At 59.1% G+C, this 84490-nt stretch carries 76 protein-coding genes and 2 pseudogenes; 35 read left to right on the top strand and 43 right to left on the bottom strand.

The window, feature by feature from the left end; genetic code table 11:
* Positions 1-107: 107 nt before the first annotated feature.
* From RSF91_RS09435 to cysS, 5 genes are all read right to left on the bottom strand, one after another.
* Complete coding sequence (locus RSF91_RS09435; RefSeq protein ID WP_099738038.1) at positions 108-1373, bottom strand: aspartate kinase; 1266 nt, start codon at positions 1371-1373, stop codon at positions 108-110.
* A gap of 93 nt (positions 1374-1466) precedes the next feature.
* Entirely contained in the window at positions 1467-2471 is a 1005-nt protein-coding gene (gene tilS, locus RSF91_RS09430; RefSeq protein ID WP_332568173.1) for a tRNA lysidine(34) synthetase TilS, read from the bottom strand.
* A gap of 166 nt (positions 2472-2637) precedes the next feature.
* On the bottom strand, positions 2638-3615 hold the full coding sequence (locus RSF91_RS09425; RefSeq protein ID WP_332568172.1) for an acetyl-CoA carboxylase carboxyltransferase subunit alpha: 978 nt from the start codon (positions 3613-3615) through the stop codon (positions 2638-2640).
* Positions 3616-3674: 59 nt separating this feature from the next.
* Entirely contained in the window at positions 3675-4550 is an 876-nt protein-coding gene (locus RSF91_RS09420; RefSeq protein ID WP_332568171.1) for a DNA-3-methyladenine glycosylase family protein, read from the bottom strand.
* 50 nt (positions 4551-4600) lie between these two features.
* A complete protein-coding gene (gene cysS / locus RSF91_RS09415; RefSeq protein ID WP_332568170.1) occupies positions 4601-5986 on the bottom strand; it encodes a cysteine--tRNA ligase in 1386 nt (461 codons plus the stop codon).
* A 219-nt stretch (positions 5987-6205) separates the two neighbouring features.
* Here cysS and RSF91_RS09410 point away from each other — a divergent pair, with 219 nt between their 5' ends.
* The 4 genes from RSF91_RS09410 to RSF91_RS09395 all read left to right on the top strand — a co-directional run bounded on the left by RSF91_RS09410 (position 6206) and on the right by RSF91_RS09395 (position 9056).
* Positions 6206-6790, top strand: a complete 585-nt coding sequence (locus RSF91_RS09410; RefSeq protein ID WP_332568169.1) for a tetratricopeptide repeat protein — start codon at positions 6206-6208, stop codon at positions 6788-6790.
* A gap of 139 nt (positions 6791-6929) precedes the next feature.
* Complete coding sequence (locus RSF91_RS09405) at positions 6930-7514, top strand: peptidylprolyl isomerase (protein WP_332568168.1); 585 nt, start codon at positions 6930-6932, stop codon at positions 7512-7514.
* A 71-nt stretch (positions 7515-7585) separates the two neighbouring features.
* Positions 7586-8113: a peptidylprolyl isomerase gene (locus RSF91_RS09400; RefSeq protein ID WP_099738045.1), complete on the top strand. Its 528-nt coding sequence runs from the start codon at positions 7586-7588 to the stop codon at positions 8111-8113.
* 145 nt (positions 8114-8258) lie between these two features.
* A complete protein-coding gene (locus RSF91_RS09395) occupies positions 8259-9056 on the top strand; it encodes a UDP-2,3-diacylglucosamine diphosphatase (RefSeq protein ID WP_332568167.1) in 798 nt (265 codons plus the stop codon).
* 180 nt (positions 9057-9236) lie between these two features.
* Here the strand turns inward: RSF91_RS09395 and RSF91_RS09390 are convergent, their stop codons facing one another.
* Together RSF91_RS09390 and RSF91_RS09385 are read right to left on the bottom strand one after the other, a co-directional pair.
* Positions 9237-10883 (bottom strand): acyl-CoA synthetase, encoded by a 1647-nt coding sequence (locus RSF91_RS09390; RefSeq protein WP_332568177.1) that lies wholly within the window; start codon positions 10881-10883, stop codon positions 9237-9239.
* A gap of 8 nt (positions 10884-10891) precedes the next feature.
* On the bottom strand, positions 10892-11104 hold the full coding sequence (locus RSF91_RS09385) for a hypothetical protein (protein ID WP_332568166.1): 213 nt from the start codon (positions 11102-11104) through the stop codon (positions 10892-10894).
* Between the two features lie 383 nt (positions 11105-11487).
* On the opposite strand from RSF91_RS09385, the gene dnaG reads away from it, so the two are divergent.
* The 7 genes and pseudogenes from dnaG to RSF91_RS09350 all read left to right on the top strand — a co-directional run bounded on the left by dnaG (position 11488) and on the right by RSF91_RS09350 (position 19821).
* A complete protein-coding gene (gene dnaG, locus RSF91_RS09380) occupies positions 11488-13479 on the top strand; it encodes a DNA primase (RefSeq protein WP_332568165.1) in 1992 nt (663 codons plus the stop codon).
* 276 nt (positions 13480-13755) lie between these two features.
* Positions 13756-16200, top strand: a complete 2445-nt coding sequence (rpoD, locus tag RSF91_RS09375) for an RNA polymerase sigma factor RpoD (protein WP_332568164.1) — start codon at positions 13756-13758, stop codon at positions 16198-16200.
* 148 nt (positions 16201-16348) lie between these two features.
* On the top strand, positions 16349-17374 hold the full coding sequence (locus tag RSF91_RS09370) for a Bug family tripartite tricarboxylate transporter substrate binding protein (RefSeq protein WP_332568163.1): 1026 nt from the start codon (positions 16349-16351) through the stop codon (positions 17372-17374).
* A gap of 21 nt (positions 17375-17395) precedes the next feature.
* On the top strand, positions 17396-18337 hold the full coding sequence (locus RSF91_RS09365) for a ketopantoate reductase family protein (protein WP_332568162.1): 942 nt from the start codon (positions 17396-17398) through the stop codon (positions 18335-18337).
* 356 nt (positions 18338-18693) lie between these two features.
* Positions 18694-18999, top strand: a complete 306-nt coding sequence (locus RSF91_RS09360; protein WP_003057624.1) for a winged helix-turn-helix transcriptional regulator — start codon at positions 18694-18696, stop codon at positions 18997-18999.
* A 129-nt stretch (positions 19000-19128) separates the two neighbouring features.
* Positions 19129-19473: pseudogene (locus tag RSF91_RS09355) on the top strand (FKBP-type peptidyl-prolyl cis-trans isomerase); the annotation flags it as partial.
* On the top strand, positions 19468-19821 hold the full coding sequence (locus tag RSF91_RS09350; protein WP_332568176.1) for an FKBP-type peptidyl-prolyl cis-trans isomerase: 354 nt from the start codon (positions 19468-19470) through the stop codon (positions 19819-19821). The pseudogene RSF91_RS09355 and the gene RSF91_RS09350, both read left to right, overlap by 6 nt.
* A 66-nt stretch (positions 19822-19887) precedes the next feature.
* Here RSF91_RS09350 and RSF91_RS09345 read toward each other — a convergent pair whose 3' ends face one another.
* The 4 genes from RSF91_RS09345 to ppsA all read right to left on the bottom strand — a co-directional run bounded on the left by RSF91_RS09345 (position 19888) and on the right by ppsA (position 25481).
* Positions 19888-20394 (bottom strand): hypothetical protein, encoded by a 507-nt coding sequence (locus tag RSF91_RS09345; RefSeq protein WP_332568161.1) that lies wholly within the window; start codon positions 20392-20394, stop codon positions 19888-19890.
* Between the two features lie 179 nt (positions 20395-20573).
* Positions 20574-22673 (bottom strand): VC_2705 family sodium/solute symporter, encoded by a 2100-nt coding sequence (locus RSF91_RS09340; protein ID WP_332568160.1) that lies wholly within the window; start codon positions 22671-22673, stop codon positions 20574-20576.
* Positions 22666-23076: a DUF4212 domain-containing protein gene (locus RSF91_RS09335; protein WP_332568159.1), complete on the bottom strand. Its 411-nt coding sequence runs from the start codon at positions 23074-23076 to the stop codon at positions 22666-22668. Before RSF91_RS09335 ends, RSF91_RS09340 begins: the two co-directional genes overlap by 8 nt.
* 14 nt (positions 23077-23090) lie before the next feature.
* Positions 23091-25481, bottom strand: a complete 2391-nt coding sequence (ppsA, locus tag RSF91_RS09330) for a phosphoenolpyruvate synthase (RefSeq protein ID WP_332568158.1) — start codon at positions 25479-25481, stop codon at positions 23091-23093.
* 252 nt (positions 25482-25733) lie between these two features.
* Here ppsA and ppsR point away from each other — a divergent pair, with 252 nt between their 5' ends.
* Together ppsR and RSF91_RS09320 are read left to right on the top strand one after the other, a co-directional pair.
* Complete coding sequence (gene ppsR, locus RSF91_RS09325) at positions 25734-26555, top strand: posphoenolpyruvate synthetase regulatory kinase/phosphorylase PpsR (RefSeq protein WP_099738054.1); 822 nt, start codon at positions 25734-25736, stop codon at positions 26553-26555.
* A 27-nt stretch (positions 26556-26582) separates the two neighbouring features.
* Positions 26583-27419, top strand: a complete 837-nt coding sequence (locus tag RSF91_RS09320) for a glycosyltransferase family 2 protein (RefSeq protein WP_332568157.1) — start codon at positions 26583-26585, stop codon at positions 27417-27419.
* A gap of 185 nt (positions 27420-27604) precedes the next feature.
* Here the strand turns inward: RSF91_RS09320 and RSF91_RS09315 are convergent, their stop codons facing one another.
* From RSF91_RS09315 to RSF91_RS09290, 6 genes are all read right to left on the bottom strand, one after another.
* A complete protein-coding gene (locus RSF91_RS09315) occupies positions 27605-28423 on the bottom strand; it encodes a heme ABC transporter ATP-binding protein (protein ID WP_332568156.1) in 819 nt (272 codons plus the stop codon).
* Positions 28420-29493, bottom strand: coding sequence for a FecCD family ABC transporter permease (locus RSF91_RS09310; RefSeq protein WP_332568175.1), 1074 nt, complete (start codon positions 29491-29493; stop codon positions 28420-28422). Before RSF91_RS09310 ends, RSF91_RS09315 begins: the two co-directional genes overlap by 4 nt.
* A 67-nt stretch (positions 29494-29560) precedes the next feature.
* Positions 29561-30448 (bottom strand): heme/hemin ABC transporter substrate-binding protein, encoded by an 888-nt coding sequence (locus RSF91_RS09305; RefSeq protein WP_332568155.1) that lies wholly within the window; start codon positions 30446-30448, stop codon positions 29561-29563.
* On the bottom strand, positions 30445-31557 hold the full coding sequence (locus tag RSF91_RS09300) for a hemin-degrading factor (RefSeq protein WP_332568154.1): 1113 nt from the start codon (positions 31555-31557) through the stop codon (positions 30445-30447). The genes RSF91_RS09305 and RSF91_RS09300 overlap by 4 nt, the downstream gene beginning before the upstream one ends.
* Entirely contained in the window at positions 31554-31937 is a 384-nt protein-coding gene (locus RSF91_RS09295) for a hypothetical protein (protein ID WP_332568153.1), read from the bottom strand. The genes RSF91_RS09300 and RSF91_RS09295 overlap by 4 nt, the downstream gene beginning before the upstream one ends.
* A gap of 71 nt (positions 31938-32008) precedes the next feature.
* The gene (locus RSF91_RS09290) at positions 32009-34261 is read right to left on the bottom strand and encodes a TonB-dependent hemoglobin/transferrin/lactoferrin family receptor (protein ID WP_332568152.1); all 2253 of its coding nucleotides are present in this window, start codon (positions 34259-34261) and stop codon (positions 32009-32011) included.
* Between the two features lie 454 nt (positions 34262-34715).
* On the opposite strand from RSF91_RS09290, the gene RSF91_RS09285 reads away from it, so the two are divergent.
* Positions 34716-36029 carry an NRAMP family divalent metal transporter gene (locus RSF91_RS09285; RefSeq protein WP_332568151.1) on the top strand — a complete coding sequence of 438 codons (1314 nt, stop codon included), beginning with the start codon at positions 34716-34718 and terminating at the stop codon, positions 36027-36029.
* Between the two features lie 163 nt (positions 36030-36192).
* On the opposite strand, the gene msrA is transcribed toward RSF91_RS09285, so the two are convergent.
* The 4 genes from msrA to RSF91_RS09265 form a co-directional block, all read right to left on the bottom strand.
* The gene (gene msrA / locus RSF91_RS09280) at positions 36193-36900 is read right to left on the bottom strand and encodes a peptide-methionine (S)-S-oxide reductase MsrA (protein ID WP_332568150.1); all 708 of its coding nucleotides are present in this window, start codon (positions 36898-36900) and stop codon (positions 36193-36195) included.
* Positions 36901-36994: 94 nt separating this feature from the next.
* Positions 36995-37279 (bottom strand): pentapeptide MXKDX repeat protein, encoded by a 285-nt coding sequence (locus tag RSF91_RS09275; RefSeq protein ID WP_332568149.1) that lies wholly within the window; start codon positions 37277-37279, stop codon positions 36995-36997.
* 102 nt (positions 37280-37381) lie between these two features.
* On the bottom strand, positions 37382-38173 hold the full coding sequence (locus RSF91_RS09270) for a molybdopterin-dependent oxidoreductase (protein ID WP_332568148.1): 792 nt from the start codon (positions 38171-38173) through the stop codon (positions 37382-37384).
* Positions 38170-38826 carry a cytochrome b/b6 domain-containing protein gene (locus RSF91_RS09265; RefSeq protein WP_332568147.1) on the bottom strand — a complete coding sequence of 219 codons (657 nt, stop codon included), beginning with the start codon at positions 38824-38826 and terminating at the stop codon, positions 38170-38172. The genes RSF91_RS09270 and RSF91_RS09265 overlap by 4 nt, the downstream gene beginning before the upstream one ends.
* A gap of 98 nt (positions 38827-38924) precedes the next feature.
* On the opposite strand from RSF91_RS09265, the gene RSF91_RS09260 reads away from it, so the two are divergent.
* Together RSF91_RS09260 and RSF91_RS09255 are read left to right on the top strand one after the other, a co-directional pair.
* Complete coding sequence (locus RSF91_RS09260) at positions 38925-39650, top strand: response regulator transcription factor (RefSeq protein WP_332568146.1); 726 nt, start codon at positions 38925-38927, stop codon at positions 39648-39650.
* A complete protein-coding gene (locus tag RSF91_RS09255) occupies positions 39647-41140 on the top strand; it encodes a sensor histidine kinase (protein ID WP_332568145.1) in 1494 nt (497 codons plus the stop codon). The genes RSF91_RS09260 and RSF91_RS09255 overlap by 4 nt, the downstream gene beginning before the upstream one ends.
* A 347-nt stretch (positions 41141-41487) precedes the next feature.
* On the opposite strand, the gene ahpF is transcribed toward RSF91_RS09255, so the two are convergent.
* Positions 41488-43044: an alkyl hydroperoxide reductase subunit F gene (ahpF, locus tag RSF91_RS09250; RefSeq protein WP_332568144.1), complete on the bottom strand. Its 1557-nt coding sequence runs from the start codon at positions 43042-43044 to the stop codon at positions 41488-41490.
* Between the two features lie 175 nt (positions 43045-43219).
* Positions 43220-43795: an alkyl hydroperoxide reductase subunit C gene (gene ahpC, locus RSF91_RS09245; RefSeq protein ID WP_332568143.1), complete on the bottom strand. Its 576-nt coding sequence runs from the start codon at positions 43793-43795 to the stop codon at positions 43220-43222.
* Between the two features lie 395 nt (positions 43796-44190).
* On the opposite strand from ahpC, the gene bfr reads away from it, so the two are divergent.
* Positions 44191-44667: a bacterioferritin gene (bfr, locus tag RSF91_RS09240; protein WP_332568142.1), complete on the top strand. Its 477-nt coding sequence runs from the start codon at positions 44191-44193 to the stop codon at positions 44665-44667.
* A gap of 79 nt (positions 44668-44746) precedes the next feature.
* On the opposite strand, the gene RSF91_RS09235 is transcribed toward bfr, so the two are convergent.
* The 11 genes and pseudogenes from RSF91_RS09235 to RSF91_RS09185 all read right to left on the bottom strand — a co-directional run bounded on the left by RSF91_RS09235 (position 44747) and on the right by RSF91_RS09185 (position 54954).
* Positions 44747-45703: an alpha-E domain-containing protein gene (locus tag RSF91_RS09235; RefSeq protein ID WP_332568141.1), complete on the bottom strand. Its 957-nt coding sequence runs from the start codon at positions 45701-45703 to the stop codon at positions 44747-44749.
* Entirely contained in the window at positions 45703-47172 is a 1470-nt protein-coding gene (locus RSF91_RS09230) for a circularly permuted type 2 ATP-grasp protein (protein ID WP_332568140.1), read from the bottom strand. The genes RSF91_RS09235 and RSF91_RS09230 overlap by 1 nt, the downstream gene beginning before the upstream one ends.
* 169 nt (positions 47173-47341) lie before the next feature.
* A pseudogene (locus tag RSF91_RS09225) lies at positions 47342-48943 on the bottom strand (DNA internalization-related competence protein ComEC/Rec2); the annotation flags it as partial.
* On the bottom strand, positions 48937-49548 hold the full coding sequence (locus tag RSF91_RS09220) for a recombinase family protein (protein WP_332568139.1): 612 nt from the start codon (positions 49546-49548) through the stop codon (positions 48937-48939). The gene RSF91_RS09220 and the pseudogene RSF91_RS09225, both read right to left, overlap by 7 nt.
* 130 nt (positions 49549-49678) lie before the next feature.
* On the bottom strand, positions 49679-50536 hold the full coding sequence (locus RSF91_RS09215; protein ID WP_332568138.1) for a rolling circle replication-associated protein: 858 nt from the start codon (positions 50534-50536) through the stop codon (positions 49679-49681).
* 398 nt (positions 50537-50934) lie between these two features.
* Entirely contained in the window at positions 50935-52077 is a 1143-nt protein-coding gene (locus RSF91_RS09210) for a zonular occludens toxin domain-containing protein (RefSeq protein ID WP_332568137.1), read from the bottom strand.
* Between the two features lies 1 nt (position 52078).
* Positions 52079-52375 (bottom strand): DUF2523 domain-containing protein, encoded by a 297-nt coding sequence (locus RSF91_RS09205; RefSeq protein WP_332568136.1) that lies wholly within the window; start codon positions 52373-52375, stop codon positions 52079-52081.
* Positions 52376-52378: 3 nt separating this feature from the next.
* Positions 52379-53260 (bottom strand): virulence factor TspB C-terminal domain-related protein, encoded by an 882-nt coding sequence (locus RSF91_RS09200; protein WP_332568135.1) that lies wholly within the window; start codon positions 53258-53260, stop codon positions 52379-52381.
* A 753-nt stretch (positions 53261-54013) separates the two neighbouring features.
* Positions 54014-54220, bottom strand: a complete 207-nt coding sequence (locus tag RSF91_RS09195) for a major capsid protein (protein WP_332568134.1) — start codon at positions 54218-54220, stop codon at positions 54014-54016.
* A gap of 198 nt (positions 54221-54418) precedes the next feature.
* Complete coding sequence (locus tag RSF91_RS09190; protein WP_332568133.1) at positions 54419-54643, bottom strand: hypothetical protein; 225 nt, start codon at positions 54641-54643, stop codon at positions 54419-54421.
* 2 nt (positions 54644-54645) lie between these two features.
* Positions 54646-54954, bottom strand: coding sequence for a hypothetical protein (locus tag RSF91_RS09185; RefSeq protein ID WP_332568132.1), 309 nt, complete (start codon positions 54952-54954; stop codon positions 54646-54648).
* 124 nt (positions 54955-55078) lie between these two features.
* Between RSF91_RS09185 and RSF91_RS09180 the strand changes: the two genes are divergently transcribed.
* The gene (locus tag RSF91_RS09180) at positions 55079-55375 is read left to right on the top strand and encodes a helix-turn-helix transcriptional regulator (RefSeq protein WP_332568131.1); all 297 of its coding nucleotides are present in this window, start codon (positions 55079-55081) and stop codon (positions 55373-55375) included.
* Here RSF91_RS09180 and RSF91_RS09175 read toward each other — a convergent pair.
* On the bottom strand, positions 55326-56258 hold the full coding sequence (locus RSF91_RS09175; RefSeq protein WP_332568130.1) for a ComEC/Rec2 family competence protein: 933 nt from the start codon (positions 56256-56258) through the stop codon (positions 55326-55328). The genes RSF91_RS09180 and RSF91_RS09175 overlap by 50 nt on opposite strands.
* A 196-nt stretch (positions 56259-56454) precedes the next feature.
* Between RSF91_RS09175 and RSF91_RS09170 the strand changes: the two genes are divergently transcribed.
* The gene (locus RSF91_RS09170; RefSeq protein WP_332568129.1) at positions 56455-56916 is read left to right on the top strand and encodes a RidA family protein; all 462 of its coding nucleotides are present in this window, start codon (positions 56455-56457) and stop codon (positions 56914-56916) included.
* Between the two features lie 34 nt (positions 56917-56950).
* A complete protein-coding gene (gene pdxY / locus RSF91_RS09165; protein WP_332568128.1) occupies positions 56951-57835 on the top strand; it encodes a pyridoxal kinase PdxY in 885 nt (294 codons plus the stop codon).
* A 125-nt stretch (positions 57836-57960) separates the two neighbouring features.
* On the opposite strand, the gene parC is transcribed toward pdxY, so the two are convergent.
* Genes parC through RSF91_RS09150 form a run of 3 tightly spaced genes read right to left on the bottom strand, consistent with a single transcriptional unit; the run spans position 57961 to position 63264 of the window.
* Positions 57961-60351 carry a DNA topoisomerase IV subunit A gene (parC, locus tag RSF91_RS09160; protein ID WP_332568127.1) on the bottom strand — a complete coding sequence of 797 codons (2391 nt, stop codon included), beginning with the start codon at positions 60349-60351 and terminating at the stop codon, positions 57961-57963.
* A 40-nt stretch (positions 60352-60391) separates the two neighbouring features.
* On the bottom strand, positions 60392-61246 hold the full coding sequence (locus RSF91_RS09155) for a lytic transglycosylase domain-containing protein (RefSeq protein ID WP_332568126.1): 855 nt from the start codon (positions 61244-61246) through the stop codon (positions 60392-60394).
* A 47-nt stretch (positions 61247-61293) separates the two neighbouring features.
* Positions 61294-63264, bottom strand: coding sequence for a DNA topoisomerase IV subunit B (locus RSF91_RS09150; protein WP_332568125.1), 1971 nt, complete (start codon positions 63262-63264; stop codon positions 61294-61296).
* Positions 63265-63666: 402 nt separating this feature from the next.
* Between RSF91_RS09150 and RSF91_RS09145 the strand changes: the two genes are divergently transcribed.
* The 8 genes from RSF91_RS09145 to bamC all read left to right on the top strand — a co-directional run bounded on the left by RSF91_RS09145 (position 63667) and on the right by bamC (position 72208).
* Entirely contained in the window at positions 63667-64893 is a 1227-nt protein-coding gene (locus RSF91_RS09145) for an MFS transporter (protein ID WP_332568124.1), read from the top strand.
* A 4-nt stretch (positions 64894-64897) separates the two neighbouring features.
* On the top strand, positions 64898-65029 hold the full coding sequence (locus RSF91_RS09140) for a hypothetical protein (RefSeq protein WP_332568123.1): 132 nt from the start codon (positions 64898-64900) through the stop codon (positions 65027-65029).
* 43 nt (positions 65030-65072) lie between these two features.
* Complete coding sequence (locus RSF91_RS09135; protein ID WP_332568122.1) at positions 65073-65882, top strand: SDR family oxidoreductase; 810 nt, start codon at positions 65073-65075, stop codon at positions 65880-65882.
* A gap of 136 nt (positions 65883-66018) precedes the next feature.
* Positions 66019-66567, top strand: a complete 549-nt coding sequence (locus tag RSF91_RS09130; protein WP_332568121.1) for a class I SAM-dependent methyltransferase — start codon at positions 66019-66021, stop codon at positions 66565-66567.
* A 27-nt stretch (positions 66568-66594) separates the two neighbouring features.
* On the top strand, positions 66595-68730 hold the full coding sequence (locus RSF91_RS09125; RefSeq protein WP_332568120.1) for a DUF6630 family protein: 2136 nt from the start codon (positions 66595-66597) through the stop codon (positions 68728-68730).
* Positions 68731-68840: 110 nt separating this feature from the next.
* On the top strand, positions 68841-69875 hold the full coding sequence (locus tag RSF91_RS09120; protein ID WP_332568119.1) for a hypothetical protein: 1035 nt from the start codon (positions 68841-68843) through the stop codon (positions 69873-69875).
* 259 nt (positions 69876-70134) lie between these two features.
* Positions 70135-71031 carry a 4-hydroxy-tetrahydrodipicolinate synthase gene (gene dapA, locus RSF91_RS09115; protein WP_332568118.1) on the top strand — a complete coding sequence of 299 codons (897 nt, stop codon included), beginning with the start codon at positions 70135-70137 and terminating at the stop codon, positions 71029-71031.
* Between the two features lie 64 nt (positions 71032-71095).
* Positions 71096-72208, top strand: a complete 1113-nt coding sequence (gene bamC, locus RSF91_RS09110; protein WP_332568117.1) for an outer membrane protein assembly factor BamC — start codon at positions 71096-71098, stop codon at positions 72206-72208.
* 282 nt (positions 72209-72490) lie between these two features.
* Here the strand turns inward: bamC and RSF91_RS09105 are convergent, their stop codons facing one another.
* The 3 genes from RSF91_RS09105 to RSF91_RS09095 form a co-directional block, all read right to left on the bottom strand.
* A complete protein-coding gene (locus tag RSF91_RS09105; protein ID WP_332568116.1) occupies positions 72491-72766 on the bottom strand; it encodes a hypothetical protein in 276 nt (91 codons plus the stop codon).
* A gap of 380 nt (positions 72767-73146) precedes the next feature.
* Positions 73147-74271 carry a cupin domain-containing protein gene (locus RSF91_RS09100; protein ID WP_332568115.1) on the bottom strand — a complete coding sequence of 375 codons (1125 nt, stop codon included), beginning with the start codon at positions 74269-74271 and terminating at the stop codon, positions 73147-73149.
* A gap of 249 nt (positions 74272-74520) precedes the next feature.
* Positions 74521-75489 carry a helix-turn-helix domain-containing protein gene (locus tag RSF91_RS09095; RefSeq protein WP_332568114.1) on the bottom strand — a complete coding sequence of 323 codons (969 nt, stop codon included), beginning with the start codon at positions 75487-75489 and terminating at the stop codon, positions 74521-74523.
* 260 nt (positions 75490-75749) lie between these two features.
* On the opposite strand from RSF91_RS09095, the gene RSF91_RS09090 reads away from it, so the two are divergent.
* The 6 genes from RSF91_RS09090 (at position 75750) to RSF91_RS09065 (ending at position 82093) form a co-directional block, all read left to right on the top strand.
* Positions 75750-76973: an amino acid ABC transporter substrate-binding protein gene (locus RSF91_RS09090; protein WP_332568113.1), complete on the top strand. Its 1224-nt coding sequence runs from the start codon at positions 75750-75752 to the stop codon at positions 76971-76973.
* Between the two features lie 216 nt (positions 76974-77189).
* Positions 77190-78065, top strand: a complete 876-nt coding sequence (locus tag RSF91_RS09085) for a branched-chain amino acid ABC transporter permease (protein ID WP_332568112.1) — start codon at positions 77190-77192, stop codon at positions 78063-78065.
* A complete protein-coding gene (locus RSF91_RS09080) occupies positions 78062-79003 on the top strand; it encodes a branched-chain amino acid ABC transporter permease (RefSeq protein ID WP_332568111.1) in 942 nt (313 codons plus the stop codon). Before RSF91_RS09085 ends, RSF91_RS09080 begins: the two co-directional genes overlap by 4 nt.
* On the top strand, positions 79000-79770 hold the full coding sequence (locus RSF91_RS09075; RefSeq protein WP_332568110.1) for an ABC transporter ATP-binding protein: 771 nt from the start codon (positions 79000-79002) through the stop codon (positions 79768-79770). The genes RSF91_RS09080 and RSF91_RS09075 overlap by 4 nt, the downstream gene beginning before the upstream one ends.
* On the top strand, positions 79763-80476 hold the full coding sequence (locus tag RSF91_RS09070; RefSeq protein WP_332568109.1) for an ABC transporter ATP-binding protein: 714 nt from the start codon (positions 79763-79765) through the stop codon (positions 80474-80476). Before RSF91_RS09075 ends, RSF91_RS09070 begins: the two co-directional genes overlap by 8 nt.
* 165 nt (positions 80477-80641) lie before the next feature.
* Positions 80642-82093 (top strand): aldehyde dehydrogenase, encoded by a 1452-nt coding sequence (locus RSF91_RS09065; protein ID WP_332568108.1) that lies wholly within the window; start codon positions 80642-80644, stop codon positions 82091-82093.
* 123 nt (positions 82094-82216) lie between these two features.
* Here the strand turns inward: RSF91_RS09065 and RSF91_RS09060 are convergent, their stop codons facing one another.
* On the bottom strand, positions 82217-82954 hold the full coding sequence (locus RSF91_RS09060; protein WP_332568107.1) for a DUF2076 family protein: 738 nt from the start codon (positions 82952-82954) through the stop codon (positions 82217-82219).
* Between the two features lie 220 nt (positions 82955-83174).
* On the opposite strand from RSF91_RS09060, the gene RSF91_RS09055 reads away from it, so the two are divergent.
* Positions 83175-83696, top strand: a complete 522-nt coding sequence (locus RSF91_RS09055) for an FKBP-type peptidyl-prolyl cis-trans isomerase (protein WP_332568106.1) — start codon at positions 83175-83177, stop codon at positions 83694-83696.
* A gap of 60 nt (positions 83697-83756) precedes the next feature.
* Here RSF91_RS09055 and RSF91_RS09050 read toward each other — a convergent pair whose 3' ends face one another.
* Positions 83757-84371: a glycine zipper 2TM domain-containing protein gene (locus RSF91_RS09050; RefSeq protein ID WP_332568105.1), complete on the bottom strand. Its 615-nt coding sequence runs from the start codon at positions 84369-84371 to the stop codon at positions 83757-83759.
* Between the last annotated feature and the right edge of the window lie 119 nt (positions 84372-84490).

Here is an 84490-nt window from a genome sequence, read left to right as displayed (position 1 = left end):
CACCCCATACTCCCTTAGCAGGGGAGCACCTTCGGCCACTCGGTCACGTTTCCAGTATGTCGCTATTGTAAGCAGCTTTTTAAGCTGTTTTTGGAAAGTTGCGAAAATTATTCGCTTTTGTCCAAACCGAAGGCTGTGTGCAGGGAGCGCACAGCCAGCTCCAGGTACTTCTCGTCGATCACGACCGAGGTCTTGATTTCAGAAGTAGAGATCATCTGAATGTTCACACCTTCCTTGCTCAGGGTGCGGAACATAGTGGAAGCAACGCCCACGTGGCTGCGCATACCGATACCGACGATGCTGACCTTAGCGATGTTGGGATTGCCCACCACTTCAGAAGCACCCAGTGAAGGGGCCACAGTTTCGCTCAGCAGCTCCAGTGCACGCTGGTAGTCGCCTTGGCTGACGGTGAAGCTGAAGTCAGTCTTGCCATCCTTAGAGATGTTCTGAATGATCACATCGACTTCGATGTTGGCATCGGCCACAGGACCCAGGATGCCAGCAGCGATGCCGGGGGTGTCGGGCACGCCCAGCACAGAGATCTTGGCTTCACCACGGTTAAACGCGATGCCGGATACGACAGCCTTTTCCATTTTTTCGTCTTCCTCAAAAGTAATCAGGGTGCCGGACTTGGCTTCTTCTTCCAGATCGATGTCCCAGGGGGTGAAGCTGGAAAGCACGCGCATAGGCACTTTGTACTTGCCAGCAAACTCCACGGAGCGGATCTGCAGCACCTTGGAGCCAAGGCTTGCCATTTCCAGCATTTCCTCAAAGCTCACGGTACCGAGGCGCTTGGCCGCAGACACCACACGGGGGTCGGTGGTGTAGACACCATCCACATCGGTGTAGATCAGCACTTCGGCTGCCTTCAGCGCCGCAGCCACAGCCACAGCCGATGTATCAGAGCCGCCGCGTCCCAGTGTCGTGATGTTTCCTTCGGGGTCAATACCCTGAAAGCCCGTCACGATCACGACTCGACCTGCATCCAGATCAGCGCGCACACGCTTGTCATCAATGGATTCAATGCGAGCTTTGGTGAAGCTGCTATCCGTGCGCACAGGCACTTGCCAGCCAGCGTAGCTGACGGACTCGACGCCTTCGCCCTGCAGAGCGATCGCCAGCAACGCCGACGATGCCTGCTCGCCGGTGGAGGCCAGCATATCGAGCTCACGGTAGTACGAATTCTTAGCGTGACTGGGAGCCAGTTCGCTGGCCAGACCCAGCAAGCGATTGGTTTCGCCACTCATGGCGCTGGGCACAACCACCATCTGGTGGCCTGCCCGAGCCCACTTGGCCACGCGCTTGGCGACGTTACGGATGCGCTCTGTCGAGCCCATCGAGGTGCCGCCGTATTTATGAACGATCAGTGCCATTGGATACTAAAGGGTGACGAAACAGCTGCCACGGCGCAGGTCACAAAGGTTTTGGCGCGCCGGCGGTTTTCGTGCAAGTAGAAAGACCAAAACCTAGGAATTGTACCAATCGAGAGTTAGCCCCCGGCGCTCGACAAAACCACGCCCCACCTTGATATGGATGCGGTGCCCTCGCGTAGTACAAACACTAATCTGTTGCATGAGCTGTGAAAGCTGGGCTGCCGTAGGCGTTGTGCCATAAATAGAGCGCAGCCAGTAGCGAAGCACATTACCCAGCCGCACCGCACTTAAAGCCTGCAATGCCTTGATATAAGGCGGGGAGCCCACCCCCTGCAAATCAACCGCCGCCTGCTCATCCAGCAATTCAGACGCCTGCGCACAATGAGCGCTACTGCGGGCAAAGGTGCTGCGAAATTGTGGAAAGACTTGCTCCAGCACCGGCAGCAACTGCGCCCGTATGCGATTGCGCGTGTAAGCCTGATCAGTATTAGTCGGATCTTCCACCCAGCTCACACCCCGCACATGCAGCCAGTCTCTGAGCACCTGCCCCGGCACCACCAGCAAAGGGCGAAACCATTCAAGCTGCGCCCGCCCCCAATGCGAAGGCATTGCCGCCAAACCAGCCACCCCGGCACCGCGTGAAAGCGCCAGCAACAAAGTCTCTACCTGATCATCCGCATGCTGCGCCAAAGCCATAGAGCGCACGGGCTCCAGCACCACACCATCGGCACTAAACCAGTCTTGCTGCGCCGCACCAATCAAGGCTTCGTACCGACCTTGGCGGGCCGCATCTTCCGGGCTTTGGCCTTGGGCATTTCGCGCATCAATAGCGCAGACTTTGAGCGCAATGCCGTGCTGCGCGCACAGTTGCTCACAGTGCTTTTGAAAATCATCTGCCGCAGCCTGCAAGCCGTGATGGACGTGAATCGCCCTCACCTGCCCCGGCCAGCGCGCATGGCAGGCCAGCAGCAAAGCGCACGAATCGGCGCCCCCACTGAAAGCCACCGCCAGCGGCAAAGGCGGATGAAAAGCGGCCACGGCAGCATCTACCTGCGCAGCCGAGGCGCTCAACAAGTAAGCATCGGACTGGGTTTGCATTGCAAATAAACTCCAGATTCATATTTCAATAGCAGCTAGCGCTTTCTACATAAGGGCTAGAGGCCTATTTCACTCAGAACCCCAGCTTACTCAGCTGCAAAAGCAAATGGCTCCCGAAGGAGCCATTGTGCGCAAGCGCCAACCAAGCAGATGCTTTAGCGCTGGCTTAGCTGTTGTCCGCCTTGGTATCAGAGAACTTGCCGTAGCTCTGAATACGCTCATAGCGGCGATCTTGCAGCTCCTTGGGCTTCAGATCCGACAGCTGACGCAGAGCATCGCCCAGCGCACGCTTGAGGAAAGCGCCCATTTGCTTGGTATCGCGGTGAGCGCCACCCACGGGCTCGTTGACGATCTTGTCAACCAGACCCAGCGCCTTCAGACGATGAGCGGTGATGCCCATGGCGTCTGCCGCTTCCTGCGCCTTCTCGCCCGTCTTCCACAGAATGGAAGCACAGCCTTCGGGGCTGATCACGGAGTACACAGAGTACTGCAGCATCAGCACCTGGTCAGCCACAGCAATCGCCAGTGCACCGCCGGAGCCACCTTCACCAATGATGGTGGTGATGATGGGGGTTTGCAGCTGGGCCATCTCATAGATGTTGCGACCAATGGCTTCGGACTGACCACGCTCTTCAGCGTCAATGCCAGGGAAGGCACCGGGCGTATCCACAAACGTGAACACAGGCAGCTTGAACTTCTCTGCCGTCTTCATCAGGCGCAGAGCCTTGCGATAGCCCTCAGGGCGCGTCATGCCAAAGTTGCGCAGCGTGCGCTCTTTGGTGTCACGGCCCTTTTGGTGACCAATCACCATGCAGGGCTGGCCGTTGAAACGAGCCAAGCCACCGATGATGGACTGATCGTCCGCAAAATGGCGATCACCGTGCATTTCGACAAAGTCGGTAAAGCACTCGCGCACATAGTCAAGCGTGTAGGGACGCTCGGTATGACGGGCAATCTTGGTGATCTGCCAAGGGGTCAGATCACTGTAGATGTCCTTGGTCAGCTGCAGGCTTTTTTTGCTGAGCTGATCAATCTCTTCCGAGATATCGACTGCGCTTTCAGTCTGCACATAGCGCAGTTCTTCGATTTTGGATTCGAGTTCTGCAATGGGCTGCTCAAAATCCAGAAAGTTCTTTTTCGCCAACGTATTTCTCCTTGTGCCAGCCTGTTGCAACTCTTGCAATCGGCCAGTGGTAGATGTCATCAAGCCACAGGCTGCGCTTCGAGCGAGCGCCAAATATACCAAGTTGCAACCGTACACCACGGCTTCCAAGCCTCGGCGACCTCACGGGCGTCACTGCGACTGACAGGATCACCCGAAAAATAATTAAGTGAGATGCCCTGAATCAACCCGGCATCATCCAGCGCCAGCACATTGGGCCGCGCCAGGTAGTAAATCAGAAAGTTCTCAGCCGTCCAGCGACTGAGACCGCGAATAGACATGAGCTCGGCAATGATTTCGTCATCGCCCATCTCAGGCCACTCATCCATGCGCAGGCGGTTTTCCGTGAAGTGCAGCGCCAGATCGACCAGATAGTCCACCTTGCGTGCCGACAGGCCTGCCCCGCGCATATCGTCCACCTTGAGCTTGAGCACCTGCTCAGGCTGCATCTCAATGAGCAGCTTGGCAAACTTGTTCCACAGCGTCTTGGCGGATTTGGCAGAAATCTGCTGACCCACGATGGAGCGAGCCAGCGTGGCAAAGGCCTGATCTTGACCCTGCCCTTGTCCAAACCCTGAACCACTAGGCAGCAGCGCCTGGCTGCTGAGTTGCGGAATCAGGCGCTTGAGCACGCGATCACGGCGCATGAGCTGGCGGCAGGCTTCTTCCCAGTAGGCAGGCACACCTTCAGGCAAAGCCAGATTGATCTTGGCTGCAGCCGCTTTAGGGGCGGGTGCAGCCTTGGGGGATGCTACTGTTTTACCAGCAGACACCGCAGTCTCAGTAAGCGATACAGCCCCAGAAGAGCCTAAAGGAGCCACAGGCAGCGGCGCTGCCGGGCCCATGGGCACAGGCAGATCAGCCACCAGAGGCAGCTGCTCAAAATCCATGGTGTCCAGATGCTTGACCGCACTCATGCACGGCCTTTCGCACTGCGCACAGTGTTAATGGAACTTTGCATGAAGCCTTAACCCTTAGCCGCAGCTTCCCAGGTCGTACCGGCGGCAGAGTCCTTAAGGACAATGCCCTGCCCCAGCAGTTCCTTGCGGATGCGATCGGCCTCGGCCCAGTTTTTGTCAGCCTTGGCAGCAGCGCGGGCGGCAATCTGCGCCTCAATGGCAGCAGCATCCACGCCTTCAGCGCCAGCCTGCAAAAACTTCTGAGGCTCGCCTTGCAGCAGACCCAGGCTTGCGCCCAGCTCCTTGAGCAAGCCAGCCACTTCGGGCGACTTGTTGCGGTTGACTTCAGCAGCCAGCTCAAACAGCACAGCCACCGCTTCGGGTGTACCGAAGTCCTCATCCATCGCCGCCTTGAAGCGCGCGGCGTAAGGATTAGTCCAGTCCACCTGCACGGCAGCTGCTGCTACCAAGTCCAGAGCCGTATAGAGACGTTTGAGGGCCACACGCGCATCATCCAAGTGCACGTTGGAGTAGTTCAGCGGGCTGCGGTAATGACTGCGCACGACGAAGAAACGAATGGTTTCAGCGTCGTACTCTTTGAGCACATCACGAATCGTGAAGAAGTTGCCCAGCGACTTGGACATCTTTTCGTTGTCCACGTTGATGAAGCCGTTGTGCATCCATGTCTGGGCAAACGGCTTACCGGTAGCGCCTTCGCTCTGGGCAATTTCGTTTTCGTGATGGGGGAACTGCAGGTCAGCACCGCCACCATGAATGTCAAAGCTCTCGCCCAGCAACTCGCAACCCATGGCCGAGCACTCAATGTGCCAGCCGGGGCGGCCTTCACCAAATGTGCTTTGCCATTTCACATCCGCAGGCTCATCGGCCTTGGCGGACTTCCACAGCACAAAGTCCAGCGGATCATGCTTGCCGTCAGCCACTGCCACGCGCTCGCCCGCGTTCAGCTCGTCCAGCGACTTGCCAGACAACTTGCCGTAGCCGGGGAACTTGCGCACGGCATAGTTCACATCGCCATTACCTGCCTGGTAGGCCAGACCCTTGGTCTGCAGAGTACCAATCATGCTCAGCATCTGCGGCACATATTCGGTGGCGCGCGGCTCCAGCGTGGGACGCTCAATGCCCAGCGCATCGGCATCCTGATGCAGCGCGTCGATCATGCGATCGGTCAGGCTACGGATGGTTTCGCCGTTTTCCACCGCGCGCTTGATGATCTTGTCATCAATATCGGTAATGTTGCGCACATAGGTCACCTGGTAGCCGGTGGCACGGAGCCAGCGCTGCACCACGTCAAATGCCACCATGGAGCGCGCATGGCCCAGGTGGCAGAGGTCGTACACCGTCATGCCGCAGACGTACATGCGCACATGGCCCGGCTCGATCGGCGAAAAAGATTCCAATGCACGCGACAGCGTGTTGTAGATACGCAAACTCATGAATCTTGAATTAGGGAGAGAGGGTGGCGATCAGCGGACCGGCATGCTGCTTTGCATCAACCGTGCCTGCCATACCCTGAGACTGAAAAATGCGCACTAGCATCCAGACACATCCCTGCCTGGTCAGACGCCTAAGCGCTGCGCACCCCTCAGCTACAATTCCCGTCAGTATAAGCTCCCGCCGCAGGGCAGTTCTTGCGGCGCACTGAAAGCACCTACATGCCTGTACGCAACTTGTTTAGTACCGCAGCGCGTATGGCCGTTGTGGCCGTCATGCTCACCGCCGGCAGCGCCTACGCCGATGATTATTCGGATGTTGCCCAGTTGCTCAAGAGCGGCAAGACGCAACAGGCGCTGCAAAAAGCCGACACCTATCTAGCCAAGAATGCGCGTGACCCGCAGATGCGCTTTTTGCGCGGCATTGCGCTAACCAATGATGGCAAGACCGAAGACGCAATCACCGCCTTCCGCCTGCTGACCGAGGACTACCCAGAGCTGCCCGAGCCCTATAACAACCTGGCCGTGATCTATGCACGCCAGGGTGATCTGGACCGTGCCCGCTCCGCCCTTGAGGCCGCTGTGCGCAACAACCCGAATTACGCCGTGGCACACGAGAATCTGGGCGACATCTACGCCCGCCTCGCCTACCAGTCCTATGCGCAGTCTCTGGCCAAGGGCGGCCGCCCTGCAGCCTTGAACCCCAAGCTCAAGCAGCTCAAGGATATGTTGCAGCCTGCGGCGTCTGTCGCTGCACCAGCAGCTGGACCTGCAGCAGCCCAGCCCACGCAGCCTGCTCAACGCTGAACCCGGTCTTCATCAGCCCCTCAAAAAGCGACCCACCTCTTGTGAAGTGGGTCTGCGCCCTCAGCTCCCATACAGCCTGAACTCAGAGGCCGCGGCACAGCGGCTTGGGGCCAAGGCGTACTCACATCAGGAATATGACATGCTGAATTTTCGTCGAATAAGCCTTAAAGCCCTTGCCTCTATTGCGCTGACAGCTACTGTTTTTGCAGCTCCCAGCTTCGCGCAAGCCCAGTCCAAGGTGCAGATTAAGACCAGCATGGGCGACATTGTGGTGGAACTGAACGATACCAAAGCACCCAAGAGCGCGGCCAACTTTCTGCAATATGTACGCGACAAGCACTATGACGGCACGGTCTTTCACCGCGTAATCGATGGCTTCATGATTCAGGGCGGCGGCATGGATGCCAACCTGAGCGAAAAGCCCACCCGCGCCCCGATTCCACTGGAAGCCAGCAATGGCCTGAAGAACGACCGAGGCACCATCGCCATGGCGCGCACCGGCAACCCAAACTCGGCCACCTCCCAGTTCTTCATCAACCTGGTGAATAACGACATGCTCAACGCACCCAAGCCTGACGGCCACGGCTACACCGTGTTCGGCAAGGTCACCAAGGGCATGGAGGTAGTGGACAAAATCCGTGCCGTGGCTACGGGCAACCGCGGCATGCACCAGAATGTGCCCGTGACGGCGGTGACAATCCTTTCAGCCACCGAAATCAAATAAACCAGCAAGGGCTGCGCGGCATTCAGGTGCCAGCGCCAGCCTCTCCCTCTCAATCCTCAAGAAAGACAGACATGAGCAATCCTCAAGTTGAACTGCACATCACCATCAACGTGGCTGAAACCGCGACTCAAGGCGTGATCACCCTGGAACTGGACGCTGTGAACGCTCCCAAGTCCACCGAGAACTTCCTGGGCTACGTGAACAAGGGCTTCTACGACGGCACCGTGTTCCACCGCGTGATCAAGAACTTCATGATTCAAGGCGGCGGTTTCACTGCTGACATGAAGCAAAAGGACAGCGACGCCCCTATCGAGAACGAAGCCAAGAACGGCCTGAAGAACGACAAGTACACCATCGCCATGGCTCGCACCAGCGACCCACACAGCGCTACTGCTCAGTTCTTCATCAACACCGTGGACAACGCTTTCCTGAACCACACTGCCCCCAACGGCCAAGGCTGGGGCTACGCTGTGTTCGGCAAGGTGGTCAAGGGTGAAGAAGTGGTTGAAGCCATCAAGAAGGTTCGCACTTCGCGCAAGGGCTTCCACGACGACGTGCCTTTTGACGCCGTGGTGATCGACAAGGCTGTAGCGATCTAATCGCTCCCCCTGAGGCGCTACCGCGCCTTCCCCCTCTCTCGCTACGCGGGAATGGGACGACGGCCTCGCTGCGGGGCGGCCCTTGCTTGCCGCCCCACTGTGAGGCCGTTATTGTTTTTAAGGCTGCGCCCCTTTCTCTTTATCCATGACTGACTCTTCAGATCCCCGCACGACTGCACCTCAGGTGGCGCAACTGCAAGGCGCGCCCGAGTGGCGAGCTATCGACTTCATTTCCGATCTGCACCTGCAGCCTTCCGAGCCGCAGACGGTTGAGGCCTGGCGCGACTATCTGGCGCGCAGCTCAGCAGATGCCATCTTCATGCTGGGCGACCTGTTTGAAGTCTGGGTGGGCGACGATGCATTGGATGAGCCCAATAGCTTTGAAGCCGAATGCGCGGCACTGCTGCGCGAGGCTGCGCAAAAGCGCCCCTTATTCTTCCTCGTGGGCAACCGCGACTTTCTGGCAGGTGATGAATTTCTGAAGCGCAGCGGCATGACGGGCTTGACCGAGCCCACGGTGCTGCACTGGGCTGGTCCCAGCATCTTGCTCAGCCATGGCGATGCGCTGTGTCTGGATGATGTGGAATACCAGCAGTTTCGCGCCGTATCGCGCAGCCCAGCCTGGCAGCAGCAGTTGCTGGCCCAGCCGCTGGCCGTGCGCCGTGCCATTGGCAAATCGGCCCGTACAGAGAGCGAGCAGCGCAAACAAAGCGGCGCACCTTATGCGGATGCCGACGCGCAAATGGTCTCCACCTGGATGCAGGCTGCGCAAGCGCCTTGGCTGATTCACGGCCACACGCACCAACCTGCCGACCATGCGCTGGGGCAAGACCATTGGCGCATCGTGCTGAGCGACTGGCACATTGATGCAACGCATCATCGCTCCGAGGTACTACGCGTAACGCCTGAAGGCTGGCAACGCATACCGCCTGAGCTGGCTTGAACCGCTACTTTTTTAAGAGCTGGTAGCGCTTGATATTCATAGAATTCATAAACAAAACGATTGAAATCCTATGAATAAAAGGCGCAAGCAGCTATCAAACTTAAAAAGGCACCCTGAATACAAAAGCCCGCTGAAGAGCCCAATGCACTGCGCACCGGGCTTTTTTCTGACGGGTATGGCTTAAACCGAGATCGCCGAAGCCGAACCCACCTGCTTGCGCAACTCAAACTTCTGAATCTTGCCGGTACTGGTCTTGGGCAGCTCACCAAACACCACAGCACGCGGCACCTTGTAGCCAGCCAGATGCTTTTTGCAGTGGGCAACAATGTCTTCTGCCGTGGTTTCAGCGCCCGCCTTCAGCTCCACAAAGGCGCAAGGCGTCTCTCCCCATTTCGGGTCGGGCTTGGCCACCACGGCAGCGGCCAGCACGGCGGGGTGACGGTACAGCACGTCTTCCACCTCAATCGACGAAATGTTCTCGCCACCCGAGATGATGATGTCCTTGCTGCGGTCCTTGATCTGTATATAGCCATCAGGGTGCTGCACGGCCAGGTCGCCGCTATGGAACCAGCCACCCCGGAAGGCTTCAGCCGTGGCCTGCGGGTTCTTGAGGTAGCCCTTCATGGCGATATTGCCCTGAAACATGATCTCGCCCATGGTCTGGCCGTCATGCGGCACAGGCTGCATAGTCTCGGGGTCCAGCACGGCGGCAGAGCGCTGCAGATGGTAACGCACGCCTTGGCGCGAGTTGAGGCGGGCGCGCTCGCCAATGTCCAGCGCATTCCAGCTCTCATGCTTGGCGCAGACGGTTGCAGGGCCATAGGTTTCGGTCAGGCCATAAACATGGGTGATATCAAAACCCATGGCCTCCATACCCTCAATCATGGAAGCCGGTGGCGCAGCGCCCGCCACCATGGCCTTGATACCCTCGGGCACACCTTCTTTCATGGCGGCTGGCGCGTTGACCAGCAGGCCATGAACAATGGGCGCGCCGCAGTAATGGGTCACGCCATGGTTACGAATGGCATCAAACACCGCCTGCGGCTCTACCCGGCGCAGGCAGACATTCACCGCCGCGCGTGCCGCCACCGTCCACGGAAAGCACCAGCCATTGCAGTGGAACATGGGCAGCGTCCACAAATAGACGGCGTGCTTGGGCATATCCCACTCCAGCACATTGCTGATGGCGTTGTTGTGCGCGCCGCGGTGGTGGTAGACCACGCCCTTGGGGTTGCCGGTGGTGCCACTGGTGTAGTTCAGCGCAATCGCATCCCACTCATCGCCGGGCATCTGCCAGTCAAAACCGGCATCGCCCTGGGCCACAAAGCTTTCGTAATCGATGTTGCCTACCTGCTCTGCCGCATCGCCATACATAGCGTCGTCAACCTGAATCACATAAAGAGGCTCTGCGTTTTTGCGCAGCTTCAGCGCCTTGGCAATCAGCCCCGTGAATTCGGGGTCAACAATCAACACCTTGGCTTCGCCGTGGTCGAGCATGAAGGCCAGCGTCTCGGCATCCAGCCGGGTATTGAGCGTATTAAGCACGGCGCCAGACATGGGCACGCCAAAGTGGGCCTCCACCATGGGCGGGGTGTTTGGCAGGATGACGGCCACGGTGTCGTTCTTGCCGATGCCTATTTTTTGCAGGCTGCTGGCCAGCTGCCGGCAGCGTGCATAGGTCTGCCCCCAGTTCTGGCGCAAATCACCATGAACAATGGCAAGGCGCTCGGGGTAGACCTCGGCCGTTCGCGCAATAAAGCTCAAAGGCGTCTGCGCGGCATAGTTAGCACTTGTGGGGGCGAGGTTCAGGTCGTAATGACTGGTGATATGGCTTGTCATGTTTTTGTCTCCTGAGCGTTTTGTACTCCAGCTAGCTCTGCACCCAGCTTACAACCCAGCGCGGCACTGGCCTGTTTTGAGCCATAGCCAGCCAACCCAGCCGCAAAATCTGTCAAAACAGCCCCACCGCCGGCACAAAAATCCTCAGAATCATCAAAGGTTATTAATGCAGACAGAAGTTTCAACATCTTCTGAAATTCAATAAACATATTAAAAATCAATGCACTAGAAATTCAATCAATGCCGCATTGCTGCCTGATTTTTCGGCACGCAGCGCCAGTCATCTATAAGACATCATTTATCTGACATATCAAGCGCAAAGACTTCAAATCGCTTTTAGAATTTGCGCATGTTTTGAGGTGATGGCTGCCAACACTGGCAGGCAAGGCCGGAGTTCCTTCCCCGCATGGAACCCGTTCTGGAGACTCAAAACTGTGAGGCGGAGGAGACATTTAGAGGAGCGTCCGGCAATGACCGGGCATCTGGAGACCTGAGCCTGCACCTGTTAGTGCAGGCTTTTTTTTGCCCGCTCATCGCATGCTCGGCATTCCTCTTTCGCTCTCGGCGATTGCCGAAAAGGCAGAATACGGGGGTGTCCATTCCCCAATCATTTATCCAAGAGTTGCTCTCCCGCGTCGACGTGGTCGATATCGTGGGCCGCTATGTGCAACTCAAAAAGGGCGGCGCCAATTTCATGGGCCTGTGCCCGTTCCATGGAGAGAAGTCGCCCTCGTTCACCGTCAGCCCCAGCAAACAGTTTTTTCACTGTTTTGGCTGCGGCAAGAACGGCAACGCCATCGGCTTCTTGATGGAGCATGCCGGCATGGGCTTTGTGGAAGCCGTGCAGGAGCTTGCTAACCAGTGCGGCCTGCAAGTGCCGCAAGACGACATCAGCCCCGCCGAGCGCCAGCGTCAAGCCCAGCAAAAGCAAAAGGCCGAGAGCCTGAGCGACCTGCTGGAAAAAGCGGGGGAGTCGTATTGCAAGCATCTCAGGGGCGCGCCCAAGGCGATTGAGTATTTAAAAAAACGCGGCGTATCGGGCGAAGTCTGCAAGCGCTTTGGTCTGGGCTACGCGCCTGCAGGCTGGCATGGGCTGGCTAGCGTTTTCCCTGAATATGACAGCCCACAGCTTGAAGAAGCGGGGCTGGTCATCGTTAGCGAGGAAGACAACCGCCGCTATGACCGTTTTCGTGACCGGCTCATGTTCCCTATTCGCAATGTCAAAGGCGAATGCATAGGCTTTGGCGGACGCGTGTTTGGTGACGAAAAGCCCAAATACCTGAACTCCCCCGAAACACCGGTCTTCCACAAAGGCCGCGAGCTGTATGGTCTGTTCGAAGCCCGCACTGCCCTACGCGACATGGGCTATGCCCTGGTCACCGAAGGCTATATGGACGTGGTGGCGCTGGCACAGCTGGGCTTTGCCAACGCCGTTGCCACGCTGGGCACCGCCTGTACGCCCGAGCATCTGCAAAAACTGTTTCGGTTTACCGAAGCAGTGGTCTTCAGTTTTGACGGCGATGGCGCCGGTCGCCGCGCCGCCCGCAAGGCGCTGGATGCCGCCCTGCCGCTGGCCACAGACACACGCTCCATCAAATTTTTGTTCTTACCGTCCGAGCATGACCCGGACACCTTTATTCGTGAGTTCGGCACCGACGCGTTTGCCCGCTATGTGGGGGATGCGACGCCGCTAAGCCGCTTCCTGATTGAAGCCGCCAGCGAAGGCTGTGATCTCGGCCAGACCGAAGGCCGAGCCCGCATGGCCAGCAATGCCAGACCGTTGTGGTCGCTGCTACCTGATGGCGCGCTCAAGCGTCAGCTGCTGTCTGAAATTGCAACGCTGGCACAGCTGAATTCACAAGACCTCACCGACATCTGGGCGCAGGAAACGGCTCGCACCGCCCCTATTGCCCGCCGTGCGCCTGCCGCCCCCGTGCATCAACAAGCTCCAGACTGGGATGCACCGCCCAGCAACTGGGACAACGCCCCTGACTGGGCCGAGCCCAGCGCACCCGCTCAACACGCTTATCAGCCGCAAGGCAGCGGCGGCAACTGGGCTGGCCGCAAGGAATTTGGCCGCCCACGCAAGCCCTGGGGTAAAAAAGGCGAGGACTGGAACCCGCCACAGCTGGGGCCGCGCCCCACACCCGTCAGCCGCGAAGATCAGGCTGCGCGCCTGCTGATGTGCCATATGGAGTTCATGGAAGAAATGACCCATGAGGACTTTGATGCGCTGGCTCGCTGCAATGAAAGCCACGCGCCGCTGTTTCGCTGGCTGGAGGCACAGTTCACCGAATCCGGCCCCCGCTCCTGGGCCTTGCTGCGCGAGCAATTACAAGGCGCAGCGTGCGAGCCGCTGGCCAGCAAATTAATGAACGGTGCACATGCCCAGCCCGAAGGCGAGGTCGATGAATTGCGCAAGGAGTTGCGCGGCACTTTGAACCTGATTTTGGTAGATCACCTCAAGCGCGAAGAAGGAAAAGCTCTCAAAGAGATAGCTACTGACCCAACCGCAGCAAGGCGATATATCGAATTTCAGGAGCGACGAAAAAAATTATCTGTAATTATTAGCACTACCTCTTGACATCTGATTAAAAGGTATAATCTAAATATCTATCGGCAAGAGCGACAGCAACACCTCCGACCCGGGCTCCGTGAAGAAATCACGAGATTGCAGCAACTGCATGGCCCAATATTCGCAAGGATTGCATACCAAATGATCGCCCCAACATCTTGCCCGGGAGTCTTCGGCTTCCAGCGGACTGGCTAAGCCAGTTCGTGCGCCAGCATGTGTGGCGCTTGTTTGCAAATTTCGTTTTCCTTTGTGTGTTTGTGTGTGTTCGTACCCCGAGAGGTGTTCATGCCCGTTTCAAAGTCCGAGAAGTCCAAGCAGGCCCCAGCAGCTTCCGCGAAGCCCAAGACCTCTAAAACTTCTGCTTCCACAGCAGCGCCCATCAAGGCCAGCGCCAGCAAGCCTGCTGTGAAGAAGAGTGCCGCAGCTGCGGCCGATGCAAAGAAAGACACCACCGTGGTTACCAAGTCACAAGCCGAACTCAAAGCCATGGCCGATGCGCTGCTGGCACAGGCAACTCCCAAGCGCGGCCGCAAGAAGGCCGAAGACGACGACACCGCTGCCGCTCCCGCCGCAGCCAAGAAGACTGTCGCCAAAAAAGCACCTGCAGCCAAGAAAGCTGCCGCTGTCAAGGCTCCTGCCGCCAGCGCTGACGCTGACAAGGCACCCGCCAAGCGCGGCCGCAAGCCCAAGGCCAAGGAAGCCGACGAAGGCATGGATGATGCAGACCTGTCGGATATCGACAGCGATCTGGAAGGTGAAGTCGAAGAGGAAGTGGCGACCGGTGCTGCCGCCGCTCCTACCGAAAAGGTCAAGCCTCTGCGCATGAAGATCAGCAAGGCGAAGGAACGCGCCTTGATGAAGGAATTCGGTCTGGACGAAACCGTTCTAACTGAAGACGAATTGAATACCCGTCGTCAGCGTCTGAAGATGCTGATCAAGCTGGGTAAGACCCGCGGCTACCTGACACACGCTGAAATCAACGACCACCTGCCTGACAAGCTGGTCGATGCCGAAACGCTGGAAGTCGTGATCTCCATGTTGAACGACATGGGTGTGGCGGTGTACGAGCAGACGCCCGACGCCGAAACCCTGCTGCTGAACAACACAGGTCAGTCCGCTGCTACCGAAGAAGAAGCCGAAGAAGCTGCAGAAGCCGCTCTGTCCACCGTGGACTCGGAATTCGGCCGCACTACCGACCCCGTTCGCATGTACATGCGTGAAATGGGTACGGTTGAGCTGCTGACACGCGAAGGCGAAATTGAAATCGCCAAGCGCATTGAAGGCGGCCTGATGGACATGATGGAAGCCATCTCGGCTTCCCCTGCCACCATCGCTGAAATCCTCAACATGTCTGAGGAAATTCGCGAAGGCAAGGTTGTCATCACCACCGTGGTGGACGGTTTCGTCAATGCGAACGAAAACGATGACTACGTGGCCGAAGAAGACTTCGACGAATACGACGAAGAAGACGACGACGACGGCAAGGGCGGCTCCAAGGCGCTGACCAAGAAGCTCGAAGAGTTGAAAAACGAAGCACTGACCCGCTTTGACAACATGCGCGAGCAGTTCGACAAGATGCACAAGGTGTATGACAAGGAAGGCTACGGCACCGAGGCATACATGAAGGTGCAGAAGGCCATCACCGAACAGCTGATGACCATCCGCTTCACGGCCAAGACCATTGAGAAGCTGTGCGATCTGGTGCGCGCTCAGGTGGATGACGTGCGCAAGAAGGAACGCGAGCTGCGCAAGATCATTGTGGACAAGTGCGGCATGTCGCAGGAACAGTTCATCAAGGACTTCCCGCCCAACCTGCTGAACAAGGAATGGGTCATCAAGCAAGTCGCCGCAGGCAAGCCCTACAGCGCCGTGCTGGAACGCAATATTCCGCCCGTGCAAGAGCTGCAGCAGAACCTGATCGACCTGCAAGCCCGCGTGGTCGTGCCTCTGGATGAGCTGAAAAGCATCAACAAGCGCATGAACAATGGCGAGCGCGCCAGCCGCGACGCCAAGAAGGAAATGATCGAGGCCAACTTGCGTCTCGTGATCTCCATCGCCAAGAAGTACACCAACCGTGGTCTGCAGTTCCTGGACTTGATTCAGGAAGGCAACATCGGCCTGATGAAGGCCGTGGACAAGTTTGAATACCGCCGCGGCTACAAGTTCTCGACCTATGCCACATGGTGGATTCGTCAGGCCATCACGCGCTCCATCGCTGATCAGGCCCGCACGATCCGTATCCCTGTGCACATGATCGAGACCATCAACAAGATGAACCGCATCTCGCGCCAGCACTTGCAAGAGTTTGGTTTCGAGCCCGATGCGTCCATCCTGGCAGCCAAGATGGAAATCCCCGAGGACAAGATCCGCAAGATCATGAAGATCGCCAAGGAGCCGATTTCGATGGAAACCCCCATCGGCGACGACGACGATTCTCACCTGGGCGACTTCATCGAAGACGGCAACAACACAGCGCCTATCGACGCTGCGATGCAAGCCGGCCTGCGCGACGTGGTCAAGGACATCCTGGATGGCCTGACACCTCGCGAAGCCAAGGTGCTGCGCATGCGCTTCGGTATTGAAATGTCCACCGACCACACACTGGAAGAAGTGGGCAAGCAGTTTGACGTGACACGTGAGCGTATCCGTCAGATCGAAGCCAAGGCACTGCGCAAGTTGAAGCACCCTTCGCGCTCCGATAAGCTGCGCAGCTTCATCGACTCGCTGTAAAGTCTGTGCATGGAATCGGCCTGCTGGTTCCTCACTGCTCAAAGCCCTGACCTGCCCTAGGTCGGGGCTTTTTCATTTGCGCTCAGGTCAGCAAGTCTTTGCTTGCGCGCAAAGCCCCCCGGCAAGCCAAAAATAACGGAGACACAACATGGCCAACAGCATTTCGACCGCTCTCAACAAAGTCACCAGCCGCAACATCACTCGCCGTGAATGGTTGAACTACAGCTCAGCATTGCTCGCCGGTAGCGCTTTTGCAGCGCCGTTGGCGCAAGCCAATCAGGCACAGCGACTGGGCGCTGAGCTGCGCATCGTCATCCCCGCCAACCCCGGCGGCGGCTGGGACCAGACCGGCCGCGCACTGGGCGCGGCACTGATCAGCAGCGGCATGGCGGACAAGGTCGTCTATGAAAATATTGGCGGCAAGGGTGGCACCATCGGCCTTGCCGACTACACCAAGCGCTACGGAAGCGACCCCAACAGCCTGCTGATTGGCGGCATGGTCATGGTCGGTGCACTGGCGCTGAACAAGGCATCGGCCGAGCTGAAGCAGGTGCAGACACTGGCACGTATGACCAGCGACTACCTGGTAGTGGCCGTGCCTGCCGACTCGCCCATCAGCAGCCCCAAGGACCTGGCCAAGGCCATGCGTGAAAACCTGCCCGCAGTGGCGATTGCTGGTGGCTCTGCCGGTGGTGTGGACCATATGTATGCCGGCATGCTGGCCCGGGTCTCCAAAGCCAACGCCGAGCAGCTGCAGTACAAGCCCTTCCCCGGCGGCAACGATGTGCTGCAGTCTCTGCTGAAAAAACAGGTGCAAGTAGGGATTTCGGGCTACAGCGAGCTGCGCGAGGCACTGCAAAGCGGCAAGCTGCGCGCGCTGGGTGTCTCTTCGCGCCGCGCCATGTTCGGCATTCCTTCCATGCGCGATCAAGGCCTGGATGCAGAGATGTCCAACTGGCGCGCCGTGATGACAGGCAAGAATGTGGCGCCAGAGCGCTCCAAGCAAATGCTGGCAGCTATCGAATTTGCGAGCAATCATGACAACTGGAAGCAGAGTCTGGCCAGCAACAGCTGGAACGCCTCGTGGATGACCGGCAAGGCCCTGCACGACTTCATGGAGATCGAGACCTCCACCGCGCAACTGATGACCTACCTGCTCAAGCTCAAGAGCTAAGCTCCCGCTATGCTTGAGCGCATGAACTCTTCCGTAAACCCCAGCTCTCGCCCTCTGTCCGTCGCCGTCATGGGCGCAGGTTCGGTGGGTTGCTACTTTGGCGCCCTGCTTGCACGCGCAGGCCACTCCGTCACGCTGATTGGCCGTGCATCACACATGCAGGCCATTAACGAGCACGGCCTGAGGCTGCAGACCGCCACGGAAGACATTCATGTGCCTGTGGCCACCAGCACATCGGCCGATGCCGTCGCAGGGGCTGATGTGGTATTACTCTGCGTCAAATCCACCGACACAGAAGCCGCCGCTGCGCAGATCAAACCTCACCTTGCCAGTCACACCCAGGTACTGAGCCTGCAAAACGGCGTGGACAACGACCAGCGCCTGCGCCAAGTGCTGGGCAATCAGCCCGTGGCCGCTGCCATGGTCTATGTGGCAACCGCCATGGCCGGGCTGGGCCATGTGCGCCACTTTGGCCGGGGCGAACTGGTGATTGCACCCTGCCCGCAAGGCGAGGCCATTGCGCAGCAGTTCAGCGCCGCGCACATCCCCACCCAGGTTTCGGGCAGCGTGCTGGCTGCACTGTGGCAAAAGCTCATCATCAACTGCGTGTACAACGCGCTATCTGCCCTCACCCAGCAGCCCTATGGCTGGCTGGTGGCGCAGGATGGCGTGCCTGCCGTCATGCAAGACATTGCCAGCGAATGCAAAGCCGTGGCGCTGGCCGATGGCGTGCAGCTGCCTGCCAATGTCGATGAAGCCGTGGCCGCCATTGCGCGCACCATGCCCCTGCAACTGTCCTCTACCGCGCAAGATCTGGCTCGCGCCAAGCCCACGGAAATCGACCATCTCAACGGCTATGTGGTGCGACGCGGGCAGGCGCTGGGCATTGCCACACCAGCCAATCGACTGTTGCAAGTGCTAGTGCAGCTCAAGCAAACTGCTGCAAAAACAGAGCCACTATGATTTCCATAGCTTCAAGCGCCTATCAATAAAGGGCTTGAGTGCATTTATTGATCAATAAATCAATAAGCCAGCGCTAACACAGCCTGCAAACCGTGCCATATCGGCCTGAAGCCTGCCCCAGCTCTCTTTGTATTGCTATAAACCCTGAAGCAGCAGGATTTCGCCTATTGATTCGTGGCTGGCCTGCAACACTTGCGGCTAGTTTGTGACGTTATCGCCTCAAGGCGTTGCAGTTGCAGATTTGAAGCTACTAAACTTGTAGCAAAATAAATTAACCGCTATAGTCTTTAAGACTTGGCACTGTACGCACCAAGTGCGCCCAGCTCGACAACATCATTGCGCAAGGAGAAGCGTCCATGAGCTCCAAAGAAAACGCCGCCATCAACCAGCTGTTCGAGAAGCTCGAATGCCGCTATGCGCTGCGCGTGCTGTGGGCTCTGCGGGATGGACATCCCCAGACCTTCCGTTTGCTGCAAGACAGCGTCGGCGGCATCACCCCGAACACCCTGAACACCCGTATCAAGGAATTGCGTGAGTGCGGCCTGCTGGAGCACGGCAGCGACGGCTACACCGTGACCCTGACCGGTCAGGACCTGCTCAAGCGCCTGTCTGATGTGCAAGCCTTTGCCAACCGCTGGGTTGCAGCACGCGCCAAGAAGTAAAATTTGCCGCTAATGCGGCCGGGAGCAGGCTATTGCTGCCTGCTCTCATATCATTCGAGGGCCCCAAGCATGCTTGGCTGGCCCTTTTTCAATCGCCTTTTTCTGCTTTGCGCTGAAAGGAAATCCATCATGGCTTTCAACACTACCGCCTCTGGCCTGCAATACGAAGACACCGTGGTCGGCGAAGGCGCCGAAGCCACCAGCGGCGCTGACGTCAAAGTGCATTACACGGGCTGGTTGTACCAAGACGGCGTACAAGGCGCCAAGTTTGATTCCAGCAAAGACCGCCGCGAGCCTTTTGAATTCACACTGGACGATGGCATGGTCATCCGCGGCTGGGACGAAGGCGTACAGGGCATGAAGGTGGGCGGCAAGCGCACCTTGATCATTCCTGCAGCGCTTGGCTATGGTGCCCAAGGTGCAGGCGGCGTGATTCCTCCTAACGCCACACTGAAGTTTGACGTGGAACTGCTGGGCACCAAGGCTGCGCCCGTGCTGCAAATCGAAGACACCGTCGTGGGCGACGGCGCTGAAGCCACACGCGGCGCACGCGTGACCGTGCACTACACCGGCTGGTTGTACAAAGACGGCGTGCAAGGCGCCAAGTTTGATTCCAGCAAAGACCGCAATGACCCCTTCCAGTTCCAACTGGGTGCGGGCATGGTCATCAAGGGATGGGACCAGGGCGTGCAAGGCATGAAGGTGGGCGGCCAGCGCACCTTGATCATTCCTGCAGAGCTGGGCTACGGCGCTCGCGGCGCAGGCGGCGTGATTCCTCCCAACGCGACCCTGAAGTTTGATGTGGAACTGCTGGCTGTCTAAGCTGCAGACTCTGCAATGACAAAAGCGGCTTTCAAGCCGCTTTTTCTTTGAGTAAATGCCTGACGCTTATTCGGCCTCAGCCTCAAACAAGGCCTTGTGCAGCGGCCCATAAACCTTGTCACCCGCAGCTTCACGGATGCGCGGGGCTAGCTCCACCAGTTGCTCATAGCCCATGGCCGCTTCCACAGCCAAATTGAGCCTGAAGCCCTTGAGCCCCAGCCCGCCGGTAATAGACACCGCCATGGGATAAGCCTGCTGATAACGGCGCGTGGTGCTGGCCGGGTCTACCTTGGCAGGCGCCAGAGACGGCACCACACTCTTGGCTGGCTGCACTTCAACAGCCACCGTCGCACCACCCGCCAGGGGCGGCGCCTCCCGCCTGGCCAGCCAGCCCTTGGTGACCAAGGCCAGAATATCATCCTTGCTCACACCCAAGGCTGCCGTGGCGGTCAGCACCTGCGCCAGACTGCGACTGCCATCAAACAGCAAAAAAGCCGAGCGCAGCCGCTGGCTCAAATCAACGTGGCGCTCCTTGAAGGCCTGCTGCCCTTCGGGTGTTTTGACTAAGTACATCCGCCTTGCCTCTCCTTTACTTTTATTCTTGAACACAGGGTTCTTAGAAAAGCAGAGTGGCAGCTATGACAAGGGCTGCAAAGCGGGTTTACCTGCAAACTCAGGCAGGATTGATGGGCCAGCATTTCATTTAAAAACAGCCTCTAACCCAATACAGACAAGCGCAAGCAGCTATCAAATTAAGTATTCGAGATGGCTTTAGAACGGTATAACTCCCACCCGCTGACCAGGAGCGTCGTGGCAAAGCCCGCAGGCACACCAAACACGCCTGCTGATATGGGCTGAATGCCCCACCACAGCGCTTCAGCACGCAAAGCTGCTGGCAGCACGCCTTGCAGGCCCTGCACATGAGTGACCATGTAATACACGGTAACCGTCAGCCCCAGCAGCATACCGGCCACCGCACCGCGCCGGGTGGTGCCGCGCCAGAAGATACCCATCACCATGGCGGGCACAAAGGCCGATGCAGCAAGCGAGAACGAGGCCGAGACCATGGGCAAAATGTCTGACGAGCGCCGCGCCGCCACAAAGGCGGCGGACAACGCCACCAGCATCAGCGCAAATTTGGACAAGATCACGCGCTGCTCAGGCGAGACACGGCGTTTGCGAGCCGTATCCACACGCTGACGCTCCTGAAAATAGAGATCCCGTACCAGCGCGTTGCTGATGGTCAGCAGCAAACCATCCGCCGTGGATAGCGCTGCCGCAAGCCCGCCAGCAGCCACCAGACCCGAGACCACATAGGGCATGCCGCCCAGTTCGGGCGTGACCAGCATGATGAGGTCGGCGCCCATGCGAATTTCGCCAAACTGCAAAATGCCATCGCCGTTGATGTCTTCCACCGCCAGCAGCGATCCATCAACCCGCGACCACTGGGCAATCCAGTTGGGCAGGGCATCAAAGTGCGCACCGACCAGGTTGTTCATCACTTCGTACTTGACCAGCACCGCCAGCGCAGGCGCGCACAGGTACAGCAGGCCGATAAAGAACAGCGTCCACGCCACCGAGCTACGCGCTGCCGACACTGTTGGCACCGTGTAATAGCGGGTGAGCAAATGCGGCAGGCCAGCCGTGCCTACCATCAGGCAGAACACCAGCGCCAGGAAGTTGCGGCGGCTATGTTCATAGGTCTGCTGCTCCTCAGGCGTGCCATGCGGGTCGCCCGCAAAAGGCTGGCTTTGCAGCGGCATGCCGCCCAGCGGCTTGGCCCTCTCATAGGCTTCGCGCAGCTCACGCGTCCAGCGCTCACGCGCGGCAGCTTCATCCTTGGGCATGGCCGCCAGTTCGCGGCTGGCTGCCATGATGGCGCCGATATTCCCACTGCTGGTGCGCAGCTCACGGATATGCTCACTCAGCGCCTGGCGCTCAGCCATCAGCACATTGGGCACATCGCGCAGCTTGGCCTGCAGCACCTGGGCTCGGGTGCGGTAGGCCTCCAGCACCGATTGCTCGGCTTCAGATGCCAGCAGTTGCTGCTCCAGCTGAGCGATCTTGCCCAGTTGCTGGGTATAGGCTGCTGGCGCCAAAGGGTTGCCCAATTGCTTATAAGCCAGCCATGACACCGGCAGCATGAATGCCAGCAAGATCACCACGTATTGAGCCACCTGCGTCCAGGTAATGGCACGCATGCCGCCCAAAAAAGAGCAAAGCAATACGCCGCCCAGCCCCAGCATGATGCCGATCTCGAACTGCACACCCGTCAGTCGTGCCGCAATCAGCCCCACACCGTAGATTTGCGCCACCACATAGGTGAACGAGCAGGTAATGGCCGCCAGCGCGGCAATGATGCGCGGCCAGCGCCCGCCAAACCGTGCCTGAAAAAAGTCAGGCACGGTATAGAGATTCATGGCCCGCAGATAGGGGGCAATCAGCATGCCGACTAGGCAGAAGCCCCCCGTCCAGCCCAGCACATAAGCCAGGCCGCCCGGCTGGGTGCCCGCCCCCGAAAAGCCTTGCAGATACAGCGCGCCAGAGAGGCTGATGAACGATGCCGCGCTCATCCAGTCCGCAGCCGCTGCCATGCCGTTGTAAAAAGCCGGTATGCGCCGCCCGGCGACGAAATATTCTTCGGCATCACTAGTGCGTGTGTAGACACCAATGCCCGCGTACACCATCACAGTGCAAAACAGAAAAATGGGCCCGATCCAGTGGCGCGACAGGCCGCGCCCTTCGGCCCAGAGCATGGTCAGCACAAAACCTGCCACGCCCAGCACATAGAGAAAAAGAATGCGATGCAGTCGCCAGTGATAGGCGCCGCTCAGTGCGGGCCGCTCAGGCATGAAAATCAGTGGAGGAGGATGTTGCGTCGTGATCAGCAGCCACCTTACCGGTCGCTTTGCGGGCCTCGTCACGCGCTTGCTGGCGCTCAAAATAATCCATGGCCACACAATAGACCACGATGATGAGCAGGAACATCAGGACCGCCCCTTGGGCCGCCATCCAGTAAGCCGCAGACCAGCCCGGCATCAGCGCCTGCAGATCACGCGCGAAATAGCTGGTACCAAATGAAAACACCACCCAGACGGTCAGCAGCAAGGCCTTGAGTCTCAGGTGGTGTGTGTCGTGCAAATCCGGCGGGAAAGTGACTTCTACCGGATTGCCCAATGCATCGAAAGCGTCGAATGCCTGCAAAGAGGCATCCGACACGGCATCGTCATGCGGAGGCGCGTGGTGCGTCTGCATGGCGATGCTGGGGCTTATTGAGCCAGACGCTGCCAGGTGGCAACAACGCTGTCGGGGTTCAGCGAGATCGACTTGATACCCTTTTCTGCCAGCCACAGGGCGAAATCGGGGTGATCCGAAGGGCCTTGACCGCAGATGCCCACGTACTTATCTTGCTTCAGGCAGGCGGTAATCGCCAGCTCCAGCATCTTCTTGACTGCAGGGTCGCGTTCATCAAAGTCAGCAGCCAGCAGTTCCAGACCGGAGTCACGGTCCAGACCCAGGGTCAGCTGTGTCAGATCGTTGGAGCCGATCGAGAAGCCGTCGAAGTACTCGAGGAACTCGTCCGCCAGAATGGCGTTCGAAGGCACTTCGCACATCATGATGAACTTCAGGCCGTTCTCGCCGCGCTTCAGGCCGTTTTCAGCCAGCAGCTCGGTCACGCGCTTGGCCTGACCCAGCGTACGCACGAAGGGGATCATGATCTGCACATTCGTCAGGCCCATGTCTTCGCGCACGCGGTGCAGAGCTTCGCACTCCATCTTGAACGCTTCGCCGAATTCCTTGGAGATGTAGCGGGCTGCGCCACGGAAGCCCAGCATGGGGTTCTCTTCCTCGGGTTCGTAGCGGCTGCCACCGATCAGCTTGCGGTACTCGTTGGACTTGAAGTCCGACATGCGCACGATGACGGGCTTGGGCCAGAAAGCGGCGGCAATGGTAGCCACGCCTTCAGCAACCTTGTCCACGTAGAACGCGCGGGGCGATGCATGGCCACGGGCCACGGATTCCACGGCCTTCTTCAGGTCGGCATCCACAGCGGGGTAGTCCAGGATGGCCTTGGGGTGCACGCCGATGTTGTTGTTGATGATGAATTCCAGACGGGCCAGACCCACGCCTTCGTTGGGCAGCTGGGCAAAGTCAAATGCCAGCTGGGGGTTGCCCACGTTCATCATGATCTTGGTCTTGATGGCAGGCATTTCACCGCGCTTGACCTCGGTCACTTCGGTATCCAGCACGCCGTCATAGATCTTGCCGGTGTCGCCTTCGGAGCAGGACACGGTCACCAGAGTACCGGCCTTGAGCAGGTCGGTGGCGTTGCCGCAACCCACCACAGCGGGGATACCCAGTTCACGCGCAATGATGGCAGCGTGGCAGGTACGGCCGCCACGGTTGGTGACGATGGCCGAAGCCTTCTTCATGACGGGTTCCCAGTTGGGGTCGGTCATGTCGGTCACCAGCACATCGCCGGCTTGCACTTGATCCATTTGCGAGATGTCGGACACCAGACGCACAGGGCCGGTACCAATCTTCTGACCAATGGCGCGGCCTTCGGCCAGCACGGTGCCGGTGCTCTTGAGCTTGTAACGCAGCTCGGCCTGGCCCTTGGACTGGCTCTTCACGGTTTCAGGGCGTGCCTGCAGGATGTAGAGCTGACCGTCGGTGCCGTCCTTGCCCCACTCGATGTCCATGGGACGACCGTAGTGCTCTTCGATCACCAGAGCGTAGCGCGCCAGTTGCTCGACATCAGCGTCGGTCAGCGAGTAGCGGTTGCGCAGCTCGTGGGCCACATCGGTGGTCTTGACCAGCTTGCCGTCGGCAGCCTTCTCTTCAGGCGAAGAAAAGACCATCTGGATCAGCTTGGAGCCCAAATTGCGGCGAATCAAAGCCTTGTTCCCAGCCTTCAGCATGGGCTTGTGCACGTAGAACTCGTCAGGGTTCACAGCGCCCTGCACCACGGTTTCACCCAGGCCATAGCTGGAAGTGATGAACACCACTTCTTCAAAGCCAGACTCGGTGTCGATGGTGAACATCACGCCGGCAGCGCCCAGATCGGAGCGCACCATGCGCTGCACGCCAGCGGACAGAGCCACCACATCGTGCTCAAAGCCCTTGTGCACGCGGTAGGAGATAGCGCGGTCGTTGTACAGCGACGCAAACACTTCCTTCATCTTGTGCAGCACGTCTTCAATGCCCACCACGTTCAGGAAGGTTTCTTGCTGACCGGCGAACGATGCATCGGGCAAGTCTTCTGCAGTGGCAGAAGAGCGCACGGCGAACGAAGCGGCAGGGTTGCCCGCTTGCAGCGTGATGAAGTCAGCGCGGATGGCGGCTTCCAGATCGGCAGGGAAAGGCTGGCTTTCCACCATGGCGCGGATTTCAGCGCCCACAGCGGCCAGAGCGCGGACATCGTCCACATCCAGAGCAGCCAGCTTGGCGGAAATCTTGCCGGCCAGACCTTCAAAGGCCAGGAATTCGCGGAAGGCGTGAGCCGTCGTCGCAAAGCCGGTAGGAACGCGCACGCCCTGGGGCAGTTGCGAGATCATTTCGCCCAGCGAGGCGTTTTTGCCGCCGACCGACTCAACGTCGGTCATTCTCAGTTTTTCAAACGGAACGACTAATGCGGTCGCTTCGAACAGTTGAGACATGGGAAAGCTCCAAAGGTAAAAAACCGGCACGCTTGCGAGGCCTGGGCTGAATGGCCAGGCGACGCGAACCCACGCTGCATCAAGGCAGTGCTTTGCTGTTCTGGATGTTGACCGTCAACGAGCATGGGTGGAATTTGGGAATAATGGGCGCAATTGTAGGCCTAGCCATGACATCTCGCGTGGCACAAACCTGTTTCTCCGCTCAGGGAATGGCATTGCCAGCCCCGCCCCCACCTAATCACTGCGCGCACCATGCATACCCATACGATTTTTGTCATTTCTGACGGCACAGGCATCACGGCTGAAACCTTTGGCACAGCCATCATGGCCCAGTTCGACAGCAAGCCACGTCTGATTCGCATTCCTTTTGTGGACTCGATGGACAAGATTCATCAGGCGGTTCGCCAGATCAATCATGTGGCAGATGTGGAAAACAAGAAGCCCATCATCTTCACCACGCTGGTCAATCAGGAGATGCTGGAATTTCTGGAAGCCAACAGCAAGGGCAAGCTGTTTGACATGTTCGGCACCTTTGTGCGCCCGCTGGAGGTGGAGCTGGGCCAGAAGTCGCTGCACCGCGTGGGCCGCTTTGCCGATATCAGCGAGAGCAAGGAATATCTGGAGCGCATGGAGGCCATCAACTACACGCTGGCCCACGATGACGGTCAGACCCATACCGACCTGACCGGTGCGGACGTGATTCTGGTGGGCGTGAGCCGCTCAGGCAAGACGCCAACCAGCCTGTACCTGGCCATGCAATTTGGCCTGAAGGTCGCCAACTACCCGCTGATTCCCGAAGACTTTGAACGCAAGCAGTTGCCGCCCGCGCTGGAGCCCTTCCGCAAAAAGCTGTTTGGCCTGACGATTCAGCCCGAGCGCCTGTCCAGCATCCGCAACGAGCGCCGCCCTGACTCCAAATACGCCAGCCTGCAGAACTGCCGATACGAAGTGGCCGAGGCCGAATCCATGATGCGCCGCAGTGGTATCGAGTGGCTGTCGAGCACCACCAAGTCAATTGAGGAAATCGCCACCACCATCTTGCAGGAAGTTTTACCTCAGCACCTGGGACACTGACTCTAGGCACCACAATCGAACCGCCTTATGAGCACACCCCAGATCAGCTGCATCATTCCCGTCTACAACGGACAGGATCACCTCGAAAGAGCCGTTCACTCAGTACTGAGCCAGAACCATGTGGATATGGAGGTGTTGCTCATCGATGACTTTAGCCCGCAGCAGCAAGCCAGGGATTGTGCCGCGGCACTAGCCCACAGTGACCGCCGCGTGCGCACTTTTTTTCTGCCCGATAACGGCGGACAAAGCCGCGCTCGTAACCTGGGCGCAGTGCTGGCACGCGCGCCACTGTTGAGCTTTCTTGACCAAGACGATGAGCATGCTCAGGATTGGTATGGACAAGCTTCACAACTGATGCAGCAACACCCCGACACCGGGGCACTCTCAGGCGAAGCCCAAGTCGTCGATCTGCCGCCGCGGCTGGGTATTCAAGAGGGAGACTTGCGCATCAAAGGCCTGTCCCACGTCTTTATTACCAATTTAATCTGTAGACGCAGTGTATTTCTGGCCTCCGGCGGCTTTCCTATGGCAGAGCACTGGCGCACTCACGCGGCTGGCGAAGATGGACACTTCCGCGCCCTTTTCTCCAAGCACTGGAAGGGACTACGCTGCAACATCCCGGCTCTCATACACCATGCCCGAGAAGGGGGTGCAACGGTTTATTTCTTGGATCGAAGCCGCGTTGAAAACAACCGCGTAGTGGTTGAGCTTAACGACTGGGAAACCAGCGGTACTTTTCAACAGGCGGCTGATCAACACATCCAGGCGGTGGACGCCGCCATGCAAGAGATTCGTCTCTGCCTCAATCCAAGCAGCATATTAGCCTCTTTGCAGCCCGACGCCGCCAACTCATCAGCGAACTGAAGCACGACACAAAGAGTTCAAACTAGAGCGCCCAACTCCACAGCCGGTACGGGGTACTGCGTGGGAAAATGACTCACCAGCTTGAATGGATGCACCAATGCGGCCTCAGATGCTATTTATATAAGAGCTAATGGCGCATGATTTTATTGATTTTCAAGTAGATTCCTACCTGAAACCCTACAAAATCAAGCGCTACCCGCTACAAAAAGATATTGCAGCGCGCCGTCGCTGCTGTGCACCGGGTCGCACTGCATGTCCCACACGCGTTGAATCAGCTCAGGCTGCAGCACTTCTTGCGTTGCGCCCCAGCTCACGCCAGCGGCTCCGCCCAGCACCAGCACATCGTCGGCATAGCGCAGGGCCAGGTTCAAGTCGTGCAAGACCGCTATCACGCCCACACCGCGTTCGCTCGCCCAGTCGCGTAGCAGGCGCATGGCGTGGTGCTGGTGGGCCAGGTCAAGCGCAGCCGTGGGCTCATCCAGCAGTAGCCAGCGTGCAGCCCCATCGGCAGGGGCCTGCCAGATTTGCGCCAAAGCCCTTGCCAGATGGGCGCGGGCACGCTCACCACCAGACAATGTATTGATGCTGCGCTGAGCCAGATGGTCAACACCCGTCAGTGCCATGGCCTCGGCCGGAATTTGCGCTTCTTCAGCACCAGGCTGGTTGCGGTGCGGGTAGCGCCCCAGCTCCACTACCTCCTGCGCCGTGAAGTCAAACGCCACACTGCAATCCTGCGGCATGACAGAGCGGCGACGGGCCAGCCTCTCAACCGGGTGGCTCGCCAGCTCCATCCCATCCAGCAGCACCTGCCCGGCCTGCGGAGCGCGCTCGCCCACCAGCATGGACATCAGCGTGGATTTGCCCGCGCCATTGGGGCCGAGGATGGCGGTAAAGCGCCCGGCCTGAATCTGCACATCGACCGTGGCCAGACGCGGGCCTTTGGCCACGCCTACGCCCAGGTTGCGGCATTCGATCTGTGAACCCATCTGTGACGCGGCACTCATACCTTGCTCCTGAACTGGCGCAGCATGGCCAGAAATAGCGGCACGCCGATAAAGGCGGTGAGCACGCCCAGCGGCAGCTCCGCCGGTTTGACGATGGTGCGCGCCACGGCATCTGCGCTGACCACCAGCGCCGCGCCCAGCAGGGCCGAGCCCGGCAGTACCACACGGTGATCTGGCCCGGCAATCAGTCGCACCCAGTGCGGCGCGACGAGGCCGATAAAGCCGATGATGCCGGTGGTCGCCGTCACCGCGCCCACGGCCAGCGCCGCAACCAGAACGGTATGGCGCTTGGTTTTTTCAACCGCCACGCCCAGCAGATTGGCCTGAGCCTCGCCCAGAGCAATCGCATTCAAAGGCCTTGCAAGCGCCAGCGCGGCCAACGTGCTTAAAGCAACGGCAGAACCCACCAGACCCACAGCACTCCAGCGCGATGCGCCCAGGCTGCCCAGCAGCCACATCTGCAGGTTACGCAACTGCTCGTCGGTCGAAATAAAGCTCAAAAAGCCCAGACCGGCACCGGCCAGCGCATTAATCGCAATGCCGGCCAGCAGCATCAGGCCGATGCGGGTGGTGCCCTGCACCTGGCCCAGCACATAGACCACGGCCGTGACGGCCAGACCGCCGCCAAACGCCATGACCACCAGTGCCCAGCTGCCCAGATGGCGCGGCAGCCACGGCAGGTACATGCCGCCCAGAACAATGGTGATGCCCGCCGCCAAGGCAGCGCCGCTGCTCACGCCAATCAGGCCGGGGTCTGCCAGCGGGTTGCGAAACAGGCCCTGCATCAGCGCACCGGCCAGCCCCAGACCTGCGCCAGCGGCCACGCCCATCAACAGGCGTGGCAGTCGAATATTGAGAAAGACCAGATGCTCTGGCCCCTGCTGCACCGCACCGCCCAGCAGGCCGCGCAGACCATCCCAGACAATGCCCGGCAACTGCGCGGGCGCAATCGCATAGGCACCGCTGGCCGCCCCCCAGACCATGGCCAGCAGCACCAGCACCGCGCCCAGCAGCAGCGCTGCGCTGCGGCTGAGCCGCCCGGCTGGCGTGCGCCAGCGCGATGCAGCCATGGGCGCGCAACGCACCGGTGTGACCGGTTGAGCCGGTGTGGCCGACTTGGCGAGCACGGCACTCATCTCACGCCACCCACTGCAGACTGCGCATATGCAGCGCCTGCACCGCCGTAGGCAGGCGCGGGCCAAAGCCCAGCAGGTGGCTGGCCTCCAGCGTTACCAAGGCCTTCTTGGCAAAGGCCGGAGTCAGGGCCAGCTCGGGCCGCTTCCAGAAGGCCTGCTCACCGCCCAGCGCTTCAATGCCCTGCGTGGTGTTGATGATGACCTCTGGCGCGGCGCTGGCCATGGCCTCTGCCGTCAGCGGCTTGTAGCCATCAAACTGATCGATGGCGTTGACACAGCCTGCGTACTGAATCAGCGCATTGGCCGCCGTGCCCCGTCCTGCCACCTGCGGGCTGCCGCTGTGCGCCAGCACAAACAGCACGCGCGGCTTGCGCTGGGCCTTGGCGACCTGGGCCTGCACCGCATTCCACTGCGTATCGAGCTGGGCCAGCAGCTTGTCGGCATCGGCCACACGCCCTGTTTCGCGGCCCACGACCTTGACCTTTTCCTGCACTTCAGCCCAGTTGTGCTGAGCCTTGACCAGAGCCACACGCACGCCGGCCTGTCGAATTTGATCGAGTACCACGGGCGGCCCGGCCTCGCTGGTGCCCACCACCGCATCGGGCTTGAGCGACAGTAGGCCTTCGGCCGAGAGCTGGCGCACATAACCGACCTTGGTCGTTTTCTTCGCTGCTTCGGGGAACAGGCTGGTGGTGTCCGTACCCACCAGCAGGCTCTGCGCGTTCAGCAGATAAACCACTTCGGTCAACGCGCCGCTGAGCGACACCAAGCGGCGTGCGGGCGAAGCCACTTGCGCAGAATTCTGTGCAAATGCGGGCATGGCTGAAACCATTGCCGCACCGCCCAGCCACTGCAGACTGGCGCGCCGTGTCAGCAATATGTCGCTCATGCAGCCTCCGCCACCGCCGCATGGCGCTGCAGGCCTGCCACCAGATCGCGCCAGCTTTGCAGCTCGGGCTGGCCGGGCTTGCGCTCGCCAAAGAACATGGCCATGTTGTTGCCTTCGGCATCAAACACTTCCACCGATGTCACCACGCCATCGCTGGTGGGCTTTTGCACCACCCACACATTGGCAATCATGTCGGTGCGCAGGTGCAGGTTGAAGCCCTTGTCCAGCACATTGATCCAGCGCACGCCGTCCTTGCCATCCATGGGCTGAATGTTGCTGACCGGGCCGGTGTGAATCTGAATGCAACCGCTGCTTCCCACAAACACCATGATGGAAACACCATCCACTGCGGCATTGCCCAGCAGCTGGGTAACAGCATCGGCGCTCAAACGCTCGCAATACTGCGGCACCAGACGGAAGGCCTGCTGGCGCTCGACGCCAAACTTGCGCAGCATCTCAAAGAATTCGTGCGTGTCCTTCAACGCGGTCCATGCCTGCGTCAGTGCGGGCACGTCAATTTCGGAATCGGCCTTGATGGCAGGCTTGGCTGCGGGTTCGCGGAATACATAACCAGCGGATGGCTCGGCAAAACGCTCCACCAGCGCATTCCATGCGGCCATATCGGTCGCTTCACGCGCAAACACCTTGTGCACGGCGCGGCCCGCTGCGTCATAGAACTGCAGGCTGTGCATGGCCGGGCGATTGCCGTTGGCCGCCGCTTCCGTCACTGCAAAACCGGCATGCCAGTGCATAAAGAACAGGCGCAGATCAATCTCGCGGCTCAGCGCCAGACCGACGGGGCCTTGAGCAGATACGTTCTGGTAGATGCCGTCTTTTTCATGCACGGTAGATTCGTTGCGCGTCAGCGCCATCACCGTGCCGCATGCCTCAAGGCCTTTGAGAATTTCCAGCCACTCAGCGCGCAGCGGCACGGCTTTCAAGCTGCGTTCATGCTCGCCGCCATGGGCAGCAATCACCGCACCTTCGCTCAGTTGCAGTGCCTCGGCGGCGTCTTTGGCACGCAGACCTTGCAGGCGCTTTTGCGCAAATTCTTCGCGAATCTGCACCGCTGTCATGGTGTTCATTTCGGGGGATGTGATGGCGTTCATTGCAGGGTCTCCGGGCTGTTGTGCCAGTGCGTTTGTGGTTGGTTAAATTCGTCGTCGAAACCGGACTCAGCGGCTTGCTGATCCGGCTCGGGCTGGGCCAGCACCTGGGCCACCGTGGACCAGCGATGCCCCAGCTTTTGCAGAAAATGGCGCATGTCGTCAGAGCGGGCGTGGCCATCCAGCCCATCGGCCATGCGCGCCAGCTGGTCTGACACACGCTGCGCCATGGGCGCGCGGTGCGCAGCACAGCAGCCTTGGCTAAAGCCGGTCATCAGCGCCAGCACGGTGGCCAGCTGGGCTTCGCCTTCGGTCAGCAGATATTCCTCATCGCGGCTGCCAGATTCACTCTGGGCATTCGCGGCGCTCTCATAAACAGACATGGCACACTCCCGCAGTTTTTGAGTCAAAAAAGCCTCTAGCGCTTGCTAATCAAGCGCTTTCAGCTATCAAATCAGAAGTCCTGAACCAGAGACACGCGCACATTGCGGCCCGGCTGGCTAAAGGCATCGGCAATTTGCGTGGTGTTGGTAAGGCTGCGCACATCGGACCAACGCCAGTGCTTCTTGTCGGTCAAGTTGTAGATGCCCACGTTCAGGCGTGTGCCGGGGCGAATGCGCCATTGCGCGCTCACATCCAGCACCGTGGCACTGGGGCTGAGCCAGGCGTTGGCCACCGAGACATCCTTGGCCTTTTTGCCCGCCCAGTGCGATGCGCTGAACTGCACGCCCACGTTCGAGGTGTCATAGCGCACGCCCAGCACCAGTTGCTGGGGCGAGATAGTGTCCACACCCTTGCCGGTGCTCTTGTCGGTGCCCTTGGTGTAGCCATAGGCGGCATTGGTGCGCCAGTTGCCACCGGCAAATTGGCCCCAGTCGTAATCGGCCTTCAGCTCAAAGCCACTGATGTGCACGCGGCCCAGATTGATCGACTGGAAAATGGCCGGGTTGTTGCGGTCGCCATAAGCACCCGAGACCATGACCTGATCTTGAATAAAGTCCTTGTAACGACCGCTGAATACGGCGGCATCCAGGCGCAGCGCGCTCATGCGGCCACGCAGGCCCAGTTCAAAGGTGTTGCTTTTTTCAGCCTTGAGATTGGCGTTGGGAATGCTCTTGTAGAACGCAAACGGGTTTTCAAAGAAAGCATTGATCTGACCGGCGTTAGGCGCACGGAAGCCTGCGGCGTAATTGCCGTAGACCGACCATGCGTCATTCATCTGGAACATGGCACCCAGCTTGGGCGAAACAGCCGAGTCCGAGTTGCTGACCACCGCTGGCCCAAAGCCCGCCTGCTTGGGCTTGATGCTGTAGTGCTCGGCACGCACGCCGGGCGTCAGGCTGAATGCGCCATAGGCCAGTTCGGCCTGCGCAAACAGAGCGGTCGATGTTTCGGTAGTGTCAGGGAAGCGCTTGAGCGGAAAGCTCTCGCCCGCTGGGGGCGTAATACCGTTTTGCGTATTGATGACCTTGCCGCGCAGATAGTCCACGCCATAGGTCAGCTTGCCGCTGACGCCGTTGCCAAAGCGCAGCATCTTGCCCGCCTGCGCATGCAGTTGCAGCGCGTCCTCGTCATAGGTCACATCGCGCTCGCGGTATGGCAGGCCGATGCGGGTTTCGGTCACAAACTCGCGCGAATCCGAGCTTTGGTAGCTGGCCATCAGCTTGACCTCATCAGCCAGTGCCATATCCAGCTGCTGCCACTGACCTTGCCAGGAGGCACGCCAGCGCTTCATGGTGGTCTCAGCCTGCGAATCAGCCACGGTGGCGGTGCGAGCAGTCAGCAGGTCGTAGTTTGCGCGCTTGTCCACATTCTCAAGCGTGAACACATGTTTTTGCACGGCCGACGGCGTGTAGACCAGCTTGCCGAACAGCGAATGGCTCTTGTCTTTTTCAGGGTTGGGCGTGGTGCGACTGACTCCCACCCCATTGTTGGTGCCCATGTTCTCCAGCGCGCTGGCACGGCCCATACCGGCTGACAGCAGCCAGCTCCACTCAGGGCTGGCGCGGCCAGCAATCGTGGCACCCACTCGCTTGCCGTTGTCCGCACCGTCATAGCTGACCGAGGCACGGCCCGCAATGGTTTTGCCGTCTTTGAGCAAATCATCGGGCTGCATGGTGATGAAGTTGACCAGACCGCCCATGCCGTCAGAGCCATAGAGCGCGGGCACCGAGCCACGCAGAATTTCTACGCGCTGCACCAGGCCCAGGTCCACCGAGTCACGGCCAAAGGCATTGGCGCTGAAGACATAGCTGCGCGGCAGGCGCACGCCGTCCACCAGCATCAGCACGCGGTTGCCATCCAGCCCACGGATATTGAAGCCGCTGTTCTGGTCACGCCCCGTCGATGTGCCAGCCAGCCCAAAGCGCGCAGGGCTGCGCGGCACCTGCACATTGGGCAGCTTGGCAGCCAGCTCACGGATGTCGCTGATCTGCTCTGCTTCCATTTGCTTGGCATCGATAACGTCAATGCTCATGGGCAGGCTGTCGGCATCCTGCTCATCACGCGATGCGCTGACCACCACGTCGCGCATCACTGGCGCACTGCGGTCTGCATGGGCGGCGGCAACTTGAACAGCGGCGGGCGTTTGCTGCTGCGCCTGCGCAGCAATAGAGGCGCATGCCAGCGCACAAGCCAGAACCAGGGGACGAATGTCGGAGCGCGGCGCCAACGCGGCGTGGGCGTGCGAAACAGTGGCGGAAGCCATACCAGAAACCCTCTTTATTCATTGAAATGGACAAGAGCTGGCTTCTGATAGGTGCACTGACTGCCACAGGTTGAAACGGTTGAAGTTTCATGACCTGTAGCTGGCACTCATTTGCTGGCTGAACGGAATGCAGTATATGCGAATAATTCTCAATAGCAAAAATAAGCGTTACAAAAAGAGGAAAAACAGCTTGAACAAGCGCTTGTCATTCACTGCCCCCAGGTTCATGATCCGCCTGTTTTCACAGCTATTTGTTTACGACCATGAACCCTGACCGAAGTCACGGGTCCATCTCACCCCAGCGCTGAAGTGATGGCCACAGGCCTTGCAGCAGAGTCCGGGAGAGAGGGGCCCATCCTCCACCCGGAGAGTCTGCTGCGCACCCAAGGCGCATTCCGCTCCCCGCCCGCCACTGATGCGGCCATGCCTTGCGCACGGCTGCCGGGAGCCGCCCATGAAACACTTCTTCGCCCGGAAATTCCCTCACGGATTTCTGCTCATCCCTCGCAGCATGGCTGCTGCCCGCCGCCTGGGTCCAGGCCTGATTACCGGTGCTGCCGACGACGATCCAAGCGGCATTGCCACCTACTCCCAAGCTGGCGCGCAATGGCGCTTTGGTCTGGTGTGGATGCTGTTGCTGACCACGCCGCTGATGATTGGCATTCAGATGCTGTCCGCCCGCATCGGCTGGGCCACTGGCCGTGGGCTGGCTGCCAACATGGTGACGCTGTGCCCTCGCTGGCTCACGCGCAGCCTGATTGCACTGCTGGTGGTTGCCAACACCATCAATATTGCGGCTGATATCGGCGCCATGGCCGAGGCGGCACGCCTGATCGTAGGAGGCTCGCCCGTCCTGTTCAGCCTGCTGTTTGGCGCAGTGTGCCTGCTGGCCCAGGTGTTTTTCTCGTACGAGCGCTCGGTGCGGCTTCTCAAATGGTTGACGCTGTCGCTGCTCGCCTATTTCGCCGTGGTGATGGTGGTGCATGTGCCGCTCAAGCAAATGACGATTGAGTCACTGCAGCCCTGGCACTTCATGCCAGCTCACGCTTCGCTGAGCGACTATGCCGCCATGATGGTGGCCGTGCTGGGCACCACCATCAGCCCCTATCTTTTCTTCTGGCAAGCCTCGCAGGAAGTGGAAGACCAGCGCCTGCGCCCCGACGCCGCTGCGCTGCGCAAGTTCCCCGCCTATGTGCAAGAGCATCTGGCCCGCATCCGGCTGGACACTACCGTGGGCATGCTGCTGTCCAACGGCGTGGCGCTGAGCATTGTGGTGGCCACCGCCGTCACGCTAAATCTGAATGGCATCACCGAAATCCAGACCTCTGCGCAGGCCGCCGAAGCACTGCGCCCCGTAGCAGGCGACCTGGCTTTTACAGTGTTTGCGCTGGGCATCATCGGCACAGGGCTGCTGGCCGTGCCAGTGCTCGCAGGCTCGGCCGCCTATGCGGTGAGCGAGGTTCTGGGCTGGAAGGCCAGCCTCTCGCACGGCTTTCATGAAGCACGCGGTTTTTACGGGCTGATCATTGCAGCCACAGGTCTTGGCACGGTTCTGGGCATGCTGCAGGTCGACCCCATCAAAGCGCTGGTCTGGAGCGCCGTGGTCAACGGCGTGATCTCGGTACCCATCATGGCCGTGATGCTGTGGCTGGGCCAGTCGCCACGCATCATGGGCGAGCTGACCATCTCGCTGCGCCACCGCCTGCTGGGCTGGGGCGCTACGCTGCTGATGGGTGTAGCCGTTGTGGTAATGCTGATTACGCTATAGATCCCCACCTGTAGATGCATACAAAAAAAGGACTGCAGATTTATTCCACAGTCCTTTTTTCATAGCTGCAAGCGCTTAATTTATAAGCGCTAAAGCCATTTTTAGTTGCGAATCAGGTGATCAAAGGCCGACAGGGCTGCCATGGCAGCCGCACCCGCCGCAATCACGATTTGCTTGCCTTAGCCGCGTGAACCAGCGCTGGCGCAACCGTATAACTCTCGGGGAACAGCTTTCTCAGCGCGTCGAGCTTCGGCATATCGTTGATCGCGATATAGGGCTGATTCGGATGCAGTGTCAGATAGTCTTGGTGATAGTCCTCAGCGACGTAAAAAGGCTTGGACAGTTCAACCGTCGTGGCCAGCGGCTTGCCATAAGTCTTGGCCTGGTTGAGTTGGGCGATGTAGTCCTTCGCGATGCGCGCCTGCTCGGCATTTTCCGCAAACACGGTCGAGCGGTATTGCGTGCCGGTATCGGGCCCCTGGCGGTTCAGCTCGGTCGGGTCGTGCGCCACCGAGAAATAGATTTGCAGCAACTTGCCATAGCTGATTTGTAGGGGATCGTAGGTGATACGCACCGCTTCGGCATGGCCGGTACGACCCGTGCCTACATCCTCGTAGCGCGCCATCTTGGCAGCGCCTCCGGCATAGCCAGAAACGGCATTGCTTACGCCCTTGACATGTTGAAACACGCCTTGTACGCCCCAGAAGCAGCCACCGGCGAAGACTGCACTTTCGGTCTTTGCTGTGGGTGCCGCAGTCAGGTCGACCATGGGAGACGGTACGCGGCGGGACGCTTCCGCGAAGCTGGGCACGGCATACCAAAGCAGCGCTGCAGCGGCCAAGCTGCCGGCGGTCAGTGCGAAGGACTTCATGAGATTTCTTCCAGTAGGTTTCGACGCCAGAGTCGAGGTGATGAGCTCAATCCGTCATTCACGTGGCGGATCGAGCAAATCGAGCAGACCGAACTCAGTACTTGGACATCGAGTCCTTGGACATGTCGTCCTTGCCCATGCCATCCTTTTTCATCCCATCCTTGGACATTGAATCCTTCTTCATACTGTCCTTTTTCATGCTGTCTTTCTTCATGCTGTCCTTGCCCATGGAGTCTTTCTTCATGCCGTCCTTGGACATGGAGTCCTTCGCCATCGAATCCTTGGCCATGCTGTCCTTGGACATGTCGTCGGCCGCAAAGGCCGAGGCGCCAGCAACGGCGAGGCAAGTGGCAAGCAGGGTTGTGGTGAGCTTGTTCATTTGGATTCCTTCAGTTGGGGTGTCATCTTCAAAAGATGGGCTTACGTTCCAGAGAACTCGGCCTCGCGCTTTCTTCGGCAGTCGAGTGGTTGCGGCAACCCCTCAGCTCCCTCCGAACCAGTTGTAGCCCTGGTCTTCCCAGTAGCCACCGAAATAGGTGTTGGTAACGAACATCGCCTGGATGTACTTGGGGTTCTTGTAGCCAAGCTTTGTAGGCATGCGCAGCTTCATCGGAAAGCCATATTTGGGCGGCAGCGGCTGCCCGTCATAGCTCAGAGCAAGCAATGTCTGCGGATGCAAGGCGGTAGGCATGTCGATACTGGTGTAGTAGTCGTCCACGCATTTGAAGCCCACGTATTTGGCGCTGGTGTCGGCTCCGATACGACGCAGAAAATCGGAAAAACGCACACCACCCCACCTGCCGATAGCGCTCCAGCCTTCCACGCAAATGTGGCGGGTAATCTGCTCCTCCTGCTGCATGGCACGCAGCTCGGCCAGGCTCCAGGCATGCTTGTCGGCGACTATGCCGGTCACTTCGAGTCGATAGCTGGCCTCGTCCACCTCGCGGATTTCGTCTTCACCGTAGTAGGCGTTGAAGGGAAAGGGCCGTGTGATCTCAGCCTCGGTATAGGTAGGAGCCAGCTGCGACGGACTAAAAATCAGGCCCTGTATCTTGTCGTTGAAGCGTGAAATTTTGCTGAGCGCGGCTTCAACATGTTTGTCATCGCTGATGCTGCAACCGGTCAGCAGCGACAGGCCTCCGAGCGTAAGCGTGCGCTGCAAAAAAATGCGGCGTGCGGGCTGATCGAGCTGCTTGGCAATCTGCGTGCGGGCTTCACCCAACACGGCGTCAGCGTCGATATCAAGCAAGGTGTGGGGCTTGAAGATTTTCATGATGTTTTGGGCGCGCGGCCTCGGATCATCGTGAGCAAGGTGCGGGGCACCAGGGCCACCATCACCAGATGCACGACAAGAAATGCAACGATGGCTGCCATGGCGAAGAAGTGGATACGGCGCGCAAACTCGTAGCCCCCCAGCAATTCGCGCAGCACAGGGAATTGCACCGACTTCCACAGCACCAAGCCCGACAGAACGATCACGATCAGATCGAGCATCACGAACAGATAGGCCAGCTTTTGCACGTTGTTGTATTGACGCAGGTCGCCATGCGAAAGCTTGCCTTTAAGCGCCTCCAGCAAGTCGTGCAATACGCCACGCGGCGTGAGGGGAAAGAACTTGCGGGCGAGCCGACCGCTGGCGATGTTGAGCGTCAAGTACAAAAGACCGTTGAACACCAGCAACCACATGGCCGCGAAATGCCACTGCAGCGCACCGCCCAGCCAGCCACCGAGAGTGATGACGGCTGGTATGGAGAAGGGAAAAATCGGCGATGCGTCATAGATACGCCAGCCGCTCATCACCATGATCACCACGGCCAAGGCATTGAGCCAGTGCGTGATGCGTATCCACAGCGGATGAATGGGCCGAGCGGCCAGATCCACCGGGCCTGCCTGGACAGTTTTTGGGGCGATGATGGTGCGGGTCATGGGGCACATTGTTGGACTGGCCCCATGGCGGATGTATCACGCAAAGTTCAATTAATTGTGATAACTAAAAAACGCCTATCGCGAGAGAATGACTCTCTATGGACTCCACTAAACGCGTACTGATCGTCGAAGACGACCTCCACATTGCGGAGCTTTTGCGCATGCACCTTCGCGATGAAGGCTATGTCGTTGAGCATGCCGCTGACGGCGATACAGGCCTGCGCGAATTGGAGCGCAGTCACTGGGATGCACTGGTGCTTGACCTGATGTTGCCGGGCATCGACGGACTGGAAATCTGCCGGCGAGCCCGTGCCATGGCCAGGTACACCCCCATCATCATCATCAGCGCCCGCTCCAGCGAGGTACACCGCATCCTCGGCTTGGAACTCGGCGCAGACGACTACCTGGCCAAGCCTTTTTCGATGCTGGAACTGGTCGCCCGCGTCAAGGCACTGCTACGGCGCACCGATGCACTCGCTCGCAATGCCCGCATGGATTCGGGCAGTCTCTCGATTGGCGAGTTGGACATCGAGCCGCTGGCGCGTGAAGTGCGCATCGATGGCAGGCTCATAGAACTCACTCCGCGCGAGTTTGACCTGCTGCACTTCTTTGCCCTCAGCCCCGGAAAAGTGTTCTCGCGGCTGGACCTGCTCAACCACGTCTGGGGCTATCACCACGATGGCTACGAGCACACCGTCAACACGCATATCAACCGGCTACGCATAAAGATCGAAATCGACCCCGCCCAGCCGCGCCGCATTCTCACGGTGTGGGGACACGGCTACAAGCTGTCGACCTCTGCCAACGGGGAGAGCACATCATGATGACTTTGTCGAGGCGGCTGTCGGTCGTATTCGCGGTGCTGCTGCTGGTCTGTTGCGGTGCCTCGGTCTGGCTGCAGATTCGCGCAACCAGCAAGCACGAGCAAGAAGTCATTCAGCGTTTGTCGAGTGGCTTGGCGGCACACATTGCCGAGAACGCGGAGTTGATGAAGCCCGGCGGCCTGAACCAGGATGCGGTGAAAGATCTGTTTGACAAGCTCATGGCGGTCAACCCCAGCGCGGAACTCTATCTCCTGGGTCTGGACGGCCGCATCGAAGCACAGGCCGCACCGCAGGGTCACCTCAAGCGCGACAAGGTCAACTTAAAGCCTGTCCATGAATTACTCGCTGGCGGAGCCCTGCCCATTGTGGGCGACGACCCACGCAGCCCTGATGCCTCCAAGGTGTTCAGCGTCGCCCCGCTGCGCGTGGCTGGGCACGATGTCGGCTATGTTTATGTCGTGCTGCAGGGTGAAGATCACGATGCCTTGGTCGCCAACACGGCAGCCGACAATGTGCTGCACACCACTCTGTGGTTGATGGGCGTGGTTGCGCTACTGGGCCTGCTCGCCGGCCTTGCCGCATTCCGCCTCATCACCCGCCCACTGCGCGAGCTGACCGAAGTGGTGCAGCGTTTCGATACCGAGGGCATAGCATCGCTGGAAAATGAGGCACCCAAGCTAGCACGCCTGTCACAAGGCAACGACGAAATTTCGCATTTAGGCCAGGCTTTCACGCAAATGGCCCACCGCATCGCCGAGCAATGGCGCGAGCTGACGCTGCAAGATCAGCAGCGCCGCGAACTATTTGCCAATATTTCACACGACCTGCGCACGCCTCTTACATCACTGCATGGCTATCTGGAAACCTTGATGCTCAAGGCAGACTCGCTCGACGAGGCGGATCGACGACGCTACTTGGAAATCGCTCTGGGCCAGAGCCGTAAGGTCGGACGTCTTGCGCAAGAAGTGTTCGAATTGGCACGACTCGAATACGGCGTGGTCAAGCCCGAGAAGGAAAGCTTTGCGCTGGCGGATCTTGTGCAAGACGTATTCCAGAAATTTGAACTGGCTGCCGAGGCACGTCATCAACGTCTCACGCCCGACATTGCACCGGGCCTGCCCGTGGTGTCGGCCGACCTGGGCATGATTGAGCGTGTTTTGACAAATTTGCTCGACAATGCCATCCGTCACACCCCAATGGGTGGGGAGATCGTAGTTCAGTTACGTGCTCACAATGCCGGCGTGTCAGTCCAGGTCAGCGATACGGGAGGCGGTATTCCGAGCGAGCTTCAGAAATCGCTATTCATACGACCAGTATTCATGAGTGGCTCACGCACCGAAAGTTCCGGCTCCGGCAGTGGCAGCGGCGGGTTGGGCCTGGTGATCGTAAAACGCATACTGCAATTACACGGCAGCGACATTCAACTGGTGCCGCTGCCCGAGAAAGGAGCGGTATTCCGTTTTCAACTCAGCAGTATCGATCGCCTTTGAAAAGCTTGTGCCATAAACCTGCTGAAAATCTCACATCCCTGAGTTGTACAAACGGGTACAGCGTAAGAAATGCGCCAGCGATATAGGTCGCCTAAATCAGATCCAATCTACGCCATGAGCGCCACGTGGTCTCTGGCAACAAAAACTGCCGTATTTCATGGCCCTCCACGTCATTTGACAGATTCGAGCGTTGCACGAATTAAAGGGAGAGATTCGATAGTCGAGTCTCGCGCTGTATGCCTTGGAAAGAAAAGAAGGCGATGGAAGAACTACCTGTATGCAGTTCATTCACATCGCCTTTATGGATCTCCTCTAGGGAGATCGCAATCACGGTTTCAGACCCGGATTTAGTTTCGGATCAGGTGATCAAAAGCCGACAGTGCAGCCGTAGCACCCGCACCCGCCGCAATCACGATCTGCTTGTACGGCACCGTGGTGCAGTCACCCGCTGCGAACACGCCGGGCAGATTGGTCTGGCCCTTGGCATCCACAATGATTTCGCCAAACTTGCTCAGCTCCACCGTGCCCTTGAGCCATTCGGTGTTGGGCACCAGACCGATCTGGACAAACACACCTTCCAGCTCGACATGGTGTTCCTCGCCGGTCACACGGTCCTTGTAGCGCAGGCCATTGACCTTGCCATTGGCACCGGTGATTTCGGTGGTCTGTGCATTGGTGTGCACGGTCACATTGGGCAGGCTGTTCAGCTTCTTCACCAACACGGCATCGGCCTTGAGCTGCTCGGCAAACTCCACCACCGTCACATGGGCCACCAGACCGGCCAGGTCAATGGCCGCCTCGATACCCGAGTTGCCACCACCGATGACCGCAACGCGCTTGCCCTTGAACAGGGGGCCGTCGCAGTGCGGGCAGTAGGCCACGCCCTTGTTCTTGTACTCGGCTTCGCCGGGCACGTTCACATTGCGCCAGCGGGCACCGGTGGACAAGATCACGGTCTTGGCCTTGAGCGAGCCACCATTGGCCAGTTGCACTTCAACCAGACCGCCGGGCTGCGCAGCGGGAATCAACTTCTCGGCGCGCTGCAGGTTCATGATGTCCACATCGTAGGCACGGGTGTGGGCTTCCAGCGCGGCAGCAAACTTGGGGCCATCGGTTTCTAGCACAGAGATGTAGTTCTCAATTGCCAGCGTGTCGTTGACCTGACCGCCAAAGCGCTCAGCAGCCACACCAGTACGAATGCCCTTGCGAGCGGCGTACACAGCAGCAGCAGCGCCTGCGGGGCCACCACCGATCACCAGCACATCAAACGCATCCTTGGCAGAAATCTTCTCGGCTTCACGCAAGGCAGCGCCGGTATCAAGCTTGGCCACGATCTCTTCAATCGTCATGCGACCAGTGCCAAACACGCTGCCGTTCATGAGCACCATGGGCACGGCCATGATTTCGCGCTCGTTCACTTCCTGCTGGAAGGCACCGCCTTCGATCACAGTCGTCTTGATCTTGGGGTTCAGGATGGCCATGAGCGACAGCGCCTGCACCACGTCAGGGCAGTTGTGGCAGGTCAGGCTCATGTAGACCTCGAAATTGAAGTCTCCGTCCAGCGCCTTGATCTGGTCGATCACGTCCTGCTCCACCTTGGGTGGATGGCCGCCCGTCCACAGCAGGGCCAGCACCAGCGAGGTGAACTCGTGGCCCAGGGGCAGTCCGGCAAAGCGCAGCTGGGTGTCAGTGCCCTTGCGCTGCAGCAGGAACGAGGGCTTGCGGGCGTCGTTGCCATCGGTGCGCAGCGTGATCTTGTCGCTGCGCAGGGACTGAATGGTTTGCAGCAGATCGCGCATCTTGGCGCTGGTCTCGCTGTCATCCAGAGAAGCCACCAGCTCAAACGGCTGCTGCACACGTTCCAGGTAGGCGGCGAGTTGGGCTTTGAGTTGATTGTCAAGCATGGTGGATTCCTTTGAATTTTGAGTTGTTAATGCAGTGCAGCAATGTGGTTTGGAGCCGCTTGCCCGCCCATAAAGCAAAAAACTGGGCGTAAAAAAGCCGGACGAACGGGCACCGGGTGCCTGAGCGTCGTCCGGCTCTCAGAGCGCCTGCGCGCTCAGCCGATAACAATCAGGCTTAGATCTTGCCGACCAGGTCCAGCGAAGGAGTGATCGTGTTGGCGCCTTCCTTCCACTTGGCGGGGCACACTTGACCGGGGTGAGCGGCGGTGAACTGAGCAGCCTTCAGCTTACGCAGAGTTTCCGACACGTCACGAGCGATTTCGTTGGAGTGCACTTCCATGGTCTTGATCACGCCATCAGGGTTGATCACGAAAGTACCGCGCAGCGCCAGACCTTCTTCAGGAATGTGCACGCCGAAAGCGTTGGTCAGCTGGTGTGTAGGATCGCCAACCAGAGGGAACTGAGCCTTGCCGACTGCGTCGGAAGTTTCGTGCCACACCTTGTGCGAGAAGTGGGTGTCGGTCGTCACGATGTAGACCTCAGCGCCAGCCTTCTGGAACTCAGCGTAGTTGTTCGCTGCGTCTTCGATTTCTGTAGGGCAGTTGAAGGTGAAGGCTGCGGGCATGAAAATCAGAACCGACCACTTACCCTTCAGGCTCTCTTCGGTCACGGTGATGAATTCACCCTTGCCGTTGCGGTTCACATAAGCTTCGGTCTTGAACGGTTGGACTTGTGTATTGATCAGAGACATTTGATGTTTCCTTGTGGTTAGTGTTGATGACAGGATGAAGTTTAGAGGGACTCAATCAATAAATCCAATCGATTGATTTCATTGAATTGATTGAATAAGACTATCAAACTAAATTCTCAGTCATTCTGGACTCAAGCCGCAGCGCTTTGCAGCTCAGTTTTCTATTGTGGGCCGAATTTGCTCACTTCAAGCCAATAGTCCTTCAATCACGCTCATAGCTTTTGTTGTCATCACAGTGTCAGCACCCGTGCAAGACCGCGAGCTGCCTGTCCGTAAGCTAAACGAGAACGCGCATCAGATGCAGCCAATTCGCGAAAGCATGGACTTTGTTTGATTTGCCTCACAAAGCATGGACAATCCAGATCGAACAACAACTGACCGAGAAGGAGTCCCCCATGAAAGGTGATGCACAAGTCATTTCCTGGCTGCAAGCCCAGCTCAAGAACGAACTGACCGCCATCAACCAGTACTTTTTGCACTACCGCATGTACAAGCACTGGGGCTTCGACAAGCTGGCCAAGAAGGAATACGAAGAATCCATCGGCGAGATGAAGCACGCCGACTGGCTGATGGACCGTATCTTCACGCTCGACGGCCTGCCGAATCTGCAAGATCTAGGCAAGCTGCAAATCGGTGAAGACGTGCCTGAAGCTCTGGCCTGCGACCTGCGCCTTGAGCTGGCGGCTCAGCAGACCATCAAGGACGGCATTGCTCACTGCGAATCCGTGCGTGACTATGTCTCGCGCGATCTGCTGCAGAAGATTCTGGACGACACCGAAGAGCACATCGACTTCCTCGAAACCCAGATCGACCTGATCGACAAGGTCGGCACGCAGAACTATCTGCAGTCGCTGATGGGCGAGATCGAGTAATCAGGCTGCGCCTGACATGAAAAAGCGGTCCCTTATGGACCGCTTTTTTTGTGGGCATTTCACGCCCCAATACTGGCACTCAACTCGGCAGCAAGAAGTCGCGGCTGATGCCCGAACCCAGGTCGTTGACGCGGTCCAGAAACTGCGTCAGATAGGCGTGCAGGCCGGTGGTCAGAATTTCGTCGATACGGCCGTATTGCAGATCGGCCAGCAGGCGCCCAGCCTTGCGCTGGGTTTCCTGCGAGTGGTCGTTGCTTACCCGCTCAAGGTTCTTCACCACCTCGTGCATGCTGGCCAGCAATGATCGCGGCATGTCAGCGCGCAGCATCAGCAGCTCGGCCACACGCTCGGGCGTAATCACATCGCGGTAGACCTTGCGGTAAACCTCGAAGGCCGAGACGCTGCGCAGCAAGGCGCTCCAGTGGTAGAAGTCGAAATTCATCAGCCCCCGGCCACGCGGCGTGCCGTGGTAGTCGCGCTCGATGGAATGGAACTTCACATCCAGCAGGCGCGCCGTATTGTCGGCCCGCTCCACAAACGTGCCCAGCCGCACAAAGTGCAGCGCTTCATCCTTGAGCATGGTGCCCAGCGACACGCCGCGCCACAGGTGCGAGCGGTACTTGACCCACTCGAAAAACTGCGCCGGGTCCTTCTGCCAGGCATCTTGCGAGTAGTTGCGCTGCAGCGCCAGCCAAGTCTGGTTTTGCGTCTCCCACGACTCCGTCGTCAGCGCACCGCGCACGGCACGCGCATTCTCTCGCGCTGCTTTCAGGCAAGCGAAGATGGAGGACGGATTGGCCTCATCCGTCACCATGAACTGCAGCACGGATTCACGATCCACCACCGGATACTGAGCCTTGAAGGCCGGTATCAATTCACTGATGGACAGCACGCTCTGCCAGCCGCGATGCGCATCGTGAATGGCCTGCGGCAGCATGGCAGTTTCATAGGCCACGCTGAGCATGCGCGCGGTGTTCTCTGCCCGCTCGGTGTAGCGGGACATCCAGTACAAATGGTCTGCGGTACGTGACAGCATCAGCGACCTCCCTTTGGCTCGTCTTGATTTTCCAGCACCCAGGTGTCTTTGGTTCCGCCGCCCTGAGAGGAGTTCACCACCAGCGAGCCTTCTTTAAGCGCCACCCGTGTGAGGCCGCCCGCCACCATGTTGACATCGGTGCCTGTCAGCACAAAAGGCCGCAGGTCGATATGGCGCGGCGCGACGCCTTTACTCACCATGGTCGGGCAGGTAGACAGGCTCAGTGTGGGCTGGGCAATGTAGTTGCTGGGGTTGCCCACCAGCACGCGGCGGAAGGCTTCAATCTCGGCAGCTGTGGCCGTCGGGCCAATCAACATGCCGTAGCCGCCAGCGCCGTGCACCTCCTTGACCACCAGCTCATGCAAGTGATCGAGCACGTATTTGAGGTCGTCTTCCTTGCGGCACAGCCAGGTAGGCACGTTCTGCAGAATCGGCTCTTCATTCAGATAGAAGCGAATCATCTCCGGCACATAGGGGTAGACCGATTTATCGTCGGCCAGCCCCGTGCCCACGGCGTTGCAGATATTGACGTTGCCCGCACGATAAGCGCGCATCAGGCCCTTGCAGCCCAGAGTGGATGTGGGACGGAAAACTTCGGGATCCAGAAAATCATCATCCACGCGGCGGTAGATCACATCAACCCGCTGCAGGCCTTGTGTGGTGCGCATATAGACGATGTCTTTTTCCACCACCAGGTCTTGCCCTTCGACCAGTTCCACGCCCATTTGCTGTGCCAGAAAAGCGTGCTCAAAGTAAGCACTGTTGTGCATGCCGGGCGTCAACACCACCACCGTGGGCTCCAAAGCGCCTGACGGTGCGCTGGCGCGCAAGGTGTCCAGCAGCATGTCGGGGTAATGGGCCACCGGTGCTACGGAATGCTTGCCAAACAGGTCGGGGAACAGGCGCATGGTCATACGGCGGTTTTCCAGCATGTAGGAGACGCCAGAGGGCACGCGCAGATTGTCTTCCAGCACGTAATAAACGCCGTTGCCATCTGCATCGGGCGCCCGCACGATGTCGATGCCGGCAATATTGGCGTAGACATCGTTAGGAACCTGAATGCCTTCCATCTCAGGACGATACTGGCTGTTGCCTCCCACCAGCTCATGCGGAATCAGGCCTGCCTTGACCATCTCTTGCCCGTGATAGGCATCGCGAATAAAGCAGTTCAGCGCTTTGACGCGCTGGGCCAGCCCCGCCTGCATACTCTCCCACTCATGGGCCGGAATGATGCGGGGAATCAGGTCGAAAGGAATCAGGCGCTCAGTGCCTGCACCGCTTTCGTCCTTGTCGCCATAGACCGCAAAGGTAATGCCCACGCGGCGGAACACGATTTCTGCCTCTGCACTGCGGGCGCGCAGATACTCCTGCGATTGCTTGCCCAGCCACTGCGCATAGTCCAGATAGTGGTCTCGCACGGCGCCACCTTCGGCGGGCGAGTTCAGATACATCTCATCGAATGTGTGCATTCTGTCCTCTCTATTTCTGGCACGGCTCACGCATGCGAGCCGCTTGTTTCAGTTTAGCCACCCTGCGCGCTCCCCAAAACTGGCTAAGACCAGCAAACTCCGCATGTCTGCATTCACCTACAGAGTGACATTTCAGACATGCAAGCCTCATGCCAGTTTCGGCGCTGCCTCAAGGTGGCGGGTGATGAACATCCCAATAATGCGCCCGGACCTGCCGCTCGCATTGCAAATCAGCAGGACGATCAGACTGCCAAAGTGCAGCGCCGCAGCGGTCCTGCAGCGCCAGCTGGCTACCTGCAGCCTTGTACCGCTCAACAACAGCAGGCACCGGGTGGCCAAAGCGATTCAGATAGCCTGCCTGTACCACGCCCCAATGCGGTTGCAGTGTCTTGACCCACGCCTCGGTCGATGAAGTCTTGCTGCCATGGTGCGGCACCAGCAGCCAGTCCACGGGGTCCATCACACGGGTCTGCAAAAGCAATTGCTCCTGCGCCGCCTCAATATCACCAGCCAGCAACGCCACGCGGCCGCTGGCCGAGCGTATGCGCAGCACGCAGCTGCCAAAGTTGGGCTGGGGCTTACGCCCGTTCAACCATGCATCGCCTTCGGGCGGGTGCAGCACTTCAAACGTCACACCATCCCACTGCCAGTGCTGGCCTTGGGTACAGCGCTGCACAGGGGCAAGTGCTGCCAGCAGCGGGTCGTTAATCACCGAATCCGATCCCCAGATTTGCACCTGCGGCTGGGCGGCTTTGACGGCCATTGCACCACCCGTGTGGTCGCTGTCACGGTGGCTGAGCATCATGACGTCCAGGCGCATTCCCTGCGCAGCCAGCAAAGGCACAATCACGCGCTCGCCTGCATCGCTTTGGCGGCTGTATTGCGGCCCGGCGTCATACAAAAGTCTATGCCTTGCCGTGCTGACGATGACCGCATTGCCCTGCCCTATATCCACGGCCTGCAGCTCAAATTCGCCCACGTTCGGCCAAGCCTGCGGCCAGAGCAATGCCGGCAGTGCAAACAAGGCCGCCACCAGTCGCAGCCGCGCAGGCAAAGGTGCGATGAGCAACAAGCCCGTGGCAATCGCCAGCACACTGGCCCACCATGCAGGCTGGGGCAAGACCCATACGGCCCAGGGCAGCTCGGCCAGCCATTGCAGCAAACGCATCAAAGGCAACATGGCCAGCGCAGCTCCAGCGGCAGCCACAGGCACCAAAGCCGCCAGCAAAGCCAGCGGCGTGACCACCAAAGTCACCCAAGGAATGGCAATCAGATTGGCCAGCAAGCCGACGATGGACACCTGCCCGAACAACAGCAGCCCCAGCGGTGCCAGTGCCAGAGAGATCAGCCACTGCTCACGCCACAGGGCATAAAATTTCGAGAGAAATCGGCCTGTAGCGCTTTTACCATCAGCGCTAGCAGCTATTGAATTCGAAGCAAGCAGCACCCCCACCGCCACAAAGCTCAGCCAGAATCCTGCCTGCCAAAGCGCCCACGGGTCCAGCACCACCACGACGGCCAGCGCCAGCAACCACACACAGGGCCAAGGCCAGCGCGCACCCAGCATTTGCAGCAGCGCCACCACCGCCAGCATGCAGACCGTGCGCTGCGCGGGCAGCCCCCAGCCGCTGAACAGTGCATAGGCTGTCGCCAGCGCCACACCCGCCAGCAAAGCCACATGCGGAGCCGGAAAAATGCGGCAAGCCTGTGCGCTGTAGCGCCACAAGCGCCCGACCACCAAGGCCGCCAGCCACGCAAACATGGTCACATGTGAGACGAATCATCGTCAAGATACTGACCAAGTACAGGCATTTTCTTGCGCGCAGATCTACCAGTAATGAGACGCTTTGCAGTGGACTGGTGAACACCAAAGAGCTGAGCTATAGCCGGATAGGTGTAGTTTCCTGTGGCATGTAAGGCACGCATTTTTTCGACCGTTTCCGGAGGAGTCGCATGCTTGTGACGACCAAGCTGAACACCACGACGATAAGCAGCTAACTGACCCGCCACAGAACGCTCACGAATGATTGAGCGCTCAAGCTGAGCTACAGCCCCAAGCACCTGAACCATAAACACGCCGACAGGAACAGATGTATCCAAAGGCTCAGTAAGCGAACGAATATTCGCACCAACAGATTGAACACGTTCAAGGATAGTCATCAAATCCTTCAAAGAGCGAGCAATCCGGTCCATTTTGTAAACGACCAGGCAGTCCCCCTTAGCAAGCAAATCCAAAAGCCTCTGAAGCTCGGGACGAGAACCAACAGAGCTAGTTTTTTCTTGATAAATAACTGAGACACCAGCCTTATGCAAAGCATCAATCTGTAAATGCGTTTCCTGACCAGTTGTAGAGACACGAGCATATCCAATCAGCACAAATTTTCCCCTGTTTTGCGATGAGGCAATTCTCCGTTAGCAACAGAAAAGCAAAGCATTCATTAAGCATGGAGCTATACTTTTCATAGCAACAACAACAATTACCAAAGCAAACAGAATCACTTGCTTATCACTGAAGAGCCTCAATCGGCCTTGGCTCAGTCACAAGCCAATACCGAGCTTCCCCGAAGGGTTCAAGGGTCAGGCGATGGGACACGATGATTTCATCCCCAGCACACTGAAAAGTCATCTCGATCATGTCTTGCAGGGATGCGCCCCAGATGCGGATTTTTTCTGCCTTGGGCATAGAGGCAAGGCCGTTCTTTGAATCACTACGACTAAAGCGATCAGAGCCCTTTGGAGCCTCCGCATAGTCCTTGGTGATGTACTTGGATACGTAGCTGGCAATTTTCGCGATAGAGCGGTTTTTGACGCGCCCATCAGGGGTCTTGCGACCACCCACAAAACACAGCCCGTTATCTTTGCCAATGATGGAGCGCCAGACCTTTGTACCAAGCTCCCAGCCCTTGATCTTCACGTCCTTGTAGACCGCATGCTTGGGCAGCTTGTGGCATGCAATGTGGACATGCATCGCGCCCCGTTCCTGCCGCTCAAAACTCGCGCAGTAGACGAAACGACCACCCAGCTCTTTTTTCATACGCCGCACCCATTCTTTGAAGTGTTTTTTGCATAGGGCACGGTCTAGCTGATTTTCCCGATATGTCAGCGTGAGCAGCTCATTCAGGCCGTTTGCTTTGATGAACCAGCGACACTTAGCTTTCGCATTCTGAGCATTCTTTTGCATCTGCTTATCACGCTTAGCAGCCGCCTCTTCTTCTATCTCTTTTTCGCGCCAAGCACGTTCCTCACCATCCCACTGCGATAGGTAGGCTTCAGCATCAAACGGAGGGGGCGCGATCTTGTCGGTTTCCGCCCAGGTGATGGCATTGCGAAAAGAGATTTCACGATGGCCATTGACGTTTTTCACGTACACATCCCATGAATCATCATGGACATGCCCTTCAATGACTATGCGTTCCCCCGTAGGGGCGGTTATTATTCTTTCCATTGCAGCTACTCCTATTAGTTGCGATCACGAGTCCCGAACAGTTCCACCTGTTGCGGGGCTCTTTTTTTTCTACGATTGAACCGTGCGCCGAGCGGCAATCACTCGCTGTGTTCCAAAGTTAACTATGAATAAATTAGGCACGCGCTGCGCGCGTGCCTGCCCGTGCGCTCCGCTGCCCGCGCAGGCACGCTGCGCAGCTTGTCCCACAACCACCAGCTTGAGGAATACGAGCGCAGTTGAGAGTTGAGCGCGGGAGTGCTCTTGGCCGCACGGCCAGCCCATGCAGCCGCAAGCTGCGCTTACGTCCACAAGGGCCATCATTGAAATACCGACCTGACTTGAGCATTGCGCGCAGCTAAGCCTTGGGTATAGCCCTCAGAGCTCTGAGGCGGCATGGGCTTCTGCTGAACCAACTGGACAGGAGGCTGCGCCACCACTTGCGGCAAAACACTCACAGGCTTGTCCTGAGCCGCCATGATTGACGCACGAGCTGGAGATTCTTTTATGGGCAGCTTGAAGTCCACAAAGAACCCCTTTTCCACGATCTGCCGGCACATTTCATCAGCCATAGCCATATGCGTGGATTGCTGGGTATAGCACCGGCATTTATCGGCCATGATCAAACACGCAGCCGGATACGGAGCCTCAGTGGGCTGAGTGACTTGATCGTAGGCCGGAGCGGTATGCGGGAAGCCCTCAATGCGCGGCGAGCGGCTTAAAACGTACTCAGCTTTAGTCATGGGTTCAGGACCCTTGCGAGCTGCTACAGAGCCCCCATTTCCGCCCACGCTAGCAACAGCTTGAGGACGGTCTTTGACCACGTTTTTGTAGACACCCGAGATGGCCAAATACCCGAACAGTGGCACCAGCAGTACGCACGCGCCGAATGTCCAAACAGCACGCGGGATTTTCTTTTTTCCGGTATGCAGGCTTGCGCTTTGGTACCAGCCATAGACCTCTTTTGGGAACCCCACCATGGTGACCTGACCGTTTTTGCCAGAGCCACTTTTTTCGCAATTGGTATTGACGGCTTCCCACTCAATGCAGCTCACCAAATCAGCACCGAAAGTGCGCTTCAGATGCCGATGCCAGCCCGGAGAACCGACCAGCCGCCGCACGAAGTTATCGATGTTCTGAGGGTGCTGCGTGACCAGGTAGAAATCCATTCCGCGCCGACGATGTTCGGCCAGCATCTTGACCTCATCAGGAACCACCGCGCTACTGCTGCGCACGGGCAGATCGTTGTGGCATTCATCAATGACGAAGATCGTGCCGTCCGGCTCCTTTTGCCAGTCCTTGAAGTCAATGGCTTTCCACGTGGACAGCTCACCACCGGGCACAGGGGCAAAGCGACCGTTATGGCACACAGGACGGTTTTCTTTGAGGCTGCGCTCACGCACCCACTTCAACGTGTTGAGCGTCTTGCCAGCGCCGTTTGCGCCCGTGATCAGATGCAGCATCTCAAACCCTCCGCAGACGCTTGACGACACCGCCAAGGCCCGACAGACCCATGCGTACAGCGACCGCAGACGCGATGATGCTGATACAGACACCAACCTTCATATAGCCGAGCATTCCGACCAGTTCAGGCGGCAGACCCATCAGCGCGCCAACAGCATTGGACTTGAGCGTGCCCAAGACCGTATCGACCCCCTGATACGTGACCACAGACAGGCCCAACGCGATCAGCACACGGCCAACCAATGACCCGGCAACATTCATCAGCCCACCGAGCAGGGACGCGATGATTACAGGCATTTTTTATTCCTCCTTTGGCGAGCTGGAGACGATGCGGAAAGCCACGAGCGAGGACACAGCAACGAGAATCCAGCCGAGGTAACCAAGGGCCGCGCAGATCTTGCTGAATGGCAGGGTGACGTTGGTATTCCAAACTTGCACGCTCAGATCAGTAATGCAGCTCCCACCGCCTAAAACGTCTTCAGAGCTGAGCTTTCCTGAGACATCCACCTCAGTGTTTCCGGGCAGGTCTTTGGTGACGTCACGATCAGTACCTTTAGCGACCTCAGAGTCATACAACTGGGACTCAGTAGTCTTGTCGTCAAACATCTGGCAATTGCGTTTGTGCTGGTCTTTGGCAATCGCACATTGCAGCGGATCGCCCTCACAGGTGAAGCCCGCAGAGCAGCTCCCGCCGAACTTGCCCTTTTCCTCGTCGTCATCCTTGCATTGGGATGCGTTTGCATTGGCCTTGCAGTAATCCTCTTTGCTCTCGGTTTTAGTCGTTGTGGAGCTACTGGAGGTGTTGCTGCTAGTCGTGTTGGTGGTGGTCTTTTCCGTGGTGCAAACGTTGCCTTTGCACGTAGTCTTTTCAGTCACCTTGTCGGTGCTGCCGTCCTCATTTTTCTTGATGGTGTCTTTGCTGGTCTCAATGACATTACCACCCTTGTCTTTGACACAGACTTCAACACCACCGACCTCACCAGCAAAGCCACCCTCGCATGTCGGGGCATCCAAGCACAAGCTGTGCGTGCCTTTGGAGTCAGTGTATGAGCCGGATTTCTCACACTTCTCCTCAACCGTAGAGCCGTCACCCGGAGGCGCCTCAAGCGTACAAGCCTTACCTCCAACGCCACCCTTGTACATGGAGAAGGAACCAGAGCTTTGAATCGACCCATCCGCCATGGTGGTCAAGCCGCTGCGATCAAAAGTTACCAAGCAGCCGCTAGTGAGACTCTCACTTGGCCAACACATATCGCCGGACGGGACCACGCCAGTAACGGTCTTTGTATCCCGGATAGTGCCTAGACCTTGACCAATGCCAAAACCGGACATTGCAAAGTCAGTAGCGCACTTCATATCCGGGTCTTGCTTAGATACGCACCGCCCATCCTTCTCAAGAAAGGACGCATTACACAAACAGGCGCCACCGGACTGCGTGGAGTTGGCAGGGCAGGAGCCGTAGCTTTGCTTGTAGAAATTGGCCTTAGTACCGCCCGCGCTATTTGGGTAACTGCCACCCCCCCAGCAATCAGGAGTAGTGAAGTTGAGGAATAGACCCGACTGGGTATCCTCAATGACATAGACGGTTGCCGGAGGTGACTTGTCAGCGTATGCAGTGTTTGGCCCACATTTCCCTCGAATGCCCGGCGTATCCAACCATTGCTGGTAGGCAGATTTCCGCGAGCCTTTTGACCCACACATATTCCCAGCCGTATTGTCACGGCACCAAGTCTCTTCAAGGGGCAAAGCCGCCCAGGAGGAGGCACACGTTATCGCAAGGATGAAACCGAGAGCGACTATGCGGAGAAGATGAGCCATGCAGCACCCAATAACGCGATGATTACAAACAGGCCCATGGCACCCCCTACTTTGTCAAAACAACCCTTGCTTTGAAAAAGCCCCTCACCCGGCCGGAATGAGGGATTCACGGCCCGATCAGGACAGTGCGCCACGCACCCACTTGAAGGCCTTCACGCCCACATAGATCAGCAGCACAGCAGCACCGATCAGACCGATAGGCGCAGCTTGCGCACCGATATCCGTGACCACACCGGCCACATCAACAGCAGCCGCGTTTGCAGCCGAAGTAGCAGCCACCAGACCCGCCACGGCAACGCCGCGCAATGCAAGAGATTTCTTCATGATTAATCCTCGTTGGTTGAATTTCCGTCGGTATGTCTGAGCACCTGAATCAGGACGCGAAAGCCCCAACCGGCAGCCCATATCAGGAGGACGGCTCCCCCGATCATTGCGCCCTCTTCAGTGGTCATGCTGAGCACCGGGAGGGCAAATTCATGCTGCACAGTGACTGTGCAGGCTTGAGTGCATTGGATGACTTGATCAGCCACGATCAGGAGCCGCTACCGAAGGCGTAGCAGTTGCGCGATTACGCGCAGCACGGATGCGAGCAGCCGCAAGAGTTTTTCCAGCGAGATATTCCGCGAGAGCATTGACACCCCCCAAAAGCAGGTGGAAAAGCATTGCGCCGACGAGCCCGCCAAGAAGCGCCAGTTGCACGACGCGCTCGGCCAGAAAACGCAGTTGGTCTCCGGTCAAGGACTCCATGGTCAAGCCTTGTCAGCAGGAGCCACAGAGCGCTCAGACTTGCCGGGAATACGAGTCAGGGCCGTGAGACGCGATTCGATCTTTCGGGTTTGGTAGTGAGCAGCCAGGCTGAATGTGGCCGTGTAGTTACCGGGCGTGATAAGGCCAATCATGTCTTTGGGAACGTCGAGAACGCCCACTTGCGAGACTGCACCGTCACCATCAAGCAGAATGCACTCGGCCTCTTGCATCGTCCATGCTTTGCCGTTCTTGCCAATGCCGGAACGGGAGTCATTGACCTTGAGAATTTGAACTATGGATGAATGCTGCATGTGGCCTCCTAAGGCGTGATATCCCCCGCAGATGGGGCAAACTATGAACACCACCAAAAAGTAGAGATACTAACTTTTAGTGGTGACAGAAGATAACACAAATTACTAATTTTTTGGAGTAATCATGCAACTAAGCAAAGCGATTGAGCTAGCAGCAGAAAAGGAAGGAAGCCAGAGAGCCTTAGCCAAAGCATTAGGCATAGGAGAAAACTACATAAGCGACATGAAAAACGGGCTGAAACCTTGCACAGTCGAGAACCGCATAAGAATCGCACTCATAGCAGGAATCGACCCGACACGAGCGGTAATTGAGGGACTGGCGGCATCGCTAAATGGCGATGACGAGCATCAAGCAGAAGCAAAAAACATGCTTAACGCAATGCTCGACGCATTCCCCGAAGAGGGGGAGCGCAACTCGTGATGTGCAGGCCCGAGATACTCATCAAATGAGAGACCCCTGTCTGGCGGAACATCGCCCAGTCCTTGCGGTCAATAGCCTGCTGATCGCCCACCGCCAGCGCAGCCGCCACGCCTAGAGCCGCTTGCTGGCGGTCTGGCGCTACACCCGGCAGCCATGTCTGCAAACGCTGCGACTGGGCCTGAATACGATCGCGCAGCCACTGGCGCCAGCGCTGCAGCGGGTATTGCCCTGTCACCGCCAGCAATTGCTGCGGCGCTTGCTCACGCACATAGCCTGTGGCCTGAACGCCCTGCTCCCACGCCTGCAACTCATAGTCAAAACCATGGGGGTTGCGGGCACCGTGCGGGCGCTTGATGCGAACCGTCAGCCGCCAGCGCTGGCCGGGGCTCAGCGCTACGCCCTGCGCCCATGGGGGAATCAGGGGCTGACTGGTGTCCAGCTCTCTTCCGTAAGGGCCATACCAGGCAAGCTCTATCAAAGGCGGCACACCGGGCGGCGCGGCATCCACCGCAAAACGCCAGCGCTGCCCGTTGCTGGTGGTTTGCAGCATGGATGCAATCGTGCCCTCCACCTGCAAATCAACCGCCTCCAGCGGCTTGGGCAAGGTCTGCGCCAGATAAGCATGAGCGCGCCAGCCTGTGACCCCGGCCACGCAGCAGGCGGCGGCCCACATCAGCAGCAACCAGCACAGCAGCGGCCTGCGCAGCAATGACTTGGCCATCAACAACATGAGCAAGCCCAGCACCAGCAAGCCTTGATAGGCCCACAAGCCCCACAGCTGCGCCTGCGTGACCTGCCACGCCGCACCCAGCACGCAGCCCCATAGCGGCGCAAGCCATGAAAGGCGCGCACGCTGGATGGGCGGTGTGGATTTGGACTGCACCTTGCCATGCTAGGGGCGGCGCACGTTCGCCAGAACTGCGGCAATCCCTGCCCTGGGTTCAGCAGTAAAACTGCCTCAAACGCCCATCTGTATTGCGATAGCAGCTATCAATTCAAAAGATCGTCGAGGTGCAATCGCTGTGTCAAACTCATCAGTCTTTCATTCCCGCACTATTGCCTCACTTCTGGAGTCCGTCATGAGCATCAACGACACACTCAAAGCCCTGAACATCACCCTGCCCGAAGTGGCCATCCCCGCAGCCGCTTACCTGCCCTATATGAAGTCCGGCAATCTGGTCTTCCTCAGCGGCCACATCGCCAAGCAAAACGGCCAGCCCTGGGTGGGCAAGCTGGGCGAGAACATCACAACCGAAGAAGGCAAGCTGGCCGCCCGCGCCGTGGCTATCGACCTGCTGGGTACGCTGCAACACGCCTGCGATGGCGACCTGAGCCGCGTCAAGCGCATCGTCAAAGTCATGAGCCTGGTCAACTCCACCACCAGCTACACCGACCAGCATCTGGTCACCAATGGCTGCAGCGAGCTGCTGGCTCAAGTCTTTGGCGAAGCAGGCAAGCACGCCCGCAGCGCCTTCGGCGTGGCACAGATCCCCTTGGGCTGCTGCGTTGAAATCGAGTTGATCGCCGAACTCGCCGACTAAATAATTCCCCCTATCGCCACTTAGCCTGACCGATATGACTACGCCCCCTCTGGTTCTGAGCATTCAATCCCATGTCGCCTACGGCCATGTGGGCAATGACGCGGCCATGCTGCCGCTGCAGCTGCTGGGCATAGAGCCCGTGGCCGTGCACACCGTGCAGTTCTCCAACCACACGGGTTATGGCGAATTCAAAGGTCAGGTCTTCACCCCCGCCCATGTGCAGGACGTGCTGGATGGTTTGCGCGCCCGTGGCGTGCTGGAGCGCTGCACCGCCGTGCTTTCCGGCTACCTGGGCGATGCCGGTGTGGGCGAAGCGATTTTGGCCGCCGTGCAGGAAGTGCGGGCCTCGCAGCCCAAAGCGCATTACCTATGCGACCCGGTCATGGGCGACGTGGGACGCGGCGTCTTCGTGCGCCCAGGCATCCCCGAATTTTTGCGCAAGCGTGCGCTGTCGCAAGCCAGTGTCATCACGCCCAACCATTACGAGTTTGAACTGCTCTGCGGCGGTCCTCTGACCACCGTGCAGGCAGCCACACAGGCGGCGCGCGCCATGCTCAGGCAAATGCATGACAGCGAAACCGCGCTGATCGCCATCACCAGCCTGCGCACCGACGACCTGCCCACCGATCAACTGGCCACACTGGCCGTGACCGCTGACAAGGCCTGGCTGGTGCAGACGCCCTATGTCGACCTGCACCCGCTGCCCAATGGCATGGGCGATGTGTTTGCGGCGGTGCTGCTGGGCCATCTGATCCAGGAGCGCGCCATTCCCGATGCGGTATCGCGCGCCGTCAGCAGCCTCTACGCCTTGGTCTCACGTACTGAAGCAGGCCAGCGGGATTTGCCTTTAGTCGCTTGCCGTGAGCAGATTACTAAGCCTGTAGAGATATTTGCTGCAGTGGCTGTGGCTGAGGCGTAAATTTAGGCAAGGCGAAGGACTGAGTTCGGCTGCCGACCTCAGCCCCTACCCAAACCCACCCTTCAAACAAAAAGCCGCACCAGTTAGATCTGATGCGGCTTTGTTTTTTGTACGCTTAACGCAGCTTATTCCACGCGCATCACGCTCTGCGGCTTGAAGCCCAAATCGGCGGCCTTGCCCTTGCGGCCACGGTTGCCACGAGCGTTATTGAGGCTGCGAATTTCCAGCGTTTCGGTGCGTACCTTGCCACCACGACCAATGCCATCCAGACGAATGCTGCGCGTGTAGGCGGCAGCACCGGCCAGGGTGTCCTTGTCTTCCAGACTGATGAGCATGAGGCCGCGACCGCCCTTAGGCATGGCTTTGATCTCGCCAATCTCGAACGTCAGAATGCGCCCGCCGACCGATGCGCAAATCACATGAGTGGCGGGGTTGAGCAGACCAGCGGCCTGCTCGCCGCCCTCCACATATTCAGCACGCGCATTCATGGGCACGCCGTGCACGACGGATGGAGCGCACAAAGTCTCGCCTTCGCCCAGCGTGACAAAGGCTTTGCCCGCCTTCTGGCGCGAGAGCATGTCGCCCACCGCTGCCATAAAGCCGTAAGCGCCCGAGCCCGACAGCAGCAGCTGCGTGCTTTCAGCACCAGCAAAGTAGTAGAGCAGTTGCGTGCCTGCTTCCAGCTCGATCAGCGTGGTGACAGGCTGACCATCACCGCGCCCGCCGGGCAAAGCCGATACAGGCACCGAGTACACACGGCCGTTGCTGCCAAAGGCCAGCAGTTGATCGACAGTGCGGCATTCAAATGTGCCAAGCAGGCTGTCGCCCGCTTTGAAGCTGAGAGTGGCGGCATCCACGCCATGACCCTGACGCGTGCGTACCCAGCCCTTGTCGGAAATGATGACCGTGGTGGGCTCATCCACCACCTTGACTTCGGCCACCACCTTCTTTTCCTCGTGGATCAGCGTGCGGCGTGCGTCGCCAAAGGTTTTGGAATCGGTCTCGATTTCCTTGCAGATCAGGCGGCGCATGGTGGCTTCGCTGCCCAGGATATCGTCCAGCTTGCCCTGCTCGGTGCGCAGCTCTTTGAGCTCTTGCTCGATCTTGATCGCCTCAAGGCGCGCCAATTGGCGCAGACGAATTTCAAGAATGTCCTCGGCCTGACGCTCTGAGAGTTTGAACTCTTCAATCAGCGCCTGCTTGGGCTCATCGCTGGCGCGAATGATGGCAATGACCTGATCAATATTGAGCAGAACGGCCTGACGGCCTTCCAGAATATGGATGCGGTCCAGCACCTTGGCCAGACGATGCTGGCTGCGACGCGTGACGGTCTGGAAGCGGAAGGCAATCCACTCTTCCAGCATCTGGCGCAGCGACTTCTGCACAGGGCGGCCATCCAAACCAATGCTGGTCAGGTTGATGGAGCTCGATGATTCGAGGCTGGTGTGGGCCAGCAGCGCTGTAATCAGCTCGGATTGCGGAACCTTGCCGGTCTTGGGCTCGAACACGATGCGCACTGGCGCATCCTTGCTCGACTCGTCACGCACGCAGTCGAGCACGGCCAGCATGCTGGCCTTGAGCTGGGTCTGCTCCTGCGTCAGCGTCTTCTTGCCGGTCTTGACCTTGGGGTTGGTGATGTCCTCGATCTCTTCGAGCACCTTCTGGGTCGAAACGCCGGGGGGCAGCTCCGTCACCACCAGTTGCCACTGACCGCGTGCCAGCTCTTCAATCTTCCAGCGCGCGCGCACCTTGAGGCTGCCGCGACCGCTGCGGTAGGCATCGGCAATATCACTGCTGGAAGAGATGATCTGGCCGCCGCCCGGATAGTCGGGGCCGGGAATCATCGCCAGCAACTCTTCTTCGCTGAGGTTGGGCTTTTTGATCAGGCTCACGCAGGCCGCGGCCACCTCCACCAAGTTATGGCTGGGGATTTCAGTGGCCAAGCCCACGGCAATGCCGCTGGCGCCGTTGAGCAGCGAAAACGGCAGGCGAGCCGGCAACTGCCTTGGCTCTTGCGTGCTGCCGTCGTAGTTGGGCACAAAGTCCACCGTGCCCATGTCGATTTCGTCGAGCAGCAAGCTAGTAATTTTGGACAAGCGCGCTTCGGTGTAACGCATTGCGGCTGCGCCGTCACCGTCGCGGCTACCAAAGTTGCCTTGACCGTCGACCAGCGGGTAGCGCTGGTTGAAGTCCTGCGCCATGCGCACCAGTGCATCGTAGGCAGATTGGTCGCCATGCGGGTGAAAGCGGCCCAGCACATCGCCCACCACGCGGGCACTTTTGACGGGCTTGGCCGCCGTGTTGCCGTTGTTGCCGCTATAGCTCAGGCCCATGCGATCCATCGCATAGAGAATGCGGCGCTGCACGGGTTTCAGGCCGTCGCAGACATCTGGCAGGGCACGGCCTTTGACGACCGACAAAGCATATTCAAGATAGGCGCGCTGTGCGTATTGGCCCAGGTCCAGTACATCGCCAGCGGCTTGAAGAGACAAATCCGGTGTGGTTTGATCGCTCATGAATTCTCAGTAATTTTCCAAATATCGCGTGTTCAGCGAATCAAGGTAGCTGTACGTCAGGGCTAGGCAAAGTCATGCGAATGCGAGACCCGCCTTTACCAGCAGAAGCTGCAGCAGCACTAGCTCGGCCGCTCAGCGGCTTGCCCGCCTGCAACTGCTCATAGATGCCCGTGACCGCCTTGACGTAATTCATCGTTTCTTTATAGGGTGGAATGGCCTTGCCAAACTTCTGCACCGCGCCTTCGCCTGCGTTATAGGCGGCCAGCACCAGATCGAGTCGTTCAGGGAACAATTTCATCAAGTAGCTGAGGTAGCGGGCGCCTGCGGGGATATTCACGGCAGGGTCAGCCAGTTGCTCCTGCATACTGCGGCTTTTGCTGGCGGCCACGCCAAAGCGCTCAGCCGTGGCGGGCATCAACTGCATCAGGCCTACCGCCCCCTTGGGCGAGATGGCACCGGGGTCAAAGCCAGACTCCACCGCAATCACGGCCTTCAGCAACTCGTATTCCACGCCCGTTCTTTCAGCGGCTTTTTGCAGGTGAGGCCTGACGCTTTTGTAGCGCGGCGACACTTCAAAAAAGCTCTGCATACGGGTGCGGGCGGTCAGGCCTTGCGCAGCGGTATCGGAGCGCAGGCCAGGCTGAGTGCTGTCATAGCGCTCACCCTTGAAGAACAGCTTGTAGCGTTCATCCAGCGCCTCGGCTGCAAAGTGGGTGATGCCAAACTCATCCACATACGCCCACAGATCGGCATGCGCCGCCGGTGCAAACGCCAGCCAGCCAGCGCCAGCCAGCAACAACTGAGCACCGGCCAGACGAACACCAGTGCGCAAACGCGCCAGCCTGCCGCTTTTCTGCGAAGGCTGTTGCTGAGTACCGAACAGGAAATTTGACATGACTTGATCCAGTGACCGCAGAAGGCTGGGCGTGACGCCTGCCTTGCTCAGATGTCGATCTCCACGGCGTCGCCGTGCAGTTCCATCAACTCGCGGCGGGCGGCGGCTTCGCCCTTGCCCATGAGCTTGGTGACGACGGCTGCAGCCTCGGCAAAGTCCAGATGCATGAACTGCACTGCGGGCATGCGACGTGTGTCGGGGTTGAGCGTGGTTTCCCACAGCTGCTCGGCATTCATCTCGCCCAGCCCCTTGAAGCGGCTGACCTGGCATTTCTCGCGGGGCACGCCATCTTTGGCGCACTTTTCGATGATGGCTTCCAGCTCGCCTGCATCCAGCGCATAGACCTTGATAGCGGGCTTTTTGCCACGTGCAGGCACATCTACACGGAACAGCGGAGGCAGGGCCACATGAATGTGACCGGCTTCGATGAGCTTGGGGAAATGTTTGAAGAACAGCGTGAGCAGCAGCACCTGAATATGGGAGCCGTCCACGTCCGCATCACTCAAGATGCAAATCTTGCCGTAGCGCAGACCAGTCAGGTCGGGGTCGTCATTGGGGCCATGCGGGTCCACACCAATCGCCACCGAAATATCGTGAATTTCGTTATTGGCAAACAGGCGATCGCGATCCACTTCCCAGGTGTTGAGCACCTTGCCGCGCAGCGGCAGAATGGCCTGTGTTTCCTTGTCGCGGCCCATCTTGGCGCTACCGCCAGCAGAGTCACCCTCGACCAGAAACACTTCGTTGACGCTGATGTCCTTGCTTTCGCAGTCGGTCAGCTTGCCGGGCAGCACAGCCACGCCGCTGCCCTTGCGCTTTTCAACCTTCTGCCCAGCCTTCTGGCGGGTCTGGGCGGCCTTGATAGCGATCTCGGCCAGCTTTTTGCCCCAGTCCACATGCTCGTTCAGCCAGAGCTCCAGCACCGGGCGCACAAAGCCAGAGACCAGACGCACGGCATCGCGCGAGTTCAGGCGCTCCTTGATCTGGCCTTGAAACTGCGGGTCCAGCACCTTGGTGTTGAGCACGTAGCTGGCGCGGGCAAACACATCGTCAGGCATGAGCTTGACGCCCTTGGGCAGCAGCGAATGCATGTCGATAAAGGCTTTGACGGCCTGAAACAGACCATCGCGCAGGCCGCTGTCATGCGTGCCGCCAGCGGTGGTGGGGATCAGGTTGACATAGCTTTCGCGCAGCGGCGAGCCGTCTTCGGTAAAGGCCACGCACCATGCGGCACCTTCACCTTCGGCGAAGCTGTCGTTGTTTTTGTCGGCAAAGCCCTCGCCCTCAAACAGGGGAATGACAGGCTCGCCATGCAGACTTTGCGCCAGATAGTCACGCAAGCCGCCCTTGAACTGCCAGGTTTGCGTATCACGCGTCTTTTCATTGACCAGCGTAACGGCCACACCGGGCATGAGCACGGCTTTGCTGCGCAGCAAATGCACCAGCTCGCCCATGGGCAGGGCCGAAGATTCAAAGTATTTGGCATCAGGCCAGGCGCGCACGGTGGTGCCGTGCTTGCGCTCGCCGGGCTGCAGATCACGAATCTGCAACGGCTCGATCACATCACCAGCCGAGAACACCAGCGTGGCGACCTGACCATCGCGGTGCACCGCCACTTCAAGGCGGGTAGCCAGCGCATTGGTCACCGAGACGCCCACGCCGTGCAGGCCGCCGGAGAAGCTGTAAGCCCCGCCATTGCCCTTGTCGAACTTGCCCCCTGCGTGCAGACGCGTGAAGACCAGCTCCACCACGGGTGCATTTTCTTCAGGGTGCATGCCAAAGGGAATGCCGCGACCATCGTCTTCCACGCTGTATGAGCCGTCGGCGTGCATGGTGAACTTGATCTTTTTGCCGTAACCGGCAAGCGCCTCATCGGCCGCGTTGTCGAGCACCTCCTGCAATACATGCAAGGGGTTGTCGGTACGCGTATACATGCCGGGTCGCTGTTTGACAGGCTCCAGACCCTTGAGAACGCGGATCGAGCCTTCGGAATATTCGTTGGACGGTTTGACTGCCATGGGGGCGGATTGTAGTGGGCTCTCCAGATTAATGCTGGATAAATTCACAGTTGTTTACTCCCAATACTCTTGCACAAAGCCAGAACAACTGTCTTTGGCATGTGTTTTTGCTTGCAGAGCGAGCACTATAAACCTCATCAAAACAATAGCTTGTAGCGCCTGCAAGAAGTGAATTTCAAAGCTATTCAATGCTGAGGTCTATGAATAGCAAGCGCAAAGCGCTCACTTTTTTAATCACCCCTAGTGCTATCGGGCACTTCCCACCACTTCTCAGGGCTGGCCGCCACGCCCCGCTCTCGCATTCCGGCAAGAGAGCCTGCCGCGCAGGCGACGGCCAGCGTACGCGCAAAAGCAGTTGTTTCGTTAAAGTCGAGTACTGACACGATTTTCCGCACGCACGGTATGACAACAAAGACAACACAACCATCGCTGTCCATGGCGCAGATTCTTCTGTGCGGTGGTGCCATCGTCACCCTTTCCATGGGCATACGCCATGGCTTTGGCCTGTGGCTGCAACCCATCACGCAGGATATGGGCTGGACGCGCGAAAGCTTCTCGCTGGCCATTGCCGTGCAAAACCTGTCCTGGGGCATTTTGGGCATTTTTGTCGGCATTCTGGCCGACCGCATCGGCGCCTTCAAGGTGCTGATTGGCGGCTCTATCCTGTATGCGCTGGGTCTGGTCGGCATGGCGCTATCGCCCACCAGTACGATGTTTTTGCTCACCGCCGGGGTGCTGGTCGGGGCGGCGCAGGCCGGCACCACCTATGCCGTGATCTACGGCGTGCTGGGGCGACAGATTCCGGTTGCTCAGCGCAGCTGGGCCATGGGTGTGACAGCGGCAGCGGGTTCGTTTGGCCAGTTTTTCATGGTGCCGGTGGAGGGCGGGCTGATTGCGCAGTTCGGCTGGTCTAACGCTTTGCTGGTCCTGGCGGTGTTCGCCCTGCTGATTGCCGGTCTGGCCTTTGGCCTGCGTGAACCAGGCTTTAGCAGCGGCACGCCCATCAAGCGCGATCAGACCGTGGGGCAGGCGCTGAAAGAGGCGTGGTCTTACCCCAGCTTTTTGCTGCTGATGGCGGGCTACTTTGTCTGCGGCTTTCAAGTCATGTTCATTGGCGTGCACATGCCCAGCTACCTCAAAGACTTTGGCATGGCCCCACATGTGGCCAGCTACTCTCTGGCGCTGGTAGGCCTGTTCAATATCTTTGGCACCTATCTGGCGGGCAATCTGGGCCAGAAGATGCCCAAGCGCTACCTGCTGTCGGGCATCTACAGCCTGCGCTCGGTGGCCACGGTCTGCTTTTTGCTAGCTCCGCTGTCGCCCTGGTCGGTCTACATCTTCTGCGCCGCCATGGGCTTTTTGTGGCTGTCTACCGTGCCGCTGACCAATGCCACCATCGCCCAGATTTTTGGCGTGCAGCACCTGTCCATGCTGGGCGGTTTTGTCTTCTTCAGCCACCAGATCGGCAGCTTTCTGGGCGTGTGGCTGGGCGGCTATCTGTATGACATCAACGGCAACTACGACATGGTCTGGTACATCTCGATTGGGCTGGGTATCTTTGCCGCCCTCGTCAACCTGCCGGTTCGCGAAAGGGCCATTGCGCGCCCCAGCACGGCCAATGCAGCCTGAAGCCATGCAGATCAAACTCTGGCAACGCATCCTCATCTGGGCCGCCGTTCTGGCGGTTCTGCTGGCCGTGTTTGCCCTGTATCTGCAACCGCAATTCATGCTCACACTGGCTGACCAAGTCTGGGCCTGCTTCTGAGCTTTGGGTGCCACCCGGCCCCGCAGTCAGGCCGGGAGAGAACATGCACCGTATCGTGATTACCGGCGCGTCTGACGGCATTGGCGCTGAGATCGCCCTCCAGCTTGCGCAAACCCATCAAAACCAGCTGCAACTGACACTGGCCGCGCGCAATGCAGACAATCTGCAAGCCGTGGCCCGCCTGTGCGAGGCGCATGGCGCACAGGTGCTGGTGCAGCCCACCGATGTCTCCGTCGAAGCCCAGTGCCGCACGCTGATTGCAGAAGCCGTGCGCCGCTTTGACGGCATCGATGTGCTGATCAACAACGCTGGCATCTCCGCCCACGCCTTGCTGGAAGATGTCAGCGCCCAAGACCTGAACTGGTACGAGCAGCTAATGCGCATCAACCTCTGGGGCAGTGTGTGGTGCACCCATGCTGCGCTGCCGCATCTCAAGGCCAGCAAGGGCGCCATCGTCGCCGTGTCATCGCTGGCCGGGCTGATCGGTGTGCCGGGCCGCACCGCTTACAGCGCCAGCAAATTTGCCATGACCGGTTTTTTTGAAGCACTGCGCGCCGAACTCAAACCCGCAGGCGTGAGCGTCACCACGGCCTACCCCGGCGTGGTGGCCACGCAGATTCGCAACCGCGGCTACAACGCCAAGGGCGTGGCCGCAGGCGTCAGCGGCCTCAAGGAAGACAAAGCCATGTCGGTGGAAGAATGCGCGCGCCTCATCATCCATGGCATGAACCAGCGCCAGCGCGAGGTAGTGATGGACAAGGGCAAGCTAGGCCACTTCCTCAAACTGATTGCGCCCGGCTTGGTTGAGAACATGGCGCTGGCCGCGCTCAAAGACGATGTGAAGCCGCATTGACCTCAATCTTGCGGATTGCTCTGACAGTCCTTGTCAGCCCCTTGCAGCGCGGCGCTGCTATAGTTTTTGCAAGATGACTTGCACAACACCCGACGCAATCCTTGGCGCTCAGCCCAGCCCAAAGCCCTTGCCTTCAATGAACGCTGCCCACGGCGCGCAAGCGCCTTCCGCATGGATTACCCGCTTCGCCCAGCTGGTACGCCCGCAAGGCACGGTGCTGGATCTGGCTTGCGGCATGGGTCGCCACACCCGCTATTTTTCTACATCCAATCATGTTCTAACCAGCGTAGATAAAGCGCAAGAAGCTACGCAATCCGTAGCAGACATCGCAGAAACCATCACCGCTGATATTGAAAACGCCCCCTGGCCGCTGACAGGTCGCAGTTTTGACGGCGTGGTCATCACCAACTACCTGTGGCGCCCACTGTGGCCGCAGATTCTGGACAGCGTCAAACCCGGCGGCGTGCTGCTGTATGAAACCTTTGGCCAAGGTAATGAAGCCTTTGGCAAGCCCTCGCGCCCTGACTTTCTGCTGGCCCCTGGCGAGCTGCTGCAAGTCTGCGCAGGCTGGACCATCGTGGCCTATGAGCATGGCCAGCTGCGCCAGCCCGACCGTGTGGTGCAGCGCATAGCCGCTATCAAGCCAGGAGCTGACAGCGAAAACCCCGCCTTGCTGCAAGCCTGATTTCACCGCAAACCCTGAGCGAACTCCATGCCCGACTACGCCCTGCTCCTGGCCCACGACGAACACCCCAGCCCGACCGCCGACTGGCCTGCCGAGCCCGGCGGTCCCTGCGAAGGCTGGGCCGAATGGTTTGACGGCATGCCGCTGCTGTTCAGCGTGCTGTTGGGTGATACCAAGCACCTGCCCGAGCGGGTGCCCTGCAGCGCTTATCAGGACAAGGAAAGCCTGATTTCGCTGGCCGCGCCCATGGATCAGGTCAAAGCCCGCTGGCAATGGCTCAAAACGCAGATGGAGCCGCTGCCCGCCCACTGGCCCGAATCGGCCAAAAAGCAGTGGCAGGAGATTGACGCCATCGTCACCCAAAGCCAGCGCCAATGGCTGCTGCTGGACTGCGCAACGCTGATCCCCGAGGACACCGATTCGCCCGATTACGCCGCCGCGCTCAACGCCCTGCGCGAGCGCTGCCTGCAGTGGGACTGCAGCGGTGAAGGCCTGCCCGAATCGCTACAGGTTTTGAAGCAGCACCCGCAAGCGCAGTTGGGGTGGTGGAGCTATTCGGTGCTGATGCGCACCGAAGTGATTGAGCGCGACAACGATGATGACTGGCCCGCCTGGCTCAAAGACCACTATGTAGAGCGATACCACAGCGCCTGGGATGAGGGCACGGACGCCTACTACGTCATGCCCAAAATCCACCCACGCACCGGCGCCAAGCTGCCCGGTGAAAACCACCGTGACGGCTGGCCGATCGGCTTGGTCACCCCCTATGGCCGCTGGCTGGTCAAACCCATCGAAGGCGCAAACGGCGCCTATACATCAGGCGGCTATATCTGCGTGCGCTACCCCGAGGAAGCTGAAGGCGTTGGCGAGAAATCTGGCCTCAAAGACTTGAACGGCAACTGGGTCGTGCCGCCATCGGCTGGCTACCGCAATGCCTATGCCATCACGCCCCAGGTCATGGCCTGCAAATCAGCCCACATCCCCAACACCGAAGACCTGCGCAGCCTGCCGGGCCTTGCGCTGCTGCACGAAGGGCTGAGCAGCATTGACTACAACGAAGAAGAAGACGAATTCATCCGCGCCGATCAGGGGCCGTATGGCAACTCGCGCAAGCTGCTGCTCAAGTCCGATGGCCAGCCGCTGTTTGACGCCAGCAAGTACGAGCAGATCAACGACTTCAACGCCAAAACCGGCCTAGCCGTGGTGACGGTGCGCGAAAACTATGTTGATGAAAACGGCGAAGAAGCCCGCCGCATCTGGGAAGGCGTGCTGCATATTAGCGGCCATGAAATCATTCCCTGCGAATACAAAACCATTGAGCGCGGCTTTAGCAGCTCGCCGCCCAAGGTGCTGCCCGGCAGCAAGCTGCTGGCCATTACCGACAAAGGCCAGCCCCATGTTTACAACACCAAGGGCAAGCTGCTGGCGTCGCCCGATATCTGGTGCCCGCCGCTGAACTGCAGCCCCCAAAAAAATGAGCTGCTCACCTTTATGGGTGAAGGGCCAGAGGCCGAATTGGTCATTTTTTCCATCAAGGATTTCAGCATCACCCGCACGGGCGAGACCTGGGACGACTACCGCAATGCCATTCGCGGCATGTTCAAAGGGCTGGGCGGCGAGCAAGCCGAAACCACGACCATGACTCGCGCAGAGCTGATCGAGGCCGAAGACGAAATCTGGATGAGCGACCTGACCCGCATTCTGTGTCTGGGCGATGAGGACGAAGCCACCGAGCTGCTGCAGGAATGGCGCGACTGCGTGGCCGAGCCGGACGCTGACGACATGGGATGGGATGAAGACGACGAAATCGACCCCAATGAGATGCACTTGCCCGCAGGCGAAAACGCGCTGACGCTGTACTGGGTGCACCTCATCCCCATCGCCACCCAGTTCGCCCGCTTTGACTGGAAAGACGCCGACGGCATTGCCAACACCCACTGGCTGCCCGGCACCGACAACTGGCATTGGGATACCCCAGCTGACGGCGTGGAATCTGGCCTGGAACATCTGGCCGAGCACCTGAGCAGCCGCGACATGGCACTGATCAAACTGGCGACAGATGACGACAGCATCCGCATCACCGTGGTGCGCGCCGATGCCGTAGAGGACTTTCTGGACCGCTTAGCGCAAGCCAGCATCAGGGCGTGGAATTACAGCGCATGACAGCTCTGAACAGCCGCAGCGCATCACCCCAGCCATCGCAAATTTTGTAGCAGGTACCGCAAGCGCATCCTGACTTGCAGTGCCATTTGGCTATTAAAGACCCTCAGACCATGAACGAATCAGCACCGCTGGAAGCACCCGACTGGCTGACCAAGGACTTTCTCGCTCACGACAGCGCCTGGGAACCCGAAGCGAAGGTCTGGCTGGTCATGCCGCTCAAGCACCCCAAAACCGGCCAGCCCCTGCCACGGCAGCATGAGGAAAACGAGCGCGATGAACAAGAACCTTGGCCCGTCGGCCTGGTCACCCCCGAAGGCCGCTGGCTGCTGCAGCCCAGCGAAGGGGCCAGCCAGGCCTTTGTGAGTGGCCAGCACATCAACGTCTACTTCCCGGAGTTGCCCACCCAGAAGGGGCGCGCCAGCGGGGTGATGGACTTCAACGGCCACTGGGTTGTGCCGCCCTCGGCGGGCTACCTGGAGCTGATGGCCCTCACACCCCATGTGGTTCAGTGCCAGTCTGAAAAAGTGCCTGAGCGCCACGACCTGCGCGGCATGCCCGCTATGAATTTGCTACAGGCCAGCATCATCGACGCCGGCTGGCACCCCGAAGACAACACCCTGCGCGCCGACCGGGGCGGCGAGATGCGAGAGCAGGCGCTGGTGATGGACATTCACGGCCAGCTTTTGTTCGAGAGCCATTACGAGCGCATTGAGGCCTTCGACCCCAAAACCGGCCTGGCCGTGGCCGCCATCCGCCAGCCTCATACCGAAAGCGATGGCAGTGCCAGCTCCCGCGAGCTGGAAGGCGTGATCCACATCAGCGGCCAAGTCATCGTGCCCTGCGAGTTCGAGCTGATTGACCGCAGCTTTTTCAGCTCCCCTCCCCGAGTTCACCCCGGCGGCAAGCTGCTGGCCTTTAACTACGAAGGCCAGCCTCGTATCTACAACACCCAGAGCAAGCTGCTGGCCGCGCCCGATATTTACTGCCCCATCTTGCACCGCAAGGCAAGAAAAGGTGAGCTGCTTTCGCTGACGCAGCAAGGTCCACAGGGCGAAATCATCATGTTTTCCATCAAGGACTTCAGCTTGACCCTCACCGGCCAGACCTGGGAGGAGCATATGAATGCACGGCTCAACCACACTTGAACTGGCGCCTTAAGTCGGCCCTTGAATCGGCACACACAAGTGAGCTTGCGCGCCTCACGCCATGGCACACAAGCTGGCGATTGCCTTGCAAAAATCGCACAGCAAATTGATGTGCCAACCATTGAGTTATCGTCATTTCGTCATTTATCAACAACACTTTAACTAAAACAGAGTTTTGCTCGACACTGTTTACCGTAAACCACTGCAGGGACCCTGTCCCTGTTTGTAGAATTCATTTTTCCCGTTTCTGATTGCGGATATGACATCACCCTCCGTCGCCCTCACTGGCAGCATTGTTGCCCTCATTACGCCCATGCTCGAAGACGGTAGCGTCGACTACCCGTCGCTGCGCAAACTCATCGACTGGCATGTGGCCGAAGGCACCAGCTGCATCGGTGTGGTCGGCACGACTGGTGAGTCGCCCACCGTCAATGTTGAAGAGCACCGCGAAATCATTCGCGTCTCCGTCGAGCAAGCCGCAGGCCGCGTCTCCATCATGGCCGGCTGCGGTGCCAACAGCACGCACGAAGCGATTGAGCTGGCCAAATACGCCAAGTCGGTTGGTGCAGACAGCCAGCTGCAGGTTGTCCCCTACTACAACAAGCCCACACAGGAAGGCCAGTACCAGCACTTCAAGGCCATTGCCGAAGCCACTGGTGACCTGCCCGTGATCCTCTACAACGTGCCCGGTCGCTCGGTCGCAGACATGCAGCACGACACCGTGCTGCGTCTGGCCCAGGTCCCCGGCATCATCGGCATCAAGGAAGCTACCGGCAACATCGAACGCGCTCAGTGGCTGATCCGTGATGTGCCCGCAGGCTTTGGCGTTTACTCCGGTGATGACCCCACCGCAGTGGCTCTGATGCTGTGCGGCGGTCACGGCAACATCAGCGTGACGGCCAACGTGGCTCCTCGCCTGATGAGCGAGCTGTGCAAGGCTGCCATGGCTGGCGACATCAAGCGCGCCATGGAAATCCAGTTCAAGCTGATGCCTCTGCACAAGAGCATGTTTGTGGAAGCCAATCCCATTCCCGTGAAATGGGCAGCAGCCCGCATGGGTTTGTGCGGCCCCACCATGCGCCTGCCCATGACCCCTTTGAGCAAGGAATATGAAGCGCTTGTCGAGGGTGCTCTCAGTAAAGTTGGCATTCTCTGACTGAGTTGCGCTAAGCTAGCGGTTTTTCGCATTTAGCTTGAACCGCTACCCAAGGACAATCCGCGTGAAACAACAAACAGCACGTTTGGGCTTGCTCAGCATCGCACTGGGTCTTTCTGCCTGCTCGACCACGTTCCAAGAGACCAAGATTGACTACAAGAGCGCGGGCAAGAACCAGGCTCCTTCTCTTGAAGTCCCTCCTGATCTGACGCAGCTGTCGCAAGACTCGCGCTACAACGTCCCTGGTGGCGTTGTGTCTGCAGCTGCCATGCAGGCTAACGCCAAGGCTGCAAAGCCTGCCGACAACAGCACAGCAGCCAACAAGATTGGCGACGTCCGCATCGAGCGCGATGGCGCCGAGCACTGGCTGGTGGTGGATCGCGCTGCCGACAAGCTCTGGGAACCTACCCGCGACTTCTGGCTGGAAAACGGTTTCATCTACGCGATGGAAGACCGCCAGCTGGGCATTCTGGAAACAGACTGGGCCGAAAACCGCGCCAAGCTGCCGCAAGACATCATCCGCAAGAGCCTGGGCAAGGTGTTCGATTCGCTCTACTCCACCAGCGAGCGCGACAAGTTCCGCACCCGCCTGGAGCGCGAACCCGATGGCAAGACCCGCATCTATGTCACACACCGTGGCATGCAAGAGGTCTACACCAGCGAGCGCAAGGACAACACCATCTGGCAGCCTCGCCCCCGCGATCCTGAGCTGGAAACAGAATTCCTGCGCCGCATCATGGTCAAGCTGGGCGTGAGCGAAGAGCAGGCATCTGCTGTCGCCAAGGCTGACAAGTCTGCTGCCGTCGCTTCGAGCAACGCGCGCATGGACACCATCAATGGCGTTCCTACCCTGCAACTGGACGAAGGCTTCGAGCGCGCATGGCGCCGCGTAGGCGTGGCACTGGATCGCACCGGCTTCACCGTGGAAGACCGCGACCGCAGCCGTGGCATCTACTTTGTGCGTTATGTCGATCCAAACGCCAAGCCAGAAGGCAAGGGCTTCTTCAGCAAGATCTTCAGCCAAGGCAAGGAAGCTGCAGCTCCCGCCAAGTACCAGATTCAGGTCAAGGGCGATGGCAACAAGTCTCAGGTCAGCGTTCTGAACGAACAAGGCCAGCCAGACAGCAGCGCCAACAGCCAGCGCATTGTGCGCATCATCACGGATGATCTGAAGTAAATTTCAGCGCCTTTAGAAAAGCCACCATGACAATCGTCTGGTGGCTTTTTTCATGCGCCCGAGAAAGCGGGATACCGAGATACTGGATACGCCTGCAAGCTGCCAGCCGCCATAGGCCTGAACACAGGCGACAAACAAAGGCGCTTTCTCGCACCAGCACTACCCACTGAAAACAGTAGTAATGCGCAAAGTAAAACCCGCAAAGTACAGACGTAAAAAAACCGCACCTGAGTGCGGTTCTTTTTTGTTTGAAGCCGAAGCTTCAAACTTGCTTAAAGCAGCTTACTTGGCTGTAGCAGCGCCAGTGGCGGCATCAGCTTCAGTCTTAGCAGCGTCAGCAGCAGGAGCGGCTTCAGCGGCAGGAGCAGCAGGTGCGTCAGCGGCAGGAGCAGCAGGTGCGTCAGCGGCAGGAGCAGCAGGAGCTTCAGCAGCAGGTGCGGGAGCAGCAGGAGCTTCCACAGCAGGAGCGGGAGCAGCAGGAGCAGCTTCTTCCTTCTTACCGCAAGCAGCCAGAGCAGCAGCAGCGATCACAGTAGCCAGAATCAGAGAGTTCTTCATGACAGTTTCCTAGTTGGAGGTTCAGCAGACAGTATGCAGATTGCCATTACGGTCAGCTTTTTGCAGCTGTTGATCGCTCTGGCAGATCAGGTCAAACGATAAATTCGACTCAGCACGCATTATAGGTAGATTTGCTCATTGCTGACTAACACTGACAGCAACTAAACAAATCTGCACAAATCGGTGCGTTTCTTATTTACCGGGCAAGCCTTCGCTTGCCATGAATCACACTGTGATCCATAAATTCTTTCCTGTCAATTCCCTGACAAAGCTTTCATAAAGATTTACACAACCCGTACAAAGCCGCGTCAGATCAGCAGGAACCCATAGAGGGTAACCCCGTAACTTAGCACGGAGCCAGTTACAAGTCCACCTTCTAATTAATCGCCTGAGCGAACCCAGCCCGCATCAAACCATGATGACAGCAGCTCCAGCGCATCATCGCTAGCGCTTGCCAGGTCCTTGCGAGACAGCATCCGTGTGTCCGCCAGCTTGCGCATCAGCGTCGCATCGCGGCCACCGGCCAAGTAGCTTTCACCGTTGATGAAGATGTGCTTGGCGTCATACATCATGCGGGTGCGGCGATCGAGCACGACGCTTTCGAACATGCCGTTTTCATCGCCATGCTCGAACCAGACATTGGGCTTGGGGTCCGACAGGTATTCACCCAGAGCACGTTCCAGCGCCAGCGGCTCGGCCAGCGCTTTTTGCAAGGCTTCGCGGGCAAAGTCATACATGCCGGCCGGAATTTCAGCGGGGTTGCTGACCGCTTCCTGCTTGGGGTCACGGTAAATGATGGGGTTTTCTGGCTCATCAGGCTCGTCAGACATGCGCAGCAGCAGCTCGCGACCCATCTCGCCACGGTCAGGCGAGCGGAAGCCGATGGAGTACGTCATGCACTCACCTTCGGCCACGCCGTCATGCGCCCACTTGGGAGGCAGGTACAACATGTCACCGGGCTCCAGCACAAACTCTTCTTCGGGCTCGAAGTTCGCGAGAATCTTCAAAGGCTTGTCTTCCTGCAGCGACAAATCTTTCTGGCGACCAATGCGCCAGCGACGCTTTCCATGGGCTTGCAGCAGGAACACGTCATAGCTGTCAAAGTGCGGCCCCACGCCGCCCTTGTCCGTCGCAAAGCTGATCATCAGATCATCCAGACGCGCTTCAGGCACAAAGCGGAACTGCTGCAGCAGCTCATGCGCCTTGTCGTCATGCATGTCCACGCCCTGCACCAGCACCGACCAGCCCGGCTTGGTGAGCGCAGGCAGGCTGCGGCGGGACAAGGGACCGTGGCTCAGCTTCCAGTTGTCACCGTCAAGCTGCTGAATCAGACGGGACTCCACACCTTCTTCACCGGCCATGGCCAGCAGGCGAGCACGCGGGATAGGCGCTTTGAAGCCGGGAATGGCCTGACGCACCAGCAAAGGCTTTTTATGCCAATGCTTGCGCATGAATTGGGAAGCGGTGAGCCCGCCGAGCAAGGCGAGAGGCGTGTTGATATCCATGGAAATACAGTCCTGCTATCTAAGCGATGGCCTGCATTGTCCTATAGCCCCCAATAACGCCGGTCAGCGCAGATCAATGACCAAGCGATCGAGCGCAAGATCAAGCGTGCACTGGACCCTAATGGCATTCTGGCTCCGGGTAAAAGAGGAATTAACATCTCCCGCCCTGAAGCACTTTTGCGCGTCTGCAACTCTTTATTTGATAGCTGCTTGCGCTTTATGAGTAAGCGCTACAGGCCAATTTGGCATTTAGTTCAGCAAGTGACTCGTCGCAAGCCCGGCCCTGAACTGCACCGGTGTCTGCCCGGTGTGCTGCTTGAACAAGCGGCTCAGATGCGCGCCGCTGGCAAAGCCGCAGGCCAGCGCCAGCTCGGTCAGCGTGCAGTGCTGGTTGGCCAGTTTGCGCACATCTTGCTGAAACAGCGCGATGCGCTGGGCCCAGACATACTGGTTGATGCTCAGTTCATCATCGGCAAAGACGTTATAGAGATGGCGCTTGCTGCAGTTGAGCGCAGCGGCCATGCCGTCGGCAGACAAGCCCGGGTCGCGCAGGTGCTGGCGCACATAAGCCCTGATGCGGCTGTTGAGCAGCTCGCTGGCGCTCAGCGTTGAGGCTCGGCCACAAGCATCCAGCAGGGACAACTGAATGAGCTGCACCAGCGAATCCGTCACATGCTGGGCAACGCCCTGCCCCATCACTCGGTATTCGGCAAACATGCCGCGCATCATGTCCAGCGCAATGCGCGAGACGCCTTCGGTGCCGCCCACGTAGCTACCCATCAGCGCATCGACGGCGCGGCCATGCTCGGCAAAGCGGCTTTTGGGCAGGGTGATGATCAGGTGCTCGCACCACTCGGGGTTGAGGACTTCGTATTCCTGCGTGCTGTCGTAGATCAGCCATTGGCCGCTGCGCGCATGGGCCTGGCGCCCTTTCTGGCAGACGCTGGCCGTGCCTTGCCAGGGGGCAACGATCTTGAGGAAGTCCGTGCTGTGACTGGCCATGCTGGCCGAGGTACGCCGCACACGGTGGCGGCTGGCCTCGATCTTGGTCATCCCCACAGCACCCAGCTCAAAGGTGTTGAGACGTGCCGAGAACTGCTGGTCGTCATAGACATCGCTTTCCAGCCCATACAGCGACGACATCCAGTGCTGCCATGCACCAATGGCCTGCTTGCCTTGCATCTCTGTCGTCTGATAAGCGGCGGTGGCTTGGGGCATGCGGGCTCCTCGGTCGTAAACAACATTCTCCCTGCACGTAACAGGATGCTTCATTATCCATAGCAGCCTGCACACCCCTTTCTCGCGCCCAGCGCCGCACAGGGAAATTGGTGTTTACCCAGAGGTGCCTGCACGGCCAGACAAGACTTTGTGCACACCCAGACAAACCCCTGCAGCGCTGTTTTCCTACGATGGGTAAAAACCGGGTTCAGAGCGTATTGACGATCTGAGAACCGGAACCATCCACACAGGAGACAAACATGAATCTCAGTAACAAGCGCTTTATTCTCAAGAGCTTGGTCGCCGCTACCGCGCTGGCCGGTCTGGGCGGCACGGCTCTGGCGCAAGAAGCGCCCAAGTCCATCCGCATAGGCTGGGCGATTGCCAAGACCGGCATCAACGCGGGCGGCACCTCGGTCACCACCGCTCCCAACTACAAGCTGTGGGTCAAGGAGATCAATGACGCTGGCGGCATCATGCTCAAGGCCTATAACAAGCGCGTGCCGATTGAAGTCATTGAGTACGACGACCGCTCCAGCACCGAAGAAGCGGTGCGGGCCACCGAGCGCCTGATCACGCAGGACAAGGTGGACTTTGTGCTGCCACCGTGGAGCACGGGCTCCAACCTGGCCGTCGGCCCCACCTACGAAAAGCACAAGTACCCGCTGCTAGCCGCGACTTCGGTGACCGACAAAGCACCCGAGCTGGCCAAGCGCTGGAAGCACGCTTTCTTCTTCCTGGGCACCGGCGGTGAGTACGCCGAGGACCTGGTCGCCATGCTGGAAAAGGCCAAGAAGGAAGGCAAGATCAACAACAAGATCGCCATGATCAACATCGCCGACGGCTTTGGCGTGGAACTGGCCAATGCCACGCGCAAGGCAGCCAAGCAGCATGGCTTTGAGCTGGTGTACGACAAAAGCTACCCCATCGGCACGCAGGACATGACGCCCGTCATCAACGAAGCCAAGGGCAAGGGTGCGGACACCTTCGTCGCCTATTCCTACCCGCCCGACACCATGCTCATCAACGAGCAGGCCAAGACCCTGGGCCTGACGCCCAAGGTGCTGTTCACCGGCGTGGGCACGCAGTTCCCCATGTTCAAGGGCAAGTTTGGCGCGGCGGCTGAAGGCGTGATGGCTCCCGGCGGCATTGATGCCAGCAACCCGCAGATGCAGGCCTATCTGAAGCGTTTCAAGGAAGTCACGGGCCAAGAGTCGGACCGCTTTGCCAGCCCCATCGTCTACACCTCGCTGCAGATGCTGCAGCAGTCGATCGAGCGCGTGGGCAAGATTGACCGCGCCGCCGTGACGCAAGAGCTCAAGACCGGCAGCTTCGACACCGTGCTGGGTAACGTGAAGCTGGAAGGCCAGATGCTGACCAAGTTATGGCATGTGGGCCAGTGGCAGAACGGCGAGTTCAATGCGATTGCGCCGACAAGCCGGGCGGGCGTTAAACCTGCGGTGATACCGCGGGTCACCCCCTGAGCGGCTTTGCCGCTTCCCCCTCTCTCGCTTCGCGGGAGGGGGACGACAGCTTCGCTGCGCGGCGGCGCTTGCTCGCTGTCCCGCTACCAGGCCATGCCTATTCAAACACCGCGCTCAGCTTTTAGAACTATCAAAACAAGAGCTGGCTGCGCATGTCTTGCTTTCACTTGGCATTGATTTCATAACAAGAACAATGAATCACGAGCGGTACACGCTATGAACTTTATAGACATCCTTCTCGCAGGCGCCATGCTCGGCGGCCTCTATGGCCTGGTGGCCATGGGGCTGACGCTGCAATACGGCGTGGCGCGGATCATGAATCTCTCTTACGGGGAGTTTCTGATTGCTCCAGCTTTCCTGGCTTTTTTCGCGGTCACTGACTGGGGTGTTTCGCCCCTGCTTGTGCTGGGACTGGTTGTACCGCTGGGCTTTGCCGTGCAGTGGGTCATCTACCAACTGCTGCTGACCCCGCTGGTGCGCCGCGCCAAGGGCGGGCCGTCTCTGGAGGTGGATTCGATTCTGGCCACCTTTGGCATGCTGTTTGTTGCGCAGGGCATCATGCTGGTGAACTTTGGCGGCGACTATCACAGCTACACCTATCTGTCGGACACGGTTGAAATTCTGGGCAGCAAGGTTGCCGCCAACCGACTGCTGGTGCTGGTCGTGGCACTGGTACTGGGCGGGGGCCTGTACCTGCTGCTGACGCGCACCCGCGCCGGCGCTGTGGTGCGGGCCGTGGCCGTGGCGCCGCAGTTTGCGCATCTGGTCGGCATCAATGTGCGCAGCACTGCGGCTCTGGCTTATGGGCTGGGCGGCGCGCTGGTCGCAGTCTGCGGCGTGATGGTCAGCATGTTTTTGCCCTTCTCGGCCAGCATGGGCACCATGTTTGCGATGAAGGCACTGATCGTCGTCATCATGGGCGGCGTGGGCAATCTCATGGGCTGCCTGGTCGCGGGCATGCTGCTGGGCTTTGCCGAGACACTGGTGGCATCCTTCATCGACCCCGGCCTGACGCTGGCCGTCAACTACGCCGTGTTCTTGCTGGTGCTGCTGTTCAAGCCCACAGGCCTGTTCGGGAGGGCGGCACGATGAACCGCAAGGAAATTCTGATCTGGGCCATCTGCGCCATCGCCACCGCCGGTCTGGCCCTGCTGCCTCGCTGGTTGACGGACGAGTACTACCTGTCCCTGCTCATCAGCATCCTCATGTACTGCGTGCTGGCCACGGCCTGGGCACTGTTCTCGGGGCCCACGCGCTATATCTCGCTGGCCACTGTCGCCTTCTTCGGCATGGGTGCCTATGTGACGGCCGTGTTTGGCGAACAACTGCCATGGGCGGCCGTGCTGGCGATTGCGGCCGGCGTGGGCCTGGTCATGGCGCTGCTGGTGGGCCTGTCCACGCTGCGCCTGTCTGGCGTGTACTTTGTGATCTTCAGCTTTGGCCTGGCCGAGCTGGTCAAGCAGCTGGTGACCTGGTGGGAGGTGAACATCACCAAAGACCTGGGCCGCTATGTGTTTGTGGAGATCACCCAGCTCGATATCTACTGGCAGTTGCTGGCCCTGCTGGCCCTGGTGCTGGCACTGCGCGCCCTCATCAACCGCTCGCGCCTGGGCCTGGCCCTGCGCGTGATTGGCGAGGACGAGACCGTGGCCACCCATGTGGGCATCAACACCACGCATGCCAAGGTGCTGCTGTTCACCGTCAGCGCCGTGTTCATCACCGTGACCGGCGCCATCATGGCCCCGCGCTGGACCTATATCGACCCCAGCATTGCCTTTGCGCCCGCCATCTCGTTCCAGACGCTGATCATGGCGTTGCTGGGCGGCGCAGGCGCGCTATTCGGCCCGATTCTGGGTGCCGTGCCGCTGGTGCTGTTGTTTGAATATCTGGGTGCCAACTTCCCCAACCATTTCTCGATTCTGCTGGGTCTGGTGTTTATCGTGATCGTGTATTTCATCCCCCAAGGCCTGTCCGGCGTGCTGGCCAGGCTGTTTGGGAAAACCTCAGCCAAGAAGGTGGACAAGCCATGAAAACAGCCACCCTGCTTTCCGTGCGTTCGGCCACCAAGCGCTTTGGCGGACTGGTCGCCGTCAACGAACTGAGCTTTGACATTTACCCCGGCGAGGTCGTGGGCCTGCTCGGCCCCAATGGCTCAGGCAAGACCACGGCCATGAATCTGATCTCGGGTGCCCTGCCCGTCAACGGCGGCGAGATTCTGTTCCATGGCCAGCCCATTCACTCGCTCAAAAGCCACCAGATTGCACGGCTAGGCATTGCGCGCACTTTTCAGCTGGTCAAGGTGCTGGGTTCCATGAGCTGCATGGACAACGTCATCGCCGGCATGGCCTTCAAACCCCGCCCGCTGTTTGGCAAAGCCGCCACGCCGCGTGCGCTGGCGCTGCTGGCGCAGGTCGGTCTGGCCGAATTTGCAGACATACCTGCAGGTGATCTCACCTACATCAACCAAAAGCGACTGGAGCTGGCCCGCGCACTGGCGCTTGAGCCGCAAATCCTGCTGCTGGATGAATGGCTGGCAGGCCTCAACCCCACCGAGCTGCAGCAAGGCATTGCCTTGATTCAGCAGTTGCAGGCCACGGGGCTGACGATTCTCATGGTTGAGCATGTGATGGACGCCGTGCACGCCCTGTGCAACCGCTGCGTGGTGATGAATGCCGGCACAAAGATTGCCGACGGCCCCACGGCACAAGTACTGAAGGAGCCCGAAGTCGTGCGCGCCTATCTGGGTGAAGATGTGGATGGTGGTGAAGAAGAAACTGCGGAGACCCACCATGCTTGATGTACGCAATATCTCGGTGAGCTACGGCAAGCACGAAGCCCTGCACCAGGTCAGCCTGAACGTGCAGCCCGGAGAGCTGGTGGTGATGCTGGGCGCCAACGGAGCGGGCAAGTCCAGCCTGCTCAAAGCGCTGGGCGGCATGGTCACGCCGCAGCCCGGTGCCAGTGCGCAACTGGCCGGCAAGGAACTGATGCTGTTGCCCGCCCACGCCATCGTGCAGTCAGGTCTGGCGCTGGTCCCCGAAGGGCGCGGCGTGTTTGGTGATTTGAGCGTGAAAGAAAACCTGCAGCTTGGCGCACAGCCACAGCGTGCGCGAGCCAATGAGGCAAAGAACCTGAAGCAGGTCTTTGCCCTATTCCCCAAACTGCGCGACCGCCTGCCCCAAGCCGTGCGCACCATGAGCGGCGGCGAGCAGCAAATGGTGGCCGTGGGCCGCGCGCTGATGAGCCAACCCGATATTTTGCTGCTGGACGAGCCGTCGCTGGGCCTGTCGCCATTGATGTGCAAAGAGCTGTTTGCGGCGCTGGCCCGCATCAAAAGCTTGGGTATGGGTGTGCTGCTGGTCGAACAGAACGCCCGCCAAAGCCTGGCGATTGCTGATCGCGGCTACTTGCTGGAAACCGGGCGCATTGTGGGCGAAGGCTCAGCCACAGAACTTTCCAACAGCCCAGCGGTACGACGTGCCTACCTGGGCGGTGAACATTGACATGGATCCCCCTGTGCGGCGCTGCCGCTTCCCCCTGCGGGGGACGGCGCCATCGCTGCGGGGCGGCCCTTGCTCGGTACCCTTTGCTGGGCAGCGTCCCATTTAAACGTCATGCGCTGCAAGCAGTTGTCATTGCGGACTCAACACTCAAGACGGAGATAAGAAATGATTGAACAAAAAATGCTGATTGGCGGCCAGGAATGCGCGGCCAGCAATGGCGCGACTTTTGAGCGCAAGAACCCGCTGGACGGATCGGTTGCCACACGCGCCCCCGCTGCCACCACCGAAGACGCGATTCGCGCCTGCGATGCCGCAGCGGCCGCTTTCCCCGCCTGGTCGCAGCTAGGCCCCAATGCACGTCGTGCCATGCTGATGAAGGCATCGCACGCACTCGAAGCCAAGGGCGAGGCGATTGCCGCAGCCATGGCCGCCGAGACCGGCGCCTCGGGCATCTGGGCGGGCTTTAACGTACATCTGGCCGCCAGCATGCTGCTGGAAGCCGCATCGCTGACCACACAGATCAATGGCGAAATCATCCCTTCCGACGTGCCAGGCAGCGTGGCCATGGCCGTGCGCCAGCCTGCAGGCGTGGTGCTGGGCATTGCGCCGTGGAATGCCCCGGTGATTCTGGCCGTGCGCAGCATCTCCACCGCTCTGGCCTGCGGCAACACGGTCATCCTCAAAGGCTCGGAACTCTGCCCCGCAACCCACGGCCTGATCATTGAAGCACTGCAGGATGCAGGCCTGCCCGCTGGCGTGGTGAACTTTGTGACCAATGCGCCCGCCGATGCAGGCAGCGTGGTCGAAGCCATCGTGGCCCACCCCGCCGTGCGCCGCATCAGCTTTACCGGCTCCACCAAGGTGGGTCGCATCATTGGCCAGACCTGCGCCAAGCACCTCAAACCTGCCCTGCTGGAACTGGGCGGCAAGGCACCCTTCCTGGTGTTGGACGATGCCGATATCGATGCCGCAGTCAATGCCGCCACCTTTGGCGCATTCGCCAACTCGGGCCAGATCTGCATGTCCACCGAGCGCTTTATCGTGGACAACAAAGTGGCCGAGGAATTCATCGCCAAGTTTGCCGCCAAGGCCCAAAGCCTGCCGCTGGGCGACCCGCGCAAAGGCCCGGTGGTGCTGGGCTCCGTAGTCGATCTCGCCACGGTGGAGCGCTGCAATGCCATGATTGATGACGCGCTGGCCAAGGGCGCCAAAATCGTCTGCGGCGGCAAGGCCGAGAACACGCTGATGCCTGCCACGCTGATTGATCACGTGACGCCCGCAATGCGCATCTTTCACGAGGAGACCTTTGGTCCCGTCAAAGCCATTGTTCGCGTCAACGGCGAAGAAGAGGCCATTGCCACGGCCAACGACAACGAGTTCGGTCTGTCCTCTGCCGTCTTCACCAAGGACACGGCCCGCGGCTGGCGCGTGGCGGCACGCATCGAGGCCGGAATCTGCCATATCAATGGCCCTACCGTGCATGACGAAGCGCAAATGCCATTTGGCGGCGTCAAGGCTTCGGGTTACGGCCACTTTGGCGGCCAGCAAGGCATTAACGCATTTACCGAAACGCGCTGGGTGACCATGCAGACGACCGAGCGCCACTACCCGTTCTAAGCAGCGATTCAAGCGCCCATGAAAAAGCCGCCCGCGCATTGCTGCCGGGCGGCTTTTCATTTTTGATAGCAGCTAGCGCTTTATGAACAAGGGCTGGAGCTTAAAAACACTCAAATTACTGGATCACGCAAAGTCGTCGTCAAAAAAGCCACCGCCATCATCCCAGCTGCCGCTGGCGGCACTATCAATGCTGCCAAGGCCTGCGTCATCCGCCAGACTGGATGTGCTGCCGCTGCCTTCGTGCAGGTTCTGCGTGCTGCTGTCTTGGGCCAGCGGTTTACTTTCGCTGCCGCCCAAGGGGTTGGCAGAGCTGGCGTGCTGGTTGCCCATCAAATTCCCCAGCCCGTTGAACAAAAACATGCCGCCCGCCACACCGGCCGCTGCCGCTACGGCGCTGCCCAGAAAACTGCCACCTGCGGGTTGAACAGCGCTGGGGGAACTGGATGCGACACTAGATGCAGCACCGCCTGAAAAGCGATCGCGCCAGCTGGATGCGGGTACAGCTGGCTGAAACTGGCTGGGGCTTTGATATGACGACTGCGCGCTCGCGACATTCACAGAAGGCTCTGGCGCACGGCCAAAGTGCGTGCTCAACCCACCCGAGAGAAAGCTGGAGCTAGCCTGATTCTGGTTTTGCTGGGCCTGCTGCACTTGCTGCTGCAGCTCGTTGATCTGTTGCTGTGCCTGCTGCAACGCCTGCTCCAGCATCAAGGTGCGCTGGGCCAGCCAGTAAACGGCATCGGGAGCGGCGGTCAGGCCGCGGCGCAGTTCAGCATCCGCCTGCGGGTCTTTGGGCTGCCCCTGCGTCAGCGTCAGTCGCGCGCACAGGTCTTGCAACAATTGTTGTTCTTGAGAGGTCATGATGCGGTCCTTTATGGAACCAAAGATAGGGTCAGTATGCAGGCCTGCAAGAGCGCCAATGTGAAGGCCGTGCAAGCGCTTTTTGCAAGGTGTAACAAAACGCCCCTGATGCAGTGACAAGCTACGCATGGGACAATGCCAGCCATTGCGCCACAGTCGTGGCTGCGTTTTATTTTTTGCTGCGGGACTGGCCTGCAGCCCACCCAACTGCATACACACCATGGAAGTTACCCAACAATGCGTGGTCGCTCTGACCTGGACACTGAAAGACACTCTGGGCGAAGAGCTGGACGTACTGGACGAGCCGGTGGACTTTCTCGTCGGCGGTGATGATCTGCTCAAGCGCATCGAAGAAGCTCTGCAAGGCCATGTGGCTGGCGACAAGCTGGACCTGCACCTGGAGCCCGAAGAAGCTTTTGGCGACTATGACGAAACCCTGATCTTCCTGGAAAAGCGCGAGCTGTTCCCCGCCGAGATCGAAGAAGGCATGACCTTCGAGAGCAGCGCCATGCCTCAGGGCACCAACCCCGTGCTGCCCGGCCTGCTCTACACCGTCACAGAAATCTACCCCGAGCATGTGGTGCTGGACGGCAACCACCCGCTGGCCGGTATTGCGCTGCGCATTCATGTGCAGATCGAAGCCGTGCGCAATGCGACAGAAGAAGAAGTGGGCCGCGGCACTGCGGGCACAGGCTTTTTCCGCATCGAGCCCCAGGCTCCGGGCAATGACACCGTGCACTGATCACGGTGCTTGAAACAAAAAAGGGACTCGCAAGAGTCCCTTTTTCATTGGCCCCGATAATTAGCGGCGAAAGATCTGGTTACCTTCCACGCGCACATAGTCACCAATGCTGAGCTGTGGTGCGTACTGGTAGTCAACGGCGCGCATGCTGCCGTCTTGCAGTTGCACCGTCACGCGGTAGACATCACGCACGCTGCCGCCGCCCACGCCGTTTTGCACGGCGTTGCCAGCCAGAGCACCGCCCACCACGCCGGCAATCGTGGCCAGTGTGCGGCCAGAGCCCTTGCCAACCTGATTACCCAGCACGCCGCCAATCACACCGCCAGCAATGGCACCACCGGCACCCACGCCGCTGCCATCTTGCACGCGCACGGTTTCAATGTTCATCACGCGGCCCTGCTGGGCGTATTGAGGCTGTTGCTGCTGCTGTGAATAGCAGTTGGGATTGTTGTAGCCGCAATTGTTGGCGGGATAGCCTTGCGCTGGAACGCTACCCACAGGGTAGGTCTGCGTGGTGGCAGGAAAGCCCGAGCCAGAGTAGCCGCCTTGCTGATAGCCGCCCTGTGCGGGGTAGCCATTTTGGTAGCTGCCCTGAGGATATGCAGCGCAGGCCGACAGAACTGCGGCAATTGCGCCAACCATGGCCACGCGGCCCCAGCGTTGAATGACTTGCATGGAAATCTCCTGACTGACGCATGAGCTATGCATGCGTCCCAATATCTGTTGTGAGTATTTATGCAAACCCTGTGCGGTCTGCCCTTTGACTACAACGCACCGCATTGTCATTTGGACGA

This window comes from Comamonas sp., from assembly GCF_036643215.1.
Taxonomy (GTDB): Bacteria; Pseudomonadota; Gammaproteobacteria; order Burkholderiales; family Burkholderiaceae_C; genus Comamonas.
The sequence above is the reverse complement of the archived record's forward strand: the minus strand, read 5'-3'. Positions and strand labels throughout refer to the sequence as shown.

What these genes read in the sequence shown, in the direction of transcription:
- msrA (WP_332568150.1), bottom strand. Translation starts at nt 36,900, where the DNA reads ATGAAGTCCTTCGCACTGACCGCCGGCAGCTTGGCCGCTGCAGCGCTG.
- RSF91_RS09135 (WP_332568122.1), top strand. Translation starts at nt 65,073, where the DNA reads ATGCACCGTATCGTGATTACCGGCGCGTCTGACGGCATTGGCGCTGAG.
- RSF91_RS09085 (WP_332568112.1), top strand. Translation starts at nt 77,190, where the DNA reads ATGAACTTTATAGACATCCTTCTCGCAGGCGCCATGCTCGGCGGCCTC.
- RSF91_RS09370 (WP_332568163.1), top strand. Translation starts at nt 16,349, where the DNA reads ATGGCCAACAGCATTTCGACCGCTCTCAACAAAGTCACCAGCCGCAAC.
- RSF91_RS09120 (WP_332568119.1), top strand. Translation starts at nt 68,841, where the DNA reads ATGAACGAATCAGCACCGCTGGAAGCACCCGACTGGCTGACCAAGGAC.
- RSF91_RS09270 (WP_332568148.1), bottom strand. Translation starts at nt 38,173, where the DNA reads ATGAAAATCTTCAAGCCCCACACCTTGCTTGATATCGACGCTGACGCC.
- RSF91_RS09260 (WP_332568146.1), top strand. Translation starts at nt 38,925, where the DNA reads ATGGACTCCACTAAACGCGTACTGATCGTCGAAGACGACCTCCACATT.
- pdxY (WP_332568128.1), top strand. Translation starts at nt 56,951, where the DNA reads ATGACTACGCCCCCTCTGGTTCTGAGCATTCAATCCCATGTCGCCTAC.
- RSF91_RS09100 (WP_332568115.1), bottom strand. Translation starts at nt 74,271, where the DNA reads ATGGATATCAACACGCCTCTCGCCTTGCTCGGCGGGCTCACCGCTTCC.
- ahpF (WP_332568144.1), bottom strand. Translation starts at nt 43,044, where the DNA reads ATGCTTGACAATCAACTCAAAGCCCAACTCGCCGCCTACCTGGAACGT.
- RSF91_RS09190 (WP_332568133.1), bottom strand. Translation starts at nt 54,643, where the DNA reads ATGGAGTCCTTGACCGGAGACCAACTGCGTTTTCTGGCCGAGCGCGTC.
- RSF91_RS09185 (WP_332568132.1), bottom strand. Translation starts at nt 54,954, where the DNA reads ATGCAGCATTCATCCATAGTTCAAATTCTCAAGGTCAATGACTCCCGT.
- RSF91_RS09205 (WP_332568136.1), bottom strand. Translation starts at nt 52,375, where the DNA reads ATGCCTGTAATCATCGCGTCCCTGCTCGGTGGGCTGATGAATGTTGCC.
- parC (WP_332568127.1), bottom strand. Translation starts at nt 60,351, where the DNA reads ATGAGCGATCAAACCACACCGGATTTGTCTCTTCAAGCCGCTGGCGAT.
- RSF91_RS09405 (WP_332568168.1), top strand. Translation starts at nt 6,930, where the DNA reads ATGCTGAATTTTCGTCGAATAAGCCTTAAAGCCCTTGCCTCTATTGCG.
- RSF91_RS09400 (WP_099738045.1), top strand. Translation starts at nt 7,586, where the DNA reads ATGAGCAATCCTCAAGTTGAACTGCACATCACCATCAACGTGGCTGAA.
- RSF91_RS09155 (WP_332568126.1), bottom strand. Translation starts at nt 61,246, where the DNA reads ATGTCAAATTTCCTGTTCGGTACTCAGCAACAGCCTTCGCAGAAAAGC.
- RSF91_RS09070 (WP_332568109.1), top strand. Translation starts at nt 79,763, where the DNA reads ATGCTTGATGTACGCAATATCTCGGTGAGCTACGGCAAGCACGAAGCC.
- RSF91_RS09055 (WP_332568106.1), top strand. Translation starts at nt 83,175, where the DNA reads ATGGAAGTTACCCAACAATGCGTGGTCGCTCTGACCTGGACACTGAAA.
- RSF91_RS09105 (WP_332568116.1), bottom strand. Translation starts at nt 72,766, where the DNA reads ATGAAGAACTCTCTGATTCTGGCTACTGTGATCGCTGCTGCTGCTCTG.
- RSF91_RS09060 (WP_332568107.1), bottom strand. Translation starts at nt 82,954, where the DNA reads ATGACCTCTCAAGAACAACAATTGTTGCAAGACCTGTGCGCGCGACTG.
- RSF91_RS09145 (WP_332568124.1), top strand. Translation starts at nt 63,667, where the DNA reads ATGACAACAAAGACAACACAACCATCGCTGTCCATGGCGCAGATTCTT.
- RSF91_RS09170 (WP_332568129.1), top strand. Translation starts at nt 56,455, where the DNA reads ATGAGCATCAACGACACACTCAAAGCCCTGAACATCACCCTGCCCGAA.
- RSF91_RS09320 (WP_332568157.1), top strand. Translation starts at nt 26,583, where the DNA reads ATGAGCACACCCCAGATCAGCTGCATCATTCCCGTCTACAACGGACAG.
- RSF91_RS09230 (WP_332568140.1), bottom strand. Translation starts at nt 47,172, where the DNA reads ATGCACACATTCGATGAGATGTATCTGAACTCGCCCGCCGAAGGTGGC.
- RSF91_RS09420 (WP_332568171.1), bottom strand. Translation starts at nt 4,550, where the DNA reads ATGAGTGCGGTCAAGCATCTGGACACCATGGATTTTGAGCAGCTGCCT.
- RSF91_RS09200 (WP_332568135.1), bottom strand. Translation starts at nt 53,260, where the DNA reads ATGGCGGATGGGTCGATTCAAAGCTCTGGTTCCTTCTCCATGTACAAG.
- RSF91_RS09080 (WP_332568111.1), top strand. Translation starts at nt 78,062, where the DNA reads ATGAACCGCAAGGAAATTCTGATCTGGGCCATCTGCGCCATCGCCACC.
- tilS (WP_332568173.1), bottom strand. Translation starts at nt 2,471, where the DNA reads ATGCAAACCCAGTCCGATGCTTACTTGTTGAGCGCCTCGGCTGCGCAG.
- RSF91_RS09290 (WP_332568152.1), bottom strand. Translation starts at nt 34,261, where the DNA reads ATGGCTTCCGCCACTGTTTCGCACGCCCACGCCGCGTTGGCGCCGCGC.
- RSF91_RS09140 (WP_332568123.1), top strand. Translation starts at nt 64,898, where the DNA reads ATGCAGATCAAACTCTGGCAACGCATCCTCATCTGGGCCGCCGTTCTG.
- RSF91_RS09275 (WP_332568149.1), bottom strand. Translation starts at nt 37,279, where the DNA reads ATGAACAAGCTCACCACAACCCTGCTTGCCACTTGCCTCGCCGTTGCT.
- RSF91_RS09340 (WP_332568160.1), bottom strand. Translation starts at nt 22,673, where the DNA reads ATGCCTGAGCGGCCCGCACTGAGCGGCGCCTATCACTGGCGACTGCAT.
- RSF91_RS09150 (WP_332568125.1), bottom strand. Translation starts at nt 63,264, where the DNA reads ATGGCAGTCAAACCGTCCAACGAATATTCCGAAGGCTCGATCCGCGTT.
- RSF91_RS09310 (WP_332568175.1), bottom strand. Translation starts at nt 29,493, where the DNA reads ATGGCTGCATCGCGCTGGCGCACGCCAGCCGGGCGGCTCAGCCGCAGC.
- RSF91_RS09385 (WP_332568166.1), bottom strand. Translation starts at nt 11,104, where the DNA reads ATGTTTATTGAATTTCAGAAGATGTTGAAACTTCTGTCTGCATTAATA.
- RSF91_RS09075 (WP_332568110.1), top strand. Translation starts at nt 79,000, where the DNA reads ATGAAAACAGCCACCCTGCTTTCCGTGCGTTCGGCCACCAAGCGCTTT.
- RSF91_RS09125 (WP_332568120.1), top strand. Translation starts at nt 66,595, where the DNA reads ATGCCCGACTACGCCCTGCTCCTGGCCCACGACGAACACCCCAGCCCG.
- RSF91_RS09130 (WP_332568121.1), top strand. Translation starts at nt 66,019, where the DNA reads ATGAACGCTGCCCACGGCGCGCAAGCGCCTTCCGCATGGATTACCCGC.
- RSF91_RS09315 (WP_332568156.1), bottom strand. Translation starts at nt 28,423, where the DNA reads ATGAGTGCCGCGTCACAGATGGGTTCACAGATCGAATGCCGCAACCTG.
- RSF91_RS09300 (WP_332568154.1), bottom strand. Translation starts at nt 31,557, where the DNA reads ATGAACGCCATCACATCCCCCGAAATGAACACCATGACAGCGGTGCAG.
- RSF91_RS09195 (WP_332568134.1), bottom strand. Translation starts at nt 54,220, where the DNA reads ATGAAGAAATCTCTTGCATTGCGCGGCGTTGCCGTGGCGGGTCTGGTG.
- RSF91_RS09210 (WP_332568137.1), bottom strand. Translation starts at nt 52,077, where the DNA reads ATGCTGCATCTGATCACGGGCGCAAACGGCGCTGGCAAGACGCTCAAC.
- RSF91_RS09095 (WP_332568114.1), bottom strand. Translation starts at nt 75,489, where the DNA reads ATGCCCCAAGCCACCGCCGCTTATCAGACGACAGAGATGCAAGGCAAG.
- bfr (WP_332568142.1), top strand. Translation starts at nt 44,191, where the DNA reads ATGAAAGGTGATGCACAAGTCATTTCCTGGCTGCAAGCCCAGCTCAAG.
- rpoD (WP_332568164.1), top strand. Translation starts at nt 13,756, where the DNA reads ATGCCCGTTTCAAAGTCCGAGAAGTCCAAGCAGGCCCCAGCAGCTTCC.
- RSF91_RS09365 (WP_332568162.1), top strand. Translation starts at nt 17,396, where the DNA reads ATGAACTCTTCCGTAAACCCCAGCTCTCGCCCTCTGTCCGTCGCCGTC.
- ppsA (WP_332568158.1), bottom strand. Translation starts at nt 25,481, where the DNA reads ATGTCTCAACTGTTCGAAGCGACCGCATTAGTCGTTCCGTTTGAAAAA.
- RSF91_RS09285 (WP_332568151.1), top strand. Translation starts at nt 34,716, where the DNA reads ATGAAACACTTCTTCGCCCGGAAATTCCCTCACGGATTTCTGCTCATC.
- RSF91_RS09235 (WP_332568141.1), bottom strand. Translation starts at nt 45,703, where the DNA reads ATGCTGTCACGTACCGCAGACCATTTGTACTGGATGTCCCGCTACACC.
- RSF91_RS09395 (WP_332568167.1), top strand. Translation starts at nt 8,259, where the DNA reads ATGACTGACTCTTCAGATCCCCGCACGACTGCACCTCAGGTGGCGCAA.
- dapA (WP_332568118.1), top strand. Translation starts at nt 70,135, where the DNA reads ATGACATCACCCTCCGTCGCCCTCACTGGCAGCATTGTTGCCCTCATT.
- RSF91_RS09265 (WP_332568147.1), bottom strand. Translation starts at nt 38,826, where the DNA reads ATGACCCGCACCATCATCGCCCCAAAAACTGTCCAGGCAGGCCCGGTG.
- RSF91_RS09050 (WP_332568105.1), bottom strand. Translation starts at nt 84,371, where the DNA reads ATGCAAGTCATTCAACGCTGGGGCCGCGTGGCCATGGTTGGCGCAATT.
- RSF91_RS09335 (WP_332568159.1), bottom strand. Translation starts at nt 23,076, where the DNA reads ATGCAGACGCACCACGCGCCTCCGCATGACGATGCCGTGTCGGATGCC.
- RSF91_RS09305 (WP_332568155.1), bottom strand. Translation starts at nt 30,448, where the DNA reads ATGAGCGACATATTGCTGACACGGCGCGCCAGTCTGCAGTGGCTGGGC.
- RSF91_RS09345 (WP_332568161.1), bottom strand. Translation starts at nt 20,394, where the DNA reads ATGTACTTAGTCAAAACACCCGAAGGGCAGCAGGCCTTCAAGGAGCGC.
- RSF91_RS09360 (WP_003057624.1), top strand. Translation starts at nt 18,694, where the DNA reads ATGAGCTCCAAAGAAAACGCCGCCATCAACCAGCTGTTCGAGAAGCTC.
- RSF91_RS09090 (WP_332568113.1), top strand. Translation starts at nt 75,750, where the DNA reads ATGAATCTCAGTAACAAGCGCTTTATTCTCAAGAGCTTGGTCGCCGCT.
- RSF91_RS09255 (WP_332568145.1), top strand. Translation starts at nt 39,647, where the DNA reads ATGATGACTTTGTCGAGGCGGCTGTCGGTCGTATTCGCGGTGCTGCTG.
- RSF91_RS09065 (WP_332568108.1), top strand. Translation starts at nt 80,642, where the DNA reads ATGATTGAACAAAAAATGCTGATTGGCGGCCAGGAATGCGCGGCCAGC.
- RSF91_RS09435 (WP_099738038.1), bottom strand. Translation starts at nt 1,373, where the DNA reads ATGGCACTGATCGTTCATAAATACGGCGGCACCTCGATGGGCTCGACA.
- RSF91_RS09410 (WP_332568169.1), top strand. Translation starts at nt 6,206, where the DNA reads ATGCCTGTACGCAACTTGTTTAGTACCGCAGCGCGTATGGCCGTTGTG.
- RSF91_RS09180 (WP_332568131.1), top strand. Translation starts at nt 55,079, where the DNA reads ATGCAACTAAGCAAAGCGATTGAGCTAGCAGCAGAAAAGGAAGGAAGC.
- ahpC (WP_332568143.1), bottom strand. Translation starts at nt 43,795, where the DNA reads ATGTCTCTGATCAATACACAAGTCCAACCGTTCAAGACCGAAGCTTAT.
- cysS (WP_332568170.1), bottom strand. Translation starts at nt 5,986, where the DNA reads ATGAGTTTGCGTATCTACAACACGCTGTCGCGTGCATTGGAATCTTTT.
- RSF91_RS09295 (WP_332568153.1), bottom strand. Translation starts at nt 31,937, where the DNA reads ATGTCTGTTTATGAGAGCGCCGCGAATGCCCAGAGTGAATCTGGCAGC.
- ppsR (WP_099738054.1), top strand. Translation starts at nt 25,734, where the DNA reads ATGCATACCCATACGATTTTTGTCATTTCTGACGGCACAGGCATCACG.